The organism is Pararhodobacter zhoushanensis, from assembly GCF_025949695.1.
GTDB lineage: Bacteria > Pseudomonadota > Alphaproteobacteria > Rhodobacterales > Rhodobacteraceae > Pararhodobacter > Pararhodobacter zhoushanensis_A.
Map to the genome: position 1 here is coordinate 395,001 of NZ_JAPDFL010000001.1, position 110,721 is coordinate 505,721.

The 110,721-nt window shown below is 64.7% G+C and carries 117 protein-coding genes, 1 tRNA gene and 2 pseudogenes (2 of these 120 running past the window's edge); 76 read left to right on the forward strand and 44 right to left on the reverse strand.

Annotated elements, in window-relative coordinates; genetic code table 11:
* The 4 genes from pepT to OKW52_RS01980 form a co-directional block, all read right to left on the reverse strand.
* Positions 1-1,013, reverse strand: partial view of a peptidase T gene (gene pepT, locus OKW52_RS01965; RefSeq protein WP_264504216.1) — the 5' portion only. 340 nt of this gene lie to the left of the window's left edge; the window shows 1,013 of its 1,353 coding nt (coding positions 1-1,013); the start codon lies at positions 1,011-1,013; the stop codon falls past the left edge of the window.
* Between the two features lie 124 nt (positions 1,014-1,137).
* The gene (locus OKW52_RS01970; RefSeq protein WP_264504217.1) at positions 1,138-1,662 is read right to left on the reverse strand and encodes a DUF2867 domain-containing protein; all 525 of its coding nucleotides are present in this window, start codon (positions 1,660-1,662) and stop codon (positions 1,138-1,140) included.
* 337 nt (positions 1,663-1,999) lie between these two features.
* A complete protein-coding gene (locus tag OKW52_RS01975) occupies positions 2,000-2,683 on the reverse strand; it encodes a hypothetical protein (RefSeq protein ID WP_264504218.1) in 684 nt (227 codons plus the stop codon).
* A 281-nt stretch (positions 2,684-2,964) separates the two neighbouring features.
* Positions 2,965-4,128, reverse strand: a complete 1,164-nt coding sequence (locus OKW52_RS01980; RefSeq protein ID WP_264504219.1) for a cytochrome P450 — start codon at positions 4,126-4,128, stop codon at positions 2,965-2,967.
* Positions 4,129-4,248: 120 nt separating this feature from the next.
* On the opposite strand from OKW52_RS01980, the gene OKW52_RS01985 reads away from it, so the two are divergent.
* Entirely contained in the window at positions 4,249-4,911 is a 663-nt protein-coding gene (locus OKW52_RS01985) for a Rossmann-fold NAD(P)-binding domain-containing protein (protein ID WP_264504220.1), read from the forward strand.
* A gap of 49 nt (positions 4,912-4,960) precedes the next feature.
* Here the strand turns inward: OKW52_RS01985 and mdh are convergent, their stop codons facing one another.
* Together mdh and OKW52_RS01995 are read right to left on the reverse strand one after the other, a co-directional pair.
* Positions 4,961-5,923, reverse strand: coding sequence for a malate dehydrogenase (gene mdh / locus OKW52_RS01990; protein WP_264504221.1), 963 nt, complete (start codon positions 5,921-5,923; stop codon positions 4,961-4,963).
* Positions 5,924-6,061: 138 nt separating this feature from the next.
* Positions 6,062-6,355 (reverse strand): hypothetical protein, encoded by a 294-nt coding sequence (locus OKW52_RS01995; protein ID WP_264504222.1) that lies wholly within the window; start codon positions 6,353-6,355, stop codon positions 6,062-6,064.
* A 159-nt stretch (positions 6,356-6,514) separates the two neighbouring features.
* Between OKW52_RS01995 and OKW52_RS02000 the strand changes: the two genes are divergently transcribed.
* The 8 genes from OKW52_RS02000 (at position 6,515) to OKW52_RS02035 (ending at position 12,873) form a co-directional block, all read left to right on the forward strand.
* Positions 6,515-7,390 (forward strand): HpcH/HpaI aldolase/citrate lyase family protein, encoded by an 876-nt coding sequence (locus OKW52_RS02000; protein ID WP_264504223.1) that lies wholly within the window; start codon positions 6,515-6,517, stop codon positions 7,388-7,390.
* Positions 7,390-7,944, forward strand: a complete 555-nt coding sequence (locus OKW52_RS02005; protein ID WP_264504224.1) for an NnrU family protein — start codon at positions 7,390-7,392, stop codon at positions 7,942-7,944. Before OKW52_RS02000 ends, OKW52_RS02005 begins: the two co-directional genes overlap by 1 nt.
* A 4-nt stretch (positions 7,945-7,948) precedes the next feature.
* Entirely contained in the window at positions 7,949-8,152 is a 204-nt protein-coding gene (locus tag OKW52_RS02010; protein WP_264504225.1) for a DUF1737 domain-containing protein, read from the forward strand.
* 107 nt (positions 8,153-8,259) lie between these two features.
* A complete protein-coding gene (locus tag OKW52_RS02015; RefSeq protein ID WP_264504226.1) occupies positions 8,260-9,282 on the forward strand; it encodes a MaoC family dehydratase in 1,023 nt (340 codons plus the stop codon).
* Positions 9,283-9,490: 208 nt separating this feature from the next.
* A complete protein-coding gene (gene sdhC, locus OKW52_RS02020; RefSeq protein WP_127106040.1) occupies positions 9,491-9,874 on the forward strand; it encodes a succinate dehydrogenase, cytochrome b556 subunit in 384 nt (127 codons plus the stop codon).
* An 11-nt stretch (positions 9,875-9,885) separates the two neighbouring features.
* The gene (gene sdhD / locus OKW52_RS02025) at positions 9,886-10,263 is read left to right on the forward strand and encodes a succinate dehydrogenase, hydrophobic membrane anchor protein (protein WP_264504227.1); all 378 of its coding nucleotides are present in this window, start codon (positions 9,886-9,888) and stop codon (positions 10,261-10,263) included.
* Positions 10,264-10,273: 10 nt separating this feature from the next.
* Positions 10,274-12,079, forward strand: a complete 1,806-nt coding sequence (gene sdhA, locus OKW52_RS02030) for a succinate dehydrogenase flavoprotein subunit (protein WP_264504228.1) — start codon at positions 10,274-10,276, stop codon at positions 12,077-12,079.
* A 14-nt stretch (positions 12,080-12,093) separates the two neighbouring features.
* Positions 12,094-12,873: a succinate dehydrogenase iron-sulfur subunit gene (locus OKW52_RS02035; RefSeq protein ID WP_127106046.1), complete on the forward strand. Its 780-nt coding sequence runs from the start codon at positions 12,094-12,096 to the stop codon at positions 12,871-12,873.
* A 197-nt stretch (positions 12,874-13,070) separates the two neighbouring features.
* Here OKW52_RS02035 and OKW52_RS02040 read toward each other — a convergent pair whose 3' ends face one another.
* The 7 genes from OKW52_RS02040 to OKW52_RS02070 form a co-directional block, all read right to left on the reverse strand.
* Positions 13,071-13,892, reverse strand: a complete 822-nt coding sequence (locus tag OKW52_RS02040; protein ID WP_264504229.1) for a DUF1217 domain-containing protein — start codon at positions 13,890-13,892, stop codon at positions 13,071-13,073.
* Complete coding sequence (flbT, locus tag OKW52_RS02045; protein WP_127106050.1) at positions 13,889-14,293, reverse strand: flagellar biosynthesis repressor FlbT; 405 nt, start codon at positions 14,291-14,293, stop codon at positions 13,889-13,891. The genes OKW52_RS02040 and flbT overlap by 4 nt, the downstream gene beginning before the upstream one ends.
* Positions 14,290-14,670 (reverse strand): flagellar biosynthesis regulator FlaF, encoded by a 381-nt coding sequence (flaF, locus tag OKW52_RS02050; RefSeq protein WP_264504230.1) that lies wholly within the window; start codon positions 14,668-14,670, stop codon positions 14,290-14,292. The genes flbT and flaF overlap by 4 nt, the downstream gene beginning before the upstream one ends.
* Before the next feature lie 68 nt (positions 14,671-14,738).
* On the reverse strand, positions 14,739-16,019 hold the full coding sequence (locus OKW52_RS02055; protein WP_264504231.1) for a flagellin: 1,281 nt from the start codon (positions 16,017-16,019) through the stop codon (positions 14,739-14,741).
* Between the two features lie 206 nt (positions 16,020-16,225).
* A complete protein-coding gene (locus OKW52_RS02060) occupies positions 16,226-16,582 on the reverse strand; it encodes a hypothetical protein (RefSeq protein ID WP_264504232.1) in 357 nt (118 codons plus the stop codon).
* Complete coding sequence (locus OKW52_RS02065; protein WP_264504233.1) at positions 16,579-16,860, reverse strand: rod-binding protein; 282 nt, start codon at positions 16,858-16,860, stop codon at positions 16,579-16,581. Before OKW52_RS02065 ends, OKW52_RS02060 begins: the two co-directional genes overlap by 4 nt.
* Before the next feature lie 643 nt (positions 16,861-17,503).
* A complete protein-coding gene (locus OKW52_RS02070) occupies positions 17,504-17,632 on the reverse strand; it encodes a hypothetical protein (protein ID WP_264504234.1) in 129 nt (42 codons plus the stop codon).
* Positions 17,633-18,576: 944 nt separating this feature from the next.
* On the opposite strand from OKW52_RS02070, the gene OKW52_RS02075 reads away from it, so the two are divergent.
* Both OKW52_RS02075 and OKW52_RS02080 read left to right on the forward strand, forming a co-directional pair.
* Positions 18,577-19,218, forward strand: a complete 642-nt coding sequence (locus OKW52_RS02075; protein WP_264504235.1) for a flagellar hook-length control protein FliK — start codon at positions 18,577-18,579, stop codon at positions 19,216-19,218.
* Positions 19,219-19,227: 9 nt separating this feature from the next.
* Positions 19,228-19,869 (forward strand): flagellar hook capping FlgD N-terminal domain-containing protein, encoded by a 642-nt coding sequence (locus OKW52_RS02080; protein WP_264504236.1) that lies wholly within the window; start codon positions 19,228-19,230, stop codon positions 19,867-19,869.
* A gap of 5 nt (positions 19,870-19,874) precedes the next feature.
* Here the strand turns inward: OKW52_RS02080 and ubiB are convergent, their stop codons facing one another.
* Together ubiB and ubiE are read right to left on the reverse strand one after the other, a co-directional pair.
* The gene (gene ubiB / locus OKW52_RS02085) at positions 19,875-21,404 is read right to left on the reverse strand and encodes a 2-polyprenylphenol 6-hydroxylase (RefSeq protein WP_264504237.1); all 1,530 of its coding nucleotides are present in this window, start codon (positions 21,402-21,404) and stop codon (positions 19,875-19,877) included.
* A gap of 1 nt (position 21,405) precedes the next feature.
* Entirely contained in the window at positions 21,406-22,158 is a 753-nt protein-coding gene (gene ubiE / locus OKW52_RS02090) for a bifunctional demethylmenaquinone methyltransferase/2-methoxy-6-polyprenyl-1,4-benzoquinol methylase UbiE (RefSeq protein WP_264504238.1), read from the reverse strand.
* A 93-nt stretch (positions 22,159-22,251) separates the two neighbouring features.
* Here ubiE and mutM point away from each other — a divergent pair, with 93 nt between their 5' ends.
* From mutM to gyrB, 12 genes are all read left to right on the forward strand, one after another.
* Positions 22,252-23,115 (forward strand): bifunctional DNA-formamidopyrimidine glycosylase/DNA-(apurinic or apyrimidinic site) lyase, encoded by an 864-nt coding sequence (gene mutM, locus OKW52_RS02095; RefSeq protein ID WP_264504239.1) that lies wholly within the window; start codon positions 22,252-22,254, stop codon positions 23,113-23,115.
* Positions 23,116-23,175: 60 nt separating this feature from the next.
* Entirely contained in the window at positions 23,176-23,952 is a 777-nt protein-coding gene (locus OKW52_RS02100; protein ID WP_264504240.1) for an enoyl-CoA hydratase, read from the forward strand.
* A 172-nt stretch (positions 23,953-24,124) separates the two neighbouring features.
* Positions 24,125-24,391: a 30S ribosomal protein S20 gene (rpsT, locus tag OKW52_RS02105; protein ID WP_264504241.1), complete on the forward strand. Its 267-nt coding sequence runs from the start codon at positions 24,125-24,127 to the stop codon at positions 24,389-24,391.
* A 448-nt stretch (positions 24,392-24,839) separates the two neighbouring features.
* Positions 24,840-26,231, forward strand: a complete 1,392-nt coding sequence (dnaA, locus tag OKW52_RS02110; protein ID WP_264504242.1) for a chromosomal replication initiator protein DnaA — start codon at positions 24,840-24,842, stop codon at positions 26,229-26,231.
* 105 nt (positions 26,232-26,336) lie between these two features.
* Positions 26,337-27,455: a DNA polymerase III subunit beta gene (gene dnaN / locus OKW52_RS02115; protein ID WP_264504243.1), complete on the forward strand. Its 1,119-nt coding sequence runs from the start codon at positions 26,337-26,339 to the stop codon at positions 27,453-27,455.
* Positions 27,456-27,727: 272 nt separating this feature from the next.
* Positions 27,728-28,816 carry a DNA replication/repair protein RecF gene (recF, locus tag OKW52_RS02120; protein ID WP_264504244.1) on the forward strand — a complete coding sequence of 363 codons (1,089 nt, stop codon included), beginning with the start codon at positions 27,728-27,730 and terminating at the stop codon, positions 28,814-28,816.
* Positions 28,813-29,229: a VOC family protein gene (locus OKW52_RS02125; RefSeq protein WP_264504245.1), complete on the forward strand. Its 417-nt coding sequence runs from the start codon at positions 28,813-28,815 to the stop codon at positions 29,227-29,229. Before recF ends, OKW52_RS02125 begins: the two co-directional genes overlap by 4 nt.
* A gap of 27 nt (positions 29,230-29,256) precedes the next feature.
* Positions 29,257-29,880: a TetR/AcrR family transcriptional regulator gene (locus OKW52_RS02130; RefSeq protein WP_264504246.1), complete on the forward strand. Its 624-nt coding sequence runs from the start codon at positions 29,257-29,259 to the stop codon at positions 29,878-29,880.
* Complete coding sequence (locus OKW52_RS02135; RefSeq protein ID WP_264504247.1) at positions 29,877-30,401, forward strand: GFA family protein; 525 nt, start codon at positions 29,877-29,879, stop codon at positions 30,399-30,401. Before OKW52_RS02130 ends, OKW52_RS02135 begins: the two co-directional genes overlap by 4 nt.
* Positions 30,398-30,688: a DUF6958 family protein gene (locus OKW52_RS02140; protein ID WP_264504248.1), complete on the forward strand. Its 291-nt coding sequence runs from the start codon at positions 30,398-30,400 to the stop codon at positions 30,686-30,688. Before OKW52_RS02135 ends, OKW52_RS02140 begins: the two co-directional genes overlap by 4 nt.
* 16 nt (positions 30,689-30,704) lie before the next feature.
* Complete coding sequence (locus OKW52_RS02145; protein WP_264504249.1) at positions 30,705-31,076, forward strand: hypothetical protein; 372 nt, start codon at positions 30,705-30,707, stop codon at positions 31,074-31,076.
* 98 nt (positions 31,077-31,174) lie between these two features.
* A complete protein-coding gene (gyrB, locus tag OKW52_RS02150) occupies positions 31,175-33,613 on the forward strand; it encodes a DNA topoisomerase (ATP-hydrolyzing) subunit B (protein WP_264504250.1) in 2,439 nt (812 codons plus the stop codon).
* A 15-nt stretch (positions 33,614-33,628) separates the two neighbouring features.
* On the opposite strand, the gene OKW52_RS02155 is transcribed toward gyrB, so the two are convergent.
* Together OKW52_RS02155 and OKW52_RS02160 are read right to left on the reverse strand one after the other, a co-directional pair.
* The gene (locus tag OKW52_RS02155) at positions 33,629-33,883 is read right to left on the reverse strand and encodes a DUF6455 family protein (RefSeq protein WP_264504251.1); all 255 of its coding nucleotides are present in this window, start codon (positions 33,881-33,883) and stop codon (positions 33,629-33,631) included.
* Positions 33,884-34,093: 210 nt separating this feature from the next.
* Positions 34,094-35,089, reverse strand: coding sequence for a glutathione S-transferase family protein (locus OKW52_RS02160; RefSeq protein WP_264504252.1), 996 nt, complete (start codon positions 35,087-35,089; stop codon positions 34,094-34,096).
* A gap of 178 nt (positions 35,090-35,267) precedes the next feature.
* Here OKW52_RS02160 and OKW52_RS02165 point away from each other — a divergent pair, with 178 nt between their 5' ends.
* Positions 35,268-35,621 (forward strand): hypothetical protein, encoded by a 354-nt coding sequence (locus OKW52_RS02165; protein ID WP_264504253.1) that lies wholly within the window; start codon positions 35,268-35,270, stop codon positions 35,619-35,621.
* Between the two features lie 32 nt (positions 35,622-35,653).
* Here the strand turns inward: OKW52_RS02165 and OKW52_RS02170 are convergent, their stop codons facing one another.
* Positions 35,654-36,826: a MalY/PatB family protein gene (locus tag OKW52_RS02170; RefSeq protein ID WP_264504254.1), complete on the reverse strand. Its 1,173-nt coding sequence runs from the start codon at positions 36,824-36,826 to the stop codon at positions 35,654-35,656.
* A 140-nt stretch (positions 36,827-36,966) separates the two neighbouring features.
* Between OKW52_RS02170 and def (OKW52_RS02175) the strand changes: the two genes are divergently transcribed.
* The 5 genes from def (OKW52_RS02175) to def (OKW52_RS02195) are packed head-to-tail and all read left to right on the forward strand — an operon-like array spanning position 36,967 to position 39,752.
* Entirely contained in the window at positions 36,967-37,488 is a 522-nt protein-coding gene (gene def, locus OKW52_RS02175) for a peptide deformylase (protein WP_264504255.1), read from the forward strand.
* Positions 37,489-37,536: 48 nt separating this feature from the next.
* On the forward strand, positions 37,537-38,070 hold the full coding sequence (locus OKW52_RS02180; protein ID WP_406622297.1) for an FAD-dependent oxidoreductase: 534 nt from the start codon (positions 37,537-37,539) through the stop codon (positions 38,068-38,070).
* Complete coding sequence (locus tag OKW52_RS02185) at positions 38,001-38,744, forward strand: FAD-dependent oxidoreductase (RefSeq protein WP_264504257.1); 744 nt, start codon at positions 38,001-38,003, stop codon at positions 38,742-38,744. Before OKW52_RS02180 ends, OKW52_RS02185 begins: the two co-directional genes overlap by 70 nt.
* 1 nt (position 38,745) lies before the next feature.
* Positions 38,746-39,261 (forward strand): peptide deformylase, encoded by a 516-nt coding sequence (def, locus tag OKW52_RS02190; protein ID WP_264504258.1) that lies wholly within the window; start codon positions 38,746-38,748, stop codon positions 39,259-39,261.
* Positions 39,258-39,752 (forward strand): peptide deformylase, encoded by a 495-nt coding sequence (gene def, locus OKW52_RS02195; RefSeq protein WP_264504259.1) that lies wholly within the window; start codon positions 39,258-39,260, stop codon positions 39,750-39,752. Before def (OKW52_RS02190) ends, def (OKW52_RS02195) begins: the two co-directional genes overlap by 4 nt.
* On the opposite strand, the gene OKW52_RS02200 is transcribed toward def (OKW52_RS02195), so the two are convergent.
* Positions 39,749-39,988 (reverse strand): methionine synthase, encoded by a 240-nt coding sequence (locus OKW52_RS02200; protein WP_264504260.1) that lies wholly within the window; start codon positions 39,986-39,988, stop codon positions 39,749-39,751. The genes def (OKW52_RS02195) and OKW52_RS02200 overlap by 4 nt on opposite strands.
* A gap of 26 nt (positions 39,989-40,014) precedes the next feature.
* Positions 40,015-40,692, reverse strand: a complete 678-nt coding sequence (locus OKW52_RS02205; RefSeq protein ID WP_264504261.1) for an ArsR/SmtB family transcription factor — start codon at positions 40,690-40,692, stop codon at positions 40,015-40,017.
* 111 nt (positions 40,693-40,803) lie between these two features.
* Between OKW52_RS02205 and OKW52_RS02210 the strand changes: the two genes are divergently transcribed.
* From OKW52_RS02210 to dxs, 6 genes and pseudogenes are all read left to right on the forward strand, one after another.
* Entirely contained in the window at positions 40,804-40,992 is a 189-nt protein-coding gene (locus tag OKW52_RS02210; protein WP_264504262.1) for a DUF1127 domain-containing protein, read from the forward strand.
* A gap of 62 nt (positions 40,993-41,054) precedes the next feature.
* A pseudogene (gene fmt, locus OKW52_RS02215) lies at positions 41,055-41,956 on the forward strand (methionyl-tRNA formyltransferase).
* Positions 41,957-42,076: 120 nt separating this feature from the next.
* A complete protein-coding gene (locus OKW52_RS02220) occupies positions 42,077-43,012 on the forward strand; it encodes a histone deacetylase family protein (protein ID WP_264504263.1) in 936 nt (311 codons plus the stop codon).
* On the forward strand, positions 43,009-43,245 hold the full coding sequence (locus tag OKW52_RS02225; protein ID WP_264504264.1) for an exodeoxyribonuclease VII small subunit: 237 nt from the start codon (positions 43,009-43,011) through the stop codon (positions 43,243-43,245). The genes OKW52_RS02220 and OKW52_RS02225 overlap by 4 nt, the downstream gene beginning before the upstream one ends.
* Complete coding sequence (locus OKW52_RS02230) at positions 43,242-44,093, forward strand: polyprenyl synthetase family protein (RefSeq protein WP_264504265.1); 852 nt, start codon at positions 43,242-43,244, stop codon at positions 44,091-44,093. The genes OKW52_RS02225 and OKW52_RS02230 overlap by 4 nt, the downstream gene beginning before the upstream one ends.
* Before the next feature lie 13 nt (positions 44,094-44,106).
* Positions 44,107-46,035 carry a 1-deoxy-D-xylulose-5-phosphate synthase gene (gene dxs / locus OKW52_RS02235; RefSeq protein WP_264504266.1) on the forward strand — a complete coding sequence of 643 codons (1,929 nt, stop codon included), beginning with the start codon at positions 44,107-44,109 and terminating at the stop codon, positions 46,033-46,035.
* A 71-nt stretch (positions 46,036-46,106) separates the two neighbouring features.
* On the opposite strand, the gene OKW52_RS02240 is transcribed toward dxs, so the two are convergent.
* Together OKW52_RS02240 and OKW52_RS02245 are read right to left on the reverse strand one after the other, a co-directional pair.
* Entirely contained in the window at positions 46,107-46,742 is a 636-nt protein-coding gene (locus OKW52_RS02240; RefSeq protein WP_264504267.1) for an outer membrane protein, read from the reverse strand.
* Between the two features lie 222 nt (positions 46,743-46,964).
* Positions 46,965-47,591: an outer membrane protein gene (locus tag OKW52_RS02245; RefSeq protein WP_264504268.1), complete on the reverse strand. Its 627-nt coding sequence runs from the start codon at positions 47,589-47,591 to the stop codon at positions 46,965-46,967.
* Positions 47,592-48,081: 490 nt separating this feature from the next.
* Between OKW52_RS02245 and OKW52_RS02250 the strand changes: the two genes are divergently transcribed.
* Positions 48,082-49,557: an AMP nucleosidase gene (locus tag OKW52_RS02250; protein WP_264504269.1), complete on the forward strand. Its 1,476-nt coding sequence runs from the start codon at positions 48,082-48,084 to the stop codon at positions 49,555-49,557.
* A gap of 10 nt (positions 49,558-49,567) precedes the next feature.
* The gene (locus OKW52_RS02255) at positions 49,568-50,515 is read left to right on the forward strand and encodes a phosphotransferase family protein (RefSeq protein ID WP_264504270.1); all 948 of its coding nucleotides are present in this window, start codon (positions 49,568-49,570) and stop codon (positions 50,513-50,515) included.
* Between the two features lie 9 nt (positions 50,516-50,524).
* On the opposite strand, the gene OKW52_RS02260 is transcribed toward OKW52_RS02255, so the two are convergent.
* On the reverse strand, positions 50,525-50,983 hold the full coding sequence (locus OKW52_RS02260) for a GNAT family N-acetyltransferase (RefSeq protein ID WP_264504271.1): 459 nt from the start codon (positions 50,981-50,983) through the stop codon (positions 50,525-50,527).
* Between the two features lie 39 nt (positions 50,984-51,022).
* Positions 51,023-52,000, reverse strand: a complete 978-nt coding sequence (gene argC, locus OKW52_RS02265; protein WP_264504272.1) for an N-acetyl-gamma-glutamyl-phosphate reductase — start codon at positions 51,998-52,000, stop codon at positions 51,023-51,025.
* 299 nt (positions 52,001-52,299) lie between these two features.
* Here argC and OKW52_RS02270 point away from each other — a divergent pair, with 299 nt between their 5' ends.
* From OKW52_RS02270 to corA, 5 genes are all read left to right on the forward strand, one after another.
* Positions 52,300-52,584 carry an HU family DNA-binding protein gene (locus OKW52_RS02270; RefSeq protein ID WP_264504273.1) on the forward strand — a complete coding sequence of 95 codons (285 nt, stop codon included), beginning with the start codon at positions 52,300-52,302 and terminating at the stop codon, positions 52,582-52,584.
* A gap of 139 nt (positions 52,585-52,723) precedes the next feature.
* Entirely contained in the window at positions 52,724-53,446 is a 723-nt protein-coding gene (locus OKW52_RS02275; protein ID WP_264504274.1) for a ParB/RepB/Spo0J family partition protein, read from the forward strand.
* A 538-nt stretch (positions 53,447-53,984) separates the two neighbouring features.
* Positions 53,985-54,557, forward strand: coding sequence for a hypothetical protein (locus OKW52_RS02280; RefSeq protein ID WP_264504275.1), 573 nt, complete (start codon positions 53,985-53,987; stop codon positions 54,555-54,557).
* Between the two features lie 313 nt (positions 54,558-54,870).
* Positions 54,871-55,743: a DMT family transporter gene (locus OKW52_RS02285; RefSeq protein ID WP_264504276.1), complete on the forward strand. Its 873-nt coding sequence runs from the start codon at positions 54,871-54,873 to the stop codon at positions 55,741-55,743.
* Between the two features lie 9 nt (positions 55,744-55,752).
* Positions 55,753-56,805, forward strand: coding sequence for a magnesium/cobalt transporter CorA (gene corA, locus OKW52_RS02290; protein WP_264504277.1), 1,053 nt, complete (start codon positions 55,753-55,755; stop codon positions 56,803-56,805).
* 108 nt (positions 56,806-56,913) lie between these two features.
* Here the strand turns inward: corA and OKW52_RS02295 are convergent, their stop codons facing one another.
* Both OKW52_RS02295 and mutY read right to left on the reverse strand, forming a co-directional pair.
* The gene (locus tag OKW52_RS02295) at positions 56,914-58,056 is read right to left on the reverse strand and encodes an alkane 1-monooxygenase (protein WP_264504278.1); all 1,143 of its coding nucleotides are present in this window, start codon (positions 58,054-58,056) and stop codon (positions 56,914-56,916) included.
* A gap of 24 nt (positions 58,057-58,080) precedes the next feature.
* On the reverse strand, positions 58,081-59,154 hold the full coding sequence (gene mutY / locus OKW52_RS02300; RefSeq protein ID WP_264504279.1) for an A/G-specific adenine glycosylase: 1,074 nt from the start codon (positions 59,152-59,154) through the stop codon (positions 58,081-58,083).
* An 87-nt stretch (positions 59,155-59,241) separates the two neighbouring features.
* Here mutY and OKW52_RS02305 point away from each other — a divergent pair, with 87 nt between their 5' ends.
* The 3 genes from OKW52_RS02305 to OKW52_RS02315 are packed head-to-tail and all read left to right on the forward strand — an operon-like array spanning position 59,242 to position 61,720.
* Positions 59,242-59,838, forward strand: coding sequence for a DUF721 domain-containing protein (locus OKW52_RS02305; protein WP_264504280.1), 597 nt, complete (start codon positions 59,242-59,244; stop codon positions 59,836-59,838).
* Positions 59,835-60,527 carry a DsbA family protein gene (locus tag OKW52_RS02310; RefSeq protein WP_264504281.1) on the forward strand — a complete coding sequence of 231 codons (693 nt, stop codon included), beginning with the start codon at positions 59,835-59,837 and terminating at the stop codon, positions 60,525-60,527. Before OKW52_RS02305 ends, OKW52_RS02310 begins: the two co-directional genes overlap by 4 nt.
* Positions 60,524-61,720: a CaiB/BaiF CoA transferase family protein gene (locus OKW52_RS02315; RefSeq protein WP_264504282.1), complete on the forward strand. Its 1,197-nt coding sequence runs from the start codon at positions 60,524-60,526 to the stop codon at positions 61,718-61,720. The genes OKW52_RS02310 and OKW52_RS02315 overlap by 4 nt, the downstream gene beginning before the upstream one ends.
* A 235-nt stretch (positions 61,721-61,955) precedes the next feature.
* Here the strand turns inward: OKW52_RS02315 and htpX are convergent, their stop codons facing one another.
* The 4 genes and pseudogenes from htpX to OKW52_RS02335 all read right to left on the reverse strand — a co-directional run bounded on the left by htpX (position 61,956) and on the right by OKW52_RS02335 (position 65,803).
* Entirely contained in the window at positions 61,956-62,861 is a 906-nt protein-coding gene (gene htpX, locus OKW52_RS02320) for a zinc metalloprotease HtpX (RefSeq protein ID WP_264504283.1), read from the reverse strand.
* A 55-nt stretch (positions 62,862-62,916) separates the two neighbouring features.
* Positions 62,917-63,905: pseudogene (locus tag OKW52_RS02325) on the reverse strand (adenosine kinase).
* Positions 63,902-64,546: an endonuclease III gene (nth, locus tag OKW52_RS02330; RefSeq protein ID WP_264504284.1), complete on the reverse strand. Its 645-nt coding sequence runs from the start codon at positions 64,544-64,546 to the stop codon at positions 63,902-63,904. The pseudogene OKW52_RS02325 and the gene nth overlap by 4 nt, the downstream one beginning before the upstream one ends.
* 39 nt (positions 64,547-64,585) lie before the next feature.
* Positions 64,586-65,803 carry an MFS transporter gene (locus tag OKW52_RS02335; protein WP_264504285.1) on the reverse strand — a complete coding sequence of 406 codons (1,218 nt, stop codon included), beginning with the start codon at positions 65,801-65,803 and terminating at the stop codon, positions 64,586-64,588.
* 97 nt (positions 65,804-65,900) lie between these two features.
* On the opposite strand from OKW52_RS02335, the gene OKW52_RS02340 reads away from it, so the two are divergent.
* From OKW52_RS02340 to OKW52_RS02360, 5 genes are all read left to right on the forward strand, one after another.
* Positions 65,901-67,088 (forward strand): 4Fe-4S double cluster binding domain-containing protein, encoded by a 1,188-nt coding sequence (locus OKW52_RS02340; protein WP_264504286.1) that lies wholly within the window; start codon positions 65,901-65,903, stop codon positions 67,086-67,088.
* Between the two features lie 136 nt (positions 67,089-67,224).
* Positions 67,225-68,070 carry a bifunctional helix-turn-helix domain-containing protein/methylated-DNA--[protein]-cysteine S-methyltransferase gene (locus OKW52_RS02345; protein ID WP_264504287.1) on the forward strand — a complete coding sequence of 282 codons (846 nt, stop codon included), beginning with the start codon at positions 67,225-67,227 and terminating at the stop codon, positions 68,068-68,070.
* Between the two features lie 127 nt (positions 68,071-68,197).
* Entirely contained in the window at positions 68,198-68,830 is a 633-nt protein-coding gene (locus OKW52_RS02350) for an OmpA family protein (protein WP_127106165.1), read from the forward strand.
* A 119-nt stretch (positions 68,831-68,949) separates the two neighbouring features.
* Entirely contained in the window at positions 68,950-69,720 is a 771-nt protein-coding gene (locus OKW52_RS02355; protein WP_264504288.1) for an FCD domain-containing protein, read from the forward strand.
* An 11-nt stretch (positions 69,721-69,731) separates the two neighbouring features.
* On the forward strand, positions 69,732-69,887 hold the full coding sequence (locus OKW52_RS02360) for a hypothetical protein (protein WP_164736614.1): 156 nt from the start codon (positions 69,732-69,734) through the stop codon (positions 69,885-69,887).
* Here OKW52_RS02360 and OKW52_RS02365 read toward each other — a convergent pair.
* The 5 genes from OKW52_RS02365 to OKW52_RS02385 form a co-directional block, all read right to left on the reverse strand.
* Positions 69,884-70,576, reverse strand: a complete 693-nt coding sequence (locus tag OKW52_RS02365) for an RES family NAD+ phosphorylase (RefSeq protein WP_264504289.1) — start codon at positions 70,574-70,576, stop codon at positions 69,884-69,886. The genes OKW52_RS02360 and OKW52_RS02365 overlap by 4 nt on opposite strands.
* Complete coding sequence (locus tag OKW52_RS02370) at positions 70,573-70,962, reverse strand: MbcA/ParS/Xre antitoxin family protein (protein ID WP_264504290.1); 390 nt, start codon at positions 70,960-70,962, stop codon at positions 70,573-70,575. Before OKW52_RS02370 ends, OKW52_RS02365 begins: the two co-directional genes overlap by 4 nt.
* Positions 70,963-71,167: 205 nt before the next feature.
* Positions 71,168-72,277: a site-specific DNA-methyltransferase gene (locus OKW52_RS02375; RefSeq protein ID WP_264504291.1), complete on the reverse strand. Its 1,110-nt coding sequence runs from the start codon at positions 72,275-72,277 to the stop codon at positions 71,168-71,170.
* Positions 72,278-72,391: 114 nt separating this feature from the next.
* Positions 72,392-73,009 (reverse strand): ribonuclease HII, encoded by a 618-nt coding sequence (locus OKW52_RS02380; protein ID WP_264504292.1) that lies wholly within the window; start codon positions 73,007-73,009, stop codon positions 72,392-72,394.
* 223 nt (positions 73,010-73,232) lie between these two features.
* A complete protein-coding gene (locus tag OKW52_RS02385) occupies positions 73,233-73,979 on the reverse strand; it encodes a hypothetical protein (protein WP_264504293.1) in 747 nt (248 codons plus the stop codon).
* 224 nt (positions 73,980-74,203) lie between these two features.
* Here OKW52_RS02385 and OKW52_RS02390 point away from each other — a divergent pair, with 224 nt between their 5' ends.
* Entirely contained in the window at positions 74,204-74,494 is a 291-nt protein-coding gene (locus OKW52_RS02390; RefSeq protein WP_264504294.1) for a hypothetical protein, read from the forward strand.
* Positions 74,472-75,176, forward strand: a complete 705-nt coding sequence (locus tag OKW52_RS02395) for a winged helix-turn-helix domain-containing protein (protein ID WP_264504295.1) — start codon at positions 74,472-74,474, stop codon at positions 75,174-75,176. The genes OKW52_RS02390 and OKW52_RS02395 overlap by 23 nt, the downstream gene beginning before the upstream one ends.
* Here the strand turns inward: OKW52_RS02395 and OKW52_RS02400 are convergent.
* From OKW52_RS02400 to OKW52_RS02415, 4 genes are all read right to left on the reverse strand, one after another.
* Complete coding sequence (locus tag OKW52_RS02400) at positions 75,160-75,786, reverse strand: hypothetical protein (protein ID WP_264504296.1); 627 nt, start codon at positions 75,784-75,786, stop codon at positions 75,160-75,162. The genes OKW52_RS02395 and OKW52_RS02400 overlap by 17 nt on opposite strands.
* Positions 75,787-75,821: 35 nt before the next feature.
* On the reverse strand, positions 75,822-76,913 hold the full coding sequence (locus OKW52_RS02405) for a GSCFA domain-containing protein (protein ID WP_264504297.1): 1,092 nt from the start codon (positions 76,911-76,913) through the stop codon (positions 75,822-75,824).
* Between the two features lie 126 nt (positions 76,914-77,039).
* On the reverse strand, positions 77,040-78,308 hold the full coding sequence (locus tag OKW52_RS02410) for a phosphopantothenoylcysteine decarboxylase domain-containing protein (RefSeq protein ID WP_264504298.1): 1,269 nt from the start codon (positions 78,306-78,308) through the stop codon (positions 77,040-77,042).
* A complete protein-coding gene (locus tag OKW52_RS02415) occupies positions 78,305-79,297 on the reverse strand; it encodes a transglutaminase-like domain-containing protein (RefSeq protein ID WP_264504299.1) in 993 nt (330 codons plus the stop codon). The genes OKW52_RS02410 and OKW52_RS02415 overlap by 4 nt, the downstream gene beginning before the upstream one ends.
* Positions 79,298-79,771: 474 nt before the next feature.
* On the opposite strand from OKW52_RS02415, the gene OKW52_RS02420 reads away from it, so the two are divergent.
* The 7 genes from OKW52_RS02420 (at position 79,772) to OKW52_RS02450 (ending at position 87,071) form a co-directional block, all read left to right on the forward strand.
* Positions 79,772-80,647, forward strand: a complete 876-nt coding sequence (locus tag OKW52_RS02420) for a branched-chain amino acid ABC transporter permease (protein ID WP_264504300.1) — start codon at positions 79,772-79,774, stop codon at positions 80,645-80,647.
* A 4-nt stretch (positions 80,648-80,651) separates the two neighbouring features.
* Positions 80,652-81,731 (forward strand): branched-chain amino acid ABC transporter permease, encoded by a 1,080-nt coding sequence (locus OKW52_RS02425; RefSeq protein WP_127106192.1) that lies wholly within the window; start codon positions 80,652-80,654, stop codon positions 81,729-81,731.
* Positions 81,728-82,528, forward strand: a complete 801-nt coding sequence (locus tag OKW52_RS02430) for an ABC transporter ATP-binding protein (RefSeq protein WP_264504301.1) — start codon at positions 81,728-81,730, stop codon at positions 82,526-82,528. Before OKW52_RS02425 ends, OKW52_RS02430 begins: the two co-directional genes overlap by 4 nt.
* Complete coding sequence (locus OKW52_RS02435) at positions 82,525-83,295, forward strand: ABC transporter ATP-binding protein (protein ID WP_264504302.1); 771 nt, start codon at positions 82,525-82,527, stop codon at positions 83,293-83,295. The genes OKW52_RS02430 and OKW52_RS02435 overlap by 4 nt, the downstream gene beginning before the upstream one ends.
* Positions 83,292-85,157 (forward strand): AMP-dependent synthetase/ligase, encoded by a 1,866-nt coding sequence (locus OKW52_RS02440; RefSeq protein WP_264504303.1) that lies wholly within the window; start codon positions 83,292-83,294, stop codon positions 85,155-85,157. Before OKW52_RS02435 ends, OKW52_RS02440 begins: the two co-directional genes overlap by 4 nt.
* 53 nt (positions 85,158-85,210) lie before the next feature.
* Complete coding sequence (locus tag OKW52_RS02445) at positions 85,211-86,377, forward strand: ABC transporter substrate-binding protein (protein ID WP_264504304.1); 1,167 nt, start codon at positions 85,211-85,213, stop codon at positions 86,375-86,377.
* A 397-nt stretch (positions 86,378-86,774) separates the two neighbouring features.
* Positions 86,775-87,071: a WYL domain-containing protein gene (locus OKW52_RS02450; RefSeq protein ID WP_264504305.1), complete on the forward strand. Its 297-nt coding sequence runs from the start codon at positions 86,775-86,777 to the stop codon at positions 87,069-87,071.
* A 70-nt stretch (positions 87,072-87,141) separates the two neighbouring features.
* On the opposite strand, the gene gltB is transcribed toward OKW52_RS02450, so the two are convergent.
* Genes gltB through OKW52_RS02465 form a run of 3 tightly spaced genes read right to left on the reverse strand, consistent with a single transcriptional unit; the run spans position 87,142 to position 93,571 of the window.
* Positions 87,142-91,680, reverse strand: a complete 4,539-nt coding sequence (gene gltB / locus OKW52_RS02455; protein ID WP_264504306.1) for a glutamate synthase large subunit — start codon at positions 91,678-91,680, stop codon at positions 87,142-87,144.
* Positions 91,677-92,138: a GFA family protein gene (locus OKW52_RS02460; protein ID WP_264504307.1), complete on the reverse strand. Its 462-nt coding sequence runs from the start codon at positions 92,136-92,138 to the stop codon at positions 91,677-91,679. Before OKW52_RS02460 ends, gltB begins: the two co-directional genes overlap by 4 nt.
* Complete coding sequence (locus tag OKW52_RS02465; protein WP_264504308.1) at positions 92,135-93,571, reverse strand: NAD(P)-dependent oxidoreductase; 1,437 nt, start codon at positions 93,569-93,571, stop codon at positions 92,135-92,137. The genes OKW52_RS02460 and OKW52_RS02465 overlap by 4 nt, the downstream gene beginning before the upstream one ends.
* 214 nt (positions 93,572-93,785) lie before the next feature.
* Between OKW52_RS02465 and OKW52_RS02470 the strand changes: the two genes are divergently transcribed.
* The gene (locus OKW52_RS02470; RefSeq protein WP_264504309.1) at positions 93,786-94,589 is read left to right on the forward strand and encodes an undecaprenyl-diphosphate phosphatase; all 804 of its coding nucleotides are present in this window, start codon (positions 93,786-93,788) and stop codon (positions 94,587-94,589) included.
* Between the two features lie 3 nt (positions 94,590-94,592).
* Here OKW52_RS02470 and OKW52_RS02475 read toward each other — a convergent pair whose 3' ends face one another.
* Positions 94,593-95,582 carry a complex I NDUFA9 subunit family protein gene (locus OKW52_RS02475; RefSeq protein ID WP_264504310.1) on the reverse strand — a complete coding sequence of 330 codons (990 nt, stop codon included), beginning with the start codon at positions 95,580-95,582 and terminating at the stop codon, positions 94,593-94,595.
* A 193-nt stretch (positions 95,583-95,775) separates the two neighbouring features.
* Here OKW52_RS02475 and OKW52_RS02480 point away from each other — a divergent pair.
* Positions 95,776-95,862, forward strand: a tRNA-Leu gene (locus tag OKW52_RS02480).
* Positions 95,863-96,053: 191 nt separating this feature from the next.
* Positions 96,054-97,175 carry an FAD-dependent monooxygenase gene (locus OKW52_RS02485; protein ID WP_264504311.1) on the forward strand — a complete coding sequence of 374 codons (1,122 nt, stop codon included), beginning with the start codon at positions 96,054-96,056 and terminating at the stop codon, positions 97,173-97,175.
* On the opposite strand, the gene OKW52_RS02490 is transcribed toward OKW52_RS02485, so the two are convergent.
* On the reverse strand, positions 97,172-97,972 hold the full coding sequence (locus tag OKW52_RS02490; RefSeq protein WP_264504312.1) for an IclR family transcriptional regulator: 801 nt from the start codon (positions 97,970-97,972) through the stop codon (positions 97,172-97,174). The genes OKW52_RS02485 and OKW52_RS02490 overlap by 4 nt on opposite strands.
* A gap of 217 nt (positions 97,973-98,189) precedes the next feature.
* On the opposite strand from OKW52_RS02490, the gene OKW52_RS02495 reads away from it, so the two are divergent.
* The 14 genes from OKW52_RS02495 to OKW52_RS02560 form a co-directional block, all read left to right on the forward strand.
* On the forward strand, positions 98,190-98,492 hold the full coding sequence (locus OKW52_RS02495; RefSeq protein ID WP_264504313.1) for a recombinase-like helix-turn-helix domain-containing protein: 303 nt from the start codon (positions 98,190-98,192) through the stop codon (positions 98,490-98,492).
* The gene (locus OKW52_RS02500; RefSeq protein ID WP_127106216.1) at positions 98,482-99,252 is read left to right on the forward strand and encodes an ABC transporter ATP-binding protein; all 771 of its coding nucleotides are present in this window, start codon (positions 98,482-98,484) and stop codon (positions 99,250-99,252) included. Before OKW52_RS02495 ends, OKW52_RS02500 begins: the two co-directional genes overlap by 11 nt.
* A gap of 38 nt (positions 99,253-99,290) precedes the next feature.
* Positions 99,291-100,268 (forward strand): ABC transporter substrate-binding protein, encoded by a 978-nt coding sequence (locus OKW52_RS02505; RefSeq protein ID WP_264504314.1) that lies wholly within the window; start codon positions 99,291-99,293, stop codon positions 100,266-100,268.
* Positions 100,269-100,367: 99 nt separating this feature from the next.
* Positions 100,368-101,135 (forward strand): ABC transporter permease, encoded by a 768-nt coding sequence (locus tag OKW52_RS02510; RefSeq protein WP_264504315.1) that lies wholly within the window; start codon positions 100,368-100,370, stop codon positions 101,133-101,135.
* Between the two features lie 51 nt (positions 101,136-101,186).
* Positions 101,187-101,756, forward strand: a complete 570-nt coding sequence (locus OKW52_RS02515) for a cupin domain-containing protein (RefSeq protein ID WP_319800444.1) — start codon at positions 101,187-101,189, stop codon at positions 101,754-101,756.
* A gap of 64 nt (positions 101,757-101,820) precedes the next feature.
* A complete protein-coding gene (locus OKW52_RS02520) occupies positions 101,821-102,867 on the forward strand; it encodes a Rieske 2Fe-2S domain-containing protein (RefSeq protein ID WP_264504316.1) in 1,047 nt (348 codons plus the stop codon).
* The gene (locus OKW52_RS02525) at positions 102,864-103,604 is read left to right on the forward strand and encodes an SDR family oxidoreductase (RefSeq protein ID WP_264504317.1); all 741 of its coding nucleotides are present in this window, start codon (positions 102,864-102,866) and stop codon (positions 103,602-103,604) included. The genes OKW52_RS02520 and OKW52_RS02525 overlap by 4 nt, the downstream gene beginning before the upstream one ends.
* Complete coding sequence (locus tag OKW52_RS02530) at positions 103,601-104,410, forward strand: alpha/beta fold hydrolase (RefSeq protein WP_264504318.1); 810 nt, start codon at positions 103,601-103,603, stop codon at positions 104,408-104,410. Before OKW52_RS02525 ends, OKW52_RS02530 begins: the two co-directional genes overlap by 4 nt.
* Positions 104,407-105,321 (forward strand): VOC family protein, encoded by a 915-nt coding sequence (locus tag OKW52_RS02535; RefSeq protein WP_264504319.1) that lies wholly within the window; start codon positions 104,407-104,409, stop codon positions 105,319-105,321. The genes OKW52_RS02530 and OKW52_RS02535 overlap by 4 nt, the downstream gene beginning before the upstream one ends.
* Before the next feature lies 1 nt (position 105,322).
* The gene (locus tag OKW52_RS02540) at positions 105,323-106,111 is read left to right on the forward strand and encodes an SDR family oxidoreductase (RefSeq protein WP_264504320.1); all 789 of its coding nucleotides are present in this window, start codon (positions 105,323-105,325) and stop codon (positions 106,109-106,111) included.
* A gap of 18 nt (positions 106,112-106,129) precedes the next feature.
* Positions 106,130-107,803: a thiamine pyrophosphate-binding protein gene (locus tag OKW52_RS02545; protein ID WP_264504321.1), complete on the forward strand. Its 1,674-nt coding sequence runs from the start codon at positions 106,130-106,132 to the stop codon at positions 107,801-107,803.
* Positions 107,804-107,807: 4 nt separating this feature from the next.
* Entirely contained in the window at positions 107,808-108,599 is a 792-nt protein-coding gene (locus OKW52_RS02550; protein WP_264504322.1) for an aspartate dehydrogenase, read from the forward strand.
* A complete protein-coding gene (locus OKW52_RS02555; RefSeq protein WP_264504323.1) occupies positions 108,596-110,086 on the forward strand; it encodes an aldehyde dehydrogenase in 1,491 nt (496 codons plus the stop codon). Before OKW52_RS02550 ends, OKW52_RS02555 begins: the two co-directional genes overlap by 4 nt.
* 1 nt (position 110,087) lies before the next feature.
* Positions 110,088-110,721, forward strand: partial view of an FAD-dependent oxidoreductase gene (locus OKW52_RS02560; protein WP_264504324.1) — the 5' portion only. Its footprint extends 557 nt past the window's final position; the window shows 634 of its 1,191 coding nt (coding positions 1-634); the start codon lies at positions 110,088-110,090; its stop codon lies off the right edge, out of view.

Sequence of the window (110,721 nt, forward strand, 5' to 3'; positions counted from 1 at the left end):
TCGACCGGGGTGCGGTCCGCTTCCAGCCAGTAGCGCATGTTGCGGTATTGGGGCGTGATCGTGCAGGTGATCTCGGCGCGGGGTTCGGTGGCGGCGACGGCTTCGCAGACCTGACGCAACAGCGCACCCTTGGCCTCCAGCCCCTCACGTTCGAAGTCGCGCAGGATGAAGGTGATCTTCATCTCGGCAGCGCTGCCCTTCATGTCGGTGGCGTGGATGAAGCCTTCGCGGCCCTCGGTCGTCTCGGGCGTCATCGTCGCCTGGGGCAGCGTCTGGATCAGTTTGCCCGCCAGATGGATCGCGCTGACCAGCTTGCCGGTGGCATAGCCGGGGTGGATGGAAACGCCTTTGATCACCACCGTGGCGCCATCGGCCGAGAAGGTTTCGTCCTCGATCTCGCCGACCTTACCGCCGTCGAAGGTATAGGCGAAGTCGACGCCGAGGTCTTTGGGGAGTTGGGCATCCACGCCGCGGCCGATCTCTTCATCCGGGGTGAAGGCCAGCCGCAGGGTGGGGCGGGGCAGGTCGGGGTTGTCGAGGAGGTGGCGGGCGGCGGTCATGAGGATGGCGACGCCGGCTTTGTCGTCGGCCCCCAGCAGGGTGAGGCCCGAGGCGGTGATCAGGTCATGGCCTTGCTTTTGCGCCAGATAAGGGAACGCCTCAGGGGTCAGGGTCAGCGTGGGATCATCGGGATAGGTGATCGCGCCGCCGTTATAGCCTTTGATCACGCGGGGTTTGACATTCGTGGCGTTGAACTGGGGGGCGGTGTCGACATGGGCGAGGAAGCCGATGGTGGGGCCAGCGGCTGTGCCGGGGATGGTGGCGAGGACCGCGCCGTAGGGGGTCAGCTGGACATCCTGCGCACCCAGCGCGGTGAGTTCGTCGACCAGCAGGCGCTGCATGTCGAGCTGGATCGCGGTGGAGGGGCTGGTCGGGCTGTCGGCATCGGACTGGCTGTCGATGGCGCAATAGCGGGTCAGGCGGTCGGTGAGTTCGGTGGTGAAATCGGTCATGGCGGGCCTCCGTTTGACGGGATGAGGCCCGGCGGGAAGCGGGAAGTCAAGACTTTCGAGAGGGGGTGTCCCCTGATGGGACATTTTCTGAAACCAATAGATTCAACGGTTTAGGAGCGCCGATTCAGGTTTCGTTAACACTTGCCCCCTGCCCGGTCGCAGCATCCCTGCGCGCACGGCGCATCAGATACCACACGATGAGCCGATGTGCCGGGGCAACAGGCAGCATGTAAGCCCGCCCGAAGAGGTTATGCGTCACCACGGACGAGGTGATCGACAGCCGCAGGCCCTCGACCGTGATCGAGGTCATCACGTCCAGATGCCGGTCACGCTCGGTCAGGACCAGAAGTTCGGGCGTGACCTCTTCCACCAGAAAGAACTCGACGCGGTCGCCCACGGCCACAGTCTCGGCCACGCGCCCGCGAAAGCCGCCCAGCTGCTTGACGCCAAAGCGGGCGGAGATGGCGTCGCGGATGCGGAAGGCCAAGGCAAACAGCGGGATGGGCCGGGCATTCAGGAAGCGCCACGCCTGCAACGGGGTCATAGGGCGCGGCAGCTGCATCGACTGGATGTCGAGAAAGGCCAACTGCGCCAGTGGGGCGACGAGGCGCAGGTTGACGGGCGGGTCGGTGGGCAGGGTTCTGGGCATGATATCGAACGTCGCGAAGCTTTGACTCTATGCTGCTGATTGTCTTAATCCAATCGAGGGGCCGTGTCGCGCAATGTTGGCCCAAACGTCAAGCATTTCTGACCTGCAGCGGCCCGTCGGAACGGCTTGGGGCAATGTCCTCTGTGCGGGACCGAGTAGACTTTCATTGAAAGCCTTCCTGCGGCTGCTTTCGAGCAAATACAATCTTAAGCGTAAGAACCTGATATTCAAAATAGGCAACGCCTTTGCGATAGCTTGTGACAAAGTATGGGTGTAGCCCGGTAGGCAGAAAGCACAAACGGCAACCTCTGAAAAGGAATAGTTGATAGAATAGCGATCAACCCCTTGTTCGTTCTGCAAACTCACCGGAACGAGCCCCTAACGTGATAGCCACACCCGTCCTCGCCGCGATATCAGCCATATAACCCCTGAGAGCAAAAGGGTCAGAAAATATCATGTCCGGAGCATTGTCCGGATCGCCTTGAAAACAGTCTAAAACATCGCGAAATTGCTGAGCGACATTCCGTTGCGTCAAAGTCTCAGGGTTTCCGTTTGGCCGCGCAGTTAACTCACATGCAGGCACGACATCGACACCGTCAGAGCCGTATAGCCAAACAAAGGCACCAGCGGATGTGGTGCGTTTGAGCATGTCATTACACTGTTGCAACAGCTTCTTTTGTTCAGCTTTGCTCTTGGAGCCTCCCGACCACTTCGCTTGGATCAGAAGTCCCTTCGAAATAGTCGCCTCAGAATCTTCCACCCGGATTGCGATGAATAAATCCGCACCAGCGCGCTTTTCTTGCGAACCGGGACCACGATCAGTGAATTCTTGGGCAATAACTGTTATTTTCCGATCTAAGATCCCCAAGCCATTAAGCTGTTGTTCCAGTCGAACCGCTATTTTTGATGTTACAGCGGGTTCTTGAGCTCCACGGGCTGTTTGCTGGATTACCGTTTCATCTACAGCGTTTCTTATAAGGTCTGCCAAAATATCGCGTGTGACCGTGTCGCCTTTTAACATTGCCATAGTCCTCTTAGGTCCGATGAAGATTCTAACTATGCTCGGAATACTTGATTGGTGTCGAGGTCTTTAGCAGACATCGGTGGGAGTCGCAGCATCCGGTAACGTGGGCTCCATCCTGCCGTTCGCTGCGATCTGCGCCAAGGTCCGGCTTTTCATTTTGGGTCAGTTGATGACGAGAAGGCCCGTTTCGTATGACGTCTGACACAGGGCGACCTCCGGTCTGCGCAGGAGAGCATCGGGGGCGGCCACAGGTCACCACAAGCCGTGTCGCAGGCGGCTTACGCGTCCCACGCCACCGGCATCCTGAGCGGCCCGCGAAAGGCCCAGCCGCCAAAGGGTGTTTCGCCCTCCAGCCGCAGGCCGGGCAGCCGCTCGAAGATCATCGGCATCGCCACCTCGGCGATCAGGCAACGCGAGGCCCAGGCACCGGCGCAGAAATGCGGCCCGGCACCGAAGGCAATGGACGGCCCGGCGTCCTGCGTCAGGTCGAACACATCGGGGCGGGCGAAGACGTTTTCATCCCGGTTGCCTGAGGAGAACATCAGGAACACGCGGTCCTCGGGCGCGAGCTGCACGCCATGCAGGGTATAGGGCTGCGCCACGCGGCGCGGCGACATGGCGACGGGGGCGATCCAGCGGGCGTATTCCTCGAACGCGGCGAGCCATGTGACCTGCCCCGAGAGCACCAGCGCCAGTTGGTCGGGGTGGGTCAGCATCGCCCATGAAAGGCCTGCGATCACATCGCGCGGCTCGTTCTGGCCGCCCGAGATCGCCAGTTTCACATTGGCGCGGATCGAGGCATCGCTCAGCCCGGCCTGCATCTGCACCGAGAGCAGCGAGGCATCGGGCGCGTCACGCAGCACCGGCATGCGCGCGTCGATATAGCGGTCGATGGCGGCGGTGCAGTCGTTGCAGCGCGCCTCGACCGCCGGATCGCCCGCGTAGTTGGAGATGCCGTCCATCATCCCCTGACTGACGCGGTCCATCTCCTGCCACGGGATCTGCGTCAGGCCGGTGATCACCTTGAGCGCCTCACCCGAAATCCGCGTGGCAATGTCGCGCAGCATGTCGGCGCGGGTCTGGGGGCGCAGTTCGTCAAGGATTTCGGCGGTGAAGCTCTGGAACTGCGCCTTCCACGTGTCGCGCACGGTGCGCGGCGAGACGGTGGGGAAGATCGCCTTGCGCTCGATGCTATGCGCCTCGCCATCCTTGCGCATCATGTTCTGGCCCATGAGCACACTCATCAACCCGCCGGGCTGGTCGGACGAAAAGATGTCGATCTTCTTTTCATTGGTGAAAATGTCGTCGCGCCGGGTCAGCAGGGTCGCGCCCAGTTGCGGGACATAGGCGACCGGGGCCTGCGCCCGCATGCGTTTGAGGGTGGGATAGGGATCAGCCCAGAACGCGGCCAGATCAATGTCGAAGACGGGTGCGGTCGACATGGTTTCCTCTCAGCGTCATGGCGCGGATATCTGACCGGCGCGGCGTTGCGCTGTCAACGTGCTGGTCGGTTGGGTGCGCAGGGCCTAGGCTTTGTCGCTCATGGTAAATTGGAGAGTGCGATGGTGTCGGTGGTCATGCTGGGGGCGAGTGGCGCGGTGGGAGGCGCGGCCTTGCGGACGCTCAAGGCGATGCCGCAGGTGGCGCGGGTCACGCTGCTGAGCCGCCGCGCGACGGGGCTGGCGGGTGCCAAGGTGACCGAGCAGGTGGTGGATCCGGGCGACGCCGCCCGCTACGCCGCGCATCTGGCCGGGCATGAGGCGGCGATCTGCACGCTGGGGGTGGGTGAGCCCTCGAAGGCGTCGCGGGCCGAGTTCACGCGGGTGGACCACGATATGCCGCTGGCCTTCGGGCAGGCCTGCCATGACGCCGGGGTCGCGCATTTCGGGCTGCTGGCGGCGGTGGGCAGCGATTCCGGCTCGCGCATCTTTTATGCGCGCAGCAAGGGGCAGCTTGAGGATGGGCTGCGGGGCATGGGCTTTGCGCGGCTGAGCCTGTTCCATCCCAGCATGATCCTGACGCCACAGAACCGCTATGGCGCGTCTCAGGCGCTGATGCTGGCGGTGTGGCCGTGGCTGACGCCACTGCTGGCCGGGCGGCTGCGCAAATATCGCGGGATCAGGGTCGAGGATCTGGGGGCCGCGATGGCGCGCGATGTGCTGCGGGGCGGTGCGGGGGTTCAGGTGCTGGAGTGGGATGCGATCACGGCGCTGGCGGCCGAATAGCAAAACGCGCCCCGGTTGGGGGGCGCGTTTCGGTCGTCTTTAAGGGCGATCAGGCCAGCGAAGAGTCGATGCCTTTGCAGGCCTCGACAAGGCCCTTCACGGCAGCGACCGACTTGTCGAACATGGCTTGCTCGTCAGCGTTCATCTTGATGTCGACGATACGCTCGACGCCACCGGCACCGATGATCGTGGGCACGCCGACGTAAAAGCCGTTCAGACCCAGCGCGCCGTCAACCCAGGCAGCGCAGGGCAGCAGACGCTTCTGGTCCTTCAGATACGCTTCGGCCATCTCGATCGCCGAGGTGGCGGGCGCGTAGAAGGCCGAACCGGTCTTCAGCAGGCCGACGATCTCGGCGCCGCCGTCACGGGTGCGCTGGACGATGGCGTCCAGACGCTCTTGCGTGGTCCAGCCCATGTCGATCAGGTCGGGCAGCGGGATACCGGCAACGGTCGAATAGCGCACCAGCGGCACCATCGTGTCGCCGTGGCCACCCAGCACGAAAGCGGTGACGTCGCGCATCGACACGTTGAACTCGGTCGCCAGGAAGTGGCGGAAGCGGGCCGAGTCGAGCACGCCGGCCATGCCGACGACTTTCTCGGCGGGCAGGCCCGAGAACTGCTGCAGCGCCCAGACCATGGCGTCCAGCGGGTTGGTGATGCAGATCACGAAAGCATCGGGCGCATGCGCCTTGATGCCTTCGCCGACCGATTTCATCACCTTCAGGTTGATGCCCAGCAGGTCATCGCGCGACATGCCCGGCTTGCGCGGAACACCGGCGGTGACGATGCAGGCGTCGGCGCCAGCGATATCAGCGTAATCGTTGGTGCCCTTGAAGCTGCCGTCGAACCCTTCCGACGGGCCGCTCTCGGCAATATCGAGCGCCTTGCCCTGCGGGGTGCCCTCGGAAATGTCGAACAGGACGACGTCCCCGAGTTCCTTGATCGCGGCGAGATGGGCGAGCGTGCCGCCGATCTGACCCGCGCCGATCAGCGCGATTTTGGGTCTGGCCATGGGTATCTCCGGTCAGGTTGTTGGTTGGCGACCTGACTAAGACCTCCAATGCCGTCACGCAAGCCTCGCGGCGGTGCAGCACGATAGATTATGACGCTGTTATCGCTGCCAGCGACGCATTCTGACCTTTGTGTCGCATTACGCCGGTGCGCCGCGCGCCGGCTGCAGACCTTGGGTCGCGGTGAACCCGTTGCCGTTGGCCAGAAGGCACGAGCGCCCATCCGGCAGGTTGAGCACAAGGGTCCATGTGCCCGACTCGGCGGCAAAAAGATCAATCGTTGCGCCGCGCGCGGCCTGCCCGGTGGCGAGCCGCTCTTCGCCGCGCTGGTCGATGACAAGGCTGAGCACCCTTTCACGCGCCGAACAGGGAAGAGATTGCGCATGCGCGACGGCGGGAAAGAGCATCAGGACGGCGAAGGCAAGGCGGAGCATGGGACGACCTTTCTCGAGGGAACAGACCACAGAGCCTGCCGGTGAACTGTCTAAAATCCGTTGAAACCGGCGGTCTCTCTGCGGTGCAGAAATTTAACACTTGCCCTTTGTGTCCGAATTTGGTGCTTTGCGCGCAATATTGTTTCACGGGAGAGAATCATGGACAGCCGCCCGTTCCGCTCGGCCCTCTATATCCCCGGCTCGAAAGAGCGGGCTCTGGACAAGGCCCGCTCGCTGGCCGCCGATGCGATCATCTTCGATCTGGAAGACGCCGTCGCGATCGAGGAGAAAGCCAACGCGCGCGAGCTGCTGGCGCAGACGCTGACCGCCGCCGATTACGGGCCGCGCGCCAAGCTGGTGCGCATTAACGGATTCGATACGGATTGGGGCGATGCTGATCTGGCGGTGATCGCGCTGGCCCGGCCTGAGGCGGTGCTGTTGCCCAAAGTGAACTCGGCCAGGGATATTCAGGCGCTGGCCGCCAAACTGGAGGGACGGGAAGAGACGTCAGAGACGAAAATCTGGGCGATGATGGAAACGCCGCTGGGCATCCTGAACGCACAAGAGATCGCCGCCGCGCCGCGCATGGCGGGGTTTGTCATGGGCACCAACGATCTGGCCAAGGAACTGAACTGCCGGTTCCGCGCTGACCGGCTGCCGATGCAGTTTGCCCTGCAAACCTGCCTGATGGCCGCCCGCGCCGCCGGGATCGTGGCGATTGATGGCGTCTATAATGCCTTCAAGGATGACGCGGGCCTGCGTGTTGAGTGCGAACAGGGCCGCGATCTGGGCTTTGACGGCAAAACCCTGATCCACCCGGCGCAGCTGGACGTGGCCAACGCGGTGTTTGCGCCCGATGAGGCGGCGATTGATCTGGCCCGCCGCCAGATCGCCGCCTTTGACGAGGCAACGGCCAAAGGGCTGGGCGTTGCCGTTGTGGATGGCAAGATCGTCGAGAACCTGCATATTGTGACCGCACGCGGCGTGCTGGCGCGCGCCGACGCAATCTTGCAGTTACAAAAGGCGATGAGTTGATGGGCTATCTCTTACTGATCCTGGGGCTGCTGGCCTGGTCGGTCCCGCATCTGTGGAAACGCTTCGCCCCGGCGCACCGCGCCTCGATGGGCGACAAGGGCAAGCTGGTGGTGACGGTTGCCTCGTTCGTCGGCATCGCGCTGATGGTGGTCGGCTATCGCATGGCCCCGGTCGACCCGATCTGGCCGGAATCGCGCAGCATGGTGCCTGTGAACAACCTGCTGATGTTGCTGGTGTTCTATCTCTTTGCCGCCTCAGGCATGAAAACCGCGGTGACGCGCTATGTCCGCCACCCGCAATTGTGGGGCGTGCGGCTTTGGGCGCTGGCGCATTTGATGGTGAACGGCGATCTGGCGTCGCTCATCCTGTTCGCCGGGCTGTTCGTCTGGGCGCAGGTCGAGGTGGCCTTCATCAACCGCGCGGATCCGGTCTGGGTCAAACCGACGGGTCCGGCGAATGTCGGCAAGGAAATCGGCGCTGTCGTCGGGGCCGTGCTGGTGATGGGCGCGGTGGGCTATGTCCATATTCTGCTTGGCTACAATCCGTTCGGGTGATGCGATGAAACTGTACCGTTTGCTGACCGAAGACGACACGTCGGTGTTTTGCCACAAGGTGACGGCGGCCCTGAACAAGGGGTGGGAGCTGCATGGCTCGCCCTCGTATGCGTTCGATGCTGCGAAGGGCGTGATGCGCTGCGCGCAGGCCGTGGTGAAAGAGGCTCCGGGGACGTATGTGCCCGAGACCAAGCTGGGCGAGCACTGAGGGCGCGGCCGGGGGGCTGCTCGCCCCCGGACCCCCTCGCCCAAGGGGGAGCACGCTCCCCCTTGGGAAACCCCCGTGGATATTTTTGGACAGATGATGGGCACGGCATGAAGACGAATTCGGGGCGGTTCTTTGAGGATTATTCTGTCGGTCAGGTGATCCGCCACGCCGTGCCGCGCACGCTGTCGGGGGAGCGGGCGCTGTATCATGCTTTATACCCGGCGCGCGGGGCGCTGTATTCGTCGGATGAATTTGCGCAGGCGTGCGGGTTGCCGGGTAGTCCGCTGGACGATCTGATCGTGTTCCATACGGTCTTTGGCAAGACGGTCCCCGATGTCAGCCTGAACGCGATCGCCAATCTGGGCTATGCCGAGGGGCGGTTTCTGGCGCCGGTCTATGCGTGCGATACGCTGAGCGCGCAGTCCGAAGTGATCGGGCTGAAGCAGAACTCGAACGGCAAATCGGGCGTGGTCTATGTGCGCACGACGGGCACCAACCAGCATGGCGAGGCCGTGCTGTCCTATGTGCGCTGGGTGATGGTGCGCAAAAGGGACATCGACGCGCCCGCGCCGGTGACACTGGTGCCGGAGCTGGCGACGGTGGTGGCGCCCGGCGATCTTGTGGTGCCGGAGGGGCTGCATTTCGACAGCTATGATGCCGAGCTGGCGGGCGAGCCGTACCGTTTGTGCGATTACACCGTCGGCGAAGTGATCGAGCATGTCGATGGCGTGACCGTGGAAGAGGCCGAGCATATGCTGGCCACGCGGCTGTGGCAGAACACCGCCAAAGTGCATTTCGACGCCACGTTCCGCCCGGACGGCCAGCGGCTGATCTACGGCGGGCATATCATCAGTCTGGCACGGGCGCTCAGTTTCAACGGGTTGGCCAATGCGCAGATGATCGTGGCGATCAACGGCGGGGCGCATGCGAACCCGTGTTTCGCCGGGATGACGGTGCGCGCGTGGTCCGAGGTGTTGGACAAGGCCGAGACCGGCGTGCCCGGCGTCGGCGCGATCCGGTTGCGGCTGGTGGCGACCAGCGGGACGGGGACCGTGCTGCGCACTCAAGACGGGAAATATGCGCCCGACGTGCTGCTGGACCTCGATTACTGGGCGTTGATGCCGCTTTGAGCGGCTCGCGGCGACAGGCCGCCATCTTGTGATCACGCTTTTTCCGAGTGTGATCACATTAACAGATTTTTTCACCCTTGCGTGAGTTTCAGACAAGTTTCGTTTAAAGCTTGCGTGACTCGGGTGAAAAATCCGCTATTGAAACGGCAAGCCAGCCGGCCCAAGGGATCCATCTCGGGGCCGGACGCGCCAAGAGAGAGGGACCATCATGGCTGACGTGAACCGGGGCAACCGGCCGCTTTCCCCGCACCTGCAAGTTTATCGCCTTCCGCTTGTTGCTATCATCTCCATCATGACCCGGATCACCGGCGTCGGCATGGTGCTGTCGAGCATCTTTGTCGTGTGGTGGTTCGTTGCCGGTGCCTATTCGCCCGACTACTTCGCCACGGCGGACTGGCTGCTGAGCAGCTGGATCGGCAAGCTGGTGCTGATCGTCTCGCTTTGGGCGCTGTGGTTCCACTTTGCCAACGGCATCCGGCACTTTTTCTTCGACCTTGGCAAAGGGTTGGAGCTGCCCAGCGTGCAACGGTCGAACTGGTACGTGATCGGCGCCTCGGTGGTGCTGACCGTCCTGACCCTGTTTCTGGTGTGACGGAGCGCAAAATGAGCTATAAAACCGACTATCAGAATGTCGAAGGTCTGGGCAGCGCCGGTGAAGGCGTCCAGCACTTCTGGCTTCAGCGCCTGACAGCGATCGCGCTGGTGCCGCTGGCCATCCTGTTCGTGATCCCCTTCGGCCAGGCCCTTGGTGGCGGCTATGAGGCGCTGATCGCGACCTATGGCAAATTCGGCAACGCGGTCACCGCCATGTTGTTCATCGCGGTTGCGTGCTGGCACTTCACCATCGGGCTGCAAGCGGTCATCGAAGATTATACCGCTGGCTTTACGCGTCTGGTCTGGCTGATCGCGTCCAAACTGTTTGGCGCGGTTCTGGGCGTCAGCGGCGTCGTTGCCATCGCCACCATCCTGTTCCGCGCCTGAGGACGAACCGATGTCTGCATATGAAATTCAAGAACACACCTATGACGTTGTCGTGGTCGGCGCCGGTGGCGCGGGTCTGCGCGCGACGCTGGGCATGGCCGAACAGGGCCTGAAAACCGCCTGTATCACCAAGGTCTTCCCGACCCGTTCGCATACCGTGGCAGCACAAGGGGGCATCGCCGCTTCGCTTGGCAACATGGGCCCGGACAGCTGGCAGTGGCACATGTACGACACCGTCAAAGGGTCGGACTGGCTGGGCGATACCGACGCGATGGAATATCTGGCGCGCTCAGCCCCCAAGGCCGTGTATGAGCTGGAGCATTACGGCGTGCCTTTCTCGCGGACCGAGGAAGGCAAGATCTATCAGCGCCCCTTCGGTGGCCACACCACCGAATATGGTGAAGGCCCGCCCGTGCAGCGCACCTGCGCCGCGGCGGACCGCACCGGCCACGCCATTTTGCACACGCTCTATGGCCGTTCGCTGAAAGAAAAAGCGCAATTTTACATCGAATACTTCGCAACCGATCTTCTGATGTCGGAAGACGGCGAATGCACCGGCGTTCTGGCATGGAAACTGGATGACGGCACGCTGCACCAGTTCAACGCCAAGATGGTCGTGCTGGCCACCGGCGGTTATGGCCGCGCCTATTTCAGCGCGACCTCGGCCCATACCTGCACCGGCGACGGCAATGGCATGGTCGCCCGCGCGGGTCTGCCGCTGCAGGACATGGAGTTCGTGCAGTTCCACCCGACCGGGATCTACGGCGCGGGTTGCCTGATCACCGAGGGTGCGCGCGGTGAAGGCGGGTATCTGACCAACTCGGAAGGCGAGCGCTTCATGGAGCGCTACGCGCCGACCTATAAAGACCTCGCCTCACGCGATGTGGTGTCGCGCTGCATGACGATGGAGATCCGTGAAGGCCGCGGTGTTGGTCCGAACAAGGACCACATTCACCTGCACCTCAACCACCTGCCGCCCGAAACGCTGCACCTGCGCCTGCCGGGTATCTCGGAATCGGCGCGGATCTTTGCGGGCGTGGACCTGAACAAGGAACCGATCCCGGTTCTGCCGACCGTTCACTACAACATGGGCGGCATCCCCACCAACTATTGGGGCGAAGTGCTGAACCCGACGGCTGAGAATCCGACCCGCACCGCGGCCGGCCTGATGGCTGTGGGTGAGGCCGGTTGCGCCTCGGTCCATGGGGCGAACCGTCTGGGCTCGAACTCGCTGATCGACCTCGTGGTGTTTGGCCGCGCGGCAGCGATCCGTGCGGGTCAGATCATCGACCCGGCCTCGGCCAACCGCGACACGTCGAAAGCGGCGGTTGAAGCCGCGGTTGACCGCTTCGACCGGCTGCGCAACGCCAACGGCGCGATCCCGACGGCCGAGCTGCGTCTGGAAATGCAAAAGACGATGCAGGCCGACGCCGCCGTGTTCCGCACCGACAAGACGCTGGGCGAAGGCGTCGAGAAGATGAAGGCGGTCGCGGGCAAGATGGGCGACATCAAGGTTACCGACCGCTCGCTGGTCTGGAACAGCGACCTGATGGAAACGCTCGAGCTGGAAAACCTGATGCCCTGCGCGCTGGCCACCATCGTCGGTGCCGAGGCCCGCAAGGAATCGCGTGGCGCCCATGCGCATGAGGATTACCCGAACCGCGACGACGAGAACTGGCGCAAGCACACGCTCTCGTGGGTCGATGGCAATCAGGTACGCCTCGATTATCGCCCTGTCGTTCTCGATCCGCTGACCGCGGAAGCCGACGGCGGAATCGAACTCAAGAAAATCGCGCCCAAAGCGCGCGTTTACTGAGCGGGGACAGGCAGATGGTACAACTCACTCTACCCAAGAACTCGAAAATCCGCACCGGCAAGACCTGGCCCAAACCGGCGGGCGCGACCAAGCTGCGCACCTTCCGCATCTATCGCTGGTCGCCCGATGACGGGGAAAACCCGCGCGTCGACACCTATTTCGTCGATATGGACAGCTGCGGGCCGATGGTTCTGGACGCGCTGATCAAGATCAAGAACGAGATCGACCCGACGCTGACCTTCCGCCGGTCCTGCCGCGAGGGGATTTGCGGATCCTGCGCGATGAACATCGACGGGCGCAACACGCTGGCCTGCATCTTTGGCATGGATGAGGTCAAAGGCGACGTGAAGATCTATCCGCTGCCGCATATGCCGGTGGTCAAGGATCTGATCCCGGATCTCACGCATTTCTACGCCCAGCACGAATCGATCATGCCGTGGCTGGAAACCAAGACCAACACGCCAGCCAAAGAGTGGAAACAGTCGATCGAGGACCGCTCGAAGCTGGACGGTCTGTATGAATGCGTGATGTGCGCCTGCTGTTCGACCTCGTGCCCCAGCTACTGGTGGAACGGCGACCGCTATCTGGGCCCAGCCGCCCTGCTGCACGCCTATCGCTGGATCATCGATTCGCGCGATGAGATCACCGGCCAGCGTCTGGACGAGCTGCACGATCCGTTCAAACTCTATCGCTGCCACACGATCATGAACTGCACCTCGACCTGTCCCAAAGGTTTGAACCCTGCCAAGGCAATCGCCGAGATCAAGAAGATGATGGTCGAGCGGGTCGTCTGACCGGATCTGACGCATCGCCAAAAGGGCCGCAGAAATCTGCGGCCCTTTTACTTTACCCCGTTCACGCGCCACCTTGCCCCCTTCGCGCACCCCGGACGAAGTGCCGTTGGGCGGCCCATGCGGCGCGTCTGCGGCGCGGTGGCATGGGCTTTCCGGATACACTGGCTTGCGCTGCCGTGTTGTTGTGCCTTCGGGCTCTACCGCCCCAGCAACCTGCGCAATGACGATTGGCCTTGCTGCAATAGCATCAAGGCCCCGGAACTGGCCGTCTCGGCCTGAATTTGCTGAACCTGCTCGGACAGGAAGAAGCGGCGGGTCAGTGTTTCGACCGCCTCGGGGTCATCGAACTGGGCGATGCTGTCCGAGCCCATCAACCGCTCTGTCCGGTCTTTGAGGATATCGACCTGCCGGTCGATATCCAGCGTGCCAAAACCGTCGGGCAAAAGATAGGCGGTCTCGAACACCGCGCGCAGGCTTGGGGTGCCAAGCACCGTGTACCATCGGGCAGCTTCGCTGATGTCTTGCGCCGCAAGCGCCGGCAGATCCCGCTCGAGCGCCAGCGCAAGGCGCATGGATTCACTTTGCACGCCAACCGCCTGCTCGAACGAGCGGTCACGGAAGTCACCCAGAAGTTTCTCGGCGAAACCGTCGAACTGATTCCAGCTGAGGTAGGTATCGCCAAACCCGAAGGCCACATTCAGTTGCTTGTAGCGCTTGTCAGCCAGGCGATTGACGAAGCTGCCGTCTTCCTTGGCAGGGCTTTCCAGCACCTTTTGAATATAGGCCCGGTTTGGCAGGTCATCTTGCAGACCAAATGCGGTGAGCGCGACACTCAGCAAGCGCCGGTCCTTTACCAGATCTTCGGCGCTGGTGATGGATTGGATCGTTTCGCGGAAATACGCCTCGTCGCGTTGGGTGGCAGGGGCGGCGATGAGCGCCGCCTCCTGTTGGTCACGGGTGCGCTGCAGAAACCGCCACCCCACATAGCCGTCAAGCGGCAGGATCGGTTGAAAGCTCATTGTCGTGCCGCTGCCATGAGCCGGTCTTCGCGCGGCAAGAGAGCCCGCAAATGCCGCATTGCCGGATAAAAATCGCGCGCAAGCACGGATTGTGTCGCGCGATCCAGAAGTTGGCGGCTGTCGAAATCGGTCAGCACCTGGCTGAGTTGTTCGATCCCGCGCAACAATTGCGGGCTTGCCTGTTCGGGATCGGTATCACCGCTGAGCACCAACTGCGCGATATAGGCCACGCGGCGCACCGGCGTGACCACTTCACCGGGATGAATCGCGTCGCGCAGCCGCAGGATATTGGCGTTGGGCGTGACAATTGACAACCGGCTGCGGCGTTCACCATTTTCAATGACCGCGCCGTTGATCAGGACCCGTTCGCGCGGTGCCAGTTTCAGGATCAGCCCGCTCATGCTGTACGCCCTCCTGGCCGCAAACCGCGCATGACGGCGGTGTTGATGTCGACCAGAACGTCTGCTGACGCATTGCCAGACAAGACCTGCAGGGTGTGCCGCAAGGTGAACTCGGCCAGATAGAACATGCGCGCCCTGAGATCGGCCGGAAACGCATTTTCGGGGTGGGCCAGATCAGCGGCAAAGGCGGCCCATAGGCGGCGGTTGTCGTTCAAGGCCTCGGTCAGGGCCGCACCTGTTCTGCCACGGGCGTGCGGAATGTGGGTCTGGATGCGGCCCGTGATCCGGGCCAGCACATCATATTCGATATCACGCGGGGTTTTCAGCGCACGGGCGTGATGTCCATAGCTTGTGTGCGCATGGGCTGCGACGCTCATATTAGGGCCTCATGGTGCGAATTCAGGGGCGAGGGTGGGCCGGGCGCTGATGCCCCCGGCCCGAGGCCTCAGCGGAAGAGCGCCAGGATGTTCTGCGGTGCCTGGTTGGCAATCGACAGAGCCTGAATACCCAACTGCTGCTGAACCTGAAGCGCCTGCAGACGCGCCGAGGTTTCTTCCATATCGGCATCCACCAGCGAGCCGATCCCCGACTTCAGCGAACTCATCAGGCTGTTGACGTATTCGCTTTGGATGTCGATCCGACCCTGCGCCGAGCCGAAGTCGGCAGCAGCCCGAATCGCGGTCTGCGTCAGCCCCTCGATGGCCGAGAGAGCCGCCGATGCCCCTTCTTCGCTCGACACGTCGAGGCTGGACAGGATTTCCATCCCGCCGCCCGCCGTGCCACCCGTCGCCAGCGTCGACGTGGTGGTGATGCTGGCCGTGGTGTTGTTGGTGATCGACACCGCACCGGTCCCGTCGGTGCTGGCCGTGATCGCCACGCCTGCACTGGCGGCCTCAAAGTTGAGGCGATCAACCAGCGCCGCCGAGATGTCGGACACCGTATCCCCGTCGCGCGCGATATAGCGCACCGGGTTGGTGATGCCGGTCAGACCACCGATGGCGTAGGAATCGCCTGCAAGCACGCGGTTGCCGCCCCGTGCAAGCGTGGTGGTATCCCCGACCACGGTCATTGTCGCCGTGGCCGCAGCGGCAATCGCACCGGCGCCGGTCATGGCCGTTGCCGCCAGATCGGTACCTGCGCCGACAGATCCGGCCTGCGTACCCAGATCGGCCTTGGACACCGCGATATTCGACGCCGAAACGCTGCCCGAGCTGTTGCGATCCAGCGAGGACAGAATGCTCACGCTGCCGGACCCTTTGATGCCAGCGCCGGCGCCGGTATTCCCGACGATCTGCGCCACGGTCGCACCGCCTTCGCGGTTCGACAGCAGGTTCAGGCCGTTGAACTGGGCCGCCCCGACAATCGACGAGATCTGGCTGCGCAGGGCGGTCACGTCGGTCTGGATCTTTTCGCGATCGACGTTCTCTTCCTGCGCGGCGACGACCTTGCCTTTGATCTCGGTCAGCAGGTCCGTGATCTGCTCGGACGCCGAGCGAGCCACCGCAATCGTCGACGAGCCCAGCGCCAGGCTGTCAGCGATCCCCTTGAAGCCCTTGACGTCGGATTCCATCGTCTTCGAGATGGACCAGATCGCCGAGTTCTGACGGGCGGTCGAGACCGATTTACCCGTCGAGATCTCATTCTGGGTTTGGGACATGTTGGCGTTGATGGTCTTCAGCGTCTGAAGAGCCACCATCGCGGTGTTGTTGGTCAGAATTGAGGACATGGTTATTCCCTTGATAGAAGACGCGTTTTTGCGCCGGTTGTTTGCCGTTCGGAAACGGCGACCAAGCCCTTTCTGGACCTGCGGCTCCGCCTTTGCGGAGAACGCGCCACCTGTATTGGTGCCCTGCCACCCTCGGGCGGATTTACTAAGAGGGTCTTAAGACGCACCGCGCCAACACATCGCATTTCCTTCAAATCCTACACGCTTCACGCGCGCCGATGCAGGCTGCCCGCTTGCGGTTCGAGCGCGGCGCGCGCACCGTTGCGGCCGTAGGTCTGCCCGCGCCCGCCCTCACGCGCGCGAGTCAGCAGGGCACGGGCGTCGGTGATCCCGCTCAGCGCGGCGTCGAACAACCGCGCATTCCGGTGCGCCAGACTGCGGACGGTCTGCATCAGCGCCTCGGCCTCGGGCGGGACCGACTCGCGCGCGGCGGACTCGATATGCTCAATCAACATCGCCTTGCGCGGGGCCAGCCGCGCCAGCCGGGACAGATCGCCTGCGGTCAGCGCCCGGCGCTCTTGCTCCAGCAGGCGGGTGAGTCGAATCAGGGCTGCGCGGGTCATGGGCGTGCCCCCGCTGCACGCTGTCTCAGCGCGTGCTCGATCGAATCGGCCAGACCGATTCCGCCGCGCGCGACCAGGGCGCGGGCCTGTTCGTCGGCCAGAAACGAGGTGAATTGCGCTTCACCCTCGCCGCCGCCACCGGGCCCGTCATGGGCGCGAAAAACGCCCGCACTTTTAAGCATTTCGGCCAGAAAGGCACTTTCGAGAGCCTCGGCGCTGCGGCGCAAAGCGTCGGGCGCAGGCGGTATCGGCGGCAAAGTCGCGGGAATCAGGGTCATCGGTTTCTCCGTTGTCGATGGAACCGACGCTCTCAGATCGCGGTAAAGAAGCAGTAACCAACGGCTGCTAGACCTGAGCTGTCCCAAGACCGGAGCCCCGGAATGTTGCCCTTTGTCCTGTCCGACACCCCCCGTTGCCCCGCGCCACCGCCCCGGCGCGCACCCCCAGCGTGCCCGCAGCAGAGGCGTTTGTGGCCGTTCTGGACAGCCTGCGCGCCAGCGTCAGGCCCACAGAGCCCGTACCGCCGAAGGCTGACTCACCTGAAGAGGTGCAGGCCGGTGTTCAGGGGGACGCGCGGGAAAGGGTGACGGATGAGGCAGACGCCACCCCTGATGGTGCGCAGCCTGATGCTGCGCTGCCCGATATGGCGCAGCGGGACGCGAAACAGCCCGCGCCGGCTGACGTCTTGCCCACCGTCGCGGGCCCGCTTGCGCCGCCGCCGGTCACGGGCGAATCGCCCCCGCGCGCGCCTGCCCCCGCGGCCACCGCGCCGCGTCCTGAGATCACCGCGACGGTCGAGGCCTCTCCGCCTGAGCGCCCGGTCAAAGACAGCGCGCCACGCACGCCGCCCGCACCCGAAGCGTTGGTTCAGGGCCGAATCGCCCTGTCGCCGAAAGCCGCGCCGCCGCCGCAGAAACCGGCTCAGCCCGCGTCGATCGCTGCCGCCGAGGCATCGCCGGCGGTGGTGGCGCAGACCGATGTATCCACGGTCGACGCACCCGCGCAGCACGGCACCCCTGCCGCCGAGATCAGCGCCGCTCTGCCGCGCAAGTCAGTGCAAGATCACCCTGTTGAGCGCTCGGTTCGTGCCCCGCGCAGCGCACCGACACCGGTTCAGAATGCGCCTGCGACCATCGCCCCGCCGCCGGTCCGACCGGATGCCCGCGCCGCGCCGTCCGCACCCGTGGGTCGGGTGATTGACGCTGCCCCCCGGCTCGCTCAGCCGCAGCCGGTTCAGCCAACCGAGACCGAAACGCGGACCCGGCCTGCCCCGTCGCATCCCGAAGCAACCGCCTTACCCGAACCGCCGCAACCTCCGGCGGAAAGCCCGCGCGCGCCGGTTCAACAGGGGCCGATTGCTCCGCTTCCCGCCGATCCGCAGGCAGGCCCCGTGCCTTCTGCTCCGACACCTGACGGACCAGCCGCGCCGGTTACACCGGTCCCCGCTGCGCCCGCCGCGATTTTGGCGCCGCTGCCGCCGGAGATCACGGCCGACCCTGTCGCGCGCCGTCCTGTGACCAAGGTCGTCCCGGCCCGGACCGATCTGGTTGCCGCGGCCTTCGGGCTTCGCCTGACAAACACGGCCCACCCCGCGCCGCCGCCCGGCGCACCCCTGCCGCCCGCCGTGCCGCCGGTGATTGAGCCTGCGGTCCAGCGCGACGCCCCGCCGATCCCCGCACCCGCCGTCGACGAGATCACGCGCAGCGCTCGCCGCCACGCTCGTGCGTGCGGTGCCGCAAGCGCCCCCCGTGCACCCTGTTGCCGTTGTGGCGGCGCCTCAGCCCCTGCCCGTCGCGCCAGAGCCACCCGACACCCGCGCCCCCGTGCCGGACCGCCACCCGACGCCCCAACCCCTAGCACGCGTCGAAACGCCGCCCCTCACCGCGGTCGCAGTCAACACCGCGCCCGCCCCGAAACGCGCCGAGCCGGTTGTCGCCAGACCCACGGACCCGCCCGACCTTGCCGCTCTGCATTCTGCCCCGGCAGGCGCGCCGATGGGCCCTGCCCCGGTCGAGCCACCCGCACCGCGCAAAACCCGCGATCCGCTGCCCATGATGACCGTGGACGCAGCCCCGACAGAGCGCGCCCTGCCCCCCGACCCGGCGCAGCGCCCTGACGTACCTGCGCGCAGTGAGGCACCACAGCCCGAAGCGCGGCATCAGCCCGCCAGCGCCGAGACCCCGCGCCAGATCGCCGAACAGATCGCACCGCGCCTTGTGCAGGCCGGGCGCGCGGGCTTCGATATCGCCTTGCATCCTGAAGAGCTGGGCAGCGTCCGTCTGAAACTGGTCAGCCACGACGGCGGCAGCGTGTTGATCATTCAGGCCGAGCGCCCCGAAACGCTGGACCTGATGCGCCGCCACATCGGCGCGCTTGAGCATGAATTGCGGGCGCTTGGCCATGATCAGCTGTCGCTGCGCTTTAACAGCACCAGCCCGCAGTCGCAGGGCACGAGCCCCGGCTGGCTAACGGGCGGTCAATCAGGGGCGCAGGGTGGCACGTATTCGGGCGGTCAACCGGGGAACCAATCGGGCAATACGCCGTCCACTGCGCCGCAGCCCGATCCGCCGCTCATCACCCCCGACCCAATCGCCGCGCGCAGTCTGGTGCGCGATCACCTCGACCTCAGGCTCTGAGAGGACTTTATGGAAATCACCTCGAACGCTGGCACCTACAGCGCCAATTCCCGACAGCAGACCCCGACGCAGACGGATTATCAGACGTTTCTGAACATGCTGACCGTGCAGATCCAGAATCAGGACCCGCTCAACCCGATGGACCCGTCGGATTTCGCCGTGCAGCTGGCGACGTTTTCGTCGGTCGAGCAACAGACCTATACCAATCAGCTGCTCAGCTCGATGCTGGGCCAGACCGGGCTTGCCGATCTGGGCGGCTGGGTGGGGATGGAAGCGCGGATTTACGGCGGGGCGCATTTCGACGGCACGCCGATCGCCCTGACGCCCGACCCGGCGCTGGGGGCGGATGAGGTCAATCTCATCGTGCGCGACAGCACCGGTGCTATCGTCGACACCCGCAGCCTGGACCCCGAAACGCAGAGCTACAGCTGGGACGGGCTGGACCGCGACGGGGCCGCGCTGCCCGAGGGCACCTATTCGTTCGAGCTGGAGTCAAAGCTGGAGGGCGACACGCTCGATTCGCAACCCGTCGCGGCCTATATGCCGGTGCTTGAAGCGCGGTTTGAGGGTGGCATGACGCTGCTGGTGCTGCCGGGCGGGCTGTATGTGGACAGCACTCAGGTCACCGGGTTGCGCCGCCCCCTGGCGTGATCGCCTTAGAAGTACAGCACCGTCAGCAACCCGGCCCAGGCCACAGCGGCCCCGGCGACGAACCAGCCCAGCGCGGCCAGCGAGCGGCCCTGCGGCGCGGGCGGTTCGGGCTGGCGCAGGCGCAGCAACGCGGTATCCACAGCGCCCGGCAAATGCGGGCCGAACCGGCCGAGCACGGTCATCGTGCGACGCAGATCGCGCAGGAAGGCGGCGGGCCCCAGCGTGGTGCGGATGTAATCCTCGACCACCGGCTGCGCGACATGCCAGATGTTGATCGACGGGTTGAGCGAGCGTGAGACCCCCTCGACCACGACCATGGTGCGTTGCAGCAAGATCAGCTCGGTGCGGGTTTCCATGCCGAAACGCTCGGTCACCTCGAACAGGTAATTGAGCAGTCGTGCCATCGAGATATGGTCGGCGTCCATGCCAAAGATCGGCTCGCCGACCGAGCGCAGGGCGCGGGCGAATTCGTCGATGTCACGGTCGGCGGGGACGTAGCCGGCCTCGAAATGAACCTCGGCGACGCGGCGATAATCCTTGCGGATGAAACCGAACAGGATCTCGGCATAGACGCGGCGGGTGTATTCGTCGATCTGCCCCATGATGCCGAAATCATAGGCGATCAGGTCGCCATTCGCGCTGACCTTCAGGTTGCCCTGATGCATGTCGCCGTGGAAATACCCGTCGCGCAGCGCGTGTTTGAGGAACAGCTGCAGCACCCGCTCGCCCATCTCGGCGCGGTCGACGCCCAGCGCGTCGATGGCGGCGTTATCGCCCAGTGAGACCCCCTCGGCCCAGCCCAGCGTCATCACCGAGCGCGCCGACAGGTGCCACACCGGGCGCGGCACGCGGAAACCGGCGTCGCCTTCGGTATTGGCGGCAAATTCGGCGGCGGCGGCGGTTTCCAGACGCAGGTCCAGCTCCCCCATGACCACGCCCTCAAAATGCGCGATCACCTCGATCGGGCGCAGGCGGCGGGTCGAGGGCAGCAGGCGCGCAACCATCCCGGCGGCGAAATAGAAGGCGTCGATGTCGCGCCGGAAGGCGCGCACGATGCCGGGTCGCAGCACTTTCACCGCGACCTCTTCGCCGGTTCCGGCGACGCGCGCATGGTGAACCTGCGCGATCGAGGCGGCGGCGACCGGCTCGCTGAATTCCGAGAACATCTCGTCGACCGGGCGTTCCAGCTCGGCCTCGATCATCGCGCGGGCCTGCGCCTGCGGGAAGGGCGGCAGCTTGTCCTGCAGATAGCGCAGCTGGTTGGCCAGATCGGGGCCGACGATATCGGGGCGCGTCGACAGGATCTGGCCGAATTTGATATAGGCCGGGCCCAGCGCGGTCAGCGCGCGGGTGACCGGCGGCAGCGCCGGGTCGCCCTTCAGCCCCAGCCACGCAAACGGCCAGCCCATCACGCGGGCGACAAAGCGCAACCGCGGCGGCACGCTCATCGCTTCCAGCACCACACGCATCGCGCCGGTGCGCTCGAACGTGGCGCCGGTGCGGATCAGCCGCCAGATGTTGTGCGGGCCTCTCACGTCAGAGCTTCCAGCCCGAATGCAGCGCGGCGATGCCCATGGTCAGGTTGCGGTACTTCACCTGACCGAAGCCCGCGTCGCGGATCATCGCGGCGAAGGTCTCCTGGTCAGGGAACTTGCGGATCGATTCGACCAGATACTGATAGCTGTCGCGATCGCCCGCCACCAACTGCCCCATGCGCGGGATCACGTTGAAGGAATAGAGATCATAGGCTTTCTGCATCATCTCATTGGGGATCTGGCTGAACTCCAGCACCATCAGCCGCCCGCCGGGTTTGAGCACGCGGTAGGCCTCGGCCAGCGCGTCGGGGATGCGGGTCACGTTCCGGATGCCGAAGCTGATGGTGTAGACGTCGTAGGTATTGGCTTCGAGCGGCAGCGCCATCGCGTCGCCGACCACCCAGTCCAGCCGTCCGGCCAGTTGCTCGGCCTCGGCGCGCTTGCGGCCCTCTTCCAGCATCGGCGCGGTCATATCCAGCACGGTCGCTTGTGACCCCTGCCCCGCCCGGTTCAGGAACCGGAACGCCACGTCACCGGTGCCCCCGGCCACGTCGAGCAGGCGCTGGCCGGGCCGGGGCGCCAGCCAGTCCATCATCGCGTCTTTCCAGACACGGTGAATCCCCATGCTCATCAGATCGTTCATCACGTCATACTTGGACGCAACGGAACTGAAGACGCCATGGACCATGCCGGCCTTGTCGTCCTCATCAACGGTCTGAAAACCAAAATGCGTCTGGCGATTGTCCGGGCTCATGGCGCCCCCCTGATCTTGCGCGTCGCCTCTCCTTAGCCGAGGATGGCGGTCCTCACAATGCGACCCCTGCGCATTGCCAGAATGGAGCGCCCCTTGCCCGAATTACCCGAGGTGGAAACCGTCCGCCGTGGCCTTGCCCCGGCGATGGAGGGTCAGCGCATCGCGCTGGCCGAGGTCCGACGGCCCGATCTGCGCTGGCCCTTCCCCGAACGCATGGCCGAACGCCTGACCGGCGCGCGCGTTGACCGGCTGCGCCGGCGGTCGAAATACATTCTGGCCGATCTGGACACGGGCGAATCGCTGCTGATCCATCTGGGGATGAGCGGGCGGATGACGGTGTCAGGGCTGGCGGCGCCCTATGTGCCGGGGCAGTTCCACCACCAGCACCCGATGCCGGAAAAACACGACCATGTGGTGTTCGACATGGAGGGCGGCGCGCGTGTGACCTTCAACGATCCGCGCCGCTTTGGCGCGATGGACCTGATGCCGACGGCGACGGCGGACAGCCATCCGCTGCTGGCGGCGCTGGGGCCGGAACCGCTGGGCAACGAATTCAGCGCCGATCTGCTGGCGCTGAAACTGGCCGGGCGCAAAGGGCCGATCAAGGCGCTGCTGCTGGATCAGAAGCTGGTGGCAGGCCTGGGCAATATCTATGTCTGCGAGGCGCTTCACCGCGCCCATATCCACCCCGAACGCGCGGGCGGAAAGATCGCGCGGGCAGAGCTGGACGTGCTGGCCACCGAGATCCGGCTGGTGCTGCAAGAGGCGATCGAGGCGGGCGGCTCCAGCCTGCGCGATTACCGGCAGGCCGATGGCGAGCTGGGCTATTTCCAGCATTCCTTCCGCGTCTATGACCGCGAAACCCAGCCCTGCCCCACCCCCGGCTGCACCGGAACCATCGCGCGCATCGTGCAAAGCGGGCGCTCCAGCTACTATTGTTCGCGCTGTCAGAGATAGCTTGAACCCCTGTCCCATCCTGCTAGACACGGGTCCGGAAACGACCACAGGGAACCCCTCATGGCGTACGAAACCATTCTCGTCGAAATCGCTCAGCATGTTGCCGTGATTCGACTGAATCGGCCTGAAGCTCTCAATGCCCTGAACTCGCAGCTGCTGAGCGAACTGGCCGAGGCTCTCAAAGCCGCAGACAAGAACGACAAGGTGCGGTGCATCGTGCTCACCGGCTCGGAAAAGGCGTTCGCCGCCGGGGCTGATATCAGCGAGATGGCACCGAAGTCCTTTGTCGACGTGTTCACCGAAGACTTCTTTGCCCCCGAATCCGAGGTCATCATGGCCGTCCGCAAGCCGATCATCGCGGCGGTGTCGGGTTATGCGCTGGGAGGTGGCTGTGAACTGGCGATGATGTGCGACTTCATCATCTGCGCGGAAAACGCCAAATTCGGCCAGCCCGAGATCAATCTGGGCGTTGTCGCCGGGATCGGTGGCACGCAGCGCCTGACCCGTCTGGTGGGCAAGTCCAAGGCGATGGACATGCACCTGACCGGCCGCTTCATGGATGCCGAAGAGGCCGAGCGTTCGGGGCTGGTCAGCCGCGTCGTGCCGACCAAGAAACTGATGGAAGAAGCGCTGGGTGCGGCGCAGAAGATCGCGTCCAAGTCGGGGCTGGCGGCAAAAGTGGTCAAAGAGGCGGTCAACCGCAGCTATGAGACCACGCTGCGCGAAGGCCTGCTGTTCGAACGCCGGGTGTTCCACGCCCTGTTCGCCAGCGAAGACCAGAAAGAGGGCATGAGCGCCTTCCTTGAGAAGCGCGAAGCGCAGTTCCGCGACCGCTGATCCTGCAAGACCTGAGGGGGAGGCGATTCCCCCTTTCCTTTGGTGCGCGTTTGCTTTAATCGCCACCGTCACATGCGCGTGGGCCCGCTTAAGGCGAGAATCGACCTGATCCTGAGGGATTGGTGGGTCTGTGCGCGAAGATATTGTAACAGACCCGGAAAGAGCCCAGACCATGGCCAATACGTCACAATCCCAAAAACGCGCCCGTCAGGCGGACGCCCGCTTTGAAATCAACAAAGCCCGCCGCTCGCGCATCCGCACCTATTTGCGCAAAGTGGAAGAAGCGATTGCCTCGGGCGACGCTGAAGTCGCCAAAGCTGCCCTGATCGAAGTGCAGCCCGAGCTGGCGCGTGGCGTTTCCAAAGGCGTTCTGCACAAGAATACCGCGTCGCGGAAAATGTCGCGCCTTGCGTCGCGCGTGAAATCGCTGACCGCCTGATATTCAAAGGCTAAGCCCTTGATAAGTAAAGAAAAAGCGCGCCCTTGGTGCGCTTTTTTGCGTTACGCGCCCGTCACTGTGGCACGAAAACTACGCCCAAACCGATTCCTTTCACCCCCGGTCCTGTCAAGCAAGTTGTTCGGTTGATGCCGCTGCGCGCACCGGGATAGCGTGGTCTTGCGATTCACAAAGCCCTTGGGGGGGTCACGTCAGAAGCGCCTCGATCTGTCACCTCGCGCCACTGCGGTCCGAGGGGGTGTGTCGTGTCGCCTATCGGCCCGGAAGACTGCCTCCGGTGTCTCCTGATCCCCTTTTGCCCGCGCGCCGCTTTTGCAAGCGGTGTCTCTGGTCGACTGCGTCGCCTTTCGGCAACCCGGATTAACCGGGCGTCATAAAAATGAAATACTTCCGCACCTCTGCCGGTGCGGCACTTTTGGGTCGGGACAGAATGACAAACGCGGTGTGGGGCAATGTACGCAACAAGATCAAGGAACAGGTCGGCGACCACAATTTCATAACCTGGATCGCACCGCTTGAGCTGAGCGCGGTTGAAGACGGCGTTGCGCACCTGACCGCGCCGACCAACTTCATCGCCAATTGGGTGAACCGCAACTTTGCGGACCCGATGCTGCGTGCGATGGGTGCCGCCGGCATGCCCGCCCAGCGGATCGAGATCGCCGTGCAGGTCCGCGCCCCCGGTGCCGCCGCCCCCGTCGCGCAGCAGCCCGCGCCCGCCCCGGCACCGCCCAGCTATATCGCGCCGACCCGCGCCGCTGCGCCCGGCAAAGGCGACGACGAGCTGCCCGCAGCGCCGCTGGACGCGCGCTTTACCTTCGACAATTTCGTCGTCGGCAAACCCAACGCGCTGGCCCATGCCGCCGCCCGCCGGGTCGCCGAGGGCGCTGCCGTCAGCTTCAACCCGCTGTTCCTGTATGGCGGCGTCGGCTTGGGCAAGACGCACCTGATGCACGCCATCGCGTGGGAAATTCAGTCCCGCAACCCCGAAGCCCGCGTGATGTATCTGAGCGCCGAGCAGTTCATGTACCGCTTCGTGCAGGCCCTGCGCGACCGCCAGACGCTTGATTTCAAAAGCCTGTTCCGTTCGGTAGATATCCTGATGGTCGATGACGTGCAGTTCATCGCCGGCAAGGAATCGACGCAGGAAGAATTCTTCCACACGTTCAACGCGCTGATCGACCAGAACAAGCAGATCATCATTTCGGCCGACCGCGCGCCCGGAGAGATCAAGGATCTGGAAGAACGCATCAAGAGCCGGTTGCAATCGGGGCTGGTGGTCGATCTGCACCCGACCGATTACGAACTGCGCTTGGGCATCCTGCAGCAAAAAGCCGAGATGAACCGCGCCAACTATGGCGACGTGGCGATCAACTCGGACGTGCTGGAGTTCCTGGCCCACCGAATCACCAACAACGTCCGCGTGCTCGAAGGTGCGCTGACCCGCCTGCTGGCCCTTGCGTCGCTTCTGGGCCGCGACATCACGCTGGACATGACGCAGGACTGCCTTGCCGACATCCTGCGCTCGTCCGAGCGCAAGGTCACGGTCGAGGAAATTCAGCGCAAGGTGGCCGAGCATTACAACATCCGCCTCAGCGACATGATCGGCCCCAAGCGCCTGCGCACCATCGCGCGGCCGCGTCAGGTGGCGATGTATCTGTCCAAGCAGATGACCACCCGCTCGCTGCCCGATATCGGCCGCCGCTTTGGCGGGCGCGACCACACCACAATCCTGCACGGCGTGCGCAAAGTCGAAGAACTGCGCGCATCCGACAGCCAACTGGCCGAAGACCTTGAATTGCTGCGCCGTCTTCTGGAAAGCTGACCTTGACGTGGCCCTCAAAGGGCCGCAAACAAACAGGAACAAAAACAGACTGGCCGGGCCGATGACTTATCGGCACCGGCCAGACGTGTCGGAGAGGGTTTGGAAATGAAGCTCAGCATCGAACGCGCAACGCTGTTGAAGGCCGTCGCGCAGGCGCAGTCGGTGGTCGAGCGTCGCAATACCATCCCGATCCTGGCCAACGTGCTGATCGAGGCCGAAGGCTCGACCGTCAGCTTCAGGGCCACCGATCTGGATATCGAGGTCGTCGACAAGGCCGCCGCCATGGTCGAACGCGCCGGGGCGACCACCGTGTCGGCGGTCATGCTGCATGAAATCGTGCGCAAACTGCCCGATGGCGCGCTGGTCTCGCTGACCGACGACCAACGCACCGGCCGGCTGACGGTGGAAGCAGGGCGCTCGACCTTCGCGCTGGCCACCCTGCCGCGCGAAGATTTCCCGGTGATGGCCTCGTCCGAGTATCAGAGCAATTTCTCGGCCAAGGCGGGCGATCTGCGCCGTCTGTTCGAGAAGTCGAAATTCGCCATCTCGACCGAGGAAACCCGCTATTACCTCAACGGCGTCTACATGCATGTGGCCGAGGGCGAAGACGGTCGCGTGCTGCGCTGCGTCGCCACCGATGGCCACCGTCTGGCCCGCATCGACACGCCGCTGCCGGAAGCGGCCGTGGGCATGCCGGGCGTGATCGTGCCGCGCAAGACGGTGAATGAGCTGCGCAAGCTGCTGGATGATGACGAGGCCGACATCGCGATTTCGGTGTCGGAAACCAAGGTGCGCTTTGCCACACCGGAAATCGCCCTGACCTCGAAGGTCATCGACGGCACCTTCCCCGATTACACGCGGGTGATTCCCGTCGGCAATACCAAGCGGCTGGAAGTGGATGCGTCCGATTTCGCCAAGGCGGTGGACCGCGTGGCGACGGTGTCCTCTGAGCGCTCGCGCGCGGTCAAGCTGATCCTGGAAGAGGACAAGCTGACGCTGAGCGTCAATGCCCCCGACAGCGGCACCGCCGAGGAAGAGCTGGTCGTGGCCTATGGCGACGAACGGCTGGAGATCGGCTTCAACGCCAAATACCTGCTGGAAATCGCCAGCCAGATTGACCGCGAGAACGCCGTGTTCATGTTCAACTCGTCAGGCGAACCGGCGCTGGTGCGCGAAGGCTCTGATGCCTCGGCGGTGTATGTCGTGATGCCGATGCGGGTGTAAAGAAAGGGGGCTTTCCGCCCCCTCGCCTTCGGCTCGCCCCCCGAGGATATTTGCAGAGCAAAGAAGCGGGCAATTTGAATCGAATTGTCTGCGTCCTTTGACGGCGACCACGGCCTCCTGGCGGCGCTGGAAGCATCCGCATCAAGACCCCACCCGGGGCCGCCGGGTCACACGCGCGATTGCAAGCGATGATCCGGTGTCTGAATTGGGCCTTGTCGCAAGACGAGGCCCTTTCCATTGCGGTTACGCGCGTTGTTGCTTAACCCTCTCGCATGACCCTGCACCTTGCCCAGCTTACCCTCTCGCAGTTCCGCTCGCATCCGCGGGCCGAGGTGGCGTTCGACGGGCGGCCCGTGGTGCTGTATGGCGACAACGGGGCGGGCAAGACCAATCTGCTTGAGGCGATTTCCCTGCTCAGCCCCGGTCGCGGGCTGCGCCGCGCCGCGCCCGAGGAGTTGATCGGCCAACCCGCCGCACTGGGCTGGAAGATCAGCGCCGAGTTGCACCGGGGTGCGACCCCGCATGAGATCGAAACCACCGCCAGCCCCGGCTCCAGCCGCACCGTGCGCATCGACGGCAAGCTGGCGACGCAGACGGCGCTGGGGCGGCTGGCGGCGATGCTGTGGCTGACGCCGGCGATGGACCGGCTGTGGATCGAAGCCTCCGAGGGGCGGCGGCGGTTCCTCGACCGACTGGTGCTCGGGTTCGAGCCGGACCATGCCGAGGCCACGCTGGCCTATGAAAAAGCCATGCGCGAGCGCAATCGCCTGCTGCGGGAAGGCGTCACCGATCCCGCGTGGTACGGCGCGCTGGAGCAGCAGATGGCGACGTCTGGCACGCAGGTGACGCAGAACCGCCGCGCCACGCTCGACCGTCTGGCGAAGGCGGCGGACCCGGCCAGCCCCTTCCCGCAGGCCGATCTGTCGCTGGCGGATGACAGCCCCGACGATCTGGCCCCCGCACTGGCCGAAGGCCGCCGCCGCGATATGGCTGCCGGGCGCACGCTTATCGGCCCGCACCGCGCCGATCTGAGCGCGCTGTGGGCCGCCCGCGCCCGCCCCGCCGCGCAATGCTCGACCGGCGAGCAAAAGGCGCTGCTGATCGCGACGATCCTTGCCCATGCCCGCGCGCTGCATCAAGACAGCGGCCACGCGCCACTGCTCTTGCTCGACGAGGTTGCCGCACATCTGGATGACGGCCGCCGCGCCGCGCTTTATGATGCGCTGTGTGATCTGGGCGCGCAGGCTTTCCTGACCGGCACCGGCCCCGAGCTGTTCACGCCGCTGGGCCCGCGTGCCCAAGCTTTCCGACTTACCGAAACTGGCGGCCAGTCCCGCCTGACCCAAGAGGAACTGCCATGACTCCGCAACGCGTAAACCTGATCACCCTTGGCGTCGCTGATCTGCAGCGGGCAAGGGCCTTTTACGACGCGCTGGGATGGGAGAGCAGCGAAAGCACCCCGGGCGTTGTCTTCTATGATCTGGGCGGAATGAAGCTGGGTCTGTTCGGGCTGGAACCGCTGGCCGAAGATCAGGGCCGCCCCGGTGCCACGCTGGGCACCGGCGCCGTGACGCTGGCGCAGAACTTCAACAGCCCGCAAGAGGTCGATGTCGCCTTCGCTCAGGCGTTGAAGGCGGGCGCGACGGCGCTGAAAACCCCGGAAAAGGTCTTTTGGGGCGGGTATTCGGGCTATTATGCCGATCTGGACGGCCATGTCTGGGAAGTGGCCCACAACCCGTTCTGGACGCTGGACGACGACGGCAAGCTTGCCTGAATACCGACCGTCTGGTATGTTCAGCGCATGTCCAGACCGACGAAACACGCCCCCGAACGCGGTCACGCCCGTCAGCGCCTGCTGGAAGCGGCGCGCGATGTGATCCGGGCAAAGGGATTCGCCGCCACCAGCGTCGATGACCTTTGCACCAGCGCCGGGGTGACCAAGGGGGCGTTCTTTCACCATTTTGCATCGAAAGAAGCGTTGGGCATCGCTGCCGCCGACTTCTGGGCGCAAAGCACCGGCGCGTTCTTTGCCGCCGCGCCCTATCACGCCCCCGCCGATCCGCTGGACCGGGTGCGCGCCTATCTGGACTTTCGCCGCGCGCTGATCGCGGGCGAGACATGGGAATACACCTGCCTCGTCGGCACCATGGCCGAAGAGACCCACACCACCCATCCCGCCATCGCCGAGGCCTGCGGCGCGGCGATCTTTGGCCACGCCGCGACGCTTGAGGCCGATATCGCTGCCGCAATGGCGGCGCGCGGCCTTACCACACCCGATGCCGCCAGTCTGGCCCGCCACACGCAGGCCGTGCTTCAGGGCGCCTTCGTGCTGGCCAAGGCTGGCGGCGGGCCCGAGGCCGCGCGTGAGGGGATCGACCACCTGCGGCACTATCTTGACCTGTTGTTCGCACCGGAGGACGCATGACCGACCTGACCTGTCACTGCGGCAAGACCGCGTTGGCGCTGAGTGGTACGCCCATTCTGACCGCCACCTGCCATTGCACCTCGTGCCGGCAGGCCGCCGCCGAACTGGCCGCGCTGCCGGGCGCCAGCCCGGTGACCGATGCCAACGGCGGCACACCCTTCGTCTTGTGGCGCAAAGACCGCGCGCAGGTCGTGCGCGGCGGCGAGACGCTGCGTGCGCATCTGCTGCGCGAGGGCGGCTCGCGGCGGGTGGTCGCCACCTGCTGCAACGCGCCGATGTATCTGGAATTCAAGGGCGGGCACTGGCGCTCGCTCTATGCCGCGCGTTTCGACGCGCCGCCGCCGGTCGAAATGCGCACGATGCTGATGGATGCCCTGCCCGGCAGCGTCCCTGACGACGGCATTCCCGGTGCCAGACGCCAGTCGGCGCGCTTCATGCTGCGGTTGCTGGGGGCCTGGGCTGCCACCGGCTTCCGCTTTTTCCGCATGGACCCGATGCCACCCCTGGAGACCACGTCATGAGCGACACGATCGAGATCGAGAACGTCATCCAGCCCGGCAAGCGCTACCGGGTCAACCGCGCGAAATATGACGCTGCGCGCGCGGCCTTGCTGGCGGTCCTGCCCGCCGAAGCCCCCGGCCTGACGGCGCGCGACGCGCAGGCCGCGATGAAAGCGCATCTGCCCGAGGATCTGTTTCCCGGCGGCGAGAAGGTCGGCTGGTGGATGAAGGCCGTCCAGCTGGATCTGGAAGCCAAGCGCATCATTGCCCGCAGCGCAGGCTCGCCGCTGCGCTTTCACCGCCTCTGACCAAGGGATCGTGCCCATGCTCCGACTTGCCCTGCTGTTGACCCTCGCAGCCGCCCCCGCAGCCGCGCAAAGCTTTACCGAAAGCCATACGGGCACATGGATCGGCGAGGGCACACAAACCGACGGCCAGCGATGGCAGATGCTGCTGATCCTGCGACCCGATGGCGCGATCGTGGATTACCCGGACTTCCCCTGCTCGGCCTTCTGGCGCTTCGACGCGATCACCGAAACCACGGCCACGGGATCCGAGCATCTGGTTGCCGGGTTCGCGGAGTGCACCGATGATCTGAGCCTGTCACTGCGCGGCGACGGCAAAGGCGCTTTGCTGGTGACATGGAGCGAAACCGGCGTCACCCCCGACGCCACGGCGACGCTTTCCCGGCAATAGTCGCCAACCCGCCCGTAGCCCCCCAAATCTTGTGTCTGATGCGTGACAACCCCCCGGAATCCGGTAGGTATCGGGCAGGTAAATTACGGAAGGTCAGCATGACGGCTCAACCCGCCCCGCGCGAGGATTACGGCGCTGATTCTATTAAAGTTCTCAAGGGCTTGGATGCAGTTCGCAAACGCCCCGGAATGTATATCGGCGATACCGACGATGGCTCTGGCCTGCACCACATGGTGTACGAGGTTGTCGATAACGGTATTGACGAGGCTCTGGCCGGTCACGCCACCGCCGTCAGCGTAAAGATCCACGCCGACAGCAGCGTGTCGGTGCGCGATAACGGTCGCGGGATTCCGACCGATATCCACACCGAAGAAGGCGTCTCGGCGGCCGAGGTCATCATGACCCAGCTGCACGCGGGCGGTAAATTCGATCAGAACAGCTATAAGGTTTCGGGCGGCCTGCACGGCGTCGGCGTGTCTGTGGTCAACGCACTGTCCGACTGGCTTGAGTTGCGCATCTGGCGCGGCGGCAAGGAATGGTACGCGCGGTTTGAAAACGGCGACACCGCGATCCATCTGCGCGAAGAAGGCCCCGCCGCCGAGGGCGAGAAGGGCACAGAAGTGCGCTTCATGGCCAGCGCCAAGACCAACCGCCCGGATGGCACGTTCTCCAATCTGGAATACAAGTTCCAGACGCTGGAAAACCGCCTGCGTGAGCTGGCGTTCCTGAACTCGGGCGTGATGATCGTCATCGAGGACGAGCGCCCGGCCGAACCGCTGCGGACCGAATTCTGCTATGAGGGCGGCGTGCGCGAATTCGTGCGCTACCTTGATCGTTCGAAGACCCCGGTCATGCCGGAACCGATCTGGATCACCGGCGAGAAAGACGGCATCGGCGTTGAAGTGGCGATGTGGTGGAACGACAGCTACCACGAGACGGTGCTGCCCTTCACCAACAACATTCCGCAGCGCGATGGCGGCACGCATATGGCGGGCTTCCGTGGCGCGCTGACCCGCACGATCAACGCCTATGCGCAATCCTCGGGGATCGCGAAGAAGGAAAAGATCAGCTTCACCGGCGATGATGCGCGCGAAGGCCTGACCTGCGTGCTGTCGGTCAAGGTGCCTGACCCCAAGTTCAGCTCGCAGACCAAGGACAAGCTGGTCTCGTCCGAGGTGCGCCCGGCGGTTGAGAATCTGGTCAACGAAAAGCTGAGCGAGTGGTTCGAGGAAAACCCCAGCCACGCCAAGCAGATCGTCGGCAAAATCGTCGAGGCCGCGCTGGCCCGTGAGGCCGCGCGCAAGGCCCGCGACCTGACCCGCCGCAAGACCGCGCTGGATGTGGCGTCGCTGCCCGGCAAGCTGGCCGATTGTCAGGAACGCGATCCGTCCAAGTCTGAATTGTTCCTGGTCGAGGGTGACTCGGCCGGCGGGTCGGCCAAGCAGGGCCGCTCGCGGCAGAATCAGGCCGTGCTGCCGCTCAAGGGCAAGATCCTGAACGTCGAGCGTGCGCGCTTTGACCGGATGCTGTCCAGTCAGGAGATCGGCACGCTGATCACCGCACTGGGCACCGGCATCGGCCGCGACGAGTTCGACCTTGGCAAGCTGCGCTACCACAAGATCGTCATCATGACCGATGCTGACGTCGACGGCGCCCACATCCGCACGCTGCTGCTGACCTTCTTCTACCGCCAGATGCCGCAACTGATCGAAGGCGGGCACCTCTATATCGCCGAGCCGCCGCTCTACAAAGTGGCGCGCGGGCGGTCGGAAGTGTACCTCAAGGACGTCCCGGCGCTGGAAGATTACCTGATCGCGCAGGGCATTGATGGTGCCTCGCTGAAGTTGAACACCGGCGAAGTGATCGCCGGGCAAGACCTGCAGCGCGTTGTCGAAGCGGCGCGCGCCTTCAAACGCGTGCTCGACGCCTTCCCGACGCATTACCCGCGCAACGTGCTGGAACAGGCCGCGCTTGCCGGTGCGTTCGATCCGGGCCGGGTGGATGGCGACCTGCAAGCCGTGGCAAATAATGTCGCGCAACGGCTTGATATGGTTGCCAAAGAATACGAGCGTGGCTGGACCGGCCGCATCACGCAAGAGCAGGGCATCCGCCTGTCGCGCATCCTGCGCGGCGTGGAAGAGATCCGCAATCTGGACGGCGCTGTGTTGCGCTCGGGCGAAGCGCGGCGGCTGTCGCGCCTGTCGGGCGAAACGCGCAACGTCTATTCCAGCCTGTCGCAACTCTCGCGTCGGGACCGGATGCAGACGATTCACGGCCCGGTCGAGCTGCTGCAAGCCATGCTCGATGAAGGTCAGCGCGGGCTGTCGCTGCAACGCTACAAGGGTCTGGGTGAGATGAACCCGGGCCAGCTGTGGGAAACCACGCTGGACCCCGAAGCGCGCACGCTGCTGCAGGTCAAGGTCGACGACGTGGCCGAAGCGGACGACATTTTCAGCAAGCTGATGGGTGACGTGGTGGAACCGCGCCGCGAGTTCATCCAGAAGAACGCACTGAACGTGGAAAATCTGGATACCTGATCAGGCGCCGCGCGGTTAGCGCGCGGCGACATCATTCAGGATATCACGGTTGGCGCAGAACGCTGGCATGTGTCCGCAAACCTGACCGCGCGCGCTGTATTGCCAGCGCGCGCATTTCTTTGTGTGCCAGCAGCGCGCGCAATTCAGCAGCATTTCCGACAGATCAGCGGGCGTCATCACCGCCCCCTCAATCACGCGCGCCAGATCCACGCCCAGTTTGGGCGCGACATTCCAGATCTGGGCATTGTTCGACGGTGAGTGAATCGTCACGGCGCGACCCTTGCTGACGGCGGCACCAGACCACCTTTCAGGGCAGTTTACGAAATCATGCCGCCCCAAGGGTTAATTTCTAAACGCCATCGCGGTTTTGATTCCAGCTTTTTTCCTCAAATTGTGGCGATTTTTGCACCGCGACCCCGGCAAAACGCAAACCCCGCGCCCTGACCGGGCGCGGGGGTTGCATCGCGGCTGGCACAACCGTCAGCGTGCCGAGCCCAGCACATCGCCACGCCCATGCGGCGCGTCGAAGTCCAGAGCCGGGCCGATGGGCACAATCCGGTGCGGATTAACCGTGTCATGGCTGTAGTAATAGTGCCGCGTGATGTGATCCAGCCGCACCGTCTGCGCCACGCCCGGGACCTGATACAGGGCGCGGGTATAGTCCCACAGGGTCGGATAATCGACGATCCGGCGGCGGTTGCACTTGAAGTGGCCGTGGTACACCGCATCGAAACGCACCAGCGTGGTAAACAGCCGCCAGTCGGCTTCCGTCACCCGGTCACCCATCAGGAACCGCCGGTCACTCAACCGCGTTTCCAGCCAGCCGAGCGTCTCAAACAGCGGCCCGACGGCGTCATCATAGGCCTTTTGCGTGGTGGCAAAGCCCGCCTTGTAGACCCCGTTGTTAAACGTATCGTAAATCCGCGCATTCACCGGCTCGATGGCCTCGCGCAGATCGGCAGGCCAGAAATCCAGCGTGTTGCCGGTAATCCCGTCAAACGCGGAATTGAACATGCGGATGATCTCGGAACTCTCGTTCGAGACGATGGTCTTGCGCGCCGTGTCCCACAAAACCGGCACCGTCACGCGCCCAGTCATCAGCGGATCGGCGCGGGTATAGACCTGGTGCATATATTCGGCGTCGCCCAGCATATCGCCCGTTGCGCCGTCAAAATCCGCGCGCAACTCCCAGCCGTTTTCCAGCATGTCGGGGTGCACCACCGACAGCCCGATGTGATCCTCTAACCCTTTGAGGCTGCGGAAAATAAGCGCCCGGTGGGCCCAGGGGCAAGCATAGGAAACATAGAGGTGATAGCGCCCGCTTTCGGCCTTGAAGCCCCCCTCGCCCGAGGGGCCGGCGCTGCCATCCGCCGTCACCCAGTTGCGCCAGCTTGCGGCGTTGCGCTTGAACGCCCCGCCGGTGCTCTTGGTGTCGTACCAGCCGGTGTCCCAGCGACCTTCGATCAGTTGTCCCATGAATCCTCTCCTTTCCTTAGAAGGTGACTGTTGGCGGCCACAGGTCAACCAGCCACGGCGCGCAGGGTCTGTGCAGGGACAAACAGCGGCAAATATTATCGGGGATATACGAATGGGTTACTTGTTTTTGCCATGATCGGCGGCAACGATACCGCTATGGGAATCGGGAGGTACGCCCATGTTTGCTTTTCTGCCAGAAGACATCCAGCGCGGGCTGGATGCAGCGACCAAAAGAGCCCAGCGCAAAAGCGCGCGGTTGAGCGTACATGTCGGTGACGTGGCCTATCCGATCCTGCGCCTGTCAGAGACCGGGTTTGCCGTCGATGCCACCCGCATCCCGCCGCTGCGGGGCTTTGTCGATGTATTCGACGGCCCGCGCCATATCAGCCGGGCCCTGATCATCGCCGCCTCGGAAGACAGCGGTGAGATGACCTATGAATTCAAAAGCGAAACGCTGATCGGCCAGCCGCCGATCCGCGACTATGTCGATGACCGGCCAACCAACGCGGGCTATCTGCCCAGTCCCGTTTGAGCGTGGAAGAAGGGGGCCAGCTGGCCCCCTTGTCATTGCAGATCGCCGAAGGCTGACTTGAGCCGCGCCACCGCCTCGACCACCCGCGCCTTGGGCGTGGCGATGTTGAAGCGCATGTAGGTCTCGCCGCCGGTGCCGAAGGTCTCGCCATAGTTCACCGCGATCTTCGCGTCTTTCTCGATCCGGCGGATGATCTCTTCACCCGCCATCCCGGTGCCCGAGAAATCGACCCAGGCCAGATAGGTCGCCTCAAGCGGCATCGACACCAGACCGGGAATTTCCGCGATCCCGGCATCGAAAACCTTCTGATTCTCGGCCAGATAGGCCATCAGCGCATCGACCCAGGCCGCACCCTCGGGCGAATAGGCGGCGGTTTCCATCGCCAGCCCGAACGAGCTGGGCGAGATCCCCAGACCCATCATCGTCGCACCGAACGCCTCGCGCAGCGTCTCGTCGGGGATGATCACGTTGCCGTTGTGCGCCCCGGCGATGTTGAAGGTCTTGGTCGGTGCGGTCAGCATCACCAGCCGGTCCAGCATATCGGGCAGCGCGGTGATCGCGGGCATGTGCTTTTGCCCCGGGAAGATCAGGTCGCAGTGGATCTCGTCGGACACCAGAATCAGGTCGTGCGCTTTGCAGAACGCGCCCAGCGCTTTCAGCTCACCCTCGGTCCAGCAGCGACCACCGGGGTTGTGCGGCGACGAGATGACAACGATCTTTTCGTTGCCGGTCAGACGCTTGGCCGCATCCTCAAGATCCATCTCATACAGACCGTCCCTCAGCACCAGCGGGCATTCGGTGACGGTGCGCCCGGCGGCTTTGGTGATCTTGGCGAACACATGGTAAACCGGCGTGAACAGCACCACACCATCGCCCGGCTGGCTCCAGGTGTGAATGCACAGCGCGGTGCCGTTCACCAGACCATGCGTGGTGAAGATCCATGAGGGATCGACGTTCCAGCCGTGGCGCGTGCTCATCCACCAGTCGATTGACGCCTTATAGGCGGCATCATCACCGAAATAGCCAAACACCCCGTGCTCCACCATCGCGCTCAGCGCGGCGGGCACGCAAGCGGGCGGGCGGAAGTCCATGTCGGCAACCCACATGGCAATGCCATCGTCGGGTGAAACGCCGAAAAGCTCTTCCATCATGTCCCACTTGGCCGAATGGGTGCCGCGCCGGTCGATGATTTCGTCGAAGTTCATGCCTATCTCCTTATCATGTGAAGCAGAATGCCGCCTCGCGCGGCGCACGCAACCCCCAAATGCGTATGCCCTCAAAACTCAAGCACGACAGCGTGCGCCCACCGTTGATAAGCGCGCGCGCTTGGCCTAAATCAGGGCGCATGAGCCTGCGTTCCATCCTGATCCATCCCGATCCCCGCCTGAAAAAGGTCTGTGCCCCCGTCCAGACGGTAACGTCCGAACTTGGCGCACTGGCCGAGGACATGCTTGAAACCATGTACGAGGCCCCCGGCATCGGGCTGGCCGCGCCTCAGATCGGCATCATGCAGCGCCTCTTCGTGATGGATTGCGTCAAGGATCAGGACACGGCCCCGCGCCCGATGGTCCTGATCAATCCTGAGATCACCTGGTCCTCGGAAGAGACCAGTTCATACGAGGAAGGCTGCCTGTCCATCCCCGAGCAATACGGCGAGGTCACGCGCCCGTCGACGGTGCGGATGCGCTGGCTGGGGCTGGATGGCAAGACCCATGAGGAAGAGTTCAGCGAGCTGTGGGCGACCTGCGCGCAGCACGAGTTCGACCACCTCAACGGCAAGCTGTTCATCGACTATCTGGGGCCGATCAAGCGCCAGATGATCACCCGGCGGATGGAAAAGCTGAAACGCGAGCGGGCGCGCGGCTGAGTGGCGCAGGGCCTGCACATTGGCATTGCCGGTGCGGGCGTTGGCGGCTTGGCGGCAGCGATTGCGCTGCATCTTGCCGGGCACCGGGTTGAAATCTTCGATCAGTTCGACGCCCCGCGCCCGGTAGGCTCGGGGCTGGTGGTGCAGCCGGTGGGGCAACGGGTGCTCGAGTGGCTGGGCTGTGGTCAGGCGGCGCGGGCCCTGGGCGCACCGATCCGCATGTTGCACGGGGTTGAGGCGCGGACGGGGGCGGGCACGCTGGCCGTGCGCTATGACGCGGCGGGTGCCGGGCTGCACGGTCTGGGCATGCACCGCGCCAGCCTGTTCGAGGCGCTGCACGGGCGGCTGGTCGCGCTGGGGGCGCGCGTCGTGGCGTCCTCGCAGGTCATCGCCAGCAGTGCCGACCGGCAGGGCCGCTGGTTGCAGATGGCCGATGGCCGCCGCGCCGGGCCTTTCGATCTGGTCGTCGACGCGCTGGGATCGCATTCCCCCTCTCGCCGCTGGTGTCGCGCGTGCTGCCTTATGGCGCGCTCTGGACCACGCTGGAGTGGCCCGCGACCGAGCTGCCAGCCGACCGCCTGACCCAGCGCTATGTCGCCGCGCACCGGATGGTCGGCGTGCTGCCCATCGGGCGGATGCCCGGAGAGACCACGCAGCGCGCCGCCTTTTTCTGGTCGCTGCGCCATGACGCCTATCCCGACTGGCAGGCGCAGGGGTTGGCCCCGTGGCAGGCTGAGATGCGCGGTATCTGGCCCGCGCTCAGCCCTTTCATCGGGCAGATCACCGACCCGGCGCAGATGGTGCTGGCGCGCTACTCGCATGGCACCCTGCGCAAGCCCTATGGCGATCGGCTGGTTCATATCGGTGACAGCGCCCACCGGGCCAGCCCGCAACTGGGACAGGGCGCGAATATGGCGCTGCTGGATGCGCTGGCGCTGGCCCGTGCGCTGGACAGCGCCCCTGCGCAGGACGCCCCCGCGCTTTATGCCCGCATGCGGCGCGGGCACCTGATGCTGTACCAGGCCTTCAGCCGCTTCCTGACCCCGCAATACCAGTCCGACAGCCGCGCGCTGGCGTGGTTCCGTGACCGCATCGTCGCGCCGATTGGCCGCGTGCCGCCGTTTGACCGGGCGATGGGGGCGATTGCCGCAGGCCTGTTCATCCCGCCGCTGGGCGGCGAGCCCTACGCCAACGGCCAGCCCGTCCCGCCAAGCTGGGCGATGGACGCGCCCCCTGCCCCGATGCTACAGCGCTGACATGCCCGTTTTGCCCATCGTCCAGTACCCCGACCCGATGCTGCGCCGCCCCTGCACCCCGGTGACGGCGCTCGACGGCATCACCCGCCAACTGGCCGCCGACATGCTCGAAACCATGTACGCCGCCACAGGCCGCGGCCTAGCCGGGCCGCAAGTTGCGGTGCCCAAGCGGATTTTCGTGATGGATTGCACATGGAAAGAGGGCACGCCCGCCCCCCGCGTGTTCCTGAACCCCGAAATCCTTGAGACCTCGGATGCGCTGGCCCTCAACACCGAAGGCTGCCTGTCGATCCCCGGCGTGCCTGCGCTGGTTGCGCGGCCCGACTGGGTGCTGATGCGCTGGCTGGATCTGGACGGGGTCGCGCAGACCGAGACGCTCTCGGGGTTCGAGGCCGTCTGCGCCCAGCATGAACTCGATCACCTCAACGGGCGGCTCTGCATCGACCTGATGGACGAGGCCGCGCGCGTCGCCGCCTCGCCCGCCCTGACCGCCCTCTCACACCCGGAAACCCCATGATCCGCCGCTGCCTGCCTTGGCCCGACGCGCGCCTGCGCACCCCTGCCGCCCCCGTCGACACCATCACCGACGAAATCCGCGCGCTCTGGACCGACATGATCGACACGATGGAGGCGATGCCCGGCGTCGGTCTGGCCGCGCCGCAGATCGGCGTGATGCTGCGGCTGGCGGTGGTCGATGCGTCCGAAGCGCGCGGTCAGGCGGTGCGCATGGCCAACCCCGAGGTGCTGCACGCCTCGGTCCAGCTACGCCCGCATGACGAGGCCAGCCCCAACCTGCCCGGCGTCCACGCGCAGATCCAGCGGCCCCGCGCCGTGACCGTGCGGTTCCTGAACGAGCAGGGCATGGTCGAGGAAAAGGATTTCGTCAGCCTCTGGGCGACCTCGGTCCAGCACCAGATCGACCATCTGAACGGCAAGATGTATTTCGACCACCTGAGCAAGGTGAAGCGCGACATGCTGCTGCGCAAGGCCAAGAAGCTGGTGAACTAACCCGCGTCGCGCCCGAGCAGCCAGCCGATGAGGGCGAGAATCAGCACGATGGACAGCGGATAGAGGACCATGAATTGCAGGTCTTCCGATCCCAGCTCCCACGGGGCCTTGATCCGGCAGCGGCCGTTCAGGCTGCCAAAGGCGCAGGCGAGGCTGCTGATGTAGACGTAAAAGACACCGCCTGCGATGGCCGCAAGGGCTGCGAGCCCGTAAAACACCCGTGATGCGATCCGCATGATGCCCCTCCCTGTGCTGATCCCGTTCAGCCAAACGCCGCCGAAAAGGCGCGCAATCCCGGCGGGGTAAAGCGGATATGGCGGCTGTCTTCAACCCGTCGCACCCAGCCTTGCGCGTGAAACCGCGTGAGCAAGGCCGCGCCCAGCGCGCCCGCCAGATGCGAGCGGCGTTCGGACCAGTCCAGACAGACCCGGCACATCGGCCGCCGCTGCGCCGTCAGCGCGGCCGTGTCGATGCCGAGGCCCGCGATGAACCCGGCACCCTCGGCGCTCAGCCCGACACTGTCGCGCGAGACGACCAGAAACCCGCGCCCGGCCAGACTGTCAAACATCCGCACGGCAGCGGCGCCGGCCATATGGTCGTAGCAAACCCGCGCCTCGCGCAGCGCCGCATCGTTCGGGCCGGGTTGAGCGCGCATGTGGCCACGCGTGGCGGCCAGTCCCGCCAGCGTCTCCAGCGCCTGCGCGACCTGCTCGTCGGCCAGCGCAAAAAACCGATGCCGCCCCTGCTTGCGCGGCCACAAGAGCCCGGCCTCGGTCAGTTGCTTCAGGTGATCCGAGGCCGTCGCGGCACTGACCCCCGCCGCCTCGGCCAGCTCACGCGCGGTCAGCGCCTGCCCGCCCAACAGGACCGACAGGATGGTGGCGCGGGTCGGATCGCCGATCAGCGCCGCAATGCGCGAGATGTCTGGACCTTGTCTCATGCTCTCAGTCTGGGGCCGCGCCACGGCGCGCACAAGCCCCGACGCTTCGGTCCGCACCGAAGCATCCGCGCCGGTTTGCGTGGCATGTCAGCGCCAGAAAGGAGACCCTTCATGATCCGTCTCATCCCCCTGCTGTCGCTCTTTCCAGCCCTGCGGCTGCGCCCGACCCTGCGCCGCTGGCACCGCAACGCCACCACCCGCCGCGATCTGCGCGCCCTCGACACTCATCTGCTGCGCGACATTGGTGTGACCCCCGCCGCCGCCGCGCGCGAAGCCCGCCGCCCGTTCTGGCACCGCTGAGCCGGTGGCGCTTTGCCCCCACCACTGCTAGATCGGAGGCGACCACAGCAGCGGAGACGAACATGCGCGTCATTTTCATGGGAACGCCCGATTTCTCGGTGCCGGTGCTCGATGTGCTGGCCGCCTCGCATGAGGTGGTCTGCGTCTATTGCCAGCCCCCCGCCCCGCCGGACGCGGCAAGCAGGAACGCCCGACGCCGGTACACGCCCGCGCGCTGGAACTGGGTCTGCCGGTGCGCCACCCGGCCAAACTGCGCGACGCCGCCGAGTACGAGGCCTTTGCCGCCCTGAACGCCGATATCGCCGTGGTGGTGGCTTATGGCCTGATCCTGCCGCAAGCGGTGCTGGACGCGCCCAAGCACGGGTGCCTGAACATCCACGCCTCGCTGCTGCCACGCTGGCGCGGGGCGGCGCCGATCCACCGGGCGATCATGGCCGGGGAAAGCGAAACCGGCGTGTGCATCATGCAGATGGAGGCCGGGCTGGACACCGGCCCGGTCCTGCTGCGCGAGGCAACGCCGATCGGCGATGTTGAAACCACCGACCAGCTGCACGACCGGCTGTCGCTGATGGGGGCGCGGCTGGTGCTGAGCGCACTGGACCAGTTGCCAGACCTGCGGGCCATGCCGCAACCCGAAGAGGGCGTCACCTATGCCGCCAAGATTGACAAGGCCGAAGCCCGGGTCGACTGGACGCAGGACGCCGCCGCCGTTGCGCGCCTGATCCGCGGGCTGTCGCCGTTTCCGGGCGCATGGTGCGAAACGCCGGTGGGGCGGTTGAAACTGCTGGGCGCGGTGGCCGGTCCGGGCACGGGTCCGGCGGGCGCGGTGCTGGACGGGCTGACCATCGCCTGCGGCACGGGTGCGGTGAAAATCACCCGCGCCCAGCGCGAGGGCAAGCGCCCGATGGACGCGGACGAGCTGCTGCGGGGGCTCGACTGGCCAGCGGGCACGCTGTTGGGGTGAGCGGGCAAGGGGGCTTTCCGCCCCCTCTTCGGCTGACGCCGAATTCACCCCCGAGCGTATTTTCAGCAAGATGAAGGCGCAGCGCTTGAAGGGGGACAGGCCGGGCGCTAGCCTTTGGACATGAGCACAGCCTTTTACACCGACCCCGCCTGTCTGAATCACGCAACGCCCGAGGGCCATCCCGAGCAGGTGGCGCGGCTGGTATCGATTCTGGCCGCGCTGGAGCATCGCGATTTCGCCGGGCTGGACCGGCGGCAAGCGCCGCTGGCCGAGGTGGCCGAGCTGCTGCGCTGCCATCCGCAGGACTATATCGACCGTATCCGCGCGGCAGAGCCTGACGCGGGCAATCACCAACTGGACGCCGATACGTGGATGTCGCCGGGCAGCTGGGATGCGGCGCTGGCGGGGGTGGGCGCGGTGACAGCGGCGCTGGATGCCGTCATGGCGGGTGAGGCGCGCAATGCGTTCGCCGCGATCCGCCCGCCGGGCCACCACGCGGAAACCGCCACGCCGATGGGGTTCTGCCTGTTCGGCACCGTCGCCATCGCCGCCAAGCGGGCGCTGGATCACCACAGGCTGAGCCGCGTTGCGGTGCTGGACTTCGACGTGCACCACGGCAATGGCACGCAGGATCTGCTGTGGAACGAGCCGCGCGCGCTGTTCGTATCGAGCCACCAGTTCCCTCTCTGGCCCGGCACCGGGCGCGCGGAAGAGACCGGGCCGCATGGCACGATCCTGAACGTACCGCTGGCCCCCGGCACGCGCGGCCCCGATTTCCGCGATGCGTGGGAAAGGCAGGTGTTCCCCCGCGTTGACGCCTTCAAGCCCGAGCTGATCCTGATCTCGGCCGGGTTCGACGCCCATATCGACGATCCGCTGGCCCAGCTGGCGCTGACCGAGGACGATTTCATCTGGATCACCCACCGCCTCTGCGATCTTGCCGATGCCCATGCCGGCGGGCGGGTGGTCAGTGCGCTGGAAGGCGGCTATAACCTCGACGCGCTGGCGGCCTCGACCGCGGCGCATATCCGGGTGTTGATGGAGCGTGGCGCATGAAGCCTGTAGCAGACTTGTCGTTTGAGGACGCCCTGCGCGAATTGGAGCAGGTCGTCGGCCAGCTGGAAGGCGGCGCGGTCGATCTGGAGAAATCCATCGCCATCTACGAGCGCGGCGCCGAGCTGAAAAAGCATTGCGAGGCCAAGCTGGCGCAGGCGCAGGCGCGGATCGAACAGATCACGCTGGCCGAGAATGGCCAGCCCGACGGCACCGCGCCTTTCGACGCGCAATGAGCTTTCCGCAGGATCTGGCCAGCGCCGCGCTGGCCGTGAACGCCCGGCTGGCGCAGGCGCTGAACGCGCTGCCCGACAGCCGGGTGCGGGCCGCGATGGCCCATGCGATCCACGGCGGCAAGGGTCTGCGCGGGTTTCTGGCGCTGGAAAGCGCCGGGCTGCATGGCGTGCCGCCTGTCGCCGCGCTGAACGCGGCGGCGGCGATCGAGGCGATGCACGCCTATTCGCTGGTGCATGACGATCTGCCCGCGATGGATGACGACGACCTGCGCCGGGGCCGCCCCACCGTGCACATCGCCTTTGACGAGGCGACCGCGATTCTGGCCGGCGACGCGCTGCAATCGCTGGCGTTTCGGCTCTGTGCCGAGACCGGCAGCGCGCCCCTGACCGCAGCACTGGCGCAGGCAGCGGGCGCGGCGGGGATGGTGCTGGGTCAGGCGCTGGATATCGAGGCCGAATCGGCCGCCGCCCCGCTGACGCTGGAGCAGATCATCCACCTGCAGCAGGGCAAGACCGGCGCGCTGTTTGCGTGGTCCTGCACCGTGGGGCCGCTGCTGGCCGGGGCCGATCCGGGGCCGCTGAGTGCCTATGCGCGGGCGCTGGGGCTGGCGTTTCAGATCGCCGATGACATTCTGGACTGCGAAGGCGATGCCGCAACAGCCGGAAAACGGCTGCAAAAGGATGCAGAGGCGGGCAAGGCGACCTTTGTGTCGCTGCTGGGACTTGAACCGGCGCGCGCCCGTGCCGCAGGTTTGATTTCACAGGCCTGTGACGCTCTGGCACCTTACGGTGCGCGGGCCGATTCCTTGCGAGACGCGGCGCGTTTCGTTATCAGCCGCGACAAGTAAAGTTGGAGCGTCCATGAATACCCGTCCCGAAACACCGCTCCTTGACCGCGTGCACAGCCCTGCCGACCTCAAGCGGCTGACCGATCCACAGCTGAAACAGGTCGCCGATGAGTTGCGCGCCGAGACGATCAGCGCCGTGTCGGAAACCGGCGGGCATCTGGGCGCGGGTCTGGGCGTGGTCGAACTGACCGTGGCGCTGCATGCGATCTTCGACACGCCGCGCGACCGGCTGATCTGGGACGTTTCGCACCAATCCTATCCGCACAAGATCCTCACCGGGCGGCGCGACCGTATCCGCACGCTGCGCATGAAGGACGGGCTGTCGGGCTTTACCAAGCGCTCGGAAAGCCCCTATGACCCCTTCGGTGCCGCGCATAGCTCGACCTCGATCAGCGCCGCGCTGGGCTTCAAGGTCGCGCAGGATCTGGGCGGCGCGCCGGACCCGGCGCTGGGCGACGCCATCGCGGTGATCGGCGATGGCAGCATGTCGGCGGGCATGGCGTTCGAGGCGATGAACAACGCAGGCCATCTGGGCAAGCGGCTGTTCGTCATCCTGAATGACAACGAGATGTCCATCGCGCCGCCCACCGGCGCGCTGTCCTCCTATCTGTCGCGGCTCTATACCGAGCGCCCGCTGCAAGACCTCAAGGCCGCCGCCAAGGGTGCCTTGTCCCTGCTGCCGCCCCCCTTCCAGGAAGGGGCCAAGCGCGCCAAGGACATGCTCAAGCACATGACCGTCGGCGGCACGATGTTCGAGGAACTGGGCTTCAAATACGTCGGCCCGGTTGACGGGCACGACATGGACACGCTGCTGGCTGTCCTGCGCACCGTGCATGACCGCGCCACCGGGCCGACGCTGATCCATGTGCTGACCAAGAAGGGCAAAGGCTATCGCCCCGCCGAGCAGGCAATGGACAAGGGCCACGCCACGGCGAAATTCGACGTGCTGACCGGCAAGCAGCAAAAAGCTCCGTCCAACGCGCCCAGCTACACCAAGGTCTTCGCGCAATCGCTGATCCAGCTGGCCGAGGGTGACGACAAGATCGTCGCCGTCACCGCCGCGATGCCCGATGGCACCGGCCTGAACCTGTTCGCCGAGCGGTTCCCGACCCGGTGTTTCGACGTCGGCATCGCCGAGCAGCACGGCGTCACCTTCTGCGCCGCGCTGGCGGCGGGCGGGATGAAACCGTTCTGCACGATGTATTCGACGTTCCTGCAGCGCGGCTATGATCAGGTCGTGCATGACGTGGCGCTGCAGGGTCTGCCCGTCCGCTTCGCCATCGACCGCGCCGGTCTGGTCGGCGCCGATGGCGCGACGCATGCGGGCAGCTTTGACGTGGCTTACCTCGCCAACCTGCCCGGCATGGTGGTGATGGCCGCCGCCGATGAGGCCGAGCTGGTGCATATGGTCGCCACCGCCGCCGCGCATGACGCGGGCCCCATCGCGTTCCGCTTTCCGCGGGGCGAAGGCGTCGGGGTGGAAATGCCCGAACGCGGCACACCGCTGGAAATCGGCAAGGGCCGGATTATCCGTGAGGGCAAGCGCGTGGCGATCCTGTCCTTCGGCACCCGTCTGGCCGAGGTGATGAAAGCGGCCGAGGCGCTGGACGCACGCGGCATCTCGCCCACCGTCGCCGACGCCCGCTTCGCCAAACCGCTGGACCGCGACCTGATTCTGCGGCTCGCGGCAGACCATGAAGCGCTGATCACCATTGAAGAGGGCGCGGTCGGCGGCTTTGGCTCCCATGTCGCGCAGCTGCTGGCGGAAGAGGGCGTGTTCGACACCGGGCTCAGGTTCCGCTCGATGGTGCTGCCGGATGTGTTCATCGACCAAGCCTCGCCGGATCAGATGTATCAGGCGGCTGGGCTGACGGCGGCGGATATCGAAGCGAAAGTGCTCGACGCGCTGGGCGTCGCGCGGATCGGGGCCAAGCGGGCCTGAACAGCCGACTGCTGCAAAAGCAAACAGCCGCGCCCGAGGGCGCGGCTGTTGTCGTTATCGCTTGGGTGCGATCAGAATTGGAAGCCCGCGCGCAGCGAAACGGTGTCGATGTCTGAACCGGCCGTGAAGCCCAAGGCGTCGCCGGACACGTCACGACGGGCCAGTTCTACGCCAACGAACATGCTTTGGGTGACCAGAGCCTGCATCCCCAGACCGTAAGACACGCCGGTCTGACGAACTTCGACGCCGACGTCGGTCAGCGTCGAGCGCGCAGCGCCGACAAAGCCGTACACCATCACACGGTCAAACGCATAACCGGCGCGGGCGCGCAGCTCGAGAGCGTTTTCCTGCAGCGAGTTCGGAAAGCCGACATAGGGCGTGTTGAAGCTGGTGTAGGCCAGTTCCGCACCAAACACCATGTTGCCACGCTGCCAGTTGTAACCGACGAACCCGCCAAACGCGCTGTCGCTTTCCAGATCAGGGAACAGGCCGCCGCCGGTGTTTTCATTGATCTGGCCGCTCAGCGCCGAAATGCTCAGACCGCCGTAAAAGCCGTCCCACGAGTACGAGGGCGCCGGCATCGGCGCGACCATCACCTCCGGCTCGACGTAAACAACCGGACCCGAGGCCAGTGCGGCCCCCGAAGCGACGACCAGCGCAACGACCGAAGCCGCCGAGCCGAGGGAGAGTTTGAGAATTTTTGTCATGCGAACCACCTGAGTGTTAAATTCTTATTAATAAGAGATGATCAGACGCCCGCGGCTGCGATTTTTCAAGTCGCCTTCAAAATTTGTCGACAAATTTGCGCGAAGTGACGCTTTCCCGCATCACCCCGCAGGTCAGCGCTTGCGCCTGGCTGTTCCGCCACCCCCAAACGCAAACAGCCGCGCCCAAAGGGCGCGGCTGCTGTCGGTATCGCTTGGGTGCGATCAGAAGTGGTAGGCAGCGCGCAGCGACACGGTGTCCAGCTCGGATTCGACCGTGGTGCCCAGAACGTCCGCGTCCACGTTGCGGCGAGCGAACTCAAGACCAACGGACATGTTGCTGGTGACCATCGCTTCAACGCCCAGACCGTAGACCGGGCCGGTTTGCGTGAAGTCGGTGCCGCCGCTGCCGATGGTCGAGCGCGCAGCGCCGACGAAGCCGTACACCATGACGCGGTTGAACGCGTAGCCGGCACGAGCGCGCAGGTCGAGCGAATCACGCTGATACGTGCCCGGGAAGCCAACGAACGAGGTGTCGAAGTTGGTGTAGTTCAGTTCGCCACCGAACACGAAACCACCGCGCTGCCAGTTGTAACCAACGAAAGCGCCGAAGCCGTTGTCGCTTTCCAGATCCGGCAGACCGGCGGGATCGGTGACGCCACCGCTGACACGCGAGTAGCTCAGACCGCCGTACAGGCCAGCCCAGGACAGAGCAGGTGCCGGCATCGGGGCAACCATGACTTCCGGCTCGTTGTACACGACCGGGCCCGAGGCCAGAGCGGCACCAGCAGCGAAGCCGAGAGCGGTGACCGAAGCGGCCGAACCAAGGATGAGTTTGCGAATTGCAGTCATTTTTTTCTCCATCGTTAACCGAATGTTAACTTCTGGCCCTACACACACCTTCAGCGGGGTCTCTTCAAGGCACCTCGGACAGATGCCTTTTACGCTGCTTGCAGGTGAAACATTCGCGCATCACCCGCGCTTAGCAAGCGGCGGCTAAATACCCGTAAACTTTAGACATTCCAAAAATAGGCGCCTTTCCGCCCATGAAAACCGACACCGTCACACGAGTGTGATGGAACCCGACCGACGGAGCGTGCCACAAAAGCTCCAGAGCGCCCTCACTGCCGCCGTCACAGACACCACCCGGAACGTGGTGCGACCCAGCCAAACAAGGGCTTTTCCGCAGGCGACGTCACGACCTGACCCGACGCGCCCTCTTCCTTTTATCCGCACACCCCCCTATCTTTGTGTATGGAACAACACTCCCCCTCCCGTCATGCTGTCATGCACCCGCCGCACCTTTGCGGCAGGGAAGGGTTGACCTTTTGATGAGACGTTTATGAAACCCACCCGTTCACTGCCGACCGAAACCGCCCCGCAGGCCGAGCCGCGCGCCTTCACCGATGCCGCGCAGGCCGTCGCCTATCTGCAGACACTCTATTCTCAGGCCACCGATTTCCTTGCCGCCAGCTTCCGCACCGCGTTGAAGGACGGCACGCCCAAGGCCCGCTACCGTGCCTATTATCCAGAGCTGCGCGTCACCACGACGACCTATGACCAGCCCGACAGCCGCCTCGCCTATGGTTACCTGCCCGAGCCCGGCACCTATGCCACCTCGATCACCCGGCCCGATCTGTTCTCGAACTACCTCCAGCAGCAGATCGACCTTTTGCTGAAGAATCACGGCCAGCCGGTGATGGTCGGCTATTCCGACACGCCGATCTCGCTGCATTTTGCCATGGCCGGGCGGCATGATGTGAACATGTCGGGTGAGCTGACCTTCACCCTGCGCGACGTGTTCGACGTGCCGGACCTGTCGATCACCAACGATGACATCGTCAATGGCGAAGGCGTGCGCAACGCCGACGGCTCGGTCCCGCTGGCCCCGTTCACCGCGCAGCGCGTGGATTACTCGCTGGCCCGTCTGGCGCATTATACCGCCACCGACCCCGAGCATTTCCAAAACCACGTGTTGTTCACCAACTACCAGTTCTACGTGGACGAGTTCGAGGCCTATGCGCGCCAAGCCCTGTCCGACCCTGACAGCGGCTACACCGCCTTTGTCGCGCCCGGCAATGCCGAGATCACCGACGCCAACGCCGCCCTGCCCGTCCTGCCGCGCCTGCCGCAGATGCCGACCTACCACCTCAAGCGCGCGGGCGGTCAGGGCATCACGCTGGTCAACATCGGCGTCGGCCCGTCCAACGCTAAAACCGCCACCGACCACATCGCCGTCTTGCGCCCGCATGCCTGGCTGATGGTCGGGCATTGCGCGGGGCTGCGCAACTCGCAAAGCCTTGGGGATTTCGTGCTGGCGCATGGCTACCTGCGCGAAGACAAGGTGCTGGACGAGGATCTGCCGCTCTGGGTGCCGATCCCGGCGCTGGCCGAAATCCAGATCGCCCTGCAGGACGCCGTGGCCGAGATCACCCAGCTGTCGGGCTACGAGCTGAAAAAGATCATGCGCACCGGCACCGTCGCCACCGTCGACAACCGCAACTGGGAGCTGCGCGACCAGTCCGGCCCGGTGCAACGCCTGTCCCAGTCCCGCGCCATCGCGCTGGACATGGAATCGGCCACCATCGCCGCCAACGGCTTTCGCTTCCGCGTGCCCTACGGCACCTTGCTTTGCGTGTCGGACAAACCGCTGCACGGCGAGCTGAAGCTGCCCGGCATGGCCTCGGCCTTCTACAAGACGCAGGTCGCCCGTCACCTGCTGATCGGCGTGCGCGCCATGGAGCATCTGCGCGACATGCCGCTGGACCGCATCCACAGCCGCAAACTGCGCAGCTTTGATGAGACGGCGTTCCTGTAGGACGACCTGAGTGTTCACGACGCTCCCGGCCCTGAAAACCACCGACGCCTTCGACGCGTGGCGGCACGATCGCGGCAACTGGGAAGACCTCGCCCGGAGAATCGCGCGCGCGGCGGGGTTCTCAGGGCGGGATCTGACCGTCTTTGGCGACAGCACCAATCTGGTGTTAGATGTCGACGGCGCGGCAATCCTCAAGATCTTTCCGCCGCTCTATTACCCCCAGTTCCTCAGCGAACGCGCCGCGCTGCACCGGTTGGCCGGGCAGCTGTCTGTCGCCATCCCCCGGATCATTGCCGCCGATGAGCAACACGGGTGGTCATGGCTGGTGATGACCAAGCTGGACGGGGTCGTCGGTTCGGCCATCTGGCCGCAGCTCTCGGACCCCGAGCGCGCCCTCATCCTGCATGACGTCGGCCGCGTGATGGCCGAGGTTCACGCCCTCCCGCCCGACGCTCTCAGCCAGATCGGCACGCCCTGGCCTGCCTTCATCCGGGCGCAGGTCAACGGTTGCGTTGCGCTTCACCGGGCGCAGGGTCTGGCCGCGCCGCTGCTGGACGACCTTGCCACCCTCGCGCCTCAGGCCGTCACCCTGATCCCGCTGCAAGAACCGCCTGTCATCCTGACCAGCGACTGGATTCCGCAGAATTTCCTGTTGTCAGCCCAGTCCGGCGACTGGCGGCTGTGTGCGCTGATCGACTTTGGCGATGTCAGGACCGGCTGGTGGGAATACGACCTTCTCGCGCCCAGCGCCCTGATGTGTGATGGCAACCCCGCTCTGGTGCAAAGCCTGTTTGACGGCTACGGCACCGCCGCCGCTGACAACGCGATGCGGCGACGGTTGCTGATCCTCATGGCGCTGCATCATGCAAGCGACTTTCGCATCCTGACGATCCCCGACTGGGAGAGCCGAATCGCCAGTCTTTACGACCTTGAACAGGTGATCTGGCCCGGCGCCTGAAGGCCGGCATCACGCGGCGCCGGAAAGCCGCTTCTCCATCACGAAATTGGTCAGCGTCACCCCCGCCCGGTCGCTCTGCTGTTCACGCAGCACGCTCCAGCCCTGCTGCTCGAACAGCCCGCGCACCAGATGGCTGGCCTGCGTATGCAGCCGCTCCAGCCCGGCCTCCTGCGCCAAGCCCTCGAGCCGCGCGTAAAGCCGCCCGCCAACGCCCTGCCGCTGGTGCGCAGGCGCCACGAAGGCAAGGTCGATATAGCCCTGCGCGTCCAGCGTCATGAAGCCCACCGGCTTGCCCGCCACCCGCGCCACCAGCGTCTGCTGCCCGGTTAACCGACGCGCCCAGTCAGGCCCCGCAGGCACACGCGGGGCCCAGGCGCGTCGCTGATCGGCATCATAGAACCCCGCCGCCCCCTGACGCACCGCGTCAAAAAAGACAGTGCCCAGCTGATCCGCCTCGGCAGGATCCATCAAGCCGATCTCGACCACCCGCAACGCGCGCCCATGGCCTCACGGCCAGACCGGCGCGCCCTCCAGCCCGGCGGTTTCGGGCAGGCCGCAGATCAGGTTGGCGTTCTGCACCGCCTGCCCCGCCGCGCCCTTGCCCAGATTGTCGACCACCCCCATCGCAATCACCAGATCGCGCGCGGGATCGGCGGCGTAGCTCACGAACGACAGGTTCGAACCCGTGGCCCATTTCGTCTGCGGCGGCTGATCCGTCACCCGCACGAAGGCCCGGTCCGCATAGAACTGCCGCGCCGTGTCGAGACACTGCTCGGTCGTCGTCTGACCGCGCGCATAGATCGTCACCAGCACGCCGCGCGTCATCGGCACCAGATGCGGCGTGAACACAAGCCCGTCGGCCTTGCCACCGCTCAACCGTTCGATCGTCGTCGCCATCTCGGGCATGTGGGTGTGCTTGAGCAACCCGTAGGGCTGCAAATTCTCATTGCTGCCCGCATAGCTGAACCGGCTGTCCGCCCCACCCCGCCCGGCACCCGAAATCCCGGTCTTGGCGTCGATGATGATATTGCCCGGCTCGATCAGCTTGCCCGCCAGCAACGGCGCCAAAGCGTTCAGCGTTGCGACCGGAAAGCAACCGGGATTGGCCACACGGGTCTGCCCCGCCATCTGCTCGGGCCAGACATCGGCCAGCCCGTAAGCCCAGCCGTCGACATAGCGGTGATCCCCGCCGATATCGACGATCTTCACCCCCGCCGGCACCCGTGCCAGCCCCTCGGCCGACGACCCTGTCGGCAGCGACGCAAACAACACGTCCAGTTCCGGCAGCGCCTCAGGATCCCATTTCTGGACAACCAGCCCGGCCAGCCGGGGCGGCACACCGGGGAAAAGTTCGACCAGCCGACGGCCCGCACTGCCCTCACCCGCCGCATAAACCAGCTCGAACGCCGGATGGCCTGCGATCAATCGCATCGCCTCGCCGCCGCCAAATCCGCTGATCCCGACAATGCCGACGCGAATGCTCATGTGCCTGTCCCTTTGCTGGTGAGAGCGAACCCGCGCGCACCATCACGGATCCACGAAACAATGTCCACGTGCTCCCGATCCCGCCGAAACCCGCCAACAGGCAATTTCCCTGAATCCCACAGCCCCCAAACGCCCCCTCAGAAGCGGTTTTTCCTTTCACAGCCTGCCTTTTCGGCGTTTTCACGCTGGCGTGCACGCCTTTGCGATTGCCTGATCCGATGCTTGCCGATAGACGCGCTGGACAATGACGTGGAGCCGCCTCGCCCCGCGTCTGAACGCTTGACCTACGGAGAGCAACAATGAACAAACCGATGACCAAGACCCAGCTCGTAGCCGCCCTCGCCGAGCAGATGGGCGCCGACAAGAAAACCGCCACCGCCGCGCTGGACGGCATCGCGGCCATCGTCGCGACCGAAGTTTCCGCTGGCGGCGCTGTCACCCTGCCCGGCATCGGCAAAGTCGCCTGCCGCGCCCGCCCTGAGCGCGAAGTGCGCAACCCGGCCACCGGTGAGACCCTGACCAAAGCCGCCGACCGCGCGGTCAAGGTCACCGTCGCCAAGGCACTGAAAGACGCCGTGGCCTGACGCCACCCGTCAGCGTACACGACCGCTCAGGCCGCCCCCCACGGGCGGCCTTTTGCGTGCGCGGCCTTTTGCGTGCGCCCGCTTCGCGCCGCGTTAACCCGGCCGTGGTCCCTTGGCCCTTTGCTCAAGGGAACCGCCGATGGACCTCCAGCACCTGCCCCGCAGCGATATCCTCGCCGACGCCCTGCTGCGCGACCGCCTCACCTGTGACCCCGAGGCCCTCGCCGCCCTGCAGGCCTCCATCGCCAGCGAAGGCCTGCGCCAACCGGTCGAGGTCTTCCCGATCACCGGCGACACCCCCTGGGGCCTGCTCGCCGGGCACCGCCGCCTTCAATGCCTTGATGCGCTCAACCGCCTGACCCCCGGCAGCTGGGACACCATCCCCTGCGTCATCCGCAAGCCCGCCGATATTCCGCTGGCCATGGCCCTGATGGTCTCTGAAAACGAGATGCGCGCGCAGATTTCCCCCTGGGAAAAAGGCGCGCTGCTCTGCGAGGCCGTCGAGTTCGGTCTCTTCGATAGCATCGACACCGCCACCGACGCGCTCTACCCCACGCTCACCCGACAGGCCCGCTCGCGCCTGCGCGGCTTTGGTCGCGTGGTCGAGGTGCTGGGCGATCTGATGACCCATCCGCACACGCTGTCCTCGGCGCGCGTGGACCGGCTCGCCGTCGCCATCCGCGCCGGTCTGGGCGAGATCATGGTCGAAGCCCTCCACCCCGTTGGCCGCGCCTCGGCGGATCGCCAGTGGCGCGCCCTGCTGCCCGCGATTTCCGAGGCCATCCTGCTCCCCGAAGACCCCGACGCCGCGCCACCACCCGCTACACCCGAGCCCCCCGCCCCCGCCGCCTGCTCCGCCTGAACCGGGGCATCACCCTGCGCCGCGAATGGACGGTCTCCGGCTGGACAATCCGCATCGACGCCCGCCACGCGGATCACCCGGGGATCGTGGACGACATTCTGGATCTGGTGGAGGAGTGGTTTGAGAGGAGGGTGTGAGGGGGGGCGCCCCCATCGCCACCAGTGTAGGGTGGGGTTCCACCCCACCATCCCCGCCACACCGCTGCGCCAATGTCCGGGGAACCCCGACCAACCCACACAGCCCGTAGGGTGCGCATTCATTGCGCACCATCCTGCGCGCAACGCCCGACACGCTCCCGGCGCAACTCCGACCGATCACCCGACCCAACCGCCCCTAATAAGATTCGATCGAGCTATATAGAATAATTTGTTGATAAAAAATTAATTCTCGTTATGGATTACTTCTTATCCTTGGCTGAGAGCCAAAGTTTTCCATGGCGAGAAGAGAACACATTTGCAGAGAATCCGACGAATCGAGCGTTAACAAAAATGGTAAACTCGACCATTTTTTACACCAGGTAACTGGAAGAACTGACACTATGAATGACCTTTTGAACAATATAGCGGGCACCGGAACCCTCACAACACTTGGTGGGCTTGTTCTATTTGGATTTTGTGTCGCCAATTACTATGGAAAACCGCAAAGAAGGAGAAACTGGCTACTTTTTGCGCCTTTCATTCAGGCCTATGTCGTCGTTGGCGCATATATTGTTTTGATAGGATTTCGAGTGAGCACTTCATTTCCGGAAACAGTTGTATTTGTTTCTTTCAGTTCCATCATCTCCTCCGTTGCCGTCTGCGGAGTGATCCACCTGAATACCTCTTACGTCAAAGCTCAAAGAAACATTCCTCTCAGCCCCAAGAATGTAATATTTCGACTTGTCCTCCCTCTTGGAGCGCTTATTGCTATGGCAATCTTAATGGTCAGTTCAACTTTTTCGGGATATGACTGCCTTTCCGATCTTCGGTGTCGAATTTATTCGAAAACGATTGGCTTGCCTGGCTATGCGGGAACATTGCTGCTTCCGGCATTCATGATAGGAGTGTGCGCAGTGCTCGCGTATTTCGCCGTTTTCTTTACGATTTTCAAGGAGGTGAAAAGCCAGCCGTAGGTCGGGGTTCACCCCGACTCTCTCTCCCGCGCCCGACACTCCGCGCCCTGCACATCCATGCGCCAATGTCGGGGTGAACCCCGACCTACGGGCAATCCGTCCTGTCCGCACGGCGCACCCACCCCCGCAATTCCCCCACCGTCCCCACCCCCACCCCGGGGACATCTCTTAACAAAACCTGAATCCTTCCCCTCAACCCGTTGATTTCCCTCAATCCACGCCCTTGTCCCATCATGGGACACCCCTTTCCCTGCCCTTATTTCCTCGTTATCCCTGCTGGCAGGGCCCCGTCCGTGGCCCGAAAGGGGACCGCATGGATTTCAAAGCCCTCCTGATGGGTCTCGCCTTCGCCTTCATGTGGAGCTCGGCCTTCACCTCGGCCCGCATGATCGTCGTCGACGCCCCGCCGCTCCTGTCCCTCTCGGCCCGCTTCCTTGTTTCCGGCCTGATCGGCGTCGCCCTTGCCCGCCTGATGGGCGAGACGTGGCGGCTGACCCGCGCCCAGTGGCGCGCCACGATCATCTTCGGGATCTGCCAGAACGGCGCCTATCTCGGCCTCAACTTCATCGCCATGCAGTGGATCGAGGCCTCGGCCGCCGCGATCATCGCCTCGACCCTGCCGCTGATGGTCGCGCTGGCCGGCTTCGTGTTTTTCGGCGACCGCCTGAAACCCCTCGCCATCGCCGGGCTGGTCGCCGGGTTTGGCGGCGTCATCCTGATCATGGGCGCGCGGCTGGGAAGCGGGCTGGACCCGCTCGGCACCGCCCTCTGCGTGCTCGCCGCGATGGCCCTCACCGTCGCCACCCTCGCCCTGCGCGGCGCGTCATCCGGCGGCAACGTGATGATGGTCGTCGGGCTGCAGATGCTGATCGGCTCTGTCGTTCTGATCGGCCCCTCGCTGGCCTTCGAGACGCTCTCGGTCACCCTGACCCCCCGCCTGATCCTCGCCTTCCTCTACACCACCCTCGTCCCCGGCCTTGCCGCGACATGGGTCTGGTTCAAACTGGTGCAACGCATCGGCACCGTACGCGGCGCGACCTTTCATTTCCTCAACCCGTTCTTTGGCGTCGCCATCGCCGCCGCCCTGCTGGGTGAAACGCTGGGCGTGGTCGACATCATCGGCGTCGCGATCATCATGGCCGGAATTCTGGCGGTCCAGCTTTCCAAGGCCCCACCCGCGCGCTAGCTTCCCTCCATGACCAAGCCACCCCGCTACCAGCGCCGCCGCCGCAGCCCGCCGGGAACCCCTCCCGGCACGCTGACGGCTGACCCCGATGCCGGCGAAACCCGCGTCCGCGCGATCCGCTTTAATGCGGAGGGCGTGAGCGAGGACGATAGCCTCGCCCCCTGCGCGCCCGGCAGCATCCTGTGGCTGAACATCGACGGTCTGGCCGATACCGACCTGCTGCAAAAAATCGGCACCAGCTTCGGCCTGCACCCGCTGGCGCTGGAGGACGTGGTCAACGTCCATCAGCGCCCCAAGGCCGAGGAATACGAGGCCCACCAGTTCATCGTCCTGCGCATGCCCGAACCCGGTCAGGACGGGCTGCACACCGAACAGGTGTCGATCTTTCTCGGCGACGGGTTCGTCATCACCGTGCAGGAACACGCAGGCGACGTGTTCGACCCCGTCCGCACCCGCCTGCGCAACCCGCTGGGACAAATGCGCAAACGCGGGGCCGATTACCTGTGCTACGCGCTGGTCGACGCCGCCATCGACGCCTATTTCCCGGTGCTCGAAGCTTTGGGTGAAAAACTCGAACAGCTGGAGGACACCGTCGTCTTCGACCCCGACGCGGTCGATATGGGCGACATCCACGTCCTCAAGCGCGAGCTGATGAGTATTCGCAGCGCCATTTTGCCGATGCGCGACGTCGTCGCCACCCTGCAGCGTGAGGAAACCCAGCGGTTCTCGGACAACACCCGTCTCTATCTGCGCGACTGTCAGGACCACGCGGTGCAGCTGATCGAAACGATCCAGACCTACCGCGAGATCGCTACGGGGCTGGTGGATATCCTGCTCTCCAGCCAGTCCAACCGCGCCAATGAGGTCATGCAGGTCCTCACCCTGATCGCCACGATCTTCATCCCACTGACCTTCATCGTCGGCGTCTACGGCATGAATTTCGACGACATGCCCGAGCTGCACTGGCGCTACGGCTACCCGGCGGTGATGGGGATCATGGGCCTGATCGCCGTGGTTCTTGCGATCTGGTTCTACCGCAAGGGCTGGCTCGGCCGCCGCTAAGCCTCTCTTTGCTCGAAAAATATCCCGGGGGTAGGCCGTCAGGCCGTAGGGGGCAGCGCCCCCTGCGCGCGGCGAGGGGGCTCGATGCCCCCGAGCCGCGCCACCCCCTCAACCGGCGCCGCGCGGCATCGGGTTTGTCCCCGCCTTATACGCCGACCAGTCGGTAATATCGGGATAAAACTGCCGCCGCCACGCCCGCACCCGCGGGTTCATCAGCCGCCGCCACAGCGGCGGGATCGCGGCCACGGCCAGCAAGGTCGGATAACCCAGCGGCAGTTGCGGCGCCTCCTCGGTCGCATAGGTCTGCAGCAGGGGAAAGCGGCGGTCTGGTTTGTAATGGTGATCCGAATGGCGCTGCAGGTTGATCAGCAGCCAGTTCGACGCCCGGTGCGCCGCGTTCCACGAATGGCGCGGCAGGACATGCTCATAGCGCCCCTCGCCCAGATGGCGGCGCGTCAGGCCGTAGTGCTCGATGTAATTGGTCAGCTCCAGATGCAGCACCGCGATCAGCGCCTGCCACAGGAACAGCCCCAGCCCCAGCCAGCCGCCCACCACAAACGCCAGCAACAGAAACCCCGCCTGCAACGCCGCATAGCGCCAGAACGGGTTCGCCGCCGACCAGCGTGATTTCCTCGCCCGCGCCAGCATCGCCACCTCGGCCCGCCAGGCCGAGCGCGGGCAGTCGCGCAGCACACACCAGAAGAAGTGCCAGAACCCTTCGTTATAGCGCGCGGTCACCGCGTCGCGCGGGGTGGCGACCCACAGGTGATGCACCCGCAGATGTTCGCTGCGGAAATGGCTGTAGAGCACCTGCGCCATCAGCAGATCGCCCAGCCAGCGCTCGGATGCAGTTTTCTGATGCATCAGCTCATGCGCATAGACGATGCCGACTGCGCCGGTCGCAATGCCCAGCCCATAGAACAGCACCAGCATCTCAGCGCCCGTCAGCGTGCCACGATGCGTCACCCACCACAGCGCGCCATAGATCAGCACAGACTGCACCGGAAACCAGATCAGGGTGATCAGGCGATACCAGAACAGCTGGTCAAGCGGCGCGTCGGTCTGCGGATTGACCTTATTCAGCCCGGTGAACCAGTCGAGCAATGAAAACAGCCCGGCGGAATAAAGCACGGGCAAGATCAGCCACCAGCCGCCCCAGAGGGTGCCCGCCGCCAGAATGGGCACAAAGCCCAGCGACAGCCAGAACGGCAGGGCCGAGGCAAGCGAGCCGAGCGGGCGGGATTGGGTCATGGCGAACCTCCGGTTGCCAGCAGTCTATGCCCCATCGCGCCCGGCGAAAAGATCGCCGCTTGCCGCATGGTCCCAGACCTTGCGCATCACCGTCGGCAGCGCACCGGGGTCGAAACCCGGGCGAAAGTCGCCGGTTTCGGGGTTCACCGCTTGGGGCACACGGGCGGTAGCGACGCTCAGCTCCAGATGGAAATGCGTAAAGGTGTGCTTCACCACCCCCGGCAGCAGCGCCCAATCCGCCGCCAGCGGCGGCGCCGGGGTCGGATCATCGCCCCAGTCGCTGCCCGGCCAGCCGGGCATCCCGCCCAGCAAGCCCTTGGGCGGGCGGGTTTCCAGCAGCGGCGCGCCATCCTCACGGATCACCACATAGGCAATCCCCCGCCGCGTCGGCTTGGGTGTCTTGGCTGTCTTCACCGGCAGCTCTGCGGCAATCCCTTGCGCCTGCGCCTCACAGAACCCGGCCAGCGGGCAGTCGTCACAGCGCGGCGTGCGCGGGGTGCAGACCGTCGCGCCCAGATCCATCATCGCCTGCGCGAAATCGCCGGGGCGCTCAAGCGGCGTCAGCCGCGCCGCCAGCCTGGCCAGCATCGGCTTGGACTTCGGCATCGGGTCTCGCACCGCAAACAGCCGCGCCACCACCCGCTCGACATTGCCATCCACCACCGTCTCGCTGCGATCAAACGCAATCGCCGCGACCGAGGCCGCCGTGTAAGCCCCGATCCCCGGCAAGGCGCGCAACCCGTCCAGCGTATCGGGAAACCCGCCCTGCGCCGCCACCGCCCGCGCGCAGGCGATCAGGTTGCGGGCGCGGGCGTAATAGCCAAGCCCCGCCCATTCCGCCATCACCTCGGCATCCTGCGCCGCCGCCAAAGCCTCAACCGTCGGCCAGCGCGTGGTGAAACGGTGGAAATACGCCTTCACCGTCGCCACCGTGGTCTGCTGCAGCATCACCTCGCTCAGCCAGACGCGGTACGGATCGGGCACCACCCCCGCCGCACGCTCAGCCGGGCCGACGCGCCACGGCAGCACCCGCGCCGCGCGGTCATACCAGCGCAAAAGCGCCCCCGAGACCTGCTCGCGGTCAATTCCGTCACGCATTCTTGAGGCTCCTCTCTCCGCGACCACTGGCCTCGGCCGTGGAACTGACTAGAATACTGTGAACCAAGACGAAAGCATGCCCCACGGATGACCGCCCCTGCCGATCCCTCGACCAAGCCGCGCTGGAAAGGCGCGCGCCGCATGCGCGGCTTCGAGCCGGCCAGCGGTCTGTTGCGCGATCATATCCGCAAGGCGGGCGAAACGCATGGCTTTGCCACCACCCGGCTGCTCACCCACTGGGCCGAGGTCGCAGGGCCTGATCTGGCGGTGCTGTGTACGCCCGTCAAGGTCAGCTATGCGCAAAAGGGCTTTGGCGCGACGCTGACGGTGCTGGCCTCAGGGGCTGCAGCGCCCTTGGTGCAGATGCAACTGGAACCCCTGCGCGAACGGGTCAACGCGATCTACGGCTATGCCGCGATTGCGCGGATCAAGGTCACGCAAACCTCATCGCGCGGGCTGGCAGGCGGGCTGGCCGAAAGCCAGCGCGCCTTTGAACGCGCCAACATCGCGCCGCCGTCGCCGCAGGCGCTGGCACGGGCACGCACGGTTGTCGACAGCCTGACCGAGGGCGTCGCCGACAGCGGGCTCAAGGCTGCGCTGGACCGGATGGCCACCAACATTCTGACAAAAGAGACAAGGCGCGGACCGAAGGGGCTCGCGGACGAAGGAAAGGATAACGCATGAATAGACGTTCATTTCTGCTTTCGGGGGTCGCCGCTGTGGTTGCCATCGGCGGTTACGGTGCCTGGACCCGCCTGAACGGCGGCAATGCGCCCTCGCTCGGCTCGACGCTGATCGAGCCCGGCGCCGCCCATGCGCAAACCACCGAGGGTCAGGTCGACACCTCTCGCGTGACCGAGATGGTGATCAACCCGGACGCCGAGGTGACCCTGATGGAGTTCGCCTCGTTCACCTGCCCGCACTGCGCCAACTTCCACGCCACCGTCTGGCCGCAGCTCAAGGCCGAGTATATCGACACCGGTCTGGTCAAGTTTGTTTATCGCGAAGTCTATTTCGACGCCTATGGCCTGTGGGCCGCGCTGGTCGCCCGTTGCGGCGGCGAGATGCGCTATTTCGGCATCGTCGACATGCTCTATGACGAGCAGCGCGAATGGGCGCAGGGTGACGATCCCAACGTCGTCGCCGACAACCTGCGCCGCATCGGCCGCCGCGCTGGCATGACCGATGAGCAGCTCAGCGAATGCCTGACCGACCGCGACCTCGCCACGGCGATGATGCAGGTCTATCAGGAGGGCATGACCGAATACGACGTGACCGGCACCCCGTCCTTTGTCATCGACGGCACCACCTATTCCAACATGAGCATGGACGAGTTCCGTGCCATCCTTGATCCGCTCCTGAATCGGGGATGAGCGCAAAACCTCTGGCGGGCCTGCGCGTGATCGAGCTGGCCCGCATCCTTGCGGGGCCTTGGGCGGGTCAGACACTGGCCGATCTGGGGGCCGAGGTGATCAAGGTCGAAGCGCCCGAGGGCGACGACACCCGCCAATGGGGCCCGCCCTTCATCGACCGCGACGGCACCCCCGTCGCGGCCTATTTCCATGCCGCCAACCGGGGCAAACGCTCGGTCGTCGCCGATTTCCGAACGGCTGAAGGACAGGCCAAGGTCAAGGCGCTGCTGGCGGATGCCGATATCGTCATCGAGAACTTCAAGGTCGGCGGGCTGAAGAAATACGGGCTGGATTACGACAGCTTGCGGGCCGAGTTTCCCCGCCTGATCTACTGCTCGATCACCGGATTCGGGCAAGATGGCCCCTATGCGCACCGCGCCGGGTACGATTACATCATTCAGGGCATGTCCGGCCTGATGTCGATCACCGGCCCGGCCGAGGGCGAGCCGCACCGCGTCGGCGTAGCGGTGACCGACCTGTTCACCGGGGTCTATTCGACAACGGCCGTTCTGGCCGCCGTGATCGAACGCAGCCGCACCGGGCTGGGTGCCCATGTCGACATGAGCCTGCTGGACTGCGCCGTGTCGGTGATGGCCAATCAGGCGATGAACTACCTGGCCACTGGCACGCCGCCCGGACGAACGGGTAACTGGCACCCCAATCTGGTGCCCTATCAGGTGTTCGAATGCTCTGACGGGCATATCATCATCGCGACGGGGAACGACGGCCAGTACCAACGCCTGTGCCGCGCGTTGGGGCTTGAGGCGCTGATCACCGATCCACGCTTCCTCGCCAACGCCGACCGGGTACAACACCGCGCCGAGCTGTCCGAAGCGCTGACCGCCGCGACGCGCAGCTGGTCAAAGGCAGGTTTGCTCAAGGCCTGCGAAGACCACGGCATCCCGGCGGGTCCGATCAACACGATGGACGAGGTCTTCGCTGACCCCCAGATCATCGCACGCGGTATGCAGCTGGACCTCGGTGCACACCCGGGCGTCCGTTCGCCCTTTGTGTTCAACGGCGAACGCTCGGTCGCCGACCGCCCGGCGCCTGTGCTGGGTGAGGCCGACAGAAAGGGGGCTAGCCCCCTCTGCGCGCAAGCGCGCATTCACCCCCCAGGATATTTGAAGAGCAAAGAGGCGCGATTTACCTAACGTTAAGGTTACCGCGCCATGCTGGAGAAACGGTACAGGCAGGGATGCCGATGACCGTGAGCGAAGACGACGGCGTGGTCCTTGCGGATCACGCCGTTTGCCGTTCTTTGCTCCCCTAAATATCCCGGGGGGCGAGGGGGCAGCGCCCCCAAGGCGCCGCGAAGCGGCGCCCGGCCCAAACGGCGGAGCGGATCTTTGATCCGTGACAGAGTGCGGGAGCCCCTGGACGCCGCCGTCAGCCCCACGGCCCCTGCTGAGCATCCCGTCCCGACGGCGCATCTGCAGGCCGCGCGCGGCCGGTCTGCCCCATGCTCTGCGCCAGCTTTTCCAGCGCGGCGATACGGTTCTCGGTCGCCGGGTGGGTTGAGAACAGCTTGTCGCGCGCATGGGCGTGCAGCGGATTAATGATGAACATATGCGCCGAAGCCGGGTTGCGCTCGGCCGTGTCATTGTCGATCCGCGCCGCGTAGGTCTGGATCTTGCCCAGCGCGTCGGCCAGCCACAGCGGGTGCCCGCAGATCTCGGCGCCGATGCGATCCGCCTCGTACTCACGCGAGCGCGACACCGCCATCTGCACCAGTCCTGCCGCCATCGGCGCGAGGATCATCATCGCGATCATCGCTATCGGGTTCGCTCGCCGGTCACCGCCGCGAAAGAACATCGCGAAATTGGCCAGCATGGCGATGGCCCCGGCAAAGGTCGCCGTCACTGTCATGATCAGCGTGTCGTAATTCTTGATATGCGCCAGCTCATGCGCGACCACCGCCGCCACCTCATCGCGTGACAGCCGCTGCATCAGCCCGGTCGACACCGCCACCGCCGCATTGTCCGGGTTGCGCCCGGTGGCAAAGGCGTTGGGCTGGTCGCTGTCGATCACATAGACCGCCGGCGGCGGCAGATCGGCGTTGCGGGCCAGTTCCATGACGATCTGCTGCAGTTCGGGCGCGGTATAGGCATCGACGGGCCGAGCGTTGTGCATGCGCAGCACCGCCTTGTCCGAGTTCCACCACGCATAAAGGTTCATCCCCGCCGCCACGACAAAGGCGATCAGCGCCCCCGCCGAGCCGCCGATCAGGTAGCCCATGCCCAGAAACAGGGCGGTCATCGCCGCCATCAGGATCCCGGTCTTGACGTAGCCCATGGTTTTCTCCGTCGCTATGACGTCTGATATGGGGAGGCTTGGGCCGCCTGCAAGATCACACCAGCCCTTCGGCCTTGAACAGCGCCAGCACATCCGCGCGAGGGCGCGCGCCGATATGGCCGATCACCTCTGTAGCGGCGATGCAGCCCATACGCCCGCTGGTTTCCAGCGAATGACCGTTGACCAGCCCGAACAGGAACCCGGCGGCGAACTGGTCGCCCGCGCCCGTTGCGTCGACCGGCACCACGGTCTTGACCGGCGCGGTGACGCGGTGGCCGTTGTGCATCAGCACCACCGGCTCGCCCGAGCGGGTGCAGACCACAATCTCGCAATCGGCCTGCGCCTTGGCCAGCGCCTCGTCCAGATCGTTGACCTGATAGAGCGAGGTCCATTCCTGCTGGTTGCCGATCACGTAATCCATCTCATTGGCGACCAGACGGCGGAAGTCGGCGCGATGCCGGTCGACGCAGAACGGGTCCGACAGCGCGATGCCGACGCGCCCCCCGCCTTGCGGCAGGCGCGCGCGGCTTTCAGGAAGGCTTCCTTGCCCTTGTTCTTGTCAAAGAGATACCCCTCCAAGAACAGCACCTCGGTTTCGGCCATCACCGCCGGGTCGACGTCATCGGGACCAACTTCAGCCGAGATGCCCAGATAGGTGTTCATCGAGCGCTCGCCATCCGGCGTCACGAAGATCATCGAGCGCGAGGTCGGCAGCTCGCCGCCCGAAACCGGCGGGTTCACAAAGGCGGTGCCGGTCCGTTCGGTATCCTGCGCAAAGAACCGCCCCAGCCCGTCATCGCGCACCCGCCCGATCAGCGCCGTCCGCAACCCCAGCGCGCCCGCCCCGGCGATGGTGTTGCACACCGACCCGCCAGAGGCCTCTTGCCGGTCCTTCATCGCGCCATAGAGCGTCTCGGCGCGTTCGCGTTCGATCAGCTGCATGATGCCCTTGCGGATGCCCATGTGGTCCAGAAAATGGTCGTTCACCGTGCTGATGACATCGACGATGGCGTTGCCGATACCGGCGACTTGGTACTTTTTCACAGGGTTTTCTCCTCGAACGGGCAGAGGTCGCGGATCAGGCAGACCGGACAATTGGGTTTGCGCGCCTTGCAGACATAGCGGCCGTGCAGGATCAGCCAGTGATGCGCGTGATGTTGGAATTCGGCGGGGATGTTGTCTTCAATCGCGCGTTCGACGGTTTCGACATCCTTGCCGGGGCAGATGCCCGTCCGGTTGCCGATGCGGAAGATATGCGTGTCGACGGCCTGCGCCGGCACGCCCCACCACATGTTCAGCACCACATTCGCCGTCTTGCGACCGACGCCCGGCAGCGATTGCAGCGCCGCGCGGGATGAGGGCACTTCGCCGCCATACTGGTCAACCAGGATCTGGCTCAATATGATGACATTGCGGGCCTTGTTGCGGAACAGGCCGATCGTCTTGATATGCTGGATCAGCCCCTCTTCGCCCAGCGCCAGCATCTTTTGCGGCGTGTCGGCAATCGGGAACAGCGCGCGCGTTGCCTTGTTCACCCCGACATCCGTGGCCTGCGCCGACAGCGCGACGGCAACCAGCAGGGTAAAGGCGTTGGTATGCTCCAGCTCGCCTTTCGGCTCGGCCTCCTCGGCCTGAAAGCGCAGGAAGATCTCTTTGATCGTCAGGTAATCGAGTTGGGCGGCCATAGGGGCTCTTTGTAACGGGACGCGCGCGAGGGGCAAGGCTCAGTCGTCACGGCGACGGATCAGGCGACCAATCAGGAACGAGGTGCGCGGGGTATAGACATAGGGCGTGCGGGCCTCTGGCGCCGGGCGGGCCTGCATACGGAACAGGCCGAACACGATCAGCAGCACATGCGCCAGCGCGATGAACACGAACATCGAGGCCGGGCCAAAGCCGGAGATCAGCGCCGAGGCGATCACCGGGCTGGCGATGGCCCCCACCGCATACAGGAACATCTGCGCCGCGCTCAGCTCGACCCGCTCGTGTTGCTCGGCAAAGTCGTGGGCGTGGGCGGTCGAGATCGAATAGATCGGGAAGGTGGTGAAACCAAAGAACCCTGCAGCAAGGAAGATCGTCACGATATTTCCCTGCGCCCCCGCCACCATCGCGCCGCAGCCCAGGATCGAGCCGACCGAGATCCAGATCAGCACCCGACGGCGGTCGAATTTGTCGGCGAGCCAACCGATTGGGAACTGCGCAAACGCCCCGCCCAATACATAGGCGCTGAGGAACAGCGCGATGCGGTTGGCCTCGAGCCCGACAGCGAGGCCATAGAGCGGGCCGACCATGCGGAATGCGGCCCCGGTGATACCGGATACCACCACGCCGACAGCGCCCAGCGGCGACTTGTCCCATGCGAGCTTGGGCCGCAGGCGAGGGGCCGGGCCGGGTGACGGGGCCTCGGAGGTGCTGAGCAGCAGGGGAAAAAGCGCGGCACACATGAACAGCGCCAGCAGGTTATAGCTGACATAGGCCGCCGGGGTCAGAAAGGCGATCATCACCTGCGCGCCCAGATTGCCAGTCACATCCACCACGCGGTAGACGCCCATCGCCCGGCCCCGGGTCTGGTTGGTGACCTTGGACTGCAGCCACGCCTCGATGATCGTGTAGCACCCCGCGACGGCGAGCCCGGACGACATGCGCATGATTGCCCAGGCCCAGGGATCGACCCACATCATATGCGCCAGAATGCCGATGGTCCCGGCAGCGGCAAAAGCGGCGAAGGCGCGCGAATGGCCGACGGTGCCCATCAGGCGCGGGGCCCACCAGCAACCGATGAAGAAGCCCAGAAAATGCGTGGAGCCCATCGCACCGATCTGCTCGGCGGTGAAGCCCAGCTCGGTCCCTGACAGCGCATCGAGCGGCACCACGCTGCCAAGACCCAGCTGCAACAGAAAAACCGAGGCGAAGAGCGCAGCGAAGGAGATCAGCAAACTCATGGGCAACCCGGCCTTGGTGTTCCCCCCACCTTTGCGCGAAGCACCGGCGACGTCCAGAGGCTTTGACTTGGCCCGAACCGCCGCCTAGCCTGCCGCCATGACCAGCGCCCCCGCCAGCGGCCACAACCTGCCGCCCGACCCCCTGCTCGATGCCGCCGCCGGGATCGAGACGACGGCCGATTTCACGCGCTTTCGCCAGCGCGACGATGTGTTCACGCGGGCGTTCTGGGATGACACGGTGCGCTCCAAGCAGAGCGATGCGTTCTTTGCCAGCTACCGGATGGATGCCAATCCGCGCAAGGGTGAGGGGTTCCAGCAAAAGGACTTTGCCCTGCGCAATGCGGCGTGGCTGGTCAGTGACATCATTTCGAACCGCTCGGCCGGGGACGGCGTGCGCGAAGGATTTCAGGCCCCGATCCGCGCCGACACGCCGGTCGCGCCCGTGCAGGTGGCCATTGATGACCCGGCGCGGATGGCGACTGAGGTCAAGCGCATTGCCAGGTTCTTTGGCGCGGATCTGTGCGGCGTGACCGGGTTTGACGAGCGCTGGATCTATCAGACGCAGGTCGATACCCGCGATTTTTCCGAAAGCCCGGTCGAGATGCCGCCGGGCATGACCTCGGTCATCGTGCTGGGGCATCAGATGGATCAGCCCCTGGTGCAGACCTACCCGTCGGCGCTGGCCGGGGCGGCGACGGGGCGGGAATACAGCCACGAGGCTGCGATCGTGATGCAGGTCGCGGCCTATATCCGCAATCTGGGATACAACGCGGTTGCGTCGATGAACGACACCGGGCTGGTGATCCCCTTTGCGGTCAAGGCGGGGCTGGGCGAATACGCGCGCAATCAGCTGGTGATCACGCCGGAGTTTGGCCCAAGGCTGCGGTTTTCCAAGATCTTCACCGACCTGCCGCTGTCGCATGACACGCCCAAACCGCTGGGCGTGAAGGCGGTCTGCGACATCTGCACCCGCTGCGCCGATGCCTGCCCGGTCAAGGCGCTGCCGTTCGGCGCACCGAGCGCCGAGACGCAGAACCGCTCGGCCATCAAGGGCGTGGTGAAATGGACCTCGGATGCGGAGAAATGCTTTGGCTATTGGGCCAAGCTGGCTTCGGATTGCGCGATCTGTCTGCGCGTCTGCCCGTTCAACCGCGACTTTTCCAAGCGGCGCAACCGGCTGTGGCTGAAACTGGCGCTGTCACCGCTGCGCCGGCTGGCGCTGTGGCTGGATGACCAGTCAGGGCGCGCGGCGCGGCTGAAACCGCGCGACTGGTGGGCGGGCTGAAAGCGCAGGTTTCGGGTCGCCCGGATGGTGGCCGCTGCGTAGGGTGGGTGACGGGGAAAGGGGGGCCAGCCCCCTCGCCCGTTCCGGGCTCACCCCCGGGATATTTACGGACAGATGATAGGGGCGCGGGCGCATCATGGTTAACGAGCGGGGATACCATTACGGCGTGATGGCACGGGCGATTGCCGAACTGGATCAGGCGGGCGGCGAGCGCGTGGCGCTGGAGGATCTGGCCGGGCGGTTGGGCATGAGTGCGGCGCATTTCCAGCGCTTGTTCACACAATGGGTCGGCGTGTCGCCCAAGCGGTATCAGCAATATCTGGCGCTGGGGCACGCGCGCTCGTTGCTGGCCGAGCGGTTCACCGTGCTGGAAGCGGCGCATGAGGCGGGGCTGTCCGGGCCGGGGCGGCTGCACGATCTGTTCCTGCGCTGGGAGGCGATGACGCCGGGCGAGTATGCAAAGGGCGGCGCGGGATTGGTGATTTCGTGGGGCTGGTTCGACAGCCCCTTTGGCCCGGCGCTGGTGATGGGGACCGAGAAGGGCCTGTGCGGGCTGGGCTTTGCCGCCGAAATGGGCGCGGCGGCGGCGTTTGCCGATCTGAGCGAACGGTGGCCGAAAGCGACGTTTGTCGAGGACGCGGCGCGGCTGAAGCCCTGGGTCGATGCGGCGTTCGGCGTCGCGGGGGGCGCGGATGAGGCACCGCTGTACCTGATCGGCGCGCCGTTTCAGATCAAGGTCTGGGAGGCGCTGCTGACCATCCCCTCGGGCCATGTCACCTCGTATTCCGAGATCGCCCGCTCGATCGGCCAGCCGACCGCCAACCGCGCCGTTGGGGCAGCGGTCGGGCGCAACCCGATCAGCTGGCTGATTCCCTGCCACCGGGCGCTGGCGAAATCGGGGGCGCTGACGGGCTATCATTGGGGGCTGCCGGTGAAACGAGCGATGCTGGCGTGGGAAGCGGCGCGCGAGGATGCGGCCTGACGCACCCGCATCGGTGGTAATCCGCCGATCAAGCCAACGTGACGGTGCGCTATGCGCGTGATACTGTTGAACTCTTCGGGCTTTGGATAGTTTACCAGCAAAGCGTATTCTCAAAGGAGATTTCCAAATGATGGCAACCAAGGCTTTTGCGGCCATGACCGCCCTGTCGCTGATCGCGGCCTGCACCACCAGCTCGGGTGACCCGTATCGCCAAGGCACCGGCGCGCTGACCGGCGCGGCAGTCGGCGGCCTGCTGGGCGCAGCGACTGGCAACGGCAGCAGTGAGCGCGTGTTGATCGGCGCCGGTCTGGGCGCGATTGCCGGCGGCGTGATCGGCAACCATCTGGACCAGCAGGCTGCCGAACTGCGCGGCTCGCTGGGGTCGAACGTGGGCGTGGTCAACACCGGCAACGAGATCGTCGTGACCCTGCCGCAGGACATCCTGTTCGCCACCGACAGCGCCGCCGTGCGCCCGGATCTGCAATCGGATCTGCGCACCATCGCCGCCAACCTTCAGCGCTACCCCGGCAGCACGGTGATCGTCACCGGGCACACCGATTCGACCGGCTCGGCCAGCTATAACCAGACGCTGTCGCTGCGCCGCGCCGATGCGGTGGCGGGCGTGCTGATTACCTCGGGTGTACCGGCCAGCCGCGTGCAGGGCCGTGGCGCCGGCATGACGCAACCGGTCGCGTCGAATGACTCGGCCGCAGGCCGGGCGCAGAACCGTCGCGTGGAAATCACCATCCGCCCGAACTGAGGCTGCTCAGGCTGACATCGTGAGGGGCTGGACCTGCGGGTCCGGCCCCTTCTTTACGCGCGTTAGGCATTGCCCGAGGGCGGCAGTGGTCATATCTTTTGACCAATCAGGGAGGGGCCATGCCATTTCAACCGGTCCATCAGGAAAAACTGTCGCAAGGGGTGGTCCGCCAGATCGAGCTGTTGATCCTGCGCGGGCTGTTGCGCCCCGGCGAACGTCTGCCGTCCGAACGCGAGCTGGCCGAGCGGATGAGCGTCAGCCGCCCGTCACTGCGCGAGGCGATTGCCAATTTGCAGGACCGTGGCCTGCTGATCAGCCGCGCCGGATCGGGCGTATTCGTGGCGGATATGCTGGGTTCGGCGTTTTCCGAACCGCTGATCAAGCTGTTTGGCAGCCACGATGAGGCGGTCTTTGACTACGTCAGCTTTCGCCGCGACCTTGAGGGCATGGCCGCCGAGCGCGCGGCGCGCTTTGGCTCGGACACCGATCTGATGGTGATCGACACCGTCTATCAGAAGATGGAAGCCGCGCATCAGAAGCGCAATCCGACGGATGAGGCGGCGCTGGATGCCGAGTTCCATCTGGCAATCATCGAAGCCAGCCACAACATCATCATGCTGCACATGATGCGGGCCATGTTCGACTTGCTCAAGGAGGGTGTCTTCTATAACCGCCAGCAGATGTATCGGCAGCACGCGACCCGCGAGCAATTGCTGGCGCAGCATCGGGCGATCAACGCGGCGATCCAGACGCGAGACCCTCTTGCCGCCCGCACCGCTGCCGAGAGCCATATGAATTACGTCGAAACAACGCTGAGCGATCTGCGCAAGGCGGATCGCAACGAAGATATCGCCCGGCTGAGGTATCAGCACGAACTGGCGCGAGAGTAAGGAAAAGACCCATGGTAGATTACGGCAAATCAGGCAACCCGCGGCGCAACAGCAAAGAGCCGCAGGACCGCACGTCCAAATCGGGCAAGCCCAGCGGCACCCCCGACAAATCCGAACTGCTGGCCCGCATGAAGGCCGCTGCCGAGAAGAACAAGAAAGACGACTAAAGCGCGGTCACGCTGTAGTCAGGCGTCCCGGTCCAGCTGATTTCCCAACTGGCACCGGGCCGCACATTGCGGATCGCCGTCGGCTCGAACAGGACCAGACAGCGGCCTGTGGGGTGGCGCACGGACGGGTAGATCAGCCCCGCGTGCCCCTCGCGGCGGATATGCCCGGCCAGCGCCTGCCCTTCGGGGTAGCCCAGTGCCGGATCGGGGTTCAGCGCCGGGTGCTGTGGCTGATCGCCCAGATCGGGGAAGTCACCGATCACATCGGCAATCAGTTCGACATAGCGCGCGGTTTCGGTGAACACGCCGACATAGCGCAGCTCTCGCGTCTTGTGCCATGCGACTTCGGCCACCGAGGTCAGCACGTCCCAGGCGCAGTACCACGCCCCCCGATCCCCGTCATTGAACCGGTTGCCGCCCGCGCGGGTATAGGCGAAAGCCGCGTTGATGTGGCTGTTGCCATAGACCGCCAGATCGTGCCGCCGCCGCTGCCACGCCAGTTCGCGCCGGTCGAGATGCAGGTTGCGCCCCCTCTCGGCGGTCAGCCGGGCCGAGGTCAGCCCTTCGATGTCAGCCAGAACAGCCAGCTCGTCATCGGTATCGACCAGCCCGCGCAAGGCAGGCGGTTTGTGGTAAGTGGCCGGGATCAACCGCACCAACCCGCGTTCAGACAAAGGCGTGATCTTCACATGCCGCCCCTGAGCGCATCCAGATAGGCGCGCACGCGCAGGAACTGCGGCAAGCCATCAGCGATCATCGTCTCAACCGGGCGCGCACCGTCGAACAGCGGGCCGCTGTTGGGCAAGCCGACCCAGCGGCGGGCCAGCGGTTCGTCGAAATAGAGCGCCAGTGCTTTGTAAATGCCGATCACCGCGCTGAGCCGCAGCAACTGATCATGCGTCAGATCACCGGCATAGCCGGGCTTACGCGCGCGTTTCCACGTGCTTTCGGACATATCGGCCAGTGCCGCCGCCTGCGCCTGCGACAGACCCCAGTCCGCAATGATGCGGCCAAAGGCCTTGAGCGCCACGGCGGCGCGGCCGTCACTTGGATGCAGAGTGAGAGCGGCGTCCATGCTGTATCTCCTGTTATCCACAGGATATGGACCATATGGCCCAAATGTAAAGTCCATATGATCGGATCGGCCGCATTTTACCGATGAACTGGCTTGACGGATTTAACCCGTCGCAGTTTGATGTAAAAAAACCCCCGCCACAAGGACGGGGATCAAGTGGCGTCCCCGGCTTTGGGCCAAGGACGCTGGCGGTAAACTCTTGACGTCAGGCGTCGCGGGCCATTTCGGTCCGGATCTGCTGACGCAGTATATCGATCGGAATCAACTGGCCGTCGCGTTTGAACTGCCAGTAGGTCCAGCCGTTGCAAGAGGGCGCGCCTTCCAGCAAGGCACCGACCTGGTGGATCGAACCGCGATGCTCAGCCGAAACCAGCGAGCCATCGACGCGCACCTTTGCGGCCTTGCCACGCGGCGAGACCAGCATTTCACCCGGACGCAGCATCCCACGCTCGACCAGCTGGCCGAAGGGAACGCGCGGCTCGGAGCGTTTCGAGGTCGAGGTTTCCAGCGCCGACGCATCCAGTTTGCGCACCTTGTCCAGACGCGCCGTAGCGACCTTGCGATAGCTTTCTTCGCGCTCGATGCCGATGAAATGACGGCCCAGCATCTTGGACACGGCCCCCGTGGTGCCCGTGCCAAAGAACGGGTCCAGCACGACATCGCCGGGATTGGTGCTGCCAACGATAACGCGGTGCAGCAGCGATTCCGGTTTTTGCGTCGGATGCGCTTTGTCGCCATTGGCGTCTTTCAGACGCTCATGGCCGGTGCAGATTGGCAAAACCCAATCCGAACGCATCTGAATACCTTCATTCAGCGCTTTAAGCGCTTCGTAATTAAAGGTGTATTTCGACGTCTCGGCCTTGGATGCCCAGATCATCGTTTCATGCGCATTGGTCAGCCGCTTGCCCTTGAAGTTGGGCATCGGGTTCGACTTGCGCCAGATGACATCATTCAGCACCCAGTAACCGGCATCCTGCAACGCCGCACCAACGCGGAAAATGTTGTGGTAACTGCCGATCACCCAGATCGCGCCATCGGGTTTCAGCAACCTGCGCGCGGCTTTCAGCCAGGCACGGGTAAAGCTGTCATAGGCCGCAAAACTTGCGAACTGGTCCCAGTGGTCGGTCACTGCGTCCACGGCCGAGTTATCCGGCCGGTGGAGAGAACCCTTCAATTGAAGGTTATACGGCGGGTCTGCAAAGATCAGGTCCACGCTGCCCTCAGGCAACGAGTTCATGATATCAATGCAATCGCCCGCAAGAATTTGGTCGAGCGGAAGCTTCTCAGCTGCCGCATCCCGGGTCTTCGTTGCCATCACTGCCTCATTCGGGCGCCATTCTTTTGATTTTGAGGCGCTCCGTTGCCTTAAGATGATTCATTGGGGACTCCCCGTCAATTCCTTTTTGAATCAGGCCCTTATTTAATGTTCTTAACACAACATCTTGCGCACGGGGGCAAAGGAACGGCGATGATGTGGGGTTATCCCCAGGGCCGTTAGCGCCAACAGATGCGCCGGAGAGGGGTACCCCGCGTTCTTTTCCCAACCATATCCGGGGTTTGTCAGAGAAAGTTCACGCATAATCGCGTCGCGTTCGACCTTGGCAAGGATCGACGCCGCCGCAATCGACACCGAGCGTGCATCGCCCTTGATCACGGTGTCGGCGGGAATGACCAATCCCTCGGGCAGACGGTTGCCGTCGATCAGCGCGTGCTGCGCGGCAGGCTGCAGCGCCTCCAGCGCGCGGCGCATGGCGAGGTGGCTGGCGCGCAGGATGTTGAGGCTGTCGATCTCCTCGACGCTGGCATGGGCTACGGCATAGGCAAGTGCGCTGTCGCGGATCTCGATGGCAAGCCGGTCGCGGGCACGCTCGGTCAGCTTCTTGGAATCGTTCAGGCCTTCGGGGATGCGCGCAGGGTCAAGGATCACCGCCGCAGCGGTCACAGGGCCCGCCAGAGGGCCGCGCCCCACTTCATCGACCCCTGCGACGCGCAGGGGGCTGAGAGCGGCTTCAAAGGCGAAATCGGGGGTGGTGCGTGGATTGGTCATGGGCTGTTCAACCACGCCCCGCCGGACCGGGCAAGCCGGGCAACCTCAAGGGGCGAGCCCGGATGGGCCCGCCCCTTCCCCGGCACATGCCGGGGTCGTCCATGGATTGTGATAACGCCTCAAGTCGGGATCGTGAAAGCACTCGTCACGCAGGAACAGGTAAAGGGTTTGGTGTAAGTCAGAGTTTGGTCATTGGCGTTTGGTCAATCCGGGACGAGATCTCTTAGCGTCCGCGGCGGAAACCCGCGTTTCGCAGACATTGGGCGTTGAAGATCCGGTCCCCGTCGGTCGAGGTGACGCGGCACTGGCCGGGCAGGTTGCGCACACCGGATTCGCGCAGGCAGCGACCCCAGTAGCCATCAATCCGGCGACCTCCCTGACGATAGGTCATCTCACAATGGCCGGGCAGCCAGCTGGTGGGCGGTTCGGCGCGCGGCGGCGACATGTTGGGGGGACGACCATGCACCGGCGGGCGACCATAGGGCGGATGGTACTGCGGCGGGCTGAACTGCGGCGGGTAGCGGTCCGGCGGCGAATAGCCCCCCTGATCGCGGCCAAACCCGGCTTCGTACATGCATTCGGCGATATAGCCGGTGCGGGTGCGCCCATTGCCAACGCGGAACTCGTACTGGCAGCGATAGGGCAGGTTCTGGTATCCCGCCCGTTGCAGGCACCGGGCGTTATACGCGTCGATGTTGCGACGGTTGACGCGAATCGTCTCAAGGCACGCGCCGGGCAAGGCCCAGCGGCCCGCGTAGTGCGGCGTGCTGTTGTCGTCGATCGCGTGAACGATGGCGCCAACCACCAGCGCCCCCGCCAGAAAACGCAGAATGTCGTCGGCATCAGCCTTGGCCGGCCGGGCGCCGGCGGTCATACCGCCCAGCACAAGTGCCGCGACGGCGACCACCAGTGTCAGCCGGCGCGGCAAGATGCCCACCCAGGCTGCCGTGGGGAAAGTTCGGTGTGTCATGATCCAACCTTTCAAGCAAAGATCGTGGGACCGGCGCGGTCTTCTGCTGCTCGGTTCCGGTGTGGGGGAACGGTGTGCCCCAGCGCCCCTGACAGGCAATATCGGCAGGCCGTTATCGGATAACCCCCCGGCGGAAACCCGGTTCCCACGGCGCGATATTGCATAGCAGGCAGCCTATCGGCATGTTCTAGCCTATGAGGAACTCTGACCCCACAGGAACATCCATGCGACTGAAGCACCTGATTCTTGCCGCCGGCGCGACGCTGGTGATGGCGCTGCCGGCTTCGGCCGCGTGCTATGCCGAGTACCGCGCACAACAACAAAACCCCGTGCAACTCGCCTTTGGCGTGGCCGAGATCCGCGGCGGATCCTGCGACGCGCAAAGCGCCGCAACCTATCTTCGCGGCGCCCTTGCCCGGTCTGGCTGGACCTTGTCCAATATTGTGTCCACAGTGAGCAGCAACTCTGCACCAGGCAATTCCGGCTACACCAATGGACACTACCTCCGTTTCTGACATCAGCCTGACGCGCATCGGGTCGCGCGCCATCGTACTGGGAATCGCGGCCATCGTCCTGATCCTGGCGCTGGCGGCGGTTCTGCTGTTCCTGAACCTGCCGGACACGAACGAGTTCAACGCGCGTGTGCTGCAGATCTTCAATGAGAACGCCGATCTGACCGGCAACGCCGAGTTGCGGCTGCTGGAGATTCTGGCGCAATCGGGCACCACCTTTGCCGAGGTGCTGGTCAGTTATCGCGGCGTGATCTTCGTGCTGATCCTGTTCGCCAGTCTGCTCCTGATCACTTCACTGGTGCTGGTGCTAGCCCTGATCGCGCTGAACCGCAAACTGGCGCAGGTGCAGAAGACCGGGATTCAGGTGTCGTCGCTGGTGATCAGCCGGGCCGAGCGCAAGGTTTATATCAACGATCTGGAATTCAACCTGACCGAGGCGGCCGTCGAGGCCATCGCCGTGCTGGCCGAGGCCCGCATGGACGGAGAGATGCTGACCGGCACGCAGCTGGAATCGGTGATTTCTGGCCGTCGCGAGTCTGACTGCGAGGAGGCCGCCGGTGCCACCCGCATCAAACGCCTGCGCGATTCACTGGGCAACCAGATGGTCAGCGAACTGCTGGTGCGCAACATCGCGCGGCAAGGCTATATGCTGGCGGTCGAGAAAGACGTCATCCGGATGATCTGACCGCGCGGGGAACGGCAAGCGCCGCTCGCAACGTCTCCAGCGCCAGAGTCGAGGCGTCGAGCGTGAAGTGGTGGTTCTCGACGCCGATCAGAGACTCCACGCGCGTCAGCCCCTCAGGCGTCAAGGTCGCCTGCGGCTGCGCAATCAACTCGACCCCATGTCCAGCCCAGAACGCCGCCACCTCAGCCGCTGTCCGGGCAATATCGGCCACGTCTGCGCGGTTGGCATCCGTGGGCGCAAGGCGCGTGGTCAGCAAAATTCGCGCGGTACTGGTGCTGCGAATCGCCTGGGCGAAACGGTAAAGCCGCGTGGTCTGGCAAATCTCGGCCAGCGCGGCGGCGCGGAAACGGTCGCTCATCTCTTGCTTGAGCATGCCTGCGATGGCGCCGACCGGGTGATGAGCGCCGACCAGAATGAAGCAGTCGTAATCGGCGATCACCGCGTCAGCGCCCGTGTCGGACCGGTAATACGGGAAGCCAAGGAACGCCCCCCGCACGGAATCATGCGCGATAGCCTTCAGCCCGGCCTTGTCGCGAAAGCCGTTGGGAGCAACGAAAAAATCCCAAGCCGGCCGCCGGTCTTCTGGCAGCGCATCCAAAGCGCCAAGCAAGGACCCGGCGTGCGAATTCCCAATGACGCAGACCTTCATCCGCGCGGACCAAAGGCGGCCAGCACCTCTTCCTCACACACGACATCGGCGTCGCGCCGTTTGGTCGCCCCTTCGGAAATCGCCGGGGCCTTGTCCTTGTCAGTCGGCGCGCGGCGTGACGCGGGCAGAGCGTCGGGGCCGAACTTGCGTTCGCGGGCGTCAAAGAAGCTGCGCATGACGAAATCGACACCCACAGGGTTCACCGAACGTTGGTCAGGCTCAAAGAACATGCCCTTGAACGAGGGGGCGTTGATGATTTCGTAACTGGGGAAGTAGTCGACGAAATCGTGGCTGGCCGAGACCTCCCACGCGACCGAGCGCAGCAAGGATTTGCTTTGCATCGTGGCGACCAGCACATGCTCGCCACTGTTGGTGGCAACCAGCGGCACGGGCGACACTGTCAGCAACACCGTAAGCCGAGGGTTGTGGCGACGCATCAGCGCGATGGCTTGCTCCAGCGCCCCATGCACTTGGGCAAAGCGCTGGTTGACAAAGACATGCTGCGCGCCGTCGAAGCTGCCGCCTGCCGTGCCGGGGCACATGGGGTATTCGTAGCCGTCCTTGTGAAACCAGCTTTCCGTCAGCCCCAGCGTAAAGACAAAGACCTTGGCCTTGGTGACGCAGTCACGCAGCGCCGCCAGCGTCTGGTTGCGCAGATGTACCACGGTTTCGGGGCTGTCGAACCCGTCGGGTTCGATACGCGGGCGGAAGGGATCGACAAAGCGATCACCCTTTTGCCAGACTTCGGTGGGAACCTCAGCGTCGCCAAAGGCCCAGCGCAACCACTGCAGCAACAGCGAGGGCGTATAGATGTTGGCCGTGCGGGCGGAAAAGGTGCGATAACCGAAGCTCACCGCCAGCCCGTCGCTGATCGCAGCCGGGGCCGGTTCGGCGTCAAACCAGTTCATGTCGCGCTTGAGCAATGCCTTGGCGAAATGCTGGGCGAAGCAAGAGCCGAAGGTAACAATCGGCGCGCGACGGGGGATGCGGAACTTGGGATCCCACAATTCGGTAACGTCAAACGGCGAGCGGTTGGCAATTGCCTGTTTCCAGTAGCCTTTTTCGGGAACGCTTTTATACGGATTCACTGTTCCGGCCCCTTTCGCCCACATGGATCGAGGCTAGACAGCCAACCAGAGGTCGTCAATGACTCACCCGTGGCACGCGCAACCCCAACCCCCGGCAAGCGGCGGGTTGGGGTTGCGGCAGGGGCGTTATTCGGCGGCTTTCATCATCGCCACGTTGCCGGTCAGCCCCTCGAGGTGGTCGGCAATCGCGTTGGCGATCGCGCGCTTGTTCTCGATAGGCGTCACACCATCGGCCCGCACCATCAGCGCGCGCTGGTCGGTGCCACGCGTGTCTTCGCCACGGGTGGCGACAACCAGACCGGCGCGGTCCAGACGTTGGCCAGCGACCCGGATCAGCTCTTCCTCGCTGACACCCTCAAGATACTTGAAAGCGACCGTGTGCATCCGGGGATCCGCGGCCATCGCCATGTCGATGACCTTCTCGGTCGGCTCCATTTCCAGCATATAGGTCGCCTGACCCGAGGCGATCTTGCCCTGAACCGCAACCTTGGGCCGGTAATCCGCCACGCCAGCCGAGAACACGCCCGCCCACATTCCCGCCTTGCACCGCGCCACAACCATGTCGCGGTATTCGTCGTAGGTGCGGGTGATGGTCATCGGGATCGGTGCGTTGGGTCGCCACGCACCATCGCCCAGAATCAGCTCGGCATCCGCGCCGCGCCAGATCAGTTCCTCGGCCACCTGCGCGCCCAGACGGCCGCGGAAGCGGTTGACGATGCGGCGCACGCCGTCGATGGGCACCGGGGTCGGACCAGCGGTAACCATGATCTTGCGGCGCCGCAGCGGCGAGGTGCTCAGCGCACGCCCCACGGCAATGCACAGCGTTTCGGTATCCGGCAGGTTATGCTTGCCGTAGGCGTCGCGCGGCGCGATCATCTTGACACCCTGCGCCGCCAGCCGCTGGGCGTTGTCGACCAGCTGGCTGTTGTGCATGGTGCCGTGCATCGTTGGCGCGATCAGCACCTGACAGCGCCCCTGCTCCATCCGGCCCAGCGCCGAGATCATCGTCGAGGTGACGACGGTGTCGCCGATCCCGTGCGCGATCTTGGCGATGGTGGAATGCGTCGCCGGGGCGACCAGATACGCGTCGAAGGGCGCGCCGTCGCTCAGATGCTCGGCCTTCCAGGTCAGCGCCGAGACAACCGGCCCCAGCGTCGCCCATTCCAGCGCATCCCGCGCGACGTAGCGCAAAGCGTCTTCGCTGGCGAAGGCAGTGACGCTGGCCCCGTGCCGCCGCAGCCCGCGGGCAATCTCGGGCGCTTTCATCGCAGCAATGCCCCCGGTGACCAGAAGGGCGATGCGCCGCCCTTCCAGCCGGTCCGAGGCCCGCGGCACGTCATGATCGCCCATCGTCGAGGGCGTCGGCGCGCGGAAGTCCCAATCGTAAAGGCTCATGCACGAACCTCGTTCTCGACAGCCGACTCAGCCGGGGTCGAAAGGCCGGCAGCCTCACGCGCCCAGCGCAACTGCGCGCCCCGCGCACGATCCATGCGGGTGTTCAGCGCCTCGAAATGGCGGGTCAGGAACCGGCTCTTCTTGCCCATCTCGGCGGTGATCGCGGGCACCACGGTGATGTCGAACAGGTCTGCATGCTGGATTTCCAGCGCGGGCATGTAGGGATGCCCCTCAGACAGCGTCGGCTCTTCGCGATGCGCCATCCACGGGAACATTTCCAGATAGATGCGGTAGCTGGCGACGTCATAGGACGAATCGGCCCCATGCCAGCGACCGCCCAGTTTCACCGCCGCGAAGTAGTGGCGCACGGTCGGGCGCTGCAGGGCCAGCCAGCCAGCGGGCATCAGCTTGCCCAGAACCGAGGTCGACATCGGCACTTCGGCGAACCCCGCTTCAAGACCGGCGGCGCGCATCAGCGCGACCTGCAGGTTGCTCTTGGTGGTACACATGCCAACGCGGCGCTCCAGCGTATCGGAGGCGCGCTCTTGCCAGGCGCCGAAACGGTACGGGAAGGAATGGACAAACTTCAGAATCGCCTCGGCGGTGCTGGCGGGCGAAGCCCGGCGCAGGCGCGCGGCTTGCCGGCGAATCGCCGGGTGATCGTAATCGCACAGGGTTTCGGGGTCCGGCAGCGACTCGGGCGGGGTCGCGTTCGACTCGGCCACATCGGCAGCAATCAGCGCCTGCGTCAGCGCACGGCGCAGCGTGCGACCCTGCGGCGTGGCCCAGGCTGCGGACGAGGTGTCGGTAACCCAGACGCGCGCCGGCAGATCGACGGCCTGCAGGGTCTGGCCGGTGGGGCCAAAGTGATTCCCCGGACCAAACCAGTCGCGGGCCCCGGCCAGACGGCCATCCAGAATGATAAACAGCGGCGATTCACCGCGTTCATCCAGCACTTCGCCCGGTGCGAGGTGGCGAACCTCACCCATCACAAAGACCTGAGTGTCCTTCGAGATCCAGATAGAGTCCCAGCGTTGAATCGCTGAAGAGTTCCAGCAATTCTGGGTTGAGTGCCTTTGCAGCTGTGCTCGACATTTTTTGAGTCCCCCAATCGTGACTTTTGGCAGCAGTTGACGTCGACCCGCTCCGTAGCTGGCAGCATGCAGGAGTCGAACATTGGAAAAGTGTAACTCCGCAACTCGCCCACAAGAAGAGTTTTGTTTCATTCGAGACAACAAATTGCCACAAAGAAGCCAGAATCTCGGAATCCGTGGCAAGGAATCCTCGATTCAGCCCTTCTGCGATGCGGCGTAAGTTGCCGTCGCGTCCGCTTTTGGGAAGCCTTGGAAAAAAGGTTGAAATACCACCGGCTTGCGGCAATCCTTTACAAAAGCGCCCGGAGGGCACCGGCACTGGCGGCAAACGCTGGGTTAGGGTTGGGCGCTGGTCTGGGAGGACCTTCCATGGAAGTGATGCAACTGCTGTTGAGCGGTCTCGCGAACGGCTGCGTTTATGGCTTGGTGGCGCTGGGTTTCGTACTCATCTACAAGGCGACCGAAGCCGTGAATTTCGCCCAGGGCGACTTCATGATGCTCGGCGCATTTGTGATGATCGGCTTGGTCAATCCACAATATATGGGGATGAATTTCTGGTTGGCGGTACCAGTAGCGCTGCTGATCATGGCGGCGCTTGGGTATCTGCTTGATCTCACCATCCTGCGATTCATGTTCGGACAGAGCCAGACAGCGGTGGTGATCCTGACCATCGCGCTGGGCTTCGTGATCCGTTTCGTCGCCGGGGTGATCTGGGGCCACGAGCCGCAGAGCCTGCATTCGCCCCTCGCCTTGGGCGACGTGCGCGCCGGGGGAGTCGTGCTCAGTCTGGCGGATATTTCAGTGATCGTTGTGACGCTGCTGATGACGGTGCTGCTCTGGCAATTTTTCCAGCGGACGAAATTAGGGCTTGCCATGCAAGCTGCGTCGCAGAATCAGATGGCTGCCTATTATATGGGCATTCCGGTAAAACGTGTGCAAGGCGCGGTCTGGGCACTGGCCGGAGTCGTCGCCTGCGTGGCGGGAATCCTCTACGCGTCGAAGGGGACGCTGGATATTTCGTCCGGCTTCATTGGAATCAAGGCCTTTGCCGCCGCCGTCATCGGGGGATTCGGCAGCCTTCCCGGTGCCTTGATGGGCGGTCTTATCGTCGGCCTGATCGAGCCTTTCGCCGCCCGCTACTTCCCCACCGGCTATTCGCAGATCGCTCCTTACGCGCTGCTCATCCTCGTCCTGGTGTTCCGCCCCAACGGGTTGTTCGCGCAGGTGCGCGTGAAAAAGGTCTGACGCCATGCGGTTTCACTTCAAGACAAGCTACGACCACGACATCCGCCTTTTCCCCGACCGCTGGACCCTGTCGGTCTATGGCGCACTGCTGGTGCTGATGCTGGTGCTGCCGTGGATCATCGATTCGTTTTATCTGGGCGAAGTCACCAACGTGCTGATCTGGGCCGTTGCCGGTCTGGGGCTGATGCTGCTGACCGGGCAGACCGGACAGGTCAGTCTGGGGCATTCGGCCTTCATGGCGCTGGGCTGCTATTCCTGCGTGATCATGATGGAGAACGGCGTGCCCATCCTGCTGGCGCTGCCGCTGGCCGGGGTACTGACCGGGGTGATCGGCGCGATCATCGCCCTGCCCGCCCTGCGGCTGCACGGCGTCTATCTGGCGATCTTCACGCTGGCGCTGGCGATTCTGGCCGACGATGTGATCGTTATCCTATCGCCGTGGACCGGCGGCGTGAACGGCAAGTTCGCGCCCGAGATCTGGATCTTCGGCATCGAGATCAACCGCTGGGCCAACCCGGCCAGCTGGTATTTCCTCGCCCTTGGCACCGCCGTTGTCGTCACCCTGCTCTACCGCAACCTGCTGCGCGCACCCTTGGGCCGCGCCTTTGCCGCCGTGCGCGACTCGGAAATTTCGGCGCAGGCGATGGGTGTCGATGTCGCCCGCACCAAGACGCTGGCCTTTGGCCTCAGCTGCGCCTTTGCGGGCTTGGGCGGGGCGCTGCTGGGCCTGTTCGCCGGGGCGTTCAACAACGAGACCTTCAACTTCCTGATCTCGATCCAGTTGTTGATGATGATCATCATCGGCGGGCTTGGCTTTATCCACGGCGCGTTTCTGGGCGCGATCGTCATCGCCTTCCTGCCGCAGTTCCTGTCGATCCTGACCGACAACCTCGGCTCGGCCTCGATCCCCGGGCTGGAAACCGGCGTGTTCGGCATGCTCTTGATCGCGTTTATCCTGTTCGAGCCGATGGGCCTGTACGGTCGATGGCTGAAGATGCGCACCTGGCTGGAGCTGTTCCCCTTCGCCCGCCGCGACATGTTCCGCCGCCAGAAGACCTACCTCAAGACGGAGCGTCTGAGATGAGCCTTTTGACACTGGAGAACGTGACGCTGAAATTCGGCGGCGTGACGGCGGTGAACAACCTGTCGATGTCGGTCAATGAGGGCGAGGTTTTCGCGCTGGTCGGGCCGAACGGCGCGGGGAAATCCACCGTGTTCAACATGATCTCGCGGTTCTACCGGCCGTTTAACGGCAAGATCACCTTTGACGGCCAGAACCTGCTGGACCGCCGCCCGAACGAGGTGGCGAGTCTGGGCATCGCGCGGACCTTCCAGAACATCGAACTGTTCGATCACGCCACGGTCCTGCAGAACCTGCTGGTCGGTCGCCACCGCCACCGCAAGACCACGCTGGTGGAAGAGATCCTGTTCATGGGCCGCACCCGCTCGGAAGAGCGCAAGCACCGGCTGGCGGTCGAGGAGGTGATCGAGTTCCTCGATCTGCAGGCCTACCGCGACAAGATGATCATGGGCCTGCCCTACGGCGTGCGCAAAGTGGTCGAACTGGCGCGCGCGCTGGCCACCAAACCGCGGCTCTTGCTGCTGGACGAGCCGGCCTCGGGCCTGTCGGTCGAGGAAACGCAGGACATGCGCTGGTGGATCGACGACATCCGCCGGCAGATGGGCATCACCGTGGTGATGGTGGAGCATGACATGGGGCTGGTTTCCAAGGTCTGCGACCGGGTGCTGGCACTGGCTGACGGTGCGAAACTGGCCGAGGGAACGCCAACCGAGGTGCAATCGCATCCAGCGGTGATCGAGGCTTACTTGGGCACCTCGGCCATCTCGAAAACCGCGAATGCGAAAGGGGAGCGGGTATGAGCGCGCTTCTTGAGGTGCGGAACCTCGAAACCTTTTACGGCCCGATCATGGCGATCCGGGGCGTCAGTCTTGAGGTGCACAAGGGTCAGGTCGTCGCCGTACTGGGCGCGAATGGCGCGGGCAAGACGACGCTGCTGAAAACCATCTCGGGCATCATGAACCCCGAAAAGGGCCAGATCCTGTTTGAGGGCGGCGAGATTCAGGGGCGCGAGCCGCATCACGTCGTGCGCCAGGGCATCGTGCAGGTGCCCGAGGGCCGCGAGGTCTTCCCGCTGCTCACGGTCGAGGAAAATCTGGCGCTGGGGGCCTATACCCGTAGCGACCGGACCGAGATCGCGCGCGACCGGGATCTGGTGTTCACCTACTTCCCCATTCTGGCCGAACGCCGCAACCAGGAGGCCGGCACGCTGTCGGGCGGCCAGCAACAGATGCTGGCCATTGGGCGCGGGCTGATGGTCCGGCCCAAGATCATGCTGCTGGATGAGCCGTCACTGGGCCTGTCGCCGCTGCTGACACAGGAAATCTTCACCATCCTGCGCAAGCTCAATCAGGATGAGGGCGTGACCATGATGCTGGTCGAGCAAAACGCCGCCGTGGCGCTGGATCTGGCCGATCAGGGCTATGTCATGGAGCTGGGCCGCATCGTCATGGCCGACACCGCCGACAAGCTGGCCGCGTCCGAGGATATCCAGAGCTTCTATCTGGGTCACGCGCACGAAGGACAACGCGGCGAGCGGCGCTGGAAAAAGAGGAAAACCTGGCGATGAACGCACAGCCTGAAAAGGACCTCAAAGGCGTCCGCGTCAATGCCGAGCCGGGCATCAGCCCGATGCGCATCGACGGCCACACCACCATCCCCGCCCTGCTGCGCGCCCGCTGCCACGAGAACGGCGCGCTGACGGCGCACCGCGAAAAGGATCTCGGCATCTGGCAGGCCTATTCCTGGGACGACTACCTGACCAATGCGCAAGACATCGCCACCGGCCTGCGCAGCCTTGGCCTGCAGCGCGGCGAGGTGATCTCGATTCTGGCTGAAGACAGCAAGGAATGGATGTATTGCGACATGGCCGCGCAATGCCTCGGCGCGGTCTCGTCCGGGGTCTATACGACCGATTCCGCCAGCCAGCTGGCCTATCTGGTCACGGACAGCCAGACGCGGTTCCTGTTTGTCGAGAATGAAGAGCAGCTCGACAAGTTCCTTGAAGTCGAAGCGCAGATGCCGTCGCTGATCAAGGTGATCATCTTTGACGGCGAGGGTTTGCACGACTTTCACCACGACAAATGCATGCTCTTGTCCGATCTCTATGATCTGGGCCGCACCAACCGCGATGACGCCCTGTTCAACGCCACCATCGACGCGGTGAAGCCCGATGATGTGGCGGTGCTGATCTATACTTCGGGCACCACCGGGCAGCCCAAGGGCGTGATGCTGACGCAGGAAAACATCATGGCGGCGATGGAGGCCAGCCTGTACGGCCTGCCCTTCCAGAAGCACGCCGAGCAACTGTGCTTCCTGCCGCTGTGCCATATCCTTGAACGGGTGGTGTCGCTTTATACGCCGCTGGTGGTTTCCTCGACGGTGAATTTTGCCGAAAGCCCCGAGACGGTGTTCGACAATCTGCGCGAAATATCGCCGCATGGGTTCGTCGCCGTGCCGCGCGTCTGGGAAAAGATCTATTCGCGCGTGCTGGTCATGGCGCAGGATTCCACCCTGCTGGGCCGCTGGGCGTTCAGCCGGGCGATCAAGGCCGGACAGGCCCGCGCCGCCTACCTGCTGGACGGGCGCGATGTGCCGGGCGGCGTGGCGCTGCGGTATCGGGTGTGGGACTTCCTTGTGCTGGCCAATTTGCGCCGCATGCTGGGCATGGACCGCATCACGCGCGGGCTGACCGGCGCTGCGCCGATCTCGCCGGAACTGCTGCGCTGGTATCACGCGATCGGCGTGCCGCTGTATGAGGGCTTCGGCATGTCCGAAACCGCCGGTGTCGGCACCATCAACCTGCCCGAGGCGAACAGGACCGGCTCGGTCGGGCGGCCAAACCCCGGGGTCGATGTGCGCATCGCCCCGGATGGCGAGATTCAGGTGAAGGGCCTGAACGTCTTCAAGGGTTACCTGAACAAGCCCGACAAAACCGCCGAAGCCTTTACCGAAGACGGCTGGCTGCGCACCGGCGATGTGGGGCGCATCGGCGACGGCTTCACCACGATCACCGGGCGGATGAAGGACATCATCATCACGGCGGGCGGCAAGAACATCACCCCCGCCGAGATCGAAAGCCGCCTGAAGTTCAGCCACTATATCAGCGACGCGGTGGTGATCGGCGACCGGCGCAAATATCTGACCTGCCTGATCATGATCGATCAGGAAAACGTCGAGAAATACGCGCAGGACCAGAAGGTGCCGTTCAGCGATTTCCGCAGCCTGTGCCGGGCCGAACCGGTTCTGGCGCTGATCCGGGCCGAGGTGGACGCGGTCAACAAGGAATTCGCGCGCGTCGAACAGATCAAGGATTTCCGCCTGATCGACGTGCTTCTGACCGCCGAAGATGAGGAGTTGACGGCGACCATGAAGCTGAAACGCGCGACCGTCGAGACACGGCACAAGCCGTTGATTGACGCGATGTACTAAGGAACCATGATTGAAACCGGGCCTGGGGAGGGCTCGATAAGGGAGGAACGATAATGAAACAGACACTCACCCTTTTTGCCGCCGCACTGGCGGCCACGGTCGCATCGGGCGCCGTCGCGCAGACCCGTGGCGTGACTGACAGCGAAGTTCTGATTGGCGGCGTGCATGACCTGTCGGGCGTGTTCGCGGCCGTCTCGACCCCGGCGGTCAACGGCGCCAACATGTATTTCGACGAGATCAACGCCGCCGGTGGCGTGCATGGTCGTCAGATCCGCTATCTGGTCGAGGATCACGGCTATCAACTGCCCCGCGCCACGCAGGGGTACAACAAGCTGATCGAGCGCGACGGCATCTTTGCGATGCTGCTCAACCTCGGCACGCCGCACAACCTTGCGCATTACCCGCTGATGGAACGCCGCGGTGTGCCCAACATCGCGCCGCTGACTGCCGCGCGCGCCGTTCTTCCCGAGCCGCCGCTGATGAACTTCACCTCGTTCTCCAGCTACTACGACCAGATTGCGGCGGGTATCGAGTATCTGCACGAGACCACCGGCGCGACCAATGTCTGCTCGATGTACCTGCCGACCGACTTCGGCGAGGAAATCGCGCTGGCTTCGCATGAAACGGCCGAACGTCTGGGTCTGACCTTTGTCGACGAGACGTCGCATCGCCCTGACGAGCAGGACTTCGTCGGTGCCGTCAGCCGTCTGCGCGCTGCGGGCTGCGAGATCATCACCCAGGCACTGGGCGTCCGCGCCGGGATCACCGTTGTCGGCACCGCCAAGCAACTGGGCTGGACCGATGTTCACTTCCTGACCTCGTCGGCGGGCTTTCTTGAGCCGGTGGCGATGGTGCCGGGTGGCGTGACCGACGGGCTCTATGCCTCGTCCGGCTGGCAGGATCTGCGCGCCCGCGCAACTGAAGAAGAGCCCGCCGCCTTCATCGCGGCCTATGAAGAGCGCTACAGCCAGCCCGCTTCGGGCTTTGCCATGCTGGGCTATACCGCTGCGCGTCAGGTCGTGATGGCGCTGGAAGCCGCCGGTCAGGATCTGACCACCGAGGGCTTCGTCGCCGCCATGGAAGCGCTGGACTATGACGACAACCTGCTGGGCACGCACATCAACTTTGGCGCGGACCATCAGGGGGCGAACGACATCTTCATCAGCCAGGTCGGGGGCGGTCTGTGGAACACCATGACCAGCATCCCGGGCGACATGTAAGAAAACCGCTCTGAGCAAAGCAAAAGGGGCCGCGGTTGCGGCCCCTTTTCAGAATTGGAAAACGCTGCAACGTTCTTGTACCGCATTGACCGCATTGTTTGCGCAATGCGGAGAAATACAAATCAGGCTATAGTGACGAACCGAAACCGCTAGATGTGGCGGATGACCCCCATATCAAGGGATCGTCAATGCTTGACTCATCTGAATTTCGATTCGATGCTTACATGGACGTATCGAAGCAGATGCGCCGCCAAGGCTGGTACCCAAGGCGGCGCTAACGTTTCGGTATCCGCAACCCTTTGGTCGGGCCGCAGCGGATAGCCTTCCACACCTGAATCGTACGATTCAGAAACATGGCAAGTCAAGCGGTCCTTCGCATCCTGCGATGGAGTTTCGCATGTTTGAATTGCTAAAGCGCGCAATCGAAGAGCGCATATGTCTTGAGATTTACTATCCGCCCGGATACCGGACAGTTGAACCTCACGCCTTGGGCTACGGGTCTGACGGCCAAATACTGGCTCGTGTATACCAAACGAGCGGATCAAGCGCATCAGGTGAACCAACGCATTGGAAGCTGTTGCGTTTTGACCGAATGTCGAATGCGAGTGACACTGGAATTCAGTTCTCCGAACCGCGCATCGGCTACAAGCGCGGCGACAAGGCAATGAGCGGTGGAATCATCGCAGAACTGTGAGATTCTTCGAGATACTGAAAAATGAGTTCGCCGGAAGGCGTGAGGGGGCTTATTCGGCCCCCTCACTTTGTTACTCGGCAGGCATCGCGGCCTGTTCCAGAACCAGCGGTTCGGGCAGGTGGATCAGCATCTCTTTCGGGCAGATCTGCACGAAGTTACCCTTCTCCAGATCCCAGCGACGCAGGATTTCGTCAGCCAGAGCGCTTTCGGTCTCGTCCAGATGTTCCTGGATCAGCGCCTTCAGCTGGCTTTCCCAATGCGGCACGGTGACCGGGCAGGTCACCAGCGTCTCGGTGTTGATCAGACCGCTTGCCAGCCCCTCAGGGTCATAGATATAGGCCATGCCCCCGGTCATCCCGGCGCCAAAGTTGGCCCCGATCGACCCCAGGATCACCGCGACCCCGCCGGTCATGTACTCGCACCCGTTCGAGCCGCAGCCCTCGACAACCACCTTGGCACCCGAGTTGCGCACCGCGAAACGCTCGCCCGCACGGCCAGCCGCGAACAGCGCGCCATCGGTGGCCCCGTAGAGCACCGTGTTGCCGATGATCGTGTTCTCGGACGCTTTGAGCGGCGAGGACATGCGCGGACGCACCACGATCAGGCCGCCCGACAGACCCTTGCCAACATAGTCATTGGCATCGCCGAACACCTCGATCTTGAGGCCCCGCACCGCGAAAGCCCCCAGCGACTGCCCGGCGCTGCCGGCCAGTTTGACCGTCAGGTGGTCGCGCTGCAGCGTGTTGCGCATGCCGAAGTTCTTGACGATGTGGCTGGACGCCCGCGTGCCCACCGTACGGTGCGTGTTGCGCACCGCGTAGCTGAGCTGCATTTTCTCGCCCTCGTCAAAGAAACGGGCGGCGTCGCGGATGATTTCGCTGTCCAGCGTATCGGGCACGGCGTTGCGCGGCTTGTCGCGGTCGTAGCGGATGTTGCGCGAGCCATCGACGGTGATCAGCATCGGGTTCAGGTCCAGATCGTCCAGATGCGCCGACCCCCGGCTGACCTGCGCCAGCAGATCGGCCCGGCCGATGATCTCGTCGATCGAGCGCGCGCCAAGGCTGGCAAGGATCTCACGCACTTCCTGCGCGTAGAAGGTGATCAGGTTCACCACCTTCTCGGCATTGCCGGTGAACTTCTTGCGCAGCTCGGGGTTCTGGGTGCAGACCCCGACCGGACAGGTGTTCGACTGGCACTGACGCACCATGATGCAGCCCATCGCGATCAGCGCGGCGGTGCCGATGCCGAATTCCTCGGCCCCCAGCATCGCGGCCATGACGATGTCACGACCGGTCCGCAGACCGCCATCGGTGCGCAGCGTCACCCGGTCGCGCAGGTTGTTCATCGCCAGAACCTGATGCGCCTCGGTCAGGCCCATCTCCCACGGCAGACCGGCGTATTTGATCGAGGTGCCGGGCGATGCCCCGGTGCCGCCATTGTGCCCCGAGATCAGGATCACGTCGGCCTTGGCCTTGGCCACACCCGCCGCAATCGTGCCCACGCCGGACGACGACACCAGCTTGACCGTGACCTTGGCGCGCGGGTTGATCTGCTTGAGATCGTAGATCAGCTGCGCAAGGTCTTCGATCGAGTAGATGTCATGGTGCGGCGGCGGCGAGATCAGCGTCACGCCGGGGGTCGAGTGACGCAGACGCGCGATCAGCGCCGTCACTTTCATGCCGGGCAACTGGCCACCCTCGCCAGGCTTGGCACCCTGCGCGACCTTGATCTCCAGCTCTTCGCAATGGTTCAGGTATTCGGCGGTGACGCCAAAACGACCCGAGGCCACCTGCTTGATCTTGGCCGAGGGGTTGTCGCCGTTCGCCTCGGGCACAAAGTGCGCCGGATCCTCGCCACCCTCGCCGCTGTCGGATTTTGCCCCGATGCGGTTCATGGCGACGTTCAGCGTCTTGTGCGCCTCAGGGCTCAGCGCCCCCAGCGACATGCCCGGCGTCACGAACCGCTTGCGGATCGAGGTGATGCTTTCCACCTCTTCAATCGGCAAGGCACGGCCCAGCGGCTTGAAGTCCAGCAGGTCGCGCAGATGGATCGGCGGGTTGGCTTGCAGGGCCGCCGAGTATTTTCGCCACAGGTCATAGCTGGCACGGTCGCAGGCCGATTGCAGCAGGTGCATCGTCTGCGCTTCCCAGGCGTGTTTCTCGCCCGAGCGCCGCGCCTTGAAGAACCCGCCCACCGGCAGCGGCCCCACGGGCGCGCGCCAGCCTTTGGCGTGAACCTGCTCGACCTTGTACTGGATACCGTGCAGGCCGATGCCCGAGATACGGCTTTGCATGCCGGGGAAATACTCGGCCACCAAGGCACGCGACAGGCCCACGGATTCAAAGTTCAGCCCGCCACGATAGGACGAGATCACCGAGATCCCCATCTTGGACATGATCTTGAGCAGACCGGCGTCGATGGCGTCACGGTAGCGGCGCGTTGCGTCGGTCAGGCTGCCGTCCAGCAGGCCCCGCTCGATCCGGTCGGCAATGGTGTCTTGCGCCAGATAGGCGTTGACGGTGGTTGCACCACAGCCGATCAGCACCGCGAAGTAATGCGGGTCGATGCATTCGGCCGACCGCACGTTGATCGACGTGAAGGTCCGCAGACCCTTGCGCGTCAGCCACGAATGCACCGCGCTGGTCGCCAGGATCATCGGCATCGCCACGCGGTCTTCGCGCTGGTTCTCGTCGGTCAGCACCAGATGCGCAGCGCCCGAACGCACGGCATCCTCGGCCTCGGCGCGGATACGTTCCAGCCCCTGACGCAGCGCGTCTTCGCCGGCACCCTCATCAAAGGTGCAGTCGATCATCGCCACGCCGTCGCCGAACTGGCGCACCATGACCTTGAATTCCTCGTTCGCGATGAACGGGGATTCCAGCATCAGGATCTCGGTCTGCGCGCTGGATTCGTCCAGCACGTTCTTGAGGTTCCCGAAGCGGGTTTTAAGGCTCATCACCCGGCTTTCGCGCAGGCTGTCGATGGGCGGGTTGGTGACCTGGCTGAAGTTCTGGCGGAAGAAATGGCTGAGCGGGCGGTAGATCTTGCTCAGCACCGCCGACGGCGTGTCATCACCCATCGAGGCGATCATTTCCTTGCCGTCCTCAGCCATCGGCGTGAGAACCTGCTCGACCTCTTCCATCGAATAGCCCGCCGCGATCTGGCGGCGGCGCAGGGCCTCGCCATCAAACATCGGCAGTTCGGGCACGTCGCGCAGCAGGCTGTTCAGGTCGATGATCTTGTCGATCCACTCGCCGAACGGCTGGCTGGCGGCCAGACGATCCTTGAGCGCCACGTCGCGGTACAGCTTGCCCTCTTTCATGTCGACGGCGATCATCTGCCCCGGCCCGAGCGCACCTTTTTCGCGCACGCTCAGCTCATCGACCGGGACCATACCGGCCTCAGACCCGGCAATCAGCATGCCGTCGCCGGTGACGACATAGCGCATCGGACGCAGGCCGTTGCGGTCCAGACCACCGCAGACCCAGCGGCCATCGGTCATTGCCAGCGCGGCAGGGCCGTCCCACGGCTCCATGACCGAGTTGCAATAGGCGTACATGTCCTGCCAGGCTTTGGGCAGCTCGACCGTGGTCTTGGACCAGGCCTCGGGCACCAGCATGGTCTTGGCCATCGGCGCGGAACGCCCGCCGCGCACCAGAACCTCGAACACGGCATCCAGCGCGCCCGAGTCCGAAGACCCGGCGGGGATGATCGGCTTGATATCCTCGGCCATGTCGCCAAACGCGGACGAGGCCATACGGATCTCATGGCTGCGCATCCAGTTGACGTTGCCCTTCAGCGTGTTGATCTCGCCGTTATGGGCCAGCATGCGAAACGGCTGCGCCAACCACCATTGCGGGAAGGTGTTGGTGGAATAGCGCTGGTGATAGATCGCAAAGGACGAGATGAACTGCTCGTCCATCAGATCGGGATAGAAGGTCGCGACCTGCTCGGCCAGCATCATGCCTTTGTAGATCAGCGACCGGCACGACAGCGAGCACAGGTACAGACCCTGGATGTGCGCAGCAGCAGCGGCTTTCTCGATCCGGCGGCGAATGACATAGAGCTCACGCTCGAACGTTTCTTCATCCGAACCTTTGGTGTTCTTGATGATGATCTGCTCGATCTCGGGCCGGGTCGCGTTGGCTTTCTCGCCCAGCACGGTGGTGTCCACCGGCACGTGACGCCAGCCATAGATGTAATGGCCCATGCGCAGCACTTCGGTTTCCACGATCGTGCGGCAGCGCTCTTGCGCGCCGAAATCGGTGCGCGGCAGGAAGACCTGACCAACGGCGATCAGCGCGTTCATGTCGGGTTCGTGCCCGGTGCGGCGGATCTGGTCGTAGAAGAACGGCACCGGGATCTGCACATGGATGCCCGCGCCGTCGCCGGTCTTGCCGTCAGCGTCGACAGCGCCCCGGTGCCAGATCGCCTTCAGCGCGTTGATGCCGTTGACCACGACTTGCCGCGACGGCTGGCCGTTGATCGCCACGACGAGGCCGACACCGCAAGAGGCGTGCTCGTCTTCGGCCTTGTACAGGCCGTTCTGATCCATCCAGGCGCGCTTGGCTTCCTCGGCGGCAACCCACTTCTCATCAAACTTGGTCATGCTAGGTCTTCCTCTTCCGAGATCCCGAATTTTGCCAGCGTTTCCTTGCGCGTATGGCGCGAATGGTCGCCTGTGTAGGCAAAGCTGTCGGGCTTGTGGTCGATGTAGATTTCGTTGGAAAGCGTCAGTCCGTTCGCGTCATCAAAGAGGCCGATCGGCATCTCCAGATTCTCGGCGTGCGGGCCGTCTGCTGTCACGTGATAGAACAGCGCCGAGCCGCATGTTCGGCAATGCGCCCGCTCCGCCCAGTCCGAGCTTTGGAAGCGCGCGATCTGTGCGTCACCCTCCCACTGCACGTTCCGGCTGGGCACCGTGATGCCCAGCAGCGCAGAGCCCGTCCAGCGGCGGCACATCTCGCAATGGCAGGCGCCGAAGGCCAGCGTGGTCAGATCCGCCGTGAAGCGAACGCTTCCGCACAGGCACCCGCCCGTGCGAGAGCCGACCGCAGCCGCGCTCATTCAGCCGCCACCGCCGCAGATTGGGCCAGCTCTGTCAGGATCGCGGCCGCTGCCTCGTTCCCGTCGCGGATCGCCCAGACAACCAGCGAGGCCCCGCGCACGATGTCGCCGACGGCATAGACGCCGGGCAGGCTGGTCGCGTGGGTGGTGTGATCGCAACGGATCGTGCCCCAGCGGGTCACGGTCAGTTCGGGCACGCCCCACAGGGTCGGCAGCGCTTCGGGCTCGAAACCCAGCGCCTTGATCACCAGATCCGCGCCTTCGACATAATCCGCGCCCTCGATCAGTTCGGGCGAGCGGCGGCCCGAGGCATCCGGCGTGCCAAGGCGCATCTTCTGTACCACGACGCCGGTGACTTCGGTTTCACCCTCGAACCCGGCCGGAGCAGTCAGCCAGACGAACTCGACGCCTTCTTCCTCGGCGTTCTGCACTTCGCGCTGCGAGCCGGGCATGTTGTCGCGGTCACGCCGGTACAGCAGCTTGACCGATGTAGCGCCTTGCCGGATCGCTGTGCGCACGCAATCCATCGCGGTATCGCCGCCGCCGATGACGACGACGCGCTTGCCCTCGGCGTTCAGCGCGCCCGAGTCATACTCTTCAACGTCATCGCCAAAGCTTTTGCGGTTCGAGGCGGTCAGATAGTCCAGCGCCTTGACAATGCCGGGCAGCTCTGCGCCCCGCCCGTCCAGATCGCGCGACTTGTAGACGCCCGTGGCGATCAGCACTGCGTCATGCTTGCCCCGGATCGCGTCAAAGCTGATGTCGTCGCCCACGGTGCAGTTCAGCACGAACTGCACGCCTGCCGCTTCCAGCTGCTCGATCCGGCGCATGGCGACGGGTTTCTCCAGCTTGAAGCCGGGAATGCCATAGGTCAGCAGCCCGCCCGCGCGGTCATACCGGTCATAGACAGTGACCTGAACGCCCGCGCGGCGCAGATTGTCCGCCGCCGCCAGACCGCCGGGGCCAGCCCCGATGATGGCGACCGACTGGTCACGCTCGACCGACGGCAGGCCCGGCTTGACCCAGCCGTTTTCCCAGGCGGTGTCGGTGATGTATTTCTCGACCGCGCCGATGGTGACGGTGCCGTGGCCCGATTGCTCGATCACGCAATTGCCTTCGCACAGACGATCCTGCGGGCAGATGCGGCCGCAGATCTCGGGGAAGGTGTTGGTGGCCTGACTCATCTCATAGGCTTCTTGCAGACGGCCCGTCGCCGTCAGCATCAGCCAGTCAGGGATATTGTTGTGCAGCGGGCAGTGCGCCTGACAATACGGTACACCGCATTGGCTGCAACGCCCGGCTTGCTCGCCAGCCTTTTCGGCGGCAAACTCGCGGTAGATCTCGGCGAAGTCTTCGCGACGTTCGCCTGCCTCCCGCTTGGTCGGCATTTCTTTGGGCTTGGTCACGAACTGAAGCATATGCTGAGTGGCCATGGCAGGGTCTCCCGGAATGTCGCGCAGGAATACTCTGAACCGCGCCGCAATAAAAGTCAGTAAGCGTTACCTATATCCACCTTTTTTCGGGGCAAGCCCGGGATGAAGGCTGTAATTCTCCATAAATAGGTCAGCATGTAATCCCTATCTTTTGACCCTTCCTCCGTGGGCAAAAGGGGATAAGGTGCGGAAAACCCCAGCCGGAACGCTCAAAATGTCGCTAATGCACATCTTTATTCTCGCGTTAATTCAAGGGATTACCGAGTTTCTTCCCATCTCTTCGTCTGCGCATTTGATCCTGTTTCCGCAGCTTACCGGCGTCGCCGATCAGGGTGTCGCCATCGACGTCTCCGTCCACGTGGGCACCCTGCTTGCCGTCATGATCTACTTTCGCAGCGATGTGATGATGGTGATTCGGGGCTTGCCAGACCTCGCGCGCGGTCGACTTGATTCGCCCGGCGCGCGGATGGCGTTCCTGTTGGCCGTCGCGACGGTGCCGGTGATCGTGCTGGGGCTGGTTCTCAAGCTGACCGGCCTTGTTGACGCGATGCGCTCGGTTGCGCTGATCGGCTGGACGATGCTGATTTTCGGTGTCGTGCTCTATGCCGCCGACAAACTGGGCACCGAGGCCCGCCGCGCCGAGGGCTGGACCCTGCGCGACGCCATCATTCTGGGGCTGTGGCAGGCGATCGCGCTGATCCCCGGCACCTCGCGCTCGGGCGCAACGATCACCGGCGCGCGGTTTCTGGGGTTCGAGCGTCACGATGCGGCGCGGCTGTCGATGCTGATGTCGATCCCGACGATCATCGCCTCAGGCGCGATCACGGCGCTGGATCTGGTGGAAACCGCCAATGCGCAAGCGGCGATCGACGGCGCGATCGGCGCGGCGATCTCGTTCGTCGCCGCGCTGTTTGCACTCAAGGTGATGATGCGCTTTCTGGCTGCCGTCAGCTTCACGCCCTATGTAATCTACCGGGTCGTGCTGGGCATGGCTCTGCTGTGGGTCGCGTATTCCTGACCGTCAGCCCTGCGAGCGCAGGCCCTTCGCAGATTCCTTGATCAACTCATACTGACCAGCCGGGCGGAAGCGCCACAGGTAGGTCGGCAGGATCAGGTCCATCGGCGCCGGGTCGATCCCGAGATCGGCCAACCCCTTGGCACCCTCGGCCACCACGTTGTCGTGGCTCAGGTTGCGCAACTGGTCGACGGTCAGCACGGTATTGGTGAACAGACCCGCCGTCAGGAACTGCGCCAGCCCCAGACCGCGCGCGGTCAGACCAGCCATCCAGCGCGGCATGTTCAGGATCACGCGGTTGCGGCGGATCTCGGTCAGCATCGTCGTCATCAGCGCGCGGAAGGTGGCGACGTCAGGGCCACCCAGCTCGTACACGCCCGGCGCAGCCTGACCCATCGCAGCCTTCGCTGCAGCCTGGGCCACGTCGTCGACATAGACCGGCTGGAATTTGCTAGCGCCGCCGGCAATCGGCAGGATCGGCGAGAAGCGGGTCATCGCGGCGAAGCGGTTGAAGAACGCGTCCTCGGGCCCGAAGATGATCGAGGGGCGCAGGATCACCGCATTCGGGAAGGCTTCAAGCACAGCAGCCTCACCCTGTGCCTTGGTGCGGGCGTATTCGCTGTCGGATTGCGCGTTGGCGCCGATTGCCGACAGATGCACCAGCGCGGACACCCCCGACTCAGCCGCGACGCGGGCCACCATGCCAGCACCGTCAGCCTGAACGGCCTTGAAGCTGTTCTTCTTGCTCTGCGTCAGAAGACCGGCGCAGTTCACCACAGCGTCCGCGCCCGCCATCACGGCGCGGACCGAAGCCTCGTCGCGGATGTTGCACAAGATCGGCTCGACCTGACCCACCGTGCCATAGGTGCGGACATAGAGCCGCTCGTTCGGGCGCCGCGTCGCAACGCGAACGCGCCACCCGGCCTGTGCCATGCGCCGCGCTATATAGCGCCCGACAAAGCCAGAACCGCCCAGGATCGTGACCAGTTTCGTCATTTTGACCTCCGCGCCAAGCATCGCTTTGTCTTGCTCAATACCCCTGACCCCTTGTCACGACAAGACTAAAGCAAGGTTAGCACCCGGGTCGTGCTGCAGCGCGGCGAAAGATTTTTCTCGTCGCCGCGCGATTTTTCATCGGGGGCCGTTGACAGTGGATTGGGCTACGGATAATCCACCGCTCACGCAACCGGCCCAGGTGGCGGAATTGGTAGACGCGCTAGCTTCAGGTGCTAGTTTCCGTAAGGAAGTGGAGGTTCGAGTCCTCTCCTGGGCACCATTGCTTCAAGTAAAAGCCGCGTAGCTCGAATGAGTTACGCGGCTTTTCTCTTTTCTGATCCCCCCATACTCAAAACCTCGGCTTTCCGGCATCCCGCGCGGGTCCCGGCGCATTTTTGTTGACGTGCCGCCAGCTCGACTGTCAATATATGAATAACATGATCATATATGAACAAATCTCGCGGGGAATCCATGCTTAAGATTGCAGTGTGCGGCGGCGGTGTCGGCGGTCTGTGTGCCAGCATTGCGCTGCACAAAATGGGCCATCAGGTCACGGTGTTTGAACAAGCACAGCAGTTCGCCCGCGTCGGCGCCGACATCAACCTGACCCCGAACGCCGTGCACGCGCTGGACCGGCTGGGCGCCAGCGAGGAGCTGCGGGTGAACGCCGCCCGCCCGACGCATCGCATCAGCCGGATCTGGGACACGGGCGCAGAAACGTCGCGCATGCCCCTGAGCGAAGCCGCCGAGACCCGCTATGGTGGGCCGTCGCTGACCGTGCACCGCGCCGATCTGCTGAAGGCGCTTGAGGTGTTGCTGCCTGAAGGCGCGCTGCGGTTCGGGGCCAAGGTTGCCGAGGTCGGGCAGGACGCCGACGGCGCGTGGCTGGTGCTGGCTGACGGCACCACGCACCGCGCGGATGTGGTGATCGGGGCCGATGGCATCCATTCCCCCGTGCGCACCGCCGTCTTTGGCGCTGATTCGCCGCAGTTCACCGGGCTGGTGTCATGGCGCGCGGTTTTCCCGCGCGAACGTGGCGGTGATCTGCCGAACCTCGATGCGTTCACCAAATGGTGGGGGCCGACCAGCGACCTGCAGATCGTCACCTTCCCGCTGACCCGCGGTGAAGAGATCTTTGTCTTTGCCACCCACCGTCAGGACGACTGGGCGGAAGAGGGCTGGACCCTGCCCGGCGACATCGACGAACTGCGCGCCCATTACGCCGATTTCCACCCCGAGGCCCGCGCGCTGCTGGCGGCCTGCGACAGCGCCACGCGCTCGGCCCTGCATGTGCGCGAACCGATGGCGCACTGGTCGCAGGGCCACATCACCCTGCTGGGCGACGCGGCGCACCCGATGGTGCCGTTCATGGCGCAAGGGGCCTGCATGGCGATCGAGGATGCGGTGGTGCTGGCGCGCGCGCTGGACGGCGTCGATGCGGCCGGTGTGCCCGCCGCACTGACCCGGTATGAAGAGGCGCGCATCCCGCGCACCTCGGAAATCCAGCGCTCGTCTCTGGCGAATGAGTGGCTCAAGACTCAGGGCAATGCCGACTGGGTCTATGGCTATCAGGCGTGGACCGCCCCGCTTTAAGGCTGTTCGGTGAACCCCAGCGCCGCCGAGATTTCGGCGGCGGCTGCCTTGACCGCCTCTTCGATGCGCAGGGCCAGTGGCGTGTCGGGGGTGAACTGCGTCTCTGGCCCCGTCACGTTGATCGACGCCACGGTACGCCCCTGATGATCGAACACCGGCGCGGCGCAGGATCCGATCCCGCGCTCGAAATTGCCCGAACTCCACGCCACCCCACGCGCCCGGTCGGCAGTAATCTGGGCGGTCAACGCTTCCAGCGAGCTTGCGGTCTTTTCGGTGAAGGTTTTCAGCGCGTCACCGACATAGAGCCGCTCGATATCGCCCTCGGGCAGCCAGCCCAGCAGCACGCGGCCGATGGTGGTGGCATGCGCAGGCAGGCGCGAGCCTTCACGGACATTGCTGATCAGGTGCGAGTTGGGTGTTTCGCGCAGCAGGTAGATCACCTCGGTCCCGTCCAGAATGCCCAGATGCGAGGACAGCTCGAGCTGTGCCACCAGCCGCGACATCACCGGACGCGCCACCTTGAGCACGTCGCGCGATTTGAGCGCATCGGCGGCCAGCGCGATCATGCCGGGGCCCAGTTGCCAGCTCAGCCCGTCATCCATCGACTCGATCATCCGTTCGGCTTCGAGCGTGTGCAAAAGGCGGATCAGCGTCGTGCGGTTGATGCCCAGTGCGCGCGAGGTGGCGCTGGCATTGTTGCACCGGCCCCCCGCCGCGATATGGCGCAGCAACGTAAAGGCCCTGTGAACCGGCGGCACAGAATAGTTGGTGCCGTCGCCGTCGTTCTCTTCCGTCACGTCATGCCCCCCAAAGCTGCCTGCTCAATAGCGGTGCCTTCGGTCTGCCGCAATTCTCGCCCCGCTGCTCAGGAACCGCGCACTGCGTGTTCCGCCAGTGGCTGCACGAAAATTCTGCTTGACCGAATCCCTCGTTGCTCCAATAATGAACAGCATGTTATAATATGAACAGTTGTGCAAGCCTGATCTGCTCGACACGCACCAAAGGAGCCACCCCATGGACGCCTTCAAAGACCGCCTCTCGCAGCGTGCCCGCGATACGAGCCGTCCGGCGCTGGCCCACCAATCGCTGGGCCGCCCGCTGACCGATGCCGAGACCGCACTGTCGCAGGCGCTGATGGCGATCATGGGCGAGCGGGTGCATGACTTCGCCGAGGTCGCCAAGGAACTGGCCGCCCGTGGCGTGACCGCGCCGATCTCGGGGCGCACCGATTGGGATCTGGCGCTGCTGACAGACGAGCTGACGGCACTGAACAAGGATCTCGACACCGCCTACGCGGAGGCCGGTTATGGCGCTTGAGTTCAAAGGCGTCTCGAAAAGCTTCAACCTGGACACGGGTCAGGAGCTGACGGCGGTTCGCGACATCAATTTCAAGGTCGAAAAGGGCGAGTTCGTCTCGGTCGTCGGCCCTTCGGGCTGCGGCAAATCGACGATCCTGAGCATGACGGCAGGGCTGTACCAGCCGACCACCGGCGAGGTCCGGGTTTCAGGCGAACTGGTCACCAAGCCGAACCCGCATGTCGGCTTCATGCTGCAAAAAGACCTGCTGCTGCCGTGGCGCACGATCATCAAGAACGTCGAATTCGGGCTGGAATCGCGCGGCGTTCCCCGCGCCCAGCGCCGCGAACGCGCCATGGCGGAACTGGAGCGCTGCCATCTGGCGGGCTTCGAGAACCACTACCCCTATCAGCTGTCCGGTGGCATGCGCCAACGCGCGGCCCTGGCCCGCACGCTGGCGATTGATCCCGACATCATCCTGCTGGACGAGCCGTTCTCGGCACTGGATGCACAGACCAAGCTGCTGATCCAGAACTCGTTCGCCGAGACGATCATGGAAGCGGGCATCACCACGCTGCTGATCACCCATGATCTGAGCGAAGCGGTGATCATGTCGGACCGCGTTCTGGTGCTGTCCGAGCGCCCCGGCACGGTGATGTGCGAAATGCCCATCGACCTGCCCGACCGCGCGCATCCGCTCAAGCGCCGTCAGCTGCCCGAAGTCCACCAGCACGCCGCCGAAATCTTCACCTTGCTGCGCCTCGACCAGCGCGCGGCCTGATCCACGACGACCATAATAAAACCAACGGGAGTATCTCTATGAAGACGCGCATTCTGGGCCTTGCCGCCGCTGCCGGCCTTGCCTTTTCCAGCCTCTCGGCCATGGCGCAAACGCCGCTGACCTATCTGTTCCCGGCCCCTGACTTCCTGCCCGCCTTCGCCCCGTTCCAGCTGGCATTGGGCAAAGGGTATTACGCCGAAGCCGGTCTGGACGTGACCTTCCGCATCGGTCAGGGCGGCGCTGACGTGGCGACGCAGGTTGCTGTCGGCAACGCCCAGCTGGGCGGCGGCATGGGCGATACCGCGCTGATCGTGCGCGCCAACGGGCTGGAAGTCCGCGGCGTGGCGCTGCTGGGTGGTCAGGGCATCACCCAGATCGCATGGCGCAATGACCGCGACATCAACGGGATCGCCGATCTGGAAGGCCGCTCGATTGGCGTCATCGGCTTTCAGGACACCACCTTCTACAACCTGCTGGCTGTGCTCGCCTCGGAAGAGATCGGCCGTTCGGACGTCGATATTCAGGCGCTTGGACCGGGCGGCATCATCCAGAACATGATCGGCGGCTCGATTGACGCGATGTCGGGCGTGCCCGAATGGATCGTCGCTGTTGAAGACGCAGGCGTGCCGCTGACCGTGACCCCCGCGCGCGATTACTTCGCCTCGCAGGCACAGGCGATCATTGCCTCGGACGCCTATATCGCTGAAAACCCCGAAGCCGTGCGCGGGTTCGTTCAGGCGACGCTGCGCGCCATCGACGACATCATCGCTGACCCGGCACAGGCCGCGCAGGACTATGTCGGCTTCCTGCCGCGCCACGCTGAAAACGTCGCCCAGATCGAGCGGATCATGCGGATGTATGTCTCCAACGTCTATGCGCAGGATGGCGACCGTCCGATCGGTGCGTTTGACCCCGCACAGCTGCAAACCGCCGAAGACTTCTATGTCGCCAACGAACTGGTGAACGACGTCGTGCCGGTTGAAGACGCCTACACCAACGACTTCGTCACCGAATAACCGCCGCCTGACACTCTCAACCCTTCCGGTCGCTGCACCGTCACCCCTTTGGGGCGGCGACCGGAGCCTTCTTGCCCAGCCACAAGGACCAGACCTCTCATGAGCCTTGCCAAAAGCCATACCTTAGCCGGGATCGTGATTCTGGGCGTTGTCCTGCTGATCTGGCAATTCCTGCCGCCCGCGATGGATGTGCCCAAATTCATCATCCCCACGCCGATGGACATGCTCAAGGAACTGGGCCGGATGTACCGGCGCGAGGATCTGATCACCAACACCCTGTCCACCGCGCTGTATACCACGCTGGGCTTTGCCATCGGCTCGGCGCTGGGGGCCATCATCGGCTACCTGCTGGGCATGTCCGAATTCTGGGAGCGCGTGCTCTCGCCCTATATCCTGGCACTGCAGATCGCGCCGAAAGTCGCCTTCGCCCCGCTGTTCATCATGTGGTTCGGCTATAACGCCACGCCCAAGCTGCTGGTCACCGTGCTGATCGTCTTCTTCCCGGTGCTGGTGAACGTGCTGGCCGCGATGAAGACCGTCGACCGCGACATGGTGAACCTTGCCCGCGCCTATTCGCTCAGCCGCTGGGAGATTTTCCTGAAGGTCGAATTCCCCTCGACCCTGCCCAACCTGATGGCCGGTCTGCGCATCGCCTCGACGCTGGCCGTGATCGGCGTGACCGTGGGCGAGCTGGTCGGCGGCAACACCGGACTTGGGTTCCTGATCAGCTACGGCGGCGGGCAGGCGAATGCCGCGATGGTGTTCAATGCCATCGTGCTGCTGACGCTCATCGGCATCGTGCTCTATTCGGTGCTCGCCTGGGCTGAGAAGCGCCTGCTCCATTACATCCCGAAAAAAGAACACTGACCCGCGGCCAGCCACAACGCCCGCCGCATTCCCCAACCGCAGGAGACCTCCATGAGCACCGCTCCGATGAAATTTCCCTCGATCGAACCCGATGACGTGGTCATCCCCGAGGGCAAGACGCTGGACAGCTGGATCGAAAGCCGCGTCGCGCGCTATGCGTCGCGCACGCTGGACTGGGACGCGCTGAAGTTTCAGGCCGATTTCGACCCCAAATACCGCCGCGCGCAGATGCGCTATGTCGGCACCGGCGCGACCGGCGTGTCCGATGATGAGAACGTCGTGCCGGCCGGGCATTTCACCTTCTCGACGATGGTTCTGCCCGCTGGCTGCGAAGGCCCGCTGCACATCCACCGCGACGCCGAGGAAATCTTCTTTGTCCTCAAGGGCCACTCGATCCGCCTGTTCATCGAACACAAGGGCGAGATGGTCGAAACCGTCCTGACCGAGCGTGACCTCTTGTCGGTGCCGCCGGGCGTCTACCGCGGTCTGCGCAACGAGGGTATCGAAGAGGCCCTGCTCTGCGTGATGATCGGCAACCCCAAGCCGGTGACCCCGACCTATCCGCCCGAGCACCCGGTCTCCAAGATCCCCCGGCCCAAGGGCTCCAAAGCCGCCGGCTGAACCGCCTGTAAGGTGGGGTTAAACCCCACCTTACGCCCCCGCAAGATTACCGAGGTTTGATCCCATGACCGCTCCTGCCATCGACAAGAAAGCCCTGATCGAGGATCGCGTGAACACTGGCCTGCTGGGCCAATGGTATCCCGTCGCCAAATCGGTCGAGATCAAGACGACCAAGCCCTACGGTACCAAACTGCTGGGCCAGAAGCTGGTCCTGTGGCGCAAGGCGGACGGGTCAATCGCTTGTGTCGAGGATTTCTGCCCGCACCGGGGCGCGCCGCTGTCGTATGGCGAGATCCACGAGGGCAACATCGGCTGCCGCTATCACGGCGTTGTCGTCAACGGTGACGGTGTCGTCGTCCGCGTTCCCGCCATGCCCGAATGCGCGATGGAGGGCCGCAAGGCGCTGAAGAACTTCCACGTCACCGAGCATTCGGATGCCGTTTTCGTCTACATCCCCAGCCTGACCCAGCCCGAGCCGCCTGAACTGGTGATGCCGCCGGAACTGATGGGCGGTGCCTGGACCGGGTTCCTCTGTACCAGCGTGTGGGAAACCAACTACCGCTACGCGCTCGACAACCTCGCCGACCCGATGCACGGCTGCTACCTGCATTCCGAAAGCTTCACCCTGGCCTTTGGCTCCAAGCAAGACCTGATGAAGCTCGACAAGACCGACAACGGTTTCCACGTCACCCGCGTGGGACAGGTCGGCGACAATTTCGACTGGGCGGAATTCGCCGTCTTCCCCGGCAACATGTACTGTTTCCTCGACATCCCCTACCCGCCCGCTGCTGGCCCCGGTGGCAACATGCGCATCGTCGGCTTCACCACCCCGGTGGATGAGACGACCTGCAAGGTGTTCTTCTGGCGTCTGCGCAAGGTCGAAGGGCTGGCGCGCGAGGCGTGGCGCTTCCTCTACCGCACCAAGCTGGAGGCGAACCACTGGCATGTGCTGGAACAGGATCGCGTCATGCTGGAAGGCATGCCCGACGACGCCCGCAAGCGCGAGATGCTCTACCAGCACGATCTCGGTGTGTCGCGTATCCGTCAGGTTCTGACCCGCGCGGCCAAAGAGCAGATCGAGGCTGAACTGAAGCAGGTGGCCGCAGAATGATGCTGTCCGGTCGCACCATCCTGATCACCGGCGCGGCGCGCGGTCTGGGCCGGGCGCTGGCGCAGGGCTGCGCGGCCGAGGGCGCGCGGCTGGTGCTGGCGGATATCGACGCCGAGGGCGTCGCCGCCGCTGCCGCCGAACTGGGCGCACGCGCCGTGACGGTGGATCTGGGCGATCCGGCCAGCATCTCGGCGCTGTCCGAGGATATCGCCGCGACCGAGGGCGAGTTGCACGGGCTGGTCAACAACGGCGCGGTGGCGACCAATGTCGGCGGCATGGCGTTTGAGGATATCGAGCTGGAGCTGTGGGACCGCGTGCAGCGCGTCAATGTGCGCGGCACGTGGCTGATGACCCGCGCCTGTTCGGCAATGCTGCGCGCCTCAGGGTCGGGCCGGGTGGTCAACGTGGCCTCCGACACCGCCCTGTGGGGTGCGCCGCGTCTGCTGGCCTATACGGCCTCAAAAGGCGCGGTGATGGCAATGACCCGCTCGCTGGCACGCGAGATGGGGCCGGACCGCGTGGGCGTGACCTGCATCGCGCCCGGCATCCTGACCACCGAGAGCACCGAATACGTCCCCGCCGCGCGCCATTCGCTGTATCAGGATGGCCGCGCCGTTCCCGGCCCGCAATCGGCGGCCGAAGTGACGGGCACCGTCGCCTTCCTGCTGTCCGAGGCCGCCCTGACGCTGACCGGACAAGTGATGCCGGTCAACAACGGCTACGTGTTCGTCACATGAGCGTGCGGGACCATATCACCGCCGGGATCGGCTGGCGCGAGCATCAAGGCGATGGCCCGGTGCTGGTGGCGCTGCATGGCATCGGCTCCGAAGCGCGCGCTTTTGACGGGGTGGCCGCCGCGCTGCCCGGCTGGCGCGTGATCGCCTGGGAAGCGCCGGGTTATGGTCCCTCAACCCCGCTGGCGATGGATTGGCCCGTTGCTGCCGATTACGCGACCGCGCTGGCCGGGTTTCTGGACGCTCTGTCCCTGACCCAAGTCCACCTCGTCGGCCATTCCCTCGGCACCCTGATCGGTGCCGCCTTCGCCCGCGCCCACCCGCAGCGGGTCAGCACGCTGACGCTGGCCTCCTGCGCGCAAGGTGGCGGTGCCCAACCCGGCACCCTGCCCGCCAAACAAGCTGCGCGGCTGGATGACCTCGCCGCCCTTGGCGCGCCCGAGTTCGCCCGCACCCGCGCGCCCCGGCTGATCTTTCAGCCCGACCAGAACCCCGCGCTGGTCACTGCTGTCTATGACGGCATGAGCAAGATCCAGCTGCCCGGCTATGCCCAAGCCGTGCGCATGCTCGCCAGCGGCGACCTTGCCGCCGACTGCGCCGCGCTGACCGCTCCGACCGCCGTTATCGTGGGCGCCGAAGACATCGTGACCCCGCCCGCCCAATCGCAGACCGCCCATGCCGCCTTGCCTGCCGCCCAACGGGGCGCGCTGACGCTGATCCCCGGCGCGGGCCATGCCCTGCACCAACAAGCCCCCGCCGCGCTGGCAGCCGCCCTGCGCGCGCAGGTACACCAAGGAGTGACCCCATGACCCAGGAAATCCGAGTAGGCGCGCTGCGTGGCCTCGTCATGCGCGCACCGGGCATCACCGCGACCAAGGATTTTTACGTGCAGAACTGGGGCCTTACGCTGGCCCATGAGGAACCTGGCGCGGTCTATTTCCGTGGCACCAGCGCCGAGCCGATCCTCTATGGCCTCAAGGACGGCCCGGTCTACGGCATCGAATACATCCACTTCGCCATGGCCGACCGCGCCACCACCGACGCGCTTTATGCCCAACTGGTTGCGCAGGGTGAGGCCGTCGTGGGCGAACCCGCCGAGTTCGACGATTTCGCCGGCGGCTATGGGTTCGAGGTTCTGGACCCCGACAACCGCCGCCTGCGCCTGCGCACCGATACCGTCACACTGCCGCCGCAGGATCAATGGGCCCGCCCGCGCAAGGTCAGCCATGTGGTGCTGAACACCGCCAACATGGCGGATGTGCAGGACTGGTACTGCCGCGTGCTGGGCTTCCGCGTGTCAGATTACAGCGCCGATCAGATGGTGTTCATGCGCAGCGCCACGGATCACCATTCCATCGCGCTGGTGCAGGGGCATTACCCGTCGGTCAACCACGTGGCCTTCGAGCTGCCGACGATCAATGAATTCATGCGCTCCATCGGGCGGATGAAGGAGAAAGGCCTGATGGCCACCTGGGGGCCGGGCCGCCACGGGCCGGGGGATAACCCGTTTGCCTATTACGTCTCGCCCACCGGCTTTGTGATCGAGTTCACCGCCGAGGTGCAGCAGATCGACGAGGCCACGCATGAGGCGCAGGTCTGGCCGCGCGATGTGCCCGAGAAGATGGACCAATGGATGACCGCCGGAGCCCCCACCGCCGCCCAGCGCGCGGTGATGCAGGGCCGCCCGGATCCGGGTTTCCCCGAGCTGAGGAAGAAATAAGATGACCAAACCGTTTGAAGGACAGGTTGCCGTCGTCACCGGCGGTTCCTCAGGGATCGGGCTGGCCACGGTGCGGCTGCTGCTGGAACAGGGCGCGAAAGTGGCGTTCTGTGCGCGCGGCGAGGGGCGTCTGGCCGATGTCGCCGCCGTGCTGGAACGCGATTTCGGCGCGGACCGCATCCTGTGGCAGGCGTTTTCGGTGCTGGATGCCGACGCGGTCAACGCCTTTGCGGCGGCGGTTCAGGCCAGATTCGGCACCTGCGATCTGTTGGTGAACAACGCCGGTCAAGGCCGGGTCAGCACGTTCGAGACCACCTCGGATGACCACTGGCGCGCGGAATATGACCTCAAGCTGTTCAGCCAGATCAACCCGACCCGCGCCTTTCTGCCGATGCTCAAGGCGTCGAACGGGGCCATCGTCGCGGTCAACTCGCTGCTCGCTTACCAGCCTGAGAAACACATGGTCTGCACGGCGTCCGCCCGCGCCGGGGTGCAGAGCCTGCTGAAATCGCTGAGCATCGAATTCGCCCCGCATGTGCGCGTCAACTCGGTGCTGATCGGGCTGATCGGCTCGGGCCAATGGACCCGCCGCTTTGCCGAGCGCCCCGACCAATCCGTCAGCCGCGAGGTCTGGTACGCCGATCTCGCGCGCAACAAGGGCATCCCCTTGGGCCGCCTGGGCGACGCCAGCGAAGCCGCTGCCGCCATCGCTTTCCTCGGCTCTCGGGCCGCCAGTTATATCACCGGGGCCCAGCTTGAAGTCTCGGGCGGCCTGTCGCGCCATATTTGAGTACCAAGGATCATGGACATGAAACTCGAACCCATTGCCCAGACGGAAACCGTTGGCGACTTCATCGCGCGCTATCTGGCCGAGATTGGCGTGACCACGATGTTCGGCGTGATCTCGATTCACAACATGCCAATTCTGGACGCGGTCGCGCGGCAGGGCGTCATCCGCTTTGTGCCAGCGCGCGGTGAGTCCGGTGCGATGAGCATGGCCGACGCCTGGGCGCGGGTGTCGGGCGAGATGGGCGTGGTGATCACCTCGACCGGGACCGCTGCGGGCAACGCCGCTGGTGCGCAGGTTGAGGCGCTGACGGCAGGCACGCCGCTGTTGCACATCACCGCGACCGTCGATCTGGGCTTTGCCGACCGCGACCGCGCGCCGATCCATGACGTGCCGCGCCAGCCCGATATGCTCAAAGGGATCTCCAAGGCCTATTACCGCCTGTGGAGCGCGGATTCCGCCATCGGCACCCTGACCGCTGCGGTTTCGGCGGCGATCAGCGCGCCCACCGGCCCGGTGACGCTGGAAATCCCGGTCGATGTGCAGCGCGCCAAGGCCGCCGGGGCCACCCGCATCTTCAAGCCGCAGCCGCAGCGCCCCCAAGCCAGCGACGACGCCGTGGCCGCACTGGCCGCCCTGCTGATCGAGGCCAAGCGCCCGATCCTGTGGCTGGGCGGCGGCGCCTGTCACGCCAGCGCCGAGGCGACCGAACTGGTGCGCCGGGGCTGCGCCGTGGTCACCTCGACCAACGGGCGCGCCACGGTATCCGAGCAGAACCCGGCCAATCTGGGTGCTTTCAACATGACGCCCGAAGCGCAGGCGCTCTATGCCTCGTCCGATCTGATGATCGTCGTCGGCTCGCGCCTGCGCGGCAATGAGACGCTGAATAACGCGATGCGCTTGCCGCGCCCGCTGGCGCAGATCGACGCCGAGGCATCACAAGGCGGTCGCAACTACCCGGTCGAGCTGTTCGTCCACGGCGATTCCGCCGACACGCTGCGCCGCCTGCTGGCGCTGCTGCCTGAGAAACTGGACGTCGATCCGCAACTGGGCTTTGACGTCGCCACCGCCCGCGCCACGGCTGAGGGCCGCCTGCGCGCGCAGATGGGGCCGTATCAGGTGGTCGCGGACGCGCTGCTGGAACGTGTCGCACCGGGTCGTCATGCGTGGGTGCGCGACGTGACGATTTCGAACTCGACCTTCGGCAACCGCTACGTCGGCTTTGCCGAACCGCGCCACGGCGTTCACGCGCTGGGTGGCGGCATCGGTCAGGGCGTGGCGATGGGCGTCGGGGCCGCGCTGGCCAGCGATGGGCCCAAGGCGATCACGCTTCTGGGCGACGGCGGCACGCAGCTGGGCATCGCCGAGATGATCACCGCCGTGCAGGAAAACGCGCCGGTGGTGTTCTTGCTGATGAACGATCAGGCGTATGGCGTGATCAAGAACATCCAGGACGCGCAATACGACAGCCGCTATCACTATTCGGCGCTGCAAACGCCTGATTTCAAAGCGCATTGCGCCTCGATCAACCTGCCGCATACGCTCGTCTCCGATGTAAACGACTTCGCTGCCGCACTGGATGCCGCCCTTGCTGCCCCCGGCCCGCGCCTGATCGAGGTGGACATGATCGCGATTGGCCCGTTTGGCGAGACTTTCTCAGGCCCGCCCGCAGGCGCTGCCGGTAACAAGGTCTGAGCGCATGCATCTGGGTCTGATCGGATACGGCAACATCACCCGCGCGCTGCTGGACGTGCTGGCGCGTGAGGGGGCGATGCCCGCGCGCCTCACCGTCCTGCTGCGCCCCGCACAGGCTGAAGCAGCGCGCGCGGCGGGGGTTGAGGTGGTCACCGACACCGACGCCCTGCTGGCCGCGTGCCCCGATCTGATCGTCGAATGCGCCGGGCATTCGGCAGTGGCGGGGACTGTGGTGCCGGCGCTCAAGGCCGGGATCGAGTGCGTTGTCGTGTCGATTGGCGCGCTGGCGGATGCCGATCTGCACGACACGGTGCGTGCGGCGGCCAAGACCGGGCACACGCGCATCGTGCTGCCTGCCGGCGCGATTGGCGGGGTGGATCTGTTGGCGGCGCTGAAACCCTCGGGGATCAGTTCGGTCGTCTATACCTCGCGCAAGCCGCCGCTGGCGTGGAAGGGCACGCCCGCCGAGGCGTTGCTTGATCTGCCCGCGCTGACTGAACCGGCGACCTTCTTCACCGGCACCGCGCGCGAGGCGGCGCTGCGCTACCCCAAGAACGCCAATGTCGCCGCCACGCTGGCGCTGGCGGGTCTGGGGTTTGAAGCGACGCAGGTGCAGATGGTGGCCGACCCCACGGTAGGCCAGAACATCCACGAATACCGCGTCACCTCAGGGGCGGCGGATTACGCGATACGGATCGAGGGCAAGCCCTCGCCCGACAACCCCAAGACCTCGCTCGCCACGGTGTATTCGGTGGCGCGCGAGGTGATGAACCGGCTGAACGAGGTGGCGATATGACCCATGATTTGCCCGACGGGCGGCTGTTTATCGGCGGCGAATGGGAAACCGGCACCGGGGCCGAGATCACCTCGATCTTTCCCGCCGATGGTTCGGTCAACCGCGTGCTCAAAGGGGCCAGCCGTGCGGATGGTGAGCGGGCGATTGCGCGGGCGCTCAAGGCGCAGGCGGACCCGGCGTGGCGCGGCCTGAAACCGCATGAGCGCGCGCGGTATCTGCACCGGATCGCTGACGGCATTGACGCCAATGCCCAGCGCATCGCGTTCATCCAGACCCGCGATACCGGCAAGACCCTGCGCGAAACCTCGGCGCTGGTGGCCAGCGCGGCGGCGACGTTCCGCTACATGGCGGCAGCGTTAGAGACGCTTGACGACAGCCTGACCAGCCCGCGCGGCGATTACCTGACGATGTCGGTGCATGAACCGCTGGGTCTGGTCGCCGCGATCACGCCGTGGAATTCGCCCATCGCGTCGGATGCGCAAAAGGTCGCCCCGGCGCTGGCTGCGGGCAATGCGGTGCTGCTGAAACCCGCCAGCTGGTCGCCGCTGGTGTCGCTGGAACTGGCGCGGATTGTCGAGGAGGCGGGCCTGCCCAAGGGCCTGTTCTCGGTCCTGCCCGGCGCGGGGCGTGAGATCGGCAATCTGCTGGTCGAACATCCCGCGATCGCCAAGGTCAGCTTCACCGGCGGCACCTCGACCGGCCGCACCCTGGCCCGGCAGGCCGCTGAAAAGCTGATGCCGGTGTCGCTGGAGCTGGGCGGCAAATCGCCCACCATCGTTTTTGCGGATGCCGATCAGGAGCTGGCCGTGGCCGGGATCCTGTTCGGGGTGTTCTCGTCTTCGGGCCAGAGCTGTATCGCGGGCTCACGCCTGTTCGTGCAGCGGGCGATCTATGACCAGTTCGTCACCCGGCTGGTCGCCGCGACCAAGGCGCTGGTCGTTGGCGATCCGCTGGACCCGGCGACTCAGGTCGCGCCGTTGGTGCATCCTGACCACCGCTCTGCCGTCGCTGCGCATGTCGCGCAGGCGGTGGCAGACGGGGCGACGGTGCTCTGCGGCGGCTTTGCGCCCGAGGGCGGGATTTACGATGCGGGCAGCTACTACATGCCCACGATCCTGTCCAATGTGACCAACACCGACCGCATCTGCCGCGAGGAAGTGTTCGGCCCCGTGCTGGTCGTCCTGCCCTTTGACGAGGAGGCGGACGTGATCGCACAGGGCAATGACAATGATTATGGGCTTGCCTGCGGCCTCTGGACGCGCGATTTCCCCCGCGCGTACCGCGTCGCGCGGGCGATCACCACGGGGACGGTCTGGATCAACACCTACAAGCAATTCTCGATCTCGACGCCCTTTGGCGGGGAAAAGGATGCTGGAATGGGGCGCGAAAAGGGACGCGAGGGGATCCGCGCCTATATGGCGCAAAAGTCGCTGTATGTGGATTTGACGGGCCGCCCGCACCCCTGGGCACGCCTGCAGGAGGGCTGAGATGGTGTCGATTGCAATCCTTGGGACCGGCCCGTCGGGCTGCTTTACCGCGCAGGCGCTGGTCAAGGCGCTGCCCGACGCGCGCATCGACATGATCGACGCGCTGCCGGTTCCCTATGGGTTGATCCGCTACGGCGTGGCGGCGGACCATCAGGGCACCAAGGCAGTGATCCGCCAGTTCGAGCGGCTGTTCGAACGCAGCGATGTGCGGTTTTTCGGCAATGTCAGGGTCGGATCCGACATCGCGCTGGATGACCTGACCGGGATGTATGACGCCGTGGTCATGGCTTTTGGCCTGCGCACGGACCGCAGCCTTGGCATTCCGGGTGAGGGGCTGGCCGGGGTCTATGGCTCGGGTCAGGTGACCGGCGCGTGGAACGATATGCCGGGCGTGGCGCCTGCGCAGATCGGCAAGCGGGTGGTGGTGATCGGCAACGGCAATGTCGCCGTCGATCTGATCCGCGTGCTGGCCAAGGGGCCCGAGGAATTCCACGGTTCCGACCTGTCGCAGGCCCATACGCAGGCGCTGATGGCGGCGGGGGTTGAGCGGATCGACGTTGTGGGCCGCTCGCCCGCTGATCAGGCCAAGTTCGACCCGGTGATGCTGCGCGAACTGGGGCGGCTGACGCAGGCCC

Coding starts and splice junctions, on each gene's coding strand:
- OKW52_RS02555 (WP_264504323.1), top strand. CDS start 108,596: ATGACCCATGATTTGCCCGACGGGCGGCTGTTTATCGGCGGCGAATGG.
- gyrB (WP_264504250.1), top strand. CDS start 31,175: ATGACGGCTCAACCCGCCCCGCGCGAGGATTACGGCGCTGATTCTATT.
- OKW52_RS02065 (WP_264504233.1), bottom strand. CDS start 16,860: ATGACCCTGATTCCCGCGACTTTGCCGCCGATACCGCCTGCGCCCGAC.
- OKW52_RS02040 (WP_264504229.1), bottom strand. CDS start 13,892: ATGAGCTTTCAACCGATCCTGCCGCTTGACGGCTATGTGGGGTGGCGG.
- mutY (WP_264504279.1), bottom strand. CDS start 59,154: ATGCGTGACGGAATTGACCGCGAGCAGGTCTCGGGGGCGCTTTTGCGC.
- OKW52_RS02500 (WP_127106216.1), top strand. CDS start 98,482: ATGGCGCTTGAGTTCAAAGGCGTCTCGAAAAGCTTCAACCTGGACACG.
- OKW52_RS02390 (WP_264504294.1), top strand. CDS start 74,204: ATGCGACTGAAGCACCTGATTCTTGCCGCCGGCGCGACGCTGGTGATG.
- OKW52_RS02510 (WP_264504315.1), top strand. CDS start 100,368: ATGAGCCTTGCCAAAAGCCATACCTTAGCCGGGATCGTGATTCTGGGC.
- OKW52_RS02485 (WP_264504311.1), top strand. CDS start 96,054: ATGCTTAAGATTGCAGTGTGCGGCGGCGGTGTCGGCGGTCTGTGTGCC.
- argC (WP_264504272.1), bottom strand. CDS start 52,000: ATGAGCATTCGCGTCGGCATTGTCGGGATCAGCGGATTTGGCGGCGGC.
- OKW52_RS02425 (WP_127106192.1), top strand. CDS start 80,652: ATGCGGTTTCACTTCAAGACAAGCTACGACCACGACATCCGCCTTTTC.
- OKW52_RS02010 (WP_264504225.1), top strand. CDS start 7,949: ATGAAACTGTACCGTTTGCTGACCGAAGACGACACGTCGGTGTTTTGC.
- OKW52_RS02395 (WP_264504295.1), top strand. CDS start 74,472: ATGGACACTACCTCCGTTTCTGACATCAGCCTGACGCGCATCGGGTCG.
- htpX (WP_264504283.1), bottom strand. CDS start 62,861: ATGGGCTACGTCAAGACCGGGATCCTGATGGCGGCGATGACCGCCCTG.
- OKW52_RS02240 (WP_264504267.1), bottom strand. CDS start 46,742: ATGACAAAAATTCTCAAACTCTCCCTCGGCTCGGCGGCTTCGGTCGTT.
- OKW52_RS02005 (WP_264504224.1), top strand. CDS start 7,390: ATGGGCTATCTCTTACTGATCCTGGGGCTGCTGGCCTGGTCGGTCCCG.
- OKW52_RS02535 (WP_264504319.1), top strand. CDS start 104,407: ATGACCCAGGAAATCCGAGTAGGCGCGCTGCGTGGCCTCGTCATGCGC.
- flaF (WP_264504230.1), bottom strand. CDS start 14,670: ATGAGCGTCGCAGCCCATGCGCACACAAGCTATGGACATCACGCCCGT.
- OKW52_RS02345 (WP_264504287.1), top strand. CDS start 67,225: ATGGTTAACGAGCGGGGATACCATTACGGCGTGATGGCACGGGCGATT.
- OKW52_RS02440 (WP_264504303.1), top strand. CDS start 83,292: ATGAACGCACAGCCTGAAAAGGACCTCAAAGGCGTCCGCGTCAATGCC.
- OKW52_RS02230 (WP_264504265.1), top strand. CDS start 43,242: ATGAGCTTTCCGCAGGATCTGGCCAGCGCCGCGCTGGCCGTGAACGCC.
- OKW52_RS02205 (WP_264504261.1), bottom strand. CDS start 40,692: ATGAGACAAGGTCCAGACATCTCGCGCATTGCGGCGCTGATCGGCGAT.
- OKW52_RS02260 (WP_264504271.1), bottom strand. CDS start 50,983: ATGGATCCTGCCGAGGCGGATCAGCTGGGCACTGTCTTTTTTGACGCG.
- OKW52_RS02470 (WP_264504309.1), top strand. CDS start 93,786: ATGTCGCTAATGCACATCTTTATTCTCGCGTTAATTCAAGGGATTACC.
- OKW52_RS02305 (WP_264504280.1), top strand. CDS start 59,242: ATGACCGCCCCTGCCGATCCCTCGACCAAGCCGCGCTGGAAAGGCGCG.
- OKW52_RS02200 (WP_264504260.1), bottom strand. CDS start 39,988: ATGCGGATCGCATCACGGGTGTTTTACGGGCTCGCAGCCCTTGCGGCC.
- OKW52_RS02055 (WP_264504231.1), bottom strand. CDS start 16,019: ATGTCCTCAATTCTGACCAACAACACCGCGATGGTGGCTCTTCAGACG.
- OKW52_RS02270 (WP_264504273.1), top strand. CDS start 52,300: ATGAACAAACCGATGACCAAGACCCAGCTCGTAGCCGCCCTCGCCGAG.
- dnaN (WP_264504243.1), top strand. CDS start 26,337: ATGAAGCTCAGCATCGAACGCGCAACGCTGTTGAAGGCCGTCGCGCAG.
- OKW52_RS02315 (WP_264504282.1), top strand. CDS start 60,524: ATGAGCGCAAAACCTCTGGCGGGCCTGCGCGTGATCGAGCTGGCCCGC.
- OKW52_RS02415 (WP_264504299.1), bottom strand. CDS start 79,297: ATGGGTGAGGTTCGCCACCTCGCACCGGGCGAAGTGCTGGATGAACGC.
- OKW52_RS02170 (WP_264504254.1), bottom strand. CDS start 36,826: ATGAACTTCGACGAAATCATCGACCGGCGCGGCACCCATTCGGCCAAG.
- OKW52_RS02435 (WP_264504302.1), top strand. CDS start 82,525: ATGAGCGCGCTTCTTGAGGTGCGGAACCTCGAAACCTTTTACGGCCCG.
- sdhA (WP_264504228.1), top strand. CDS start 10,274: ATGTCTGCATATGAAATTCAAGAACACACCTATGACGTTGTCGTGGTC.
- OKW52_RS02375 (WP_264504291.1), bottom strand. CDS start 72,277: ATGGCAACGAAGACCCGGGATGCGGCAGCTGAGAAGCTTCCGCTCGAC.
- OKW52_RS02520 (WP_264504316.1), top strand. CDS start 101,821: ATGACCGCTCCTGCCATCGACAAGAAAGCCCTGATCGAGGATCGCGTG.
- OKW52_RS01970 (WP_264504217.1), bottom strand. CDS start 1,662: ATGCCCAGAACCCTGCCCACCGACCCGCCCGTCAACCTGCGCCTCGTC.
- OKW52_RS02340 (WP_264504286.1), top strand. CDS start 65,901: ATGACCAGCGCCCCCGCCAGCGGCCACAACCTGCCGCCCGACCCCCTG.
- OKW52_RS02475 (WP_264504310.1), bottom strand. CDS start 95,582: ATGACGAAACTGGTCACGATCCTGGGCGGTTCTGGCTTTGTCGGGCGC.
- corA (WP_264504277.1), top strand. CDS start 55,753: ATGACCAAGCCACCCCGCTACCAGCGCCGCCGCCGCAGCCCGCCGGGA.
- dnaA (WP_264504242.1), top strand. CDS start 24,840: ATGACAAACGCGGTGTGGGGCAATGTACGCAACAAGATCAAGGAACAG.
- OKW52_RS02060 (WP_264504232.1), bottom strand. CDS start 16,582: ATGACCCGCGCAGCCCTGATTCGACTCACCCGCCTGCTGGAGCAAGAG.
- OKW52_RS01980 (WP_264504219.1), bottom strand. CDS start 4,128: ATGTCGACCGCACCCGTCTTCGACATTGATCTGGCCGCGTTCTGGGCT.
- OKW52_RS02460 (WP_264504307.1), bottom strand. CDS start 92,138: ATGAGCGCGGCTGCGGTCGGCTCTCGCACGGGCGGGTGCCTGTGCGGA.
- OKW52_RS02135 (WP_264504247.1), top strand. CDS start 29,877: ATGACCGACCTGACCTGTCACTGCGGCAAGACCGCGTTGGCGCTGAGT.
- OKW52_RS02530 (WP_264504318.1), top strand. CDS start 103,601: ATGAGCGTGCGGGACCATATCACCGCCGGGATCGGCTGGCGCGAGCAT.
- OKW52_RS01975 (WP_264504218.1), bottom strand. CDS start 2,683: ATGTTAAAAGGCGACACGGTCACACGCGATATTTTGGCAGACCTTATA.
- mdh (WP_264504221.1), bottom strand. CDS start 5,923: ATGGCCAGACCCAAAATCGCGCTGATCGGCGCGGGTCAGATCGGCGGC.
- OKW52_RS02545 (WP_264504321.1), top strand. CDS start 106,130: ATGAAACTCGAACCCATTGCCCAGACGGAAACCGTTGGCGACTTCATC.
- OKW52_RS02540 (WP_264504320.1), top strand. CDS start 105,323: ATGACCAAACCGTTTGAAGGACAGGTTGCCGTCGTCACCGGCGGTTCC.
- flbT (WP_127106050.1), bottom strand. CDS start 14,293: ATGAGCGGGCTGATCCTGAAACTGGCACCGCGCGAACGGGTCCTGATC.
- OKW52_RS01985 (WP_264504220.1), top strand. CDS start 4,249: ATGGTGTCGGTGGTCATGCTGGGGGCGAGTGGCGCGGTGGGAGGCGCG.
- OKW52_RS02360 (WP_164736614.1), top strand. CDS start 69,732: ATGGTAGATTACGGCAAATCAGGCAACCCGCGGCGCAACAGCAAAGAG.
- OKW52_RS02250 (WP_264504269.1), top strand. CDS start 48,082: ATGAAACCCACCCGTTCACTGCCGACCGAAACCGCCCCGCAGGCCGAG.
- gltB (WP_264504306.1), bottom strand. CDS start 91,680: ATGACCAAGTTTGATGAGAAGTGGGTTGCCGCCGAGGAAGCCAAGCGC.
- OKW52_RS02165 (WP_264504253.1), top strand. CDS start 35,268: ATGTTTGCTTTTCTGCCAGAAGACATCCAGCGCGGGCTGGATGCAGCG.
- OKW52_RS02515 (WP_319800444.1), top strand. CDS start 101,187: ATGAGCACCGCTCCGATGAAATTTCCCTCGATCGAACCCGATGACGTG.
- OKW52_RS02370 (WP_264504290.1), bottom strand. CDS start 70,962: ATGGACGCCGCTCTCACTCTGCATCCAAGTGACGGCCGCGCCGCCGTG.
- OKW52_RS02160 (WP_264504252.1), bottom strand. CDS start 35,089: ATGGGACAACTGATCGAAGGTCGCTGGGACACCGGCTGGTACGACACC.
- OKW52_RS02000 (WP_264504223.1), top strand. CDS start 6,515: ATGGACAGCCGCCCGTTCCGCTCGGCCCTCTATATCCCCGGCTCGAAA.
- OKW52_RS02145 (WP_264504249.1), top strand. CDS start 30,705: ATGCTCCGACTTGCCCTGCTGTTGACCCTCGCAGCCGCCCCCGCAGCC.
- OKW52_RS02285 (WP_264504276.1), top strand. CDS start 54,871: ATGGATTTCAAAGCCCTCCTGATGGGTCTCGCCTTCGCCTTCATGTGG.
- def (WP_264504255.1), top strand. CDS start 36,967: ATGAGCCTGCGTTCCATCCTGATCCATCCCGATCCCCGCCTGAAAAAG.
- OKW52_RS02130 (WP_264504246.1), top strand. CDS start 29,257: ATGTCCAGACCGACGAAACACGCCCCCGAACGCGGTCACGCCCGTCAG.
- OKW52_RS02140 (WP_264504248.1), top strand. CDS start 30,398: ATGAGCGACACGATCGAGATCGAGAACGTCATCCAGCCCGGCAAGCGC.
- def (WP_264504258.1), top strand. CDS start 38,746: ATGCCCGTTTTGCCCATCGTCCAGTACCCCGACCCGATGCTGCGCCGC.
- OKW52_RS02420 (WP_264504300.1), top strand. CDS start 79,772: ATGGAAGTGATGCAACTGCTGTTGAGCGGTCTCGCGAACGGCTGCGTT.
- OKW52_RS02280 (WP_264504275.1), top strand. CDS start 53,985: ATGAATGACCTTTTGAACAATATAGCGGGCACCGGAACCCTCACAACA.
- nth (WP_264504284.1), bottom strand. CDS start 64,546: ATGGCCGCCCAACTCGATTACCTGACGATCAAAGAGATCTTCCTGCGC.
- OKW52_RS02355 (WP_264504288.1), top strand. CDS start 68,950: ATGCCATTTCAACCGGTCCATCAGGAAAAACTGTCGCAAGGGGTGGTC.
- OKW52_RS02035 (WP_127106046.1), top strand. CDS start 12,094: ATGGTACAACTCACTCTACCCAAGAACTCGAAAATCCGCACCGGCAAG.
- OKW52_RS02015 (WP_264504226.1), top strand. CDS start 8,260: ATGAAGACGAATTCGGGGCGGTTCTTTGAGGATTATTCTGTCGGTCAG.
- OKW52_RS02445 (WP_264504304.1), top strand. CDS start 85,211: ATGAAACAGACACTCACCCTTTTTGCCGCCGCACTGGCGGCCACGGTC.
- OKW52_RS02495 (WP_264504313.1), top strand. CDS start 98,190: ATGGACGCCTTCAAAGACCGCCTCTCGCAGCGTGCCCGCGATACGAGC.
- OKW52_RS01995 (WP_264504222.1), bottom strand. CDS start 6,355: ATGCTCCGCCTTGCCTTCGCCGTCCTGATGCTCTTTCCCGCCGTCGCG.
- OKW52_RS02295 (WP_264504278.1), bottom strand. CDS start 58,056: ATGACCCAATCCCGCCCGCTCGGCTCGCTTGCCTCGGCCCTGCCGTTC.
- sdhC (WP_127106040.1), top strand. CDS start 9,491: ATGGCTGACGTGAACCGGGGCAACCGGCCGCTTTCCCCGCACCTGCAA.
- recF (WP_264504244.1), top strand. CDS start 27,728: ATGACCCTGCACCTTGCCCAGCTTACCCTCTCGCAGTTCCGCTCGCAT.
- OKW52_RS02080 (WP_264504236.1), top strand. CDS start 19,228: ATGGAAATCACCTCGAACGCTGGCACCTACAGCGCCAATTCCCGACAG.
- OKW52_RS02350 (WP_127106165.1), top strand. CDS start 68,198: ATGATGGCAACCAAGGCTTTTGCGGCCATGACCGCCCTGTCGCTGATC.
- dxs (WP_264504266.1), top strand. CDS start 44,107: ATGAATACCCGTCCCGAAACACCGCTCCTTGACCGCGTGCACAGCCCT.
- def (WP_264504259.1), top strand. CDS start 39,258: ATGATCCGCCGCTGCCTGCCTTGGCCCGACGCGCGCCTGCGCACCCCT.
- OKW52_RS02125 (WP_264504245.1), top strand. CDS start 28,813: ATGACTCCGCAACGCGTAAACCTGATCACCCTTGGCGTCGCTGATCTG.
- OKW52_RS02310 (WP_264504281.1), top strand. CDS start 59,835: ATGAATAGACGTTCATTTCTGCTTTCGGGGGTCGCCGCTGTGGTTGCC.
- OKW52_RS02505 (WP_264504314.1), top strand. CDS start 99,291: ATGAAGACGCGCATTCTGGGCCTTGCCGCCGCTGCCGGCCTTGCCTTT.
- OKW52_RS02275 (WP_264504274.1), top strand. CDS start 52,724: ATGGACCTCCAGCACCTGCCCCGCAGCGATATCCTCGCCGACGCCCTG.
- OKW52_RS02335 (WP_264504285.1), bottom strand. CDS start 65,803: ATGAGTTTGCTGATCTCCTTCGCTGCGCTCTTCGCCTCGGTTTTTCTG.
- ubiE (WP_264504238.1), bottom strand. CDS start 22,158: ATGAGCCCGGACAATCGCCAGACGCATTTTGGTTTTCAGACCGTTGAT.
- OKW52_RS02075 (WP_264504235.1), top strand. CDS start 18,577: ATGGGCCCTGCCCCGGTCGAGCCACCCGCACCGCGCAAAACCCGCGAT.
- rpsT (WP_264504241.1), top strand. CDS start 24,125: ATGGCCAATACGTCACAATCCCAAAAACGCGCCCGTCAGGCGGACGCC.
- OKW52_RS02465 (WP_264504308.1), bottom strand. CDS start 93,571: ATGGCCACTCAGCATATGCTTCAGTTCGTGACCAAGCCCAAAGAAATG.
- OKW52_RS02225 (WP_264504264.1), top strand. CDS start 43,009: ATGAAGCCTGTAGCAGACTTGTCGTTTGAGGACGCCCTGCGCGAATTG.
- OKW52_RS02450 (WP_264504305.1), top strand. CDS start 86,775: ATGTTTGAATTGCTAAAGCGCGCAATCGAAGAGCGCATATGTCTTGAG.
- OKW52_RS02550 (WP_264504322.1), top strand. CDS start 107,808: ATGCATCTGGGTCTGATCGGATACGGCAACATCACCCGCGCGCTGCTG.
- OKW52_RS02220 (WP_264504263.1), top strand. CDS start 42,077: ATGAGCACAGCCTTTTACACCGACCCCGCCTGTCTGAATCACGCAACG.
- OKW52_RS02430 (WP_264504301.1), top strand. CDS start 81,728: ATGAGCCTTTTGACACTGGAGAACGTGACGCTGAAATTCGGCGGCGTG.
- OKW52_RS02210 (WP_264504262.1), top strand. CDS start 40,804: ATGATCCGTCTCATCCCCCTGCTGTCGCTCTTTCCAGCCCTGCGGCTG.
- OKW52_RS02245 (WP_264504268.1), bottom strand. CDS start 47,591: ATGACTGCAATTCGCAAACTCATCCTTGGTTCGGCCGCTTCGGTCACC.
- OKW52_RS02410 (WP_264504298.1), bottom strand. CDS start 78,308: ATGAGCCTTTACGATTGGGACTTCCGCGCGCCGACGCCCTCGACGATG.
- OKW52_RS02100 (WP_264504240.1), top strand. CDS start 23,176: ATGGCGTACGAAACCATTCTCGTCGAAATCGCTCAGCATGTTGCCGTG.
- sdhD (WP_264504227.1), top strand. CDS start 9,886: ATGAGCTATAAAACCGACTATCAGAATGTCGAAGGTCTGGGCAGCGCC.
- OKW52_RS02525 (WP_264504317.1), top strand. CDS start 102,864: ATGATGCTGTCCGGTCGCACCATCCTGATCACCGGCGCGGCGCGCGGT.
- OKW52_RS02380 (WP_264504292.1), bottom strand. CDS start 73,009: ATGACCAATCCACGCACCACCCCCGATTTCGCCTTTGAAGCCGCTCTC.
- OKW52_RS02385 (WP_264504293.1), bottom strand. CDS start 73,979: ATGACACACCGAACTTTCCCCACGGCAGCCTGGGTGGGCATCTTGCCG.